Genomic DNA, 111,950 nt, shown 5'->3' on the forward strand with positions numbered 1-111,950 from the left:
GCGCTGGTAGAGGTCTCGCCACAGGTCGAGCGCCGGCACTTCGGGGTACCAGACGAACCCCGAGTAATCGGCGTCGCGGGCCGCCACGATGCCGCCCGGCGCGCACACTCGCCGCATCTCGCGCAGGGCTGCTACCGGATCGGCAACGTGCTGCAACACCTGATGGGCGTGCACGACATCGAAAGTGCCGTCCGGGAATTCGAGGTTGTGCACGTCGGCGGTCGCGAACGAGACGTTGGACAGATTGCGACGCCTGACTTCGGCGCGGGCAACATCGAGCACGTCGGCGACCTGGTCGACGGCGGTGACCGCCCCGGGCGCGACGAGGGTGGCCAGGTCAACGGTGATGGTGCCGGGTCCGCACCCGACGTCGAGCACGGACAGCCCCGGCTTCAGGTACGGCAGCAGGTATGCGGCGGAGTCCTCGGCGGTGCGTCGCTGATGGGAGCGCAACACCGACTCGTGGTGTCCGTGTGTGTAGGTCGCTCGATGTTCGTCGTTCACTGTGGCCCCTTGCCTGCCGCGTCTCGACTGGCAGCTTACGCCCAGCGGCCATAATATGAAATGCGTGTCTCATATTATGAGATATCCTAGTCGACGGGAACGTTGAGTATCGGTTGGTCGACACCGGCTCCCGGCCCGTCGAAATGCCACCACTCCCCCGAATACACCTTCAAGCCGCCGTAGGTCATGGCCGACCGCAGCGCGGCCCGGTTCGCCACCGCGTCGGGGCTGATGCCCTGGGTATTGAAAGCGGTTGCCCGAGAGCTGAAGTCATCGAAGTCGGTGCCCATGTCGGCCAGACAGAGCCCACCCGCGTGTTGCCCGGACGGACACGGCTGCTGCGGCGTCGTGAAGGTCACGTCGACGGAACGCCCCGATTCATGGCTGTGCGCGTACGGACCCGGACGGGCGACCCACGCTGGGTTGGGGACCAGGTTGAACATCTTGACCTGAACGTCGTGCGGCCGATAGCAGTCCCAGAACACCAGGAGGTGGCCCTGCGGGCGCAGCGCGCCGGCCGCGGCGGCCAGGCCGGGCGCCATCGATTGGTGCACAAGGCATCTGGCGTCGGAAGGGTACAGCTGGGTGTGGGTGAAGTTATTGGTGGTCGCGTAGCGCAGATCGAGCACCGCGTCGGGAACGACGGTACGGATGTCCACGAAGCCTGCCGCACGCGCGGCGTCGCTGACCGGCGGCACATCGGGGCCTGCCTGGGCGGTGAGTGGCCCGCTCACCCAGGCAAGCGCCAGCGCGACCGTCAATAGCAGCACCCACGCGAGACGCATTCGGACATTATCCCGATTGGTCGGTCCGGATCGGGTGAAGCACTAGATGATGTCGCAGCCGACGGGGCAGCGGCTTCCGAAAGATGGAGAGGTCCGGAAACACCAGTGGGCTGGTGCGAAGTAACCGCACCAGCCCACCGTGATGTTTGTGAAGTTCTAGACGGTACTGACTCCTACTGCCTGGGGCCCCTTGGCTCCTTGCTCAACCTCAAACTGAACGCGCTGGTTTTCGTCGAGCGAGCGATAGCCGTTTCCCTGGATTTCGGAGTAGTGGACGAAGAGGTCCTTCGTGCCGTCATCAGGGGTGATGAAGCCGAAGCCCTTTTCACCGTTGAACCATTTCACAGTTCCCTGTGCCATTTACTTACTTCTCTCATTCAAATGCGGATGTACCAAAAACATCCATGCGGGCTCAGGGTAGCACGAAGTCGGCTGTATTTTGAAAATAGTTGCGTCGCTTGCCAATTCATTCATCAGCCGTGGCCATCCGAGTGATCAGCGGAATCAGCGCGCCCAGGCTGTGACGTAGCCGCCCTCTTTGGATGCAGAAAGCACGCCCGGGCCGCATCTCACCTGAGCGGGGCATGCATGCATGGCGCCGGCTGCCTGTAGAGTGGAGGAAGACCGCGTTCTAGCGGTCACCCCGAGTCGCGAACGAAAACGCCGTGCGATTCGATCGTCGTCCGACGCCACGTAACGATGCGTATCGGCCGAACTCTTCATTCGGAAGGACAGCCCATGGACCAGTCGAACCTGTTTTCCCACCCCGAGGCACCGAAGTATGTCGCTTCGGGCGAAACCACTGCGAAACCGGTCGAGCACCCGACGTTTTCCGATCGGCCCGATACGGAGGCTGTCGGTTCGTCAAATTGCCGTCCCTGATCGGCGTTGCAGCGCTGGAACGTCAGGATGCTTTGGCGTACCTCCGGACCAGTTCGCCTTCTCCGAACGTACTGGTTCGCTGCTGACCGTTATCGTCCCGACTGAAAAATGTCCACTGCCCCGGACCACTCTGCGGACCACTGATCATCGTGACCGTCAGACGCAATTCGGTGGGACGCCGCGTGCCGATGATGTCACCGACCCGGATCTGCGACGGGTGGATCTCGACCGCGTCACACCAGTTCGCTCTTGCCATGTAATCCGTTCCTCGCCGTCGCCACCACCCTACCCGTCATCCCGCTCCAAGCGGCAGATGGTAGGAATCGTCTCCTCATCCCTTGCACCGCAAGGGATTTGTTGCGGTGGACAGTGACAAGCTTGAGCTGCCGGGCGAATTCCCCAGACGCGTCCGGCCAATCCGTGCCGTGCTTGCGCGCTGTCGCCGGCCACCCGACCGCCCGGGCGGCCCGGTGGTGGCGTAGCGTTCAAGCCGAGCCGTTCGTTGTCAGCGGTGGTCCACCGCATTGTCGGCGCGGATGACACCCCGGCAATGTGATTCCTCCGTTGGTCCCGCACCCGCGGGCTCGACGACGCCGAGCGCGAAGGCACCGCCCATGGGTTATGCAATCCCGGCCATCACCCATTGGCGGAAGGCTCCGACAAATTCTGCGGATAACCGCACCTTTGTGACTAGGTGCGCGAATTGCCGACTGCGGTACTTCCGATGAGCTACGCGGCCAGGACCCGGCGCCAGGCCACTCCCATCCGGCTATCGATTGCTCGCCACCTCGGCCGCGATATCGACGGCGCATGGTGGCCGCGTGCAGATCGCATCACCAATGAATTACCCGAGCTCGTTGCGGTCCTGACTCCGTTGCTCGGGGATGTCACTTCCATCAATGTGAACTGGTCATCGCTGCAGCGGCCACCCGATTTCAACTGGCCGGGGTGGGAAGGCAAGCGCCAGCACGTCATGACGGTGAGCGGCGCACGTGGTTGCGCGAACCTGCTGATCGTCTCTTACGCGACCCACAGCGCGTTGGCCCTGATGGTGCTGCGCTGCGCCGCGAACCTGCCTGTCGAGGGTGCCGACCGCGCTAAACCCGCATATATTGCCGCGGAGGCGATCCTGCGGGCCGCACAACGACAATGTGAACGGTCTTCTGGATACTAGCCCGCGACCAGCGCTATATCCCACCGCGATATCGCCAAGGCGTTCAAGGTGGTTCGGGGCTTGAGGGAGCTGTGAGGAGGGGCCGTAATGCCGCTGATCGACCTGACGTTCGTTCGTGGCTCGCTGGGCGAGCAGGCCCTGAGTCGACTGGCCGACGAACTGGTCACCGTGCTGCTGCGCGCCGAACGCGCGCCGGACACACCGTTTTTGCGCGACAACACGTGGTTGTACCTGCATCCGCTGGAGGAGGCCGAACTCTCGATCGGCGGGCGCGGGCCCGGCGAGCCCCGGTTCAGGGTCGACTTGACGGTGTTCGAGGGCGGCCTGGATCAGGCCCGCAAGGAACAACTCGCCGCCGACGTGCACGCCGCGGTGTGCGCTGCGGCGGGAATCGATCCGCAGGGTGCACGGGCCTTTCACGTTTGGACGTTGATCCACGAGATTCCGGAGGGAAATTGGGCCGGTGGCGGCAACGTCATCTACTACCAGCAGGTGAAAGGCCTTGCGGCACAGGATTAGTGCGCGTCAGTCGGCCTGAGTGAACTCGATGTGCAACTCCTTGAGCCCGCGCAGCAAGAACGTGGACTCGTAGCGGTAGTCGCGATTGGGCGCTACGCCGTGCTTGGCCTCACTGATCCGGATGTCGCGCGTTCGGTCCAGGAGGCGGTTGATGGTGATCTGGCCTTCCACGCGCGCCAGCGGTGCGCCCGCGCAGGTGTGGATTCCGCGACCGAACGCGATGTGCTCGCGGACGTTCTTCCGGTCAGCCTGGAATTCGTTGGGATTCTCGAATTTTCGGGGGTCCCGGTTGGCCGCTCCCAGGCACAGCATGATGACCGTGCCGGCCGGAATGTGCACTCCGCCCAGGGTGGTGGACTTGCGCGCCAGCCGGAAGTCGACCTTCGTCGGGCTTTGCATGCGCAGTGCCTCTTCGATGAACGAGCCGATCAGGCTTCGGTCGGCGCGCAGCCGCGCCTGAAGCTCGGGTTGGTCACCGAGCACCTGCACCGCGGCGCTCAACAGTTTGGTCACGGTCTCCTGGCCGGCAGCGAACAGGAAGGTGGCCGGCCGGACGACCTCCAAAAGCGGTGGGGTCGAGCCGTCGGGGTACGTGGCGGTGGCCAGGCCGGTCAGCACGTCCTCGCGCGGGCGTTCCCGCCGATCGGCGATGTAGGCGCTGAACAGGTCATCGAGATAGTGCAGCGGGTTGCTGCCCACAGGTTCGTGATCGAGCGCGCCCACCCTGGCGCCCGGCGCGTTACCGGCCCCGAGATTGCGGCGAATCTCGGCACGGTCCTCGTCGGGAACCCCGAGCAGATCGGCGATCGCCAGCGTCGCGAACGGCTTGGCGTACTCGCCGAGGAACTCACACTGACCGTTGGCGGTGAACTCGTCAAACTGCCGGTCCGCCAATTGCCAGATGTAGTCCTTGTTTTCCTGCAGGCGGCGCGGTGTGAGCAGCCGTCCCAGCAGGGAACGCGCCTTTTCGTGCTCGGGTGGGTCCATGACGACCATGTGCTCGAAGATCGGGAACTCGTGGCGGTGCGCCTCGATCTGGTCGCTTATGTCGTCCCCTTCCGGGGTGAACGGCAGCGGCGGGAACGGACCGCCAATCGCGTTGACCGCGGAGAACGAGGCGACGTCTTTGAAGGCGGCCTGGACCTCCTGGTAACCGGTGACGGCCACGACCCCGTAATGCGGCTCGCGGAACACTGGGCCCTGGCCGCGCAGGTAATCCCAGTAGGCGTACGGATCTTGCGCGATGTCGGCGTCGGTGAAGTAGTCGACGTCGGCGAGTTCGGTCATGGGTTCGATTCCTTTTCCTGGCCTGCCAAATGGCGCATCACGCGTCCCCGGCGACCACGCTGATGGCTTGACGAGGGCAGGCGGCCACGGCGGCTTCGACGCTGTGGCGCAACGCTTCCCCCGGTTCCTCGTCGCAGGCCGCGACGTCGTCACCGAGCTCGAAAACCTCGGGGGCGATCTCCACGCACAGGGCGTGCGCCTCACACAGCCGGGGATCCACCCGGACACTCAGATGTGCGGTCGTCATCGTCCCCTCCATTCCGGTTGACTCCGGCTTACGCCCTAACAACGCTGATCGATCGACCAAATTGCTAAGATGCGGTATGCCTACCACGGATCGCGCGAGCCGGTCAAGCAAGACCGGCACGCCCAGTCCCGCGGCGACTCGCCAAAACAAGAGGGGCGCCGATGCGGGGGCGCGCGGCAAGCTGATCGAGGCCACCGCACGAATCATGCGCGAAGAGGGCTATGCCGCGGCCACGTCACGGCGGGTGGCCGCGGAGGCCGGCGTCAAGCAGGCCCTGGTTTATTACTACTTCCCGACCATGGACGATCTGTTCGTCGAGGTGCTGCGCGCCGGAGCCGAGACCGCGCTGGCACGCATGCGCGCCCTGCTGGCCGACGACGACCCACTGCAAGCGCTGTGGCTGATGAACAGCGATTCCGCGGTGACGACACTGAATGCCGAGTTCATGGCATTGGCCAACCACCGCAAGGCAATTGGCGCCGAACTCAAGGCCTACGCCGAACGGGTCCGCGACATCGAGACGGCGGCCGTGACGATGGTGCTGCGCGCCAACCACGTCGATCTCGAGGAATTCCCGCCGGTGGCCGTCTCGATGCTGATCGCGCAGGTGGCGCGCAGCCTGTGCAACGAGAGCGCGGTCGGCGTCACCCAGGGGCACGACGAGTTGCGCGCGTTCGTCGAACGCCAGATGAGTCTGCTGAAGGCGCCCGCGGCCGGACCGAGACCGAGCAGCTAGGGTCGGCCGCCCCTCCCGCGGCGATCCCCACACCATTGCCGCCGCGCGGCACCAAAATCGTGCAACCGTCCCGGCGCCTGTTGACACTGCGGCCAAATGGTGCCACCCTTCCTGATCGATCGACAAATAATCGAAATCGACCACAGGCGCGCCGGGCCGTCGTCATCCCGGCCTTTCGGATCAGTGAGGTGCAGTCATGGGCGGACGAGTCGAGGGCAAGGTCGCGTTCATCACCGGGGCGGCCCGGGGCCAGGGCCGCAGCCACGCGGTGCGCCTGGCGCAGGAGGGTGCCGACATCATCGCCGTCGACATCTGCACCCCGATCAGCAGCAGCAGTGAGATTCCGCCGTCGACACCGGATGATCTTGCCGAGACGGCCGACCTCATCAAGGGACTCAACCGCCGCATCGTGACCGCGGAAGTCGACGTGCGCGACTACTACGCCCTGAAAGCGGCGGTGGACAGCGGAGTCGAACAACTCGGCCGACTGGACATCATCTGCGCGAACGCCGGGATCGGCAACGGCGGCCAGACTCTCGACAAAACCAGTGAAGACGACTGGCGAGACATGATCGACGTCAACCTCTCCGGCGTCTGGAAGACAGTCAAAGCAGGTGTGCCGCACCTGATTTCCCAGGGTCAGGGCGGATCGATCATTTTGACCAGCTCCGTCGGCGGGCTCAAGGCCTACCCGCACACCGGTCACTACATCGCCGCCAAACACGGCGTAGTCGGACTGATGCGTACCTTCGCGGTCGAACTCGGCCAGCACTTCATCCGGGTGAACTCCGTTCACCCGACCAACGTGAACACGCCCATGTTCATGAACGAGGGAACGATGAAACTGTTCCGGCCAGATCTGGAGAATCCCGGCCCGGACGACCTCAAGGTCGCCGCGCAGTTCATGCACGTACTGCCGGTCGGCTGGGTCGAGCCGGTGGACATCAGCAACGCGGTGCTTTTCCTGGCTTCCGACGAATCACGTTACATCACAGGCCTTCCCGTCACCGTCGATGCCGGGAGCATGCTCAAGTAACACTATCCGCCGGTCGCCGGTCCGACCCGACGCCCTGTCGCCCCGGAGCGCAACCTGGCGGCCGCGGACAGTTCATAGCCGCGACATCTCCCGTCAGGTTCAGGCCTCATCAGTTCCGCTATTACGATCAGCCAATGCGCGCGGTCGAACGCGAGCTGGCCGGAGAACGCGAGGGCAGGTCGATGACGACGAGCGAAGAACGCAAGGCCGCAACCGAGTCGCCCGAGGGCGAGCAGGCAAGCACGCCAGAAGAAGACGGTAAACCCAGACACCGCGGCGTCATCCAGCCTTTCACCGCGCTCTGTGTCCGGTATGTCGAAGGGCTGATGCCCGACCCCTACCTGTTCGCGGTCATCCTCACCGTCATCGTCGCCGCTCTGGTTGCGCTCCTGGTGCACGGCGCCTCGGCGGGCGGCATGCTCAAGGCGTGGTACGGGGGCGTATGGGGATCGCAGAATATCTTCACGTTCGCCTTCCAGATGGTCCTGATCCTCGTCACCGGCTACACGCTCGCCGAGGCGCCAGTTCTCAAGCGGGCCATCGTTTATATCGCGAGCAAGCCGCGGACCCAGGTGCAGGGAGCCCTGCTCTGTTTCGGCTTGAGCGCGGCACTGTCCCTCTTGAACTGGGGGCTCGGGTTGGTCGCAGGTGCGCTGATCGCGCGCCAGGTCGCGAAGCGTTTCACCGACACACATTTCGGCTACCTCATCGCCGCGGCGTTCATGGGCTTCATCGTCTGGACGCAGGGACTGTCGTCGTCGATCGCGCTGGCGAACACGGACGACGGCAGCCCAATCAACGTGATCCACAAGATGACTGGCGCCACGGTGCCGCTCAGGCTGACGATCTTCGAGCCCTACAGCTGGCTGTCGGTGATCGTCGTGCTGGCGCTGCTCGCGCTTGCGATCTGGCGCATGCAGCCGACGCGAAGCCTTGCGCCCGATCCCGCCGTGTTCGAGGACGAGGGCCAGCCCGAGGCCAAGACCGAGGGCAAGCGATCGTTCGCCGAATGGCTGGAAAACCAGTGGATCCTCAACGTCGCTGTGTTCGCCGCTGGCATCGCCTACTTCTGCCTCAGCGGCTTCACGCTGAACATCTCGTCGATGATCATGTTGTTCACGATCACCAGCGCGCTGCTGCACCGCACGCCGATCCGGTTCATCCGGGCTTTCACCGGTGCCGCGAAGGTGTCCGGTCCGCTGCTGCTGCAGTATCCGCTCTACGGCGGTCTGGTCGCACTGCTCGGCTACGCACCCCCGCACGCCGGCGGTAAGGCCGTGCCCCTGCAGACGCTGCTGGCCCACGGGCTGGTGAGCGGCGCAACGCAGTACACGCTGCCGTTCCTGACCTTCATCGGCTCGTTGATCATCAGCTTGTTCGTGCCGTCCGGCGGCGGGCACTGGGCCGTGCAGGGCCCGATCGCGATCGACTCGGCGCGCGCGCTCGGTCAGACCTCGCCGGCCTACCTCGGGTTGATGTCCATGGCGGTCGCCGTCGGCGAGGGGGTCGCGAACATGATCCAGCCCTTCTGGTTGCTGCCCCTGCTCGCGATCGCGAAACTCAATGTCCGTCAGGTGATGGGCTTCACGATCGTCGCGTTCCTGATCGGGTTGGTGGTGTTGGGTGCCACCACTCTGATTGCGCCCTACGTGGTTTGACGCCGCGCGACACGAGAACTCGCGGATCCTTGGTGGCCAGGGGCGGGATCGAACCGCCGACCTTCCGCTTTTCAGGCGGACGCTCGTACCGACTGAGCTACCTGGCCGGAGGGCAGCGATTGCCTCGCCGCGCTTGGCGACCCTGACGGGACTCGAACCCGCGACCTCCGCCGTGACAGGGCGGCGCGCTAACCAACTGCGCCACAGGGCCTTGCTGCTGCTCCGCGTCACCGCGTCGCGTACCCCCAACGGGATTCGAACCCGTGCTACCGCCGTGAAAGGGCGGCGTCCTAGGCCACTAGACGATGGGGGCCAGAACCGAATCACTCCGGGGTACTCGCAACGTGGTTTCGTTGGGAGCCACGTCAGCTTAGGTCACGGTGTGCCCAATCCTCAAACGAGCCTCGATTTCGGTCCAAGTATCCTGAATCTCCGCGGCCCCTATAGCTCAGTTGGTAGAGCTACGGACTTTTAATCCGCAGGTCCCAGGTTCGAGCCCTGGTGGGGGCACCACAACGCGCACGTCCCGGCGGTGCGCGCCGGAAAGCCGGCTCATCGCCCGAGCACCGCGCTGCTGTAGGTGACATCGGCGAAAGCCGCCGCGACGTCGTCGTCCGCGTAGACAAACCCGTTGGCCGCATGCAGCTCCGCAATGGTCTGCGAGTCGGTCTGCCAGCCGCACCGGCTCAGGTGGTCGACGATGTGGCTGCGCCGGCCGTGGTAGACGAGATCGTTGAAGTCGATCTCGAACCCGAGTTCGCTCATCCGGTCGTGGTGGGCGCGCCACCGCGGATCGGTGAAAACGGCAGTGTCAGGCACGAATTCGAAGGCGAGACGGCTGGCGGGGGCACTCAGCGTCGTGATGTTGTCGAACAGCGCGTCTTGCGCTTTGTCGGGCAGGTACACCACCAGGCCTTCGGCGCTCCATGCCGACGGCGCCTGCGGATCGAATCCTGCCGCCTGCAGGGCCGAGGCCCAATCGTCGCGCAGGTCGATGGCGACGGTGCGCCGCTCGGCGGTCGGCTCGGCTCCCAGGTCGCCCAGCGTCAGCGTCTTGAATTCGATCACCTCCGGCATGTCGACCTCGTACACGACCGTCCCGGCCGGCCAGGGCAGCCGATAGGCGCGGGCATCGAGGCCCGACGCGAGGATCACCGCCTGGCCGATGCCGCTTCGGGTCGCGTCCAGAAAGAATTGGTCGTAGAACCGGGTTCGGCAGGCCATCCCCCGCGCCATCCGCTGCGGGTTGAACTCCGTGTTCCCGCCGGCGGCGATTTCGCCGTTCACCAACCGGACGTAGACGTCGATGCCGACCGCGCGCACCAGCGGTGCTGCGTACGGGTCGTCGATCAACTTGGCGTCGGATGACAGCGCCCGCTGCGCGGCCACCATCGTCGCCGTCGCCCCGACGCTCGTCGCCAGGTCCCAGCGGTCACGTTCGGCGCGCGCCATGGTGCCCCCTTAATCGGGTCAGAAAAAACATAGACAATCTAGTTAGTATCACAAGCTCGCATCCCGGCCGGCGGGACTACTGTCCGAGTTATCTGCTCCCGTTCTACGCCGGAGGACCCATGACCGATTTCGCCCAGCGCACGATCGACCTGGCTCGCCGCAACGTGACCGAGGGTGGCCGCCCGTTCGCGACCGTCATCGTCCAGGACGGCGCGGTGCTGGCCGAGAGTGCCAACAAGGTGGCCCAGACGAACGATCCCACCGCCCACGCAGAAATCCTGGCGATCCGCGAGGCCTGCATGAAGCTGAACACCGAGCACCTCGTCGACTCCACCATCTACGTGCTGGCCCATCCATGCCCGATGTGCCTGGGCTCGCTCTACTACTGCTCACCCAAGGAGGTCGTCTTCCTGACCACCCGGGACAGCTACGAGCAGTACTACCTGGATGACCGCAAGTACTTCGAGCTGTCGACGTTCTACGACGAATTCGCGAAGGAATGGGACCAGCGACGCCTGCCCATGCGCTACGAGCCCAACGATGACGCCGTGGAGGTCTACCGGCTCTGGAACGAGCGCAATGGCGGCCGCCAGTCGACGGTGGTCCCCTCGGCCTGATCCGCACCCTTGGCAGCGGCACCGGCTTTCGCTAGTATTTGCGTATGCATGCAGATAACGGTAAAGGTCGGCTGCCCGACGACCAGGCCAGCCTGGTGGTCGAGGTGTTCCGGATGCTGGCCGATGCCACTCGCGTGCAGGTGCTCTGGTCGTTGACCGACCACGAGATGTCGGTCAACGACCTCGCCGAGCACGTGGGCAAGCCGGCGCCGTCGGTTTCCCAGCACCTCGCGAAGTTGCGGATGGCACGCCTGGTCCGCACCCGCCGGGAGGGCACGACGATTTTCTACAGCCTGGAAAACGACCACGTGCGTCAGCTCGTCATCGACGCGGTCTTCAACGCCGAGCACGCCGGCCCCGGGGTGCCCGGTCATCACCGTCGCGACAGCGGGCTCAAGGCCGTCGCCGAGTCGTCCCGCCCGGCGAGCCGGCAGCGCGGCGCCGGTCACTGAGCGAGCAATAGCCACAAGGCATTTCACAAAGGAGAGAACGGCAATGAGCGAACAGCACACCCACGATGCGCCACACGCGCACGAGCACCAGCACGGCGATGTGACGCACGACCACGCGCACACGACCCACGAGCACGACCACGTCGAGCACGACCACTCGCACGCGCACGCCGACGGCACCGAACACACCCACACCCACGTGCATCAGGCCGGCCTGGAGGAAGTTCACGGTCACACCCACACATAGCGCGACCGGAGCCCGGTCGGCTCAGGAGACGATCGGGCAGTAGTGCTTGGGGTCGCCGCGCTCGTCTTCCGGCGGCAGGTTGCGCGCCGGCGTTTGCACCAGAGGCGTGTCGAGCGGGATACGGCCACTGGCGCGGTCCAAGCCGGCCCGGGCCCGCGGGTGCTTGCGGAATCTGGGCGGCACCAGGGCGAACACGCCGCGGACGAGGTCGCCGAAGCGCCGGTGCAGCCACTCGTCGCGGCGTGACCAGCGGTAGCCCATCAACTCCCGCACCGGTGGGTCGTACAGGCCGACCGTCAGCCAGACGAAGAACGGCGCCAGCAGTTTGCGTTGCGCGGCCCACAACGGACCCGGAATCCATTGCGCAAATGGGGGTTTCGGCAGCTCGGTCAGATCGAGCACGGCCCGGGCCGCCCAGTTGTTCTCCAGCACGTTGCGGCACATGTGGTCCCAGTAGACCTGGAATTCCTCCCAGGAGGCGGGCACCGGTCGCATGCTCATGCCGTACATCCGGTACCACTCGACGTGTTCGTCGAACAGCCGGCGCTTCTGTTCCTCGGTGATCCCGCCGCAGAATCGCTCGGCCACATGAATGGTGCCCATAAAGAAGGTGGAGTGCGCCCAGTAGAAGACGTCGGGGTTCAACGCGTGGTAGCGCCGGCCCTGTTCGTCGACGCCCTTGATGTCGGTGTGGTAGTCACGGACCTCGGCACCCGTGCCCGGGGCGCGGTCCCCGTCGAATACGACTCCTCCGATGGGATACAACGAACGCAGCAGACGCGGCCAGCGCTCGCGGAAGAACGTGGAGTGATCGATGACCGCCGCCCCCAGCTGGGGGTGCATGTTCTGCATCGAACCCGCCCACGGACCCTGCAGCATGCCCCGCCAGTCCCCGAAGTACCGCCAGGTCAGCGAGTCGGGTCCCAGCGGTGCGGGCGGCGCGTCGTACCCCGCCGGCGACACCGGGCAGCCAGCCGCGACACCGTCGGACGTGTCGACCGGCCCGGCCGAAACCGACTGCTCAGCGGCGCCGACGGCGTCGCCACGTGCTACGTCGCTGGTCAGAGGGCGCGATGCGGACGTATCTTGAGTCACTATTGGATCCCTGTAGGTATCGTTATTTTTTGACTACAGCCGTTGTCATTTTAGAGCTTAGGAGCGATGTGCAGACGGGTCAACGACGGGGACGCTGGACCGGCGTTCCCTTGGAGAGTCGCCTCGCGCTTCGCCGTGACAACCTCATCAGCGCCGGCGTGCAGCTACTCGGCAGTCCCGGTGGGCCGGCGCTGACCGTGCGCGCGGTCTGCCGCGAGGCCGCGTTGACCGAACGCTACTTCTACGAAAGCTTCGCCGACCGTGACGAATTCGTGCGCGCGGTCTACGACGACGTCTGCACGCGCGCGATGAACACCCTGACGTCGGCGACGACCCCACGCGAGGCCGTCGAGCGGTTCGTCGAGCTGATGGTCGACGACCCGGTCGGCGGGCGCGTGCTGTTGCTGGCGCCGGCGGTGGAGCCGGTGCTGACCCGCTCCGGCGCGGAGTGGATGCCCAATTTCATCGATCTGTTGCAGCGCAAGCTGTCCCGCATCGGCGACGCCGTGCTGCAGAAGATGATCGCCACCAGCCTGGTCGGCGGCCTCTCGAGCCTGTTCACCGCCTACCTGCACGGGCAGCTGGGCGCCACCCGCAAGCAGTTCATCGATTACTGCATCAACATGCTGTACATCACGGCCGCGCCCTACGTCCCCGCCGGCGAGCTCGGCAAGTCGCAATAACGCGCGTTTTCTTTTTAATCGCATCGGCAAGCCGTACAACTGAACCTGGTAGAGCGCCGCAGCTCCAAAACCGGCATCAAACCGTCACCTGGCGCGCCGGACGAGGAACTTGATGCTACTGAAGTACACAGATATATTGACTGCTACCCATCGACACAGATAACTGGAGGCCGTATGTCAGCCGGGCTGACCGACTTACAACTGCTTCACGAACTCGAGCCGTTCGTCGAGAAGTACCTGAATCGGCACGAGAGCATGCACAAGAACTGGAACCCACACGACTACATCCCGTGGTCGGACGGCAAGAACTACTACGCGCTCGGGGGACAGGACTGGGAGCCAGGTCAGTCACAGCTGTCTGACGTCGCCCAGGTGGCGATGGTGCAGAACTTGATGACCGAGGACAACCTGCCGTCGTATCACCGCGAGATCGCGATGAACTTCGGCATGGATGGCGCGTGGGGACAGTGGGTCAACCGTTGGACCGCCGAGGAGAACCGGCACGGCATCGCGCTGCGCGATTACCTGGTCGTGACCCGCGCGGTCGACCCTGTCGAGCTGGAGAAGCTGCGCATCGAGGTGGTGAACCGGGGCTTCAGCCCTGGCCAGAACCAGCAGATTCGAGCCGATTTGTTCGCCGAGAGCCTGTTCGACTCGGTCATCTATGTCACGTTCCAGGAGCTGGCCACCCGGATTTCGCACCGCAACACCGGTAAGGCCTGCAACGAGACCATCGCCGACCAGTTGCTGGCCAAGATCTCGGCCGACGAAAACCTGCACATGATCTTCTACCGCGACGTCAGCGACGCCGGGTTCGCGGCCGCGCCCAATCAGGCGATGAAGTCGCTGCACAAGGTGCTGCGCAACTTCCAGATGCCGGGCTACCAGGTGCCCGAGTTCCGCCGGAAGGCCGTCGCCATCGCCGTCGGCGGCGTCTACGACCCGCGTATCCACCTCGACGAGGTGGTCATGCCGGTGCTGAGGAAATGGCGCATCTTCGAGCGTGAGGACTTCACCGGTGAGGCGGCCGCCATGCGCGACGATCTCGCCCTGCTGATCAAGGAGCTCGAGCAGACCTGCGACAAGTTCGAGATCTCCAAGCGGCGTCAGCTCGAGCGGGAAGCCCGCACCGGCAAGAGGACCACCGCAGCCGAGCTGCACCAGACCGCGGGCACGCTGACCATGAGCCGGCGGTAACCAAGCGGTGCGCATCGGTTCCATCGCGCTCGCCAGCCCGGTGGTTCTGGCACCGATGGCGGGCGTGACAAACGTCGCATTCCGGACGCTGTGCCGCGAGCTCGAGCAAGCCAAGGCCGGCACGGTCAGCGGACTCTACGTCTGCGAGATGGTAACGGCGCGTGCGCTTGTCGAGCGTCATCCGGCCACCATGCACATGACCACGTTCGCCGCCGACGAGTCACCGCGCTCGCTGCAGCTCTACACCGTCGACCCCGCGACCACCTATGCGGCCGCCAAGATGATCGCCGACGAAGGCCTGGCCGATCACATCGACATGAATTTCGGCTGTCCGGTGCCCAAGGTGACCAAGCGCGGCGGCGGGTCGGCGCTGCCGTACAAGCGGCGGCTGTTCGGTCAGATCGTCGCCGCGGCGGTGCGCGGCACCGAGGGCACCCGGATACCGGTGACCGTCAAGTTCCGCATCGGCATCGACGACGAACACCACACGCACCTCGACGCCGGCCGCATCGCCGAAGCCGAAGGGGCCGCCGCGGTCGCGCTGCACGCCCGCACGGCGGCGCAGCGCTACTCCGGCACCGCCGACTGGGAGGAGATCGCCCGGCTCAAGCAGCAGGTGCGCACGATCCCGGTGCTCGGCAACGGCGACATCTATGACGCCAGCGACGCGCTGACCATGATGGCCACCACGGGCTGCGACGGCGTCGTCATCGGGCGCGGCTGCCTGGGCCGGCCCTGGCTTTTCGCCGAGCTGTCGGCAGCGTTCACCGGCGGCCCGCCGCCCACGCCGCCGACGCTGGGCGAGGTCGCCGACATCGTGCGACGGCACGGGCAGCTGCTTGCCGCGCACTTCGGCGAGGACAAGGGCATGCGCGACATCCGTAAGCACATCGGCTGGTACCTGCACGGCTTCCCGGCCGGCTCGGAGCTGCGCCGGGCGCTGGCGATGGTCAAGACGCTCGACGAGCTGGACTCTCTGCTCGACCGGCTGGACGGCGCCGTGCCGTTCCCCGACGAGGCGACGGGCCCGCGCGGCCGACAGGGTTCACCGGCCCGGGTGGTGCTGCCGGAGGGTTGGCTGACCGATCCGGACGACTGCACGGTGCCGGCCGGCGCCGACGTGATGCACTCCGGTGGCTGAACCGACAACTTGAAATCGCGTCCGGAGCAATAACTCAGTACGATGTGGGCTTTGTTGCATGCGCGTGGGTGGCGGATGGGTTCGGTGCCGCTGCACCAGGGCAACGAAAGTGGTTGGCACCAGCGGTAGCGCCCGCAATGCGGGGCTGCGCTCACATACGCACGGACACGCTGACGTCTGCAGCAGAGCTTCGGAGGCCGGTACGACATGAGTGACGCCGAGAGCGACGCCACTCGTAATGGTCGGCGCGGCCCGGGCGGGGCGCACGCCCATCCGATCGCGGCCGACCCGTCGCGGTCGGGCGCCGCTCCCTGGGAGCGATTCTTCGACACCCCGGCCGACGACAACCTGCACCGCTGGCAGCCCGAGGCCCCTATCGAGCCCGTCGCAACGCCGGAAGAGGAACCCGAACAGGGCGGATCCCACACCGGCGGCGGCGTCAGCGTCGCCGATCTGATCGCCAAAGTCGGCGCCCCCGGCAGGCCCGTCCACCATCGTGCCGCTCCGGAGGATCCCGAGGTCGAGCCGTTCGGCGTAGAGCCTTCCGGCGCCGAGCCGGGCCTGCCGATCGAGCTGCAGACAACGCAGGTGATCGACGACCTGGCCTACTCCATGGACGCCGTCGCCGAGCTTCGCGCCCTCGAGGCCGCCGACTATCCCAACGACGACGACCCCGAAGATCTGGCCCCAGACCCCGGCGCCGAGGAACCTAAACGCCAGCGCCGCCCGCTACTGGTGGCCGCGCGGTCGACGGCCGCGCTGGCCGCGGTGCTGGCCCTGGCCATGACCGGCGGGGCATGGCAGTGGAGTTCGTCGAAAAACGCCCGGCTGAACACGATCAGCGCGCTGGACCAGAACTCCAGCGACATCCGCGACCCGGGCGGCCAATACGGCGACGAGGACTTCTTGATCGTCGGCCTTGACTCGCGGGCGGGCGACAACGCCAACATGGGCGCCGGCACCACCGACGACGCCGACGGGGAACGCTCGGACACGGTCATGCTGGTCAACATTCCGGCCAACCGTAAGCGCGTGGTGGCTGTGTCGTTCCCCCGCGACCTGGCGATCACCCCGATGCAGTGCGAAGCGTGGAATCCCGAAACCGGCAAGTACGGGCCCCTCTACGACCCGAAGACCAAGACCTACGGCCCGAAGATGGTCTACACCGAGACCAAACTGAACTCGGCGTTCGCCTTCGGCGGCCCGAAGTGCCTGGTGAAGGAAATCCAGAAGCTGTCCGGCTTGAACATCAACCGCTTCATCGCCGTCGACTTCTCCGGCTTCGCGAAGATGGTCGACGCCCTCGGCGGCGTCGAGGTCTGCTCGAGCACGCCGCTGCACGACTACGAGTTGGGCACGGTGCTCGAACACGGTGGGCGCCAGGTCCTCGACGGCTCCACCGCCTTGAGCTACGTGCGGGCGCGCCAGGTCACCACCGAGGTCAACGGCGATTACGGCCGGATCAAACGCCAGCAGCTGTTCTTGTCGTCGCTGCTGCGGTCGTTGATCTCCGAAGACACGCTGTTGGACCCCACCAAACTCAACAACGTCGTCAACATGTTCATCAGCGACACCGTCGTCGACAACGTGCGATCCAAGGACCTGATCCAGCTCGGTCAGTCGCTGCAGGGCATGGCGGCCGGGCACGTCACGTTCGTCACCGTGCCGACCGGTGTGACCGACCAGAACGGCGACGAGCCGCCACGGATTGCCGACATGCGGGCGCTGTTCGATGCCGTCATCAACGACGATCCGCTGCCCGAGGAGAACGACCAGAACGCCCAGAATCTGAGTACGTCTCCGACCAAGGGCCCGTCGAAGGCGCCGACCACCAAGAAGACGCCGGCACCGGCGCCGGAGGCGCAACACGAGCAGGTCACCACGACCTCGCCCAGCGGCGTGACGGTGCGGGTTTCCAACGCCACCACGCAAACCGGTCTGGCGGCCACCGCTACCACCCAGCTCAAGCAGGACGGGTTCAACGTCATGTCGCCCGACGACTATCCGAGCTCGGTGAACGCGACCACCGTGCTGTTCTCGCCGGGCAACGAAGAAGCCGCCGCCACCGTCGCGTCCTCGTTCGCCAACGCGAAAGTCCAGCGGGTTTCGGGCTACGGGCAGGTCGTGCAGGTGGTCCTGGGCCCCGACTTCAAGTCGGTCGCCAGCCCGCAGCCCAGCGGATCGTCGATGAGCCTGCAGATCGAACGCGGTTCGAGCAATGCGCCGGCCAAGCTACCCGAGGACCTGACCGTCACCAACGCGGCCGACACCACCTGCGAGTAACCGCATTTGACGGCGCTCCGCCGCCCGTTTCGAACGGCGAGACCGTAGGCTTGGTGCTATGCGGACCGCCTACCACGAGCAACTCTCGGAGTTGTCCGAGCGCCTCGGCGAGATGTGCGGCTTGGCAGGAATCGCCATGGAGCGGGCCACCCAGGCCCTGCTGCAGGCCGACTTGGTGCTGGCCGAACAAGTCATCTCCGATCATGAAGCCATCGCCGCGCTGAGTGCGCAGGCCGAAGAAAGCGCCTTCGTACTGCTGGCATTACAGGCACCGGTGGCCGGCGATCTACGGGCCATCGTCAGCGCCATCCAGATGGTGGCGGACATCGACCGGATGGGTGCACTGGCGCTGCACGTGGCCAAGATCGCCCGGCGGCGCCATCCCCAGCACGCGCTGCCCGAAGAGGTCAACGGCTACTTCGCCGAAATGGGCAGCATCGCGGTCGAATTGGGCAACAGCGCCCAAGAGGTGGTGTTGTCCCGCGACCCGGAGAAGGCCGCCCGGATCCGCGAAGAAGACGACGCCATGGACGATCTGCACCGGCATCTGTTCTCGGTGCTGATGGACCGGGAATGGAAGCACGGCGTCGCGGCGGCCGTCGACGTGACGCTGCTGGGCCGGTTCTACGAGCGCTTCGCCGACCATGCCGTCGAGGTGGCCCGACGGGTCATCTTCCAGGCGACCGGCAAACTTCCCGAGGAAGAAGCGAAATCCGCATCGCAGTAATTGCGGCGCCCGGCTAGCCGAAGCGGCCGGAAATGTAGTCCTCGGTCGCCTTCTGACTCGGGTTGGAGAAGATCTTCTCGGTGTCGTCGACTTCGATCAGCCGCCCCGGCTTTCCGACGGCCTCCAGGTTGAAGAACGCCGTGTAGTCGCTGACCCGGGCGGCCTGCTGCATGTTGTGCGTGACGATGACGATGGTGTAGTCCTGCTTCAGTTCGCTGATCAGCTCTTCGATGGCCATCGTGGAGATCGGGTCCAGGGCCGAACACGGCTCGTCCATCAGCAGCACATCGGGTTGCACGGCGATGGCCCGTGCGATACACAGGCGCTGCTGCTGCCCGCCGGACAGTCCGCCGCCGGGCCGGTCCAACCGGTTCTTGACCTCGTCCCACAGGTTCGCCCCGCGCAGCGAATACTCGGCGGTCTCGTCGAGCACCTTGCGGTTGCGCACACCCTGCAGCTTCAGGCCGGCGACGACGTTGTCGCGAATTGACATGGCGGGGAACGGGTTCGGTCGCTGGAACACCATGCCGATGGCCCGGCGCACGCCGACCGGGTCGACTCCGGCGCCGTAGATGTCTTCGTCGTCAAGCAGCACGCTGCCCTCGACCCGTCCGCCGGGCACCACCTCGTGCATCCGGTTGAGCGTGCGCAACACCGTCGTCTTGCCGCAACCCGACGGGCCGATGAACGCCGTCACGCTGCGGGGCAGAACCGACAGCGTCACATCCGAGACCGCGTGAAACGATCCGTAATAGATGTTGACGCCTTTGAGGTCCAACCGTTTGGCCACTTAGTGCTCCTGCCTGTGACTTCTGACGCCCAGAAATTTCGCTATCACCCGGGCCGCGACGTTGATGGTGGCGATCACCAGGATGAGGGTTAACGCGGCACCCCACAACCGATCCGTGGGGATGGGGTTGAGGCTAGCGCCGGCCGTCGTCTGGTTGAACATCATGCCGGGCAGCGTCCCCATGAACCCGCTGAAGATATCGAAGTTCATCGATTGTGCGTAACCGACGAGGATCAGCAGCGGCGCGGTCTCCCCCATCACCCGGGCCATGGCCAGCAGTATCCCGGTGACGATGCCGGACAGCCCGGTGGGGATGACCACCCGGGCAATGGTTTTCCACTTGGTGATGCCCAGCGCGTAGCTCGCCTCGCGAAGGTCCATCGGGACGATCCGCAGCATCTCCTCAGTGGCCCGCACGATCACCGGGAGCATCAGCAGGACCAGCGCCAGCGACACCGCGAACTCCGACCGGGGAAGTCCCAGCGTTGCCACGCACAACGCATAGATGAACAGTGCCGCAACGATTGACGGCACACCGCTGAGGATGTCCACCATGAACGAGGCCAATCTGCCCAGCGCGGTGCCACCGCCGTACTCGACGAGATAGATCGCGACCATCAGCCCGAGCGGGACGGAGATGAGGGCGCACAACAATCCCTGCAGCACGGTGCCCACCAGCGCGTGGTAGGCGCCTCCGCCGGTCACGAATGCCGTCATCCCCGCTTGCGAGTGCGACCACCATGTGGTTGACGCCACCGCCTTGAAGCCCTTGGCGACCACCGACCACAGCACCATCACCAGCGGGGTCACCGCAATTAGCAGTGCCAACGAAACAAGCAGGGTCGCAATGTAATTCGTGATACGACGGCGCCAGCTGACCGACGAGAACGTCCGCGGCTTGAGCGGGCGGTCCAGCATCGAGGTCATCGGGCGCCCTTCCGCTCGGCTCCGGCGACGGCGCCCCGCGCCAGGGCGTCGACCAGGAAGGTGAGGACGAACAGCGTCAGCCCGGCGGCGATGTACGCGCCGGCCTTGTACCGGTCGTCGAATTCGGCCGCGGCGCCGGCGATCTTGGTCGCGAACGTGGAGCCGCCGTCGAACAGTGACCAGCCGAACGCCGATTGGGTGCCGCGCAGGATGATCAGCAGCGCCACCGTCTCGCCCAGGGCGCGGCCCAGCCCGAGCATCGAGCCGCTGACGTAGCCCGACCGACCGAACGGCAGCGTGACCATCTTGACCACTTCCCAGCGCGTGGCACCGAGCGCCAGCATGGCCTCGATCTGGTCCTGCGGTGTCTGGACGAAGACCTCGCGCGTGACCGCGGTGATGATCGGCAGGATCATCACCGCCAGGACGACACCGCCGGTGAAGATCGTGCCCCCGCCCGCGGGCGACGCGTTGCCGCTGGCGAACAGAAAGCACCAGCCCAGTGAGCGATTGAGCCAAACGGCGACGGGCCGCAGCTGGGGCGCCAGCACGTACAGGCCCCACGCCCCGTAGATGATCGAGGGCACCGCGGCCAGCAGGTCGACCGAGTAGGCCAGCGGTGTGGCGACCCGCCGCGGCGCGTATTGGGTGATGAAAATGGCCACGCCCAGCGCGACCGGCATGGCCAGGATCAACGCGAACAGCGACACGAACACGGTGACCGGGACCAGGCTGGCGATGCCGAAGTGCATCGCGGAGGGATCGGTGGTGACCCACACACCGCCGTAGCTGAAGAAGTTCTCCCGATTGCGGTGCAGCGCCGGTATCGCGCGTCCGAGCAGAAAGGCGGCGATCGCGGCGATGACCACGATGATGACCACCCCCGACGACTGCGCGAGCCGGCGGAAGACCCGGTCCGCCACATCGGGCCGCCCCTCCCCCCAGGGGCTGGTCGGTGTGGCCTGCTTCTCCGGATACGGCGCGGCGACAACCGCACCCGAACCCGCGTCGATGGGATTTGGCGTTGTCACTGTGATCCCGTCACAGTTCTGCTGTCGCTCCTTGAAACCCGGTTCACTTGGTTACTGCATCGCGTTGATGGCCGTGATCAGTCGCTCCCTGACCTTATCGGGCAGCGGGACGTAGCCGGCCTTCGCGAGTTCGCCCTGCGCGCTCGTGGCGGATATGGAGAGAAACGATTTGACGGCCGCGGCGGTCTGCGCGTCGTAGCCCTTTGAGCACACGATCTCGTAGGTGACCAGCAGCAGCGGGTAGACGCCCGGTTCCTCCGAGCCGTACATGGCATTGAGGTCGAGCACCAGGTCATCGCCCTCGGCCAGGAAGCGGGCCGCGTTGACGGCGTTCCCGGCCGTGTCGTTGGTCAGCGGAATCACGCCGCCGCGGGTGGCGATTTTGGCGTAGGGCACGCCGGCCTGGTCGGCGAAGCCCTTCTCGACGTATCCGATGGCGCCCGGGGTGGCCCGCACGGCCTGGATGACGCCGGCCGACTTCGCGGCGCCCTCGCCGACGCCGCCCTGAAATTCCGTGCCGACCCCTTTGGACCAGCTCTGCGGCGCGGCCGCGGTCAGATACTTCTGAACGTTGTCGGTGGTCCCGGACGAGTCGGTCCGGTAGATCGGCGTGATCTTGGAGTCGGGCAGCGCCGTGCCCGGATTCAGGGCCGCCAGGATCGGGTCGTTCCAGCTGGTGATCCTGCCGGTGAAGATCTTGGCCAGCGCGTCACTGTTGACCACCAGGGCCGGATTTCCGGGCAGGTTGTAGACGATCCCGATGGGGCCGAAGACCAGCGGCAGGTCCCACGCCGGGTTCCCGTCGCAGCGTTTGGCCGCGGGCCCGATCTGGTCGGCGACCAAGGGAGAGTCCGCGCCCGCGAAATCGACATGTCCGACGATGAACTGCTCACGGCCGGCGCCCGATCCGGTCGGGTTGTAGGCCAGGCCTTTGCCCGGGCAGTACCGACCCCACACCTGGTTGAACACCGTGATCGCGTTTTCCTGAGCGGTCGAGCCCTCCGCCGTCAGCTTGTCCTTGCCGCCGCACCCCGCCGTTCCGGTTATGCCGGAGCTGGGCGCACCGGCCCCGCGGGGATTCTCGTCGCTGCCGCAGGCGGTCAGCGTTCCGGCACCGAGCGCCGTCGCCAACGCCACGGCGGCCAGCGCCCTGCCCTGCCTGTCGAGCCTCACCGATCTCGCTTTCCTGACGCGTTCCGGACGCATGTGGGCGCCGCTGGCCATCTGTCATGTGAGGTTGCCGAGCGCCGGCGAAAATATGCGCCAACGCGGTGCGCAGCAACGTCTTGGTGGCCAGGACCAGATTAACGATCTGGGTACGCGCGGCTCATACCCGCGTCATCTGGCCGCGGGTACGACCGCGTACGCGGTGTCGACGCTGTAGGTGCTGAAGCCCAAACGCTGGTAGGTCCGCACCGCGGCGACGTTGTCCGACTCCACGTAGAGCAGCACGGTGGGCTCCGGAGCGTCAGCGAGGCGTCGGCCCAACCAGTCGATGCCGACGGCGGTCAACACCTGCCCCAGGCCGCGGCCCTGCGCCGACGGGTCGACGCCCACCACGTACACCTCGCCCAGCCCGGGTCGATCGAGATGCACCTTCGTCCAGTGGAAACCCAGCAACGTGCCGGCCTCACTGCCCGAGTCGGCGAACGCAAGGAACAGGCCCGCCGGGTCGAACCACGGTTCGTTGCGGCGCTCCGCCAGCTCGACATCGGTCCAGCCGCCCTGTTCGGGATGGTAGGCAAACGCGGCATTGTTGACCCGCAGCAGTTCGGCGTCGTCGGCGGTGCCCGCATAGGTGCGGATCTTGACCCCGGGCACCGACGGCACGGTTTCGGGCAGGTCGCGCAGCGAGCGTCGCATCTGCATCAGTTCCCGCACGGGCGCCAGGCCCAGCGCCGCCGCGGTCGCGCGGGCCGGCTCGAGCGTGCCGTGCGCCCAGAACCGGTTTCCCGCACCGGTTTTGGCCAGCGCCGCGCGTGCCAGTGTGGACCCGATACCGCGGCGACGCGCCTGCGGGTGCACCACGAGTTCGGCCATCCCGGTCTCCCCCTCGCGTGGCGGACTCAGGTTGAGGTAGCCGACGATCGCATCGCCGGCCTCGGGATTCGTGATCAGCAGATGCTCGGTGCGGTCATGTCCGAGCTCGCGCAGCACCTGCTCGCCAACCGGCGAGACGCCATCGGATTCGGTTGCCGCACTGACAAGTTCGCGTACGCCCCGCTGCTCTTCGACCGTCAGCGCCCGGCGCCAGTCGGGCGGCGTCACTGCGTGTGTAACGGATCGACCAACGGATCTTGGACGCCCTGCGATTCGGATTCGGCGTCGACTTCGTCGGCCTCGTCGGGCTCGGCGACCGGCGTGCGGCCCCGCGCCGGGCGTACCGCCTTGTAGCCGACGTTGCGGACGGTGCCGATCAGCGCCTCGTACTCGGGACCGAGTTTGGCCCGCAGCCGGCGCACGTGCACATCCACGGTGCGGGTGCCGCCGAAGAAGTCGTATCCCCACACCTCGTGCAGCAGCTGCGCACGGGTGAACACCCGCCCGGCGTGTTGAGCCAGGTACTTGAGCAGCTCGAATTCTTTGTACGTGAGATCCAGCGGACGGCCCCGCAGCCGGGCGGTGTAGGTGCCTTCGTCGATCACCAACTCGCCCAGGCTGACCTTGCCGGCGCTCTCTTGGTCCGCGAGCACGCCGCGACGGCCGATCACCAGCCGTAGCCGCGCATCGACCTCGGCGGGCCCGGTGGTGGGCAGCAGGATCTCGTCCAGGCCCCAGTCCGAGCTGACGGCCACCAGCCCGCCCTCACTCACCACGGCCAGCACCGGGACCGACCGGCCGGCGGTGCTCAACAGGCGGCACAGCCCGCGCGCCGAGGACAGATCGGTGCGGGCGTCGACGAGCACCGCATCCGCAGTCCCGGCCTCGAGCAACGAAGAGGGTTCTGGCGGCGCCGTCCGGACGGCATGTGGAAGCAGGGACAGCGACGGCAAGACCGGGTCGGGATGAAGCTCCGAGGTCAGCAGTAGTAGCTCCAACTAGCCCCTCCAGCTCGGGGGAACGGCATCTCCCAATTTCACAACGTCGTTAAGCGTTAGTTACCAGGTCATCTAACGATAACGTGTCACCTGGCTTTTTCGCGTGGCAGACAAGCCGGTGTGAGCGCCGCCACGACCGATCCGGCGGCGACCGGCGCTCCGGTGTTGCGCCACAATGTCCGGGTGCGCAAGGTGCTGATTGCTGTGACCGTGATGGCGATCCTGGTTGCGGTGGTCGCCCTTGGCGCGATCGGTTTCGACTACGGGACCAGCATCTATGCCGAATACCGGCTGTCGTCCAGCGTCCGTAAAGCGGCCAGGCTGGGCACCGACCCGTTCGTGGCCATCGTGGCGTTTCCGTTCATTCCGCAGGCGATGCGCGGCAACTACAGCCAGGTGGAGATCAAGGCCAACGCCGTCGACCACGCGATGACCGGCCGGGCCACCCTGGAGGCCACGATGTACTCGGTGGACCTCGCCCGGGCGTCGTGGCTGATCGGCCCCGACGCGAAGCTCGCGGTGGGCAAGCTGGAGAGCCGCATCATCGTCGACTCGACGCACCTGGGCCGGTTCATGGGCATCAGCGACCTGATGGTCGAGGCGCCGCCTAAGGAAACCAACACCTCCACTGGCGGCGTGACCGCGTCGGGCATCTCGGACAGCCACGGGCTGGTGTTCACCGGCACACCCAAATCGGCGGGCTTCGATCGCCGGGTCAGCGTCTCGGTCGACCTGTCCATCGCCCCCGACGACCCGGCGACGCTGGTGTTCACCCCGACCGGCGTGCTCACCGGATCGGACACCGCCAACCAGACCGTGCCGGCGGACAAACAGGGCGCCGTGCTGCACGCCTTCAGCGGCAGGCTGCCCAATCAGCGCCTGCCGTTCGGTGTCGCGCCGACCACCGAGGGCGCTCGGGGATCCGACGTCATCATCGAGGGCATCACCCATGGAGTAACCGTGACCCTCGACGGGTTTAAGCAGTCATGACCGTCATAGTCGTGACCGTCGCGGTGCTCGCCGCGGCAACCCTGGCCGGGTGGTTGCTGACCCGGCGCTCCGGACGCATCCGCGAAGTCGACACCAAGCCGGATCGGGACACCGACGCCGACATCGCGGCGCTGGGGCTGTCCCGCAGCGGGCCGACCGTGGTGCATTTCAGCGCCCCGTGGTGCGGGCCGTGTGATCGGGTCCGCCGGGTCGTCGAGCAGGTCTGCGACGACCTGGGCGATGTGGCGCACGTCGAGGTCGACCTGGACGCCAATCCGGACACCGCACGCCGGTATTCGGTCTTGTCATTGCCCACCACGTTGATCTTCGACGTCGACGGCCGGCAGCGATACCGCACGTCCGGAGTGCCCAGCAGCGCCGACCTGCGGTCCGCCCTGAAACCGCTGTTGGCTTGACCACCGTGTCATTGGGTAAGCTGACCGACGTGTCAGCCCGCCTCGAGCCCATGCTCACCCAGCGTCGCGCAGTTGAACTGTGCCGCACTGCGGGCTGTTGTTGTTGCTGTTGCTGCTGAGTAGCCGCGCTTCCGCGTAGCACTCGGAGCGGCCCGGGTTCCAGACCGTGGCACGTCTCCATTCGTCGTTCCGTCAGCAACAGAGGTATCGAGGAGTAGTACCTTGCCAAGCAACAACACCACCACGCAGCAGCCCGACCTGGTCGACGTGCGTGGACCACGATTCGCAGCTTGGGTCACCACCGCAGTCTTGCTGCTCGCGCTCGTCGTGTCCGCGGCAAGTCCGCCGGCCGCGGCGGTGATCCTGACCGTCCAGGCCGTCATCTTCGCCATCGGCGCGGCCGGTGGGCCGCGCAAGCACCCCTACGGCCGGATCTTCGCCGCCGTCGTCGCACCGCGGCTGGGCCCGGTGCAGGATCGCGAGCCGACCCCACCGCTGAAGTTCGCCCAACTGGTCGGCTTGATCTTCGCGGCGCTCGGAATCGCCGGATTCGCCACCGGCGCCGTCCTGTTCGGCGTCATCGCCACCGCGGCCGCCCTTGCGGCCGCGTTCCTCAACGCGGCCTTCGGTGTCTGCCTCGGCTGCCAGCTCTATCCGCTGGTGGCCCGTTTCCGGCGCCCTGCGCGTCCCACCTGACCTGCTGTAACAAAAGCGATTGAAAGGATCCACTCCATGGCACGCTCCGACGTCCTGGTCTCCACCGACTGGGCTGAGAGCAATCTCGACGCCTCAGGCGTCGTCTTCGTCGAAGTCGACGAAGACACCAGCGCTTACGACGCCGGCCACATCCCCGGCGCGATCAAGCTGGACTGGCGCTCCGACTTGCAGGACCCGGTCAAACGCGACTTCGTCGACGCTCAGCAGTTCTCCAAACTGCTCAGCGAGCGGGGCATCTCGAACGACGACACCGTGATCCTGTACGGCGGCAACAACAACTGGTTCGCCGCCTACGCCTACTGGTACTTCAAGCTGTACGGCCACGACAAGGTCAAGCTGCTCGACGGCGGCCGCAAGAAATGGGAGCTCGACGGCCGCGCGCTGTCCAGCGAGCCCGTCAACCGGCCGGCGACGTCGTACACCGCCGCCGCACCGGACAACACCATCCGGGCGTTCCGCGACGACGTCATCGCCGCCATCAACGTCAAGAACCTGGTCGACGTGCGCTCCCCCGACGAGTTCTCCGGCAAGATCCTGGCGCCCGCGCACCTGCCGCAGGAGCAAAGCCAGCGGCCCGGCCACATCCCCGGCGCCATCAACGTGCCGTGGAGCAAGGCCGCGAACGAGGACGGCACCTTCAAGTCCGACGAGGAGCTGGCCAAGCTCTACGCCGGCGCCGGCCTCGACGGGGACAAGGAAACGATCGCCTACTGCCGCATCGGCGAGCGGTCGTCGCACACGTGGTTCGTTCTCTATGAATTGCTCGGGCATCGGAATGTGAAGAACTACGACGGCAGTTGGACGGAATACGGCTCCCTGGTGGGTGCCCCGATCGAGTTGGGAAGCTGATATGTGCTCTGCACCGAAACAAGGACTGACATTGCCCGCCAGCGTCGACCTGGAGAAGGAAACGGTGATCACCGGTCGCGTCGTGGACGGCGAGGGCCAGGCAGTGGGGGGCGCGTTCGTCCGCTTGCTGGACTCCTCGGACGAGTTCACCGCCGAGGTGGTGGCGTCGGCCACCGGTGACTTCCGGTTCTTCGCCGCACCGGGATCCTGGACCCTGCGTGCCCTGTCGAAGGCCGGCAACGGCGACGCCGTGGTGGCGCCGTCCGGTGCGGGCATCCACGAGGTCGACGTCAAGATCGCCTGACCCGCCGGCCGCCCCCGACGGGGACGCCGCGGGACGAATAGACTTGGCCCCGTGGTGCTGTTCTTCGAGATCATGCTGGTTGTGGCGGTCGTGGTGATTTCATGGTTCGCCCTGTACACCCTCTATCGGCTCATCACTGACGAGTCGTGAGTTCCGACGAACCGCTGAGTTCCGCCGGTTCCGGCGACCGGGCCGTGGCCGCCGCCGCTGAGCGCGCCAAGCTGACCGCCGGGCGCAACATCCCGTCCTACGATGACCTGCCCCTGCCCGCCGACACCGCGAACCTCCGCGAAGGCGCCAACCTGAGCGATGACCTGTTGGCGCTGTTGCCGCTGGTGGGTGTCTGGCGCGGCGAAGGCGAAGGCCGTGGGCACGACGGCGATTACCGCTTCGGCCAGCAGATCGTGGTCTCGCACGACGGCGGCGACTACCTGAACTGGGAAGCCCGGTCCTGGCGGCTCAGCGAGACGGGCGACTACGAAGAACGCGGCCTGCGCGAGACCGGTTTCTGGCGCTTTGTCCCCGATCCCGACGACCCCGGCGAATCTCACGCGATCGAACTGCTGCTGGCCCATTCGGCGGGCTACGTCGAGCTGTTCTACGGCCGCCCGCTGACCCAGTCGTCGTGGGAGTTGGTCACCGACGCGCTGGCCCGCAGCAGGTCGGGCGTGCTGGTCGGCGGCGCCAAACGCCTCTACGGCATCGTCGAGGGCGGCGACCTCGCCTACGTCGAGGAGCGGGTGGACGCCGACGGCGGTCTGGTGCCGCATCTTTCGGCTCGGCTGTCCCGCTTCGCCGGTTAGCGACCGGCCCGCGCCGCTACCGCGTCCAGACATGGAGCGGCCCCCGAGCCGTGTTCCTGGTTGGACAAAAACCGGAAGCTCGGGGGCCGGGTGACTGCGGGGAATTCGCTAGCGCACTTGTGACGCCAGCTCTTCCGAGCAGTGCTGCTAGCGCGCAGCCACCTCACATGTCCATGAAGCTATCAATTTCGCGGACCACCTCCTTCCTTGTGTACGACCGACCGTACCGGCGGATCGGCCAGCCGACAACAGAATTCAGCGCTCAGCGATCGCTGACGATGGCGGCGTCGATCAGTTCGGCGAAGTCCGTCGCCATCGGTGACGGCTGCAGCGGACGCCCATCGAGGGTGTGCACGCGGGCGGCCAAGGTCATGCTGGAGATCAGCCAAACGCCTTGGGCGGCATGCAGATCCGCGACGCGCAGCGCCCGGTAGTCGCAGTCATAGCCCTTGTCCCTGGCCACCTCGAACAAGGCCTGCTGGGTGGTGCCGCGCAGGATCGGATACCACGGCGGCGGCGTCAGCAGGCACGGCGTCTCGGAGGCGGTGGCGATCACCACCGTCGAGCGTGGGCCTTCCAGAATGTAGCCGTCCGTGCTGACGAAGATCACGTCACCGGCATCCTGATGGGCGGCATGGCGCAGGGCCGCCATATTGACCGCGTAGGACAGGGTCTTGGCGCCGGCCAGCAGCCAGGGCATTGCATCGACACCGCTGGCGGGCAGCCCGCGGTCGAGCGTGATCGCCGCCAGCCCGCCACTGCGGACCGCCGTCACCCGTTCGGGAACGGCGTTGACCATGACGAAGGCCGTCGGCACCGAACCGCCCTCGCGCCCGCGGCTGTAGATCAACCGCATCGCGCCCTCGTCGGCGCTGCCCGCGCACCACTGACGGGTGGCTACCTCGATCGCGCGTCGCCACCGCGGCAGATCCGGCTCGGGCAGATCGGTCAGTGCGGCCGACTGGGTGAGCCGCTGCAGATGCGACTCGATCAGACAGGCCCTGCCGTCGCGAACCAACAGCGTCTCGAAGACACCGTCGCCGCGGACCGCTGCCAGGTCGTCGGCGTGCAGCAGGGGCGCGTCGGGCGAATGTATTTCGCCGTCCAGCGTGACGATCACACCCGTTGGGCCGGCCATGGTGGAGAAGCCTATCCAATGCCCCCAGCCCGCGACCGCAATCGCGGCGACGCCGGGCTCGCCCGGGCCGGCCGGTCCGTAGAGTTGACTCGTGACCCGCGCTGTTCCCGCCCCTGAGACCGGACCCGACGCCGGTGCCGTCTGGCATTACGGCGACCCGCTCGGCGAGCAGCGTGCGGCCGACAACGAGGCGATACTGGTCGACCGCTCGCACCGCGGCGTGCTCACCCTGACCGGAAACGACCGGCAGACCTGGTTGCACAGCATTTCGACGCAGTTCGTCAGCGACCTCCCCGATGGCGCCAGCACGCAGAACCTCAGCCTCGACGGCCAGGGCCGCGTCGAGGATCACTGGATCCAGACCGAGCTGGCCGGCGCCACCTACCTCGACACCGAGCCATGGCGGGCCGAGCCGCTGCTGCAATACCTGCACAAGATGGTGTTCTGGTCGGAGGTCACCCCGGCCGCCGCCGATCTGGCCGTGCTGTCGTTGCTCGGCCCGAAGCTGGCTGATCAGACGGTTCTCGACGCGCTCGGGGTGGATGCGCTGCCCGCCGAGCTGACCGCGGTTGCCATCGGCGACGGCTTCGTGCGGCGGATGCCGGGCACCCCGGGCGGCCAGATCGAGCTGGACCTGCTGGTTCCGCGCGCGGCGGTCGGCGACTGGCGAAAACGCCTGGCGCAGGCCGGGGTGCGGCCCAGCGGGGTGTGGGCCTACGAAGCCCACCGCGTCGCGGCGGTGCGGCCCCGTCTCGGCGTCGACACCGATGAGCGCACGATTCCGCACGAGGTGGGATGGATCGGGGGCCCCGACGCCGGGGCCGTCCACCTGGACAAGGGCTGTTACCGCGGGCAGGAGACCGTCGCGCGGGTGCACAATTTGGGCAGGCCGCCTCGCATGCTGGTGCTGCTGCACCTCGACGGATCGGTGGACCGGCCGTCGACCGCGGATCCGGTGCTGGCCGGCGGCCGCACGGTCGGCCGCCTCGGCACCGTCGTCGACCACGTGGATCTCGGCCCCATAGCACTGGCACTGCTGAAGCGCGGGCTGCCCGCAGACACGGAATTGGCGACCGGAGCGGAGGCCTCGGTGGCTGCGGTGATCGATGCCGATTCCCTGCCTGCAACCGAACAGATCGGCGCCGGACGGTTAGCTGTTGAACGGTTGCGGGGCGGTGCGGGATAATGAACGGTAACGTCCGCCACAGCAAGCAGGGGGCGCCAACGCCCGGTGGCGGGGCACGGTAAACTGTTGGCAGGACAATACGACACCAGGAGATCGGAGCCGCCTACTCGTTAGGCCGCTCCGTTATTGCGCGAGGGGGTTCCCCCATGGGCCGCGGCCGGGCTAAGGCAAAGCAGACCAAGGTTGCTCGAGAACTCAAATACAGTTCTCCGCAGACCGACTTCCAGCGGCTTCAGCAAGAGCTGTCCGGAACGGGTTCGGACGAGTCCAGCGAACTGGACAGCGACGGATCCGACGAATCCTGGGACGACCAGGACAGCTGGCGGCGGTAGAGCCAACGCCCCGGCGCCGATGCGTAGTGCACCGGCGCCGCATTAGTTGTATCGGAGTCCGAGCTCCCTAGAATCGCGGGTGCTGACCGACCATCTTGGCCCGCGGGCCCTCTTTCCCGCCTTTGCCGACGGTGCCCAGTACCCAGCAGTCCAGGTGCCGGGCGGTCAGGATGGCCAGGGCGCGGTCGGTGTCTTCGGGAGCCACGATGGCGATCATGCCGACACCCATGTTGAACGTCTTCTCCATCTCCTCGCGCGTCACCCGGCCACGCTGGGCGATCATGGCGAACACCGGCGCGGGCGTCCACGTGCCGCGGTCCATCTCGGCGACCAGCCCGTGCGGGATGACACGTTGCAGATTGCCGGCCAGCCCGCCGCCGGTGACGTGGCAGAAGGTGCGGACGTGGGTTTCGGCCGTGAGCGCCAGGCAGTCCTTGGCGTAGATGAGGGTGGGTTCGAGCAGCTCTTCGCCCAGGGTGCGGCCGAACTCCTCCACATAGCCCTCGAGGTTCATCCGGTCGATTTCGAGCAGCACGGTGCGCGCCAGCGAATATCCGTTGGAGTGCAGGCCGGACGAGCCCATCGCGATGATGACGTCGCCGGGCTTGACACGGTCGGGCCCCAGCACGTCGTCGGCCTCGACGACACCGATGCCGGTGGCCGAGATGTCGTAGTGGTCCGGTTCCATCAGGCCGGGGTGTTCGGCCGTCTCGCCGCCCAGTAGCGCGCAGCCGGCCCGCACACATCCCTCGGCGATGCCACTGACGATGGCGCTCAACCGTTCCGGGACCGTGCGGCCCACCGCGATGTAGTCCTGCAGGAACAGCGGTTCGGCGCCGCACACCACCAGGTCGTCGACCACCATCGCGACCAGGTCCAGCCCGACGGTGTCGTGCTTGTCCATCGCCTGGGCGACCGCCAGCTTGGTGCCGACGCCATCGGTGGAGGCCGCGAGCAGCGGTTCGCGGTAGTCGCCGCGTAGCGCGAACAGGCCGGCGAATCCGCCCAGGCCGCCCCGAACCTCGGGTCGCGTGGCTTTTGTGGCCAGCGGCTTGAACAATTCGACGGCGCGATCGCCGGCTTCAATGTCCACCCCGGCCGACGCGTAGGTGATGCCCTGACTGCCGTGCTGGCGTCCGGGGCTCTTTCCGGGATCCGTCATCGCGATAAAGGCTACCGGGCGCCGCTGACGGCCGGTATCAAACGTCGGCGAAGGTGTACAACCGAGTTCCCTCAGCGCACCACGGGCACTTCGTCGGCCGCGAGATCGTCGAGGCCGGCGCCGCGAGCGGCGTTCGCGAGCATGTGCTCGATGACGTTCTTGCCCAACGCGGTTTCCCCGGGCAGTTCGATCGGATACTGGCCGTCGAAGCACGCGGTGCACAGCCGCGACGCCGGCTGTTCGGAGGCCGCGACCAGCCCGCGTAGCGAGATGTAGCCCAGCGAGTCGGCGCCGATGGCATGCCGCACCGCCTCGAGCATCTCCTTCTTGTCTTCGACCGCGTTGGCGATCAGTTCGGCCGGCGACGGGAAGTCGATGCCGTAGAAGCAGGGCCATTTGACCGGGGGCGAGGCGATCCGGACGTGCACTTCGACCGCCCCGGCCTCGCGCAGCATCCGCAGCAGGGCGCGCTGGGTGTTGCCGCGCACGATCGAGTCGTCGACGACGATGAGTCGCTTGCCGCGGATCACCTCGCGAAGCGGATTGAGCTTCAGCCGGATACCGAGTTGGCGAATGGTCTGCGACGGCTGGATGAAGGTGCGGCCGACGTAGGCGTTCTTCATCAGACCCTGGCCGTAGGGGATGCCCGACTCCTGCGCGTATCCGACCGCGGCGGGCGTGCCCGACTCGGGCACGCCGATCACCAGGTCGGCCTCGACGGGACGCTCCCGGGCCAGCCGCCGACCGATCTCCACCCGCGTCGCGTGGACGGACCGGCCGGCGATCGTGCTGTCCGGTCGGGCCAGGTAGACGTACTCGAAGACGCAGCCCTTGGGGGTGGGGTTGGCGAAACGCGTGGAACGGACGCCGTCGGCGTCGATCGCCAGCAATTCGCCCGGTTCGATGTCGCGCACGAACGACGCGCCGACGATGTCGAGCGCCGCCGTCTCGGAGGCCACCACCCAGCCGCGGTCCAGCCGTCCGAGCGAAAGTGGCCGCACCCCATGCGGATCGCGGCACGCGTACAGGGTGTTCTCGTCCATGAAGGTGAGGCAGAACGCGCCGCGCACGGTCGGCAGCAGGTCCAGCGCCGCCTGCTCCAGGGTGGCGTCCGCCGCGCCGTGGGCCAGCAGCGCGCCCAGGATGTCCGAGTCCGTGGTGGCCGGCGCCGGGGCGCGCTTGGCGATCAGCCCCTCGTCGCGGGCGCGGGCCGCGAGCTCGGCGGTGTTGACCAGGTTCCCGTTGTGTCCCAACGCAACCCCGGTGCCCGCCGCGGTGTTGCGGAACACCGGCTGCGCGTTTTCCCAAGTCGTGTCGCCAGTGGTCGAGTAGCGACAGTGGCCGATGGCGACGTGGCCCTGCATGGCGCCCAGCGTCTGCTCGTCGAACACCTGGCTGACCAGGCCGAGGTCTTTGAAGACCAGCACCTGGGATCCATCGGCGACGGCGATGCCGGCCGCTTCCTGGCCGCGATGCTGCAGCGCGTACAAGCCGTAATAAGTGAGTTTGGCGACGTCCTCGCCCGGGGCCCAGACCCCGAATACACCGCATTCTTCACGGGGTGCGCTGAAATCCTCTTCGGGCTCTTGGACGGTCACGATTAGGCAGCTCCCCGGGGAACGGTTGGTGACGTAACGGAGTCTACGGGCACCGGAGCCGCGCCGACGAATCCCCCGGGCGTGTTGAGCGAGGAATTGCCGGTGGAAATCCCTAAACCTGCAGTTCAGGGTTATGTTCAGCCCACATCGAACAAGGGCAGGCAGTGGCCAATCTCACCGGCACGCGAGCCGGAAAGCCGCAGCGCACCGGTGCTCTGGGCTTCGGCGAACGACGACTTTCCGGTGGCCAGCAGCAGCCAGGTCCGCGGGTCGGTCTCCACCACATTGGGTGGCGTGCCCCGGGTGTGGGTGGGCCCGGCGATGCACTGCACGGCGACGAACGGCGGGATGCGCAGCTCGACGCTGCGACCGGGCGCCACGGCGGCCAGGGTGCGGGCGGTCAGCCGCACGGCCGTCGCCAATTCCTGCCGGTCGGGCGCCGGGCGAGATTCGTCGCGCAGCCAGTCCGCGACGGCCAGCACGGCCTGCCGGGTCGTCGCCGGATCGGCTTTGTCGCGCGGGGCCATACCCCAGCGTCTCAAAATCGTGGGGCCCGCCGCTCGAGGGCTGCGCCTCATCCCCGGACGACCGGTCAGCGCTTCGAGGCCTGCACGGCCAGCACGGCGATCGCCCCTGCTTCGTTGATGGCCAGGTGCGCGAGCATGGGTGCGGCCAGGCTGCCCGACCGGTCGGCCAGCCAACCGAAGAGCCAGCCCGCGATGCCGGTGACCAGCACGGTGCCGGCCACCGGCTCACCGGTCGCGCGCGCATCGGCGATGTGCGACAGGCCAAAAGCGCCGGCCTGCAACAACCGTCCGCCGCGTTGTCCGAATGCGGCGGAGCCGGCGGCGGCCAGCGCCCCGCGAAAGGCGGACTCCTCCGACCACACGGTGGCCACCGGTATCCGCAGCAGCAGCCAATCCGGCGCCGTCGCCGGCGGCTCGCGGCCGGCCATCGATCGGCGCACCGGCGGCAGCAGGGTGGTCGCCGCGACCGCGCAAGCCGTCGGCAACGCGGCCAGCGACCCCAGCCGCAGGCCGGCCCGTAGCCGGGGCGGGCCCAGGCCGAGGGGCGCACGCGTAATCGACACCAGCAGGCCGCCCGCGCCGGCCTGCAGCACCGCTCGCCACCAGGCCGGCAACCGGGGACTGACGAAGCTCCAGCCGACCAGTGCGGCGGCCAACAACAATGCACCAGCCCGACGAAAATGCTTGTCAGACATCAGGTGTCGCTGTGGGCACTCAGCCGAAGAGCCGCGGCAGCACCGCCTCGGAGGTCTCGCGCAGTTCGGCCAGCGAGACCGTGAACAGTCCCTGGACCTCCACCGCGTCGGACGCCTGGTCGACCACGCCGATGCGCACCGCCGGCAGCCCCCGCGCCTCGCACATCGAACGGAACCGGCTCTCCTCGGTGCGCGGCACCGCCACCAACACGCGGCCCGCCGACTCGGAGAACAACGTCACGAACGGGTCGGCATCCTCGGGAAGCACGATGCGACAACCGGTTTCGCCGGCCAGGGCGGCTTCGACGATGGCCTGCGCGAGACCGCCTTCGGACAGGTCGTGCGCCGCGGACACCAGGCCGTCGCGCGACGCCGAACGCAGCACCTCGCCGAGCAGCTTCTCGCGGGCCAGGTCCACCTTGGGCGGGAGCCCGCCGAGATGGTCGGCGGTCACCTGCGCCCAGACCGAACCGTCGAACTCGTCGCGCGTATCTCCAAGCAGCATCAGGGTTTCCCCGGGCTCGGTGCCCAGACCGGTGGGGATGCGCCGGCCGACGTCGTCGATGACGCCGAGCACCCCGACCACCGGGGTGGGCAGGATCGCCGTCGACCCCGTCTGGTTGTAGAAGCTGACGTTGCCGCCCGTCACCGGAATGCCCAGGGCCACACAGCCGTCGGCCAGGCCGCGCACCGCCTGCGAAAACTGCCACATCACCCCGGGGTCTTCGGGCGAACCGAAATTCAGGCAGTTGGTCACCGCGACCGGGGCCGCCCCGGTGACGGCGACGTTGCGGTAGGCCTCGGCGAGGGCGAGCTGGGCGCCGGCGTAGGGATCCAGCTTCGTGTAGCGGCCCGACGCGTCGGTCGACAAGGCGATGCCGCGGCCGGTGGATTCGTCGACGCGCAGCACGCCGCCGTCGGCGTGCTCGGCCAGCACGGTGTTGCCGCGCACGTACCGGTCGTACTGCTCGGTGATGAATGCGCGGCTGCACAGGTGCGGACTGCCCAGCAGCGCAAGCAAAGTCGCGCGCAGTTCACCACCGGTGGCCGGGCGCGGCAGCCGCGTCGAGCTGTCATCGTTCAGGGCGTCCTGCGTGTCGGGGCGGGCGACCGGACGCTGGTAGACCGGGCCTTCGTGGGCGACGGTGCGCGGCGGCACGTCGACGACCGTCTGGCCCTGCCAGGTGATCCGCAACCGGTCGCCGTCGGTGACCTCGCCGATCACCGTGGCCAGCACGTCCCACTTGCGGCAGACCGCCATGAAGGCGTCGACGTTTTCCGGTGTGACGACGGCGCACATCCGCTCCTGCGACTCGCTGCACAGGATCTCCGCGGGCGTCATCTGGCTGGTCCGCAGCGGCACGGTCTCCAGCTGGATCGCCATCCCGCCGTCGCCAGCTGACGCCAATTCCGAAGTGGCGCATGACAATCCGGCACCGCCCAGGTCCTGGATGCCGACCACCAGGTGACCGGCGTACAGCTCGAGGCAGCACTCGATGAGCACCTTCTCCATGAACGGGTCGCCGACCTGAACCGAGGGCAGCTTCTTGCGGGCCGGTCCCCCGCCGTCTTCGATATCGAACGTGTCCGACGCCAGCACCGACACTCCGCCGATGCCGTCGAGTCCGGTGCGGGCACCGAAGAGGATGATCTTGTTGCCGGTGCCGGAGGCGAAGGCCAGATGCAGGTCCTCCTGGCGCAGCACACCGACGCACATGGCGTTCACCAACGGGTTGCCGGCGTAGCACGCATCGAAGACGGTCTCGCCGCCGATGTTGGGCAGGCCCAACGAGTTGCCGTAGCCGCCGATGCCGCGGACCACGCCGTCGACCACGCGACGGGTATCCGGCGCATCCGCGGCGCCGAACCGGAGTTGGTCCATCACCGCGACCGGCCGCGCGCCCATCGCCATGATGTCGCGGACGATCCCGCCGACCCCGGTGGCCGCACCCTGATAGGGCTCGACGTAGGACGGGTGGTTGTGCGACTCGACTTTGAATGTGACCGCCCAGCCGTCGCCGATGTCGACGACGCCGGCGTTCTCGCCGATGCCGGCCAGCATGCCGGCGCGCATCTCGTCGGTGGTGGTCTCGCCGAAGTAGCGCAGGTGCACCTTGGACGACTTGTAGGAGCAGTGCTCGCTCCACATCACCGAGTACATCGCCAGCTCGGTGTCGGTGGGGCGACGGCCGAGGATCTCGCGGATGCGCTGATATTCGTCGTCTTTGAGGCCCAGCTCGGCGAAGGGCTGCGGTTCGTCGGGAGTGGTGGCGGCGTGCTCGACGGTGTCGATGGCCTGGGTGCGCGCACTCGTCCCGGAGACAGTCACGCCAGACAGTCTAGGGCTGGGCGGCCCCCGGGCGCGCTCCCCGCCCTGACGCCCGTGGCGAACGTTTGCGGCTGGGAGCTGGTGTTCTTGCATTATGTGGGTCGCGGCACCGGCCCGGACGGACCTTGCCAGATCCGACGCCTCGACCGGGTTCGCACCCGCAACGGCCTCGTCGTGGAGACGTCATCCGCTACGACCCGGTCTTGTGCGCCGGGGCTGAGCGGCGGGTGCGCCGCGTACTTGCGCGTGCACTGGTGGCGGAAATCCCGCGATTTTCCGCCCTGCAGGCACACCCAACGCCCAGGGCGCACACCCAAAGTCCGCGAGCTACTGACGCACGACGCAGAACACGTTGCCCTCGGGGTCGGCCAGCACCACCCAGCGGAAGCTTTCGCCGAACTGGTGTCGGCCGACCTCGGTCGCTCCGCCCGCCGTCAGCCGCGACACCTCGGCGTCGACGTCTGCCGCACTCAAGTCGAGGTGCACGCGGTTCTTTCCGGGCGCGGGATCGGGCACCTTCTGGAACCCGAGCCGCAGCCCTTCGCCGAAGGTCACCGCGGTGAACTCGTCGGCGAGCACCTCGTGCGTCGTCCCGCCGAACTGCTCGGCCCACCAGCCGGCCAGCTTCGCGGGGTTGTCGCAATCGAAGGTCAACATCTCCACGTTGAGCGCCATACCGGCAGACCCTATGCCGCTAGTCCGCGGAGAGAAACGCCTGCATCGCGGCCGAATAGGCAGCCACGTCGTGCGCGCCCATCAACTCGCGCGCGGAGTGCATCGCCAGTTGAGCGGCGCCGACGTCGACGGTGGGGATGCCAGTGCGCGCGGAGGTCAGCGGCCCGATCGTCGACCCGCACGGCAGGTCGGCCCGGTGTTCGTAGCGCTGCAGCTCCACTCCGGCCTGCCGGCAGGCCAGCGCGAACGCCGCGGCGGTGCGGCCATCGGTGGCGTACCGCAGATTCGGGTGCACCTTGAGCACCGGCCCGGCGTTGACCGCGATCCGGTGGCCGGGCTCGTGCCGCTCCGGGTAATTGGGGTGGGTGGCGTGTGCCATGTCCGCCGAGGCCAACAGCGAGGCCGGCAGCCGGCGCAGGTAGTCCTCGCGGCTACCGCCGGCCGCCAGCACGATTCGCTCCAGCACGGTGCCCAGCAGGTCGGATTGCGCGCCGTGATCCGACGACGATCCGACCTCCTCGTGATCGAAAATCACCAACACGGGCAGCTGGGCCCCGGCCGGTTCCACGGCCAGCAGCGCCTCCAGCCCCGCGTAGCAACTGGCCTGGTTGTCCAGCCGGGGCGCGCTCAGCAGGCTGGCGTCGGCGCCGATCACGGTGGCGGGGGTCAGGTCGTGGGTCATCAGATCGGCGGCCAGCACGTCGGACGCCGGCAAACCGGCGCGCTCCGCGACGAAATCGACGAATGACCGCGGCGTCTCCCCGACACCCCAGACCGCGTTGAGGTGTCGCTGCGGGTCCAGCGTCAGCGACTTGCGGTCCTCGGCCAGATGGATGGCCAGCTGCGGCACCCGAAGGATCGGCTCGTCGATGCGCACCAGCCGGTGCGCGATCCCGCCGTCCTCGTCGTCCGCCCGCACCGACAGGCGCCCGCTGATGCCCAGATCGCGGTCCAGCCACGAGTTGAGCCACGCGCCCCCATACGGTTCCAGCGCCACCACCCGCCAACCGGCGACCACCCGGTCGGGATGCTGTTTCACCCTGAGGTTGGGGCTGTCGGTGTGCGCTCCCACGATTCGGAACGGCCCGTCGGCGCCGTCGGAATTCCACGCGACCAGCGAGCCCGCCCGCACGGTGAAGTAACGCCCCGGCTCGGACGGCCAGTGTTTAGCCTCGCTCAGTTCGGTGTATCCGGCAGCGATCAGCCGAGCGGCCACCGTGGCGCACACGTGAAATGGCGACGGAGAGGCGTCGATGAAATCGCACAGTCCTTGCGCACTCGCTGAGGACTTCGCCTGGTTTCGAGGCCCGCCGGACATGTTGAACATCATGGCTGTCCGCCACCGAACGGTTCACGCTGGGTTCGATGGCGCGCTCCTTACTCGCGCCGCTTCCGGCGCTCGCCGTCGCCACGCTGGGTTCGATGGCGCGCTCCTTACTCGCGCCGCTTCCGGCGCTCGCCGTCGCCACGCTAGGGTCCTCAGAGTGCCCCCCGTCCAGCCGCAGCCCATCCTCGCGCCGCTGACCCCCGCGGCGATCTTCCTGGTGGTGACCATCGACGACGGCGGCGAGGAGGCGGTGCACGACGCGCTGCCCGACATTCCCGGGTTGGTGCGCGCGATCGGTTTCCGCGAACCGCAGAAACGATTGTCGGCGATCGCCTCGATCGGCTCCGACGCCTGGGATCGGCTGTTCTCCGGTCCGCGGCCCGCCGAACTGCACCGGTTTCCAGAGCTCACCGGACCGCGACACACCGCTCCCGCCACGCCTGGAGATCTGTTGTTCCACATCAGGGCAGAGAGCCTGGACGTCTGCTTCGAGCTGGCCGACCGGATCCTCAAATCGATGGCCGGTGCGGTCACCGTGGTCGACGAGGTGCACGGTTTCCGCTACTTCGACAACCGCGACTTGCTCGGATTCGTTGACGGGACCGAGAACCCGGACGGCGCGCTGGCCACCAGCGCCACCGCGGTCGGCGACGAGGACCCCGACTTCGCTGGCTCTTGCTATGTGCACGTGCAGAAGTACGTGCACGACATGTCGTCATGGAATTCGATCCCGGTCACCGAGCAGGAGCTGGTGATCGGTCGCACCAAGCTGGACGACATCGAGCTCGACGACGACGTCAAGCCGGGCAACGCCCACATCGCCCTCAACGTGATCACCGACGACGACGGCACCGAACTGAAGATCGTGCGGCACAACATGCCGTTCGGCGAGCTCGGCAAGAGCGAATACGGCACGTACTTCATCGGCTATTCGCGTACGCCACAAGTCACCGAACGAATGCTGCGCAACATGTTCCTCGGCGACCCGCCCGGCAACACCGACCGCATCCTGGACTTCTCCACGGCCGTCACCGGCGGATTGTTCTTCTCCCCCACCCTCGACTTTCTCGACGACCCACCGCCGCTGCCCGCAGCGCCGGTGGCGGAAACGCCTGTTGCACAGAACGGCTCACTTTCGATTGGCAGCCTGAAAGGAACCACTTCATGAACAACCTCTACCGCGACCTGGCACCGGTCACCGAAGCCGCTTGGGAAGAAATCGAATTGGAGGCGACCCGCACCTTCAAACGCCACATCGCCGGGCGCCGGGTGGTCGACGTCAGCGAGCCCGGCGGGCCGGCCACCGCCGCGGTAAGCACCGGTCGCCTCGCCGACGTGGCGTCCCCCACCGACGGCGTGGAGGCCCACCTGCGGGAAAGCAAACCCCTTGTCCGACTGCGGGTTCCGTTCACCCTCTCGCGTTACGAGATCGACAACGTCGAGCGCGGCGCCAACGACTCCGACTGGGACCCGGTCAAGGATGCCGCCAAGAAGCTGGCGTTCGTGGAAGACCGGGCCATCTTCGAGGGCTACGCCGCGGCATCCATCGAGGGCATCCGCTCGGCCAGCTCCAACAAGTCGCTGACCCTGCCGGCAGATCCGCGCGAGATCCCGGACGTCATCACCCAGGCGATCTCCGAACTCCGGCTGGCCGGTGTCGACGGCCCCTACTCGGTGCTGCTGTCCGCCGACGTCTACACGCGGGTCAGCGAGACGACCGAACACGGCTATCCGATCCTCGAACACATCGACCGGCTGGTCCCAGGAGACATCATCTGGGCGCCGGCCATCGACGGCGCTTTCGTACTGACCACCCGCGGCGGTGACTTCGACCTGCAGCTCGGGCACGACGTGTCGATCGGGTACACCAGCCACGACGCGGACACCGTGCAGCTGTATCTCCAGGAGACGCTGACCTTCCTGTGCTACACCGCGGAGGCGTCCGTCCCGCTCAGCCCGTAGGAATAATTACCGGCGAGCCACTGCTTACCGAGAGACAAACGAACTTCTCTCTTGGAGGCAGGGTTTCGATGGCAACAACATTGGCCGGCTCGACCGCATTGGTGACCGGCGCGACATCGGGGATCGGCCGGGAAATAGCACTGCAGCTCGCGGCTCGCGGCGCCCAGGTCGTGGTGCAGGGCCGCAATGCCGAGCGCGGGGCCAAGACCGTCCGTGACATCGAAAACGCCGGTGGCACGGCGCGTTTCGTCGCCGCCGACCTCAACGTCGCCGACGATGTCCGGCGGTTGGCCGCCGAGGCGGGACCGGTGGACATCCTGATCAACAATGCCGGAATCTACGAGTTCGGCCCTACGGCGGACACCGACGACGCGACCTTCGACGAACACGTCAACGTCAACCTGCGCGCGCCGTACATCCTGGTCCAGCAGTTGGTGCCGGCCATGGCCGCCCGGGGCAGCGGTGCCGTGGTCAACGTGAGCACTCTGGCCGCATCGGTAGCGACCCGCGGGGCGGGCATCTACGGGGCCACCAAAGCCGGCGTGGATCAGCTGACCCGTGTCTGGGCCGATGAATTCGGCGCCTCGGGCGTGCGGGTGAATGCGGTGGCCGCGGGGCCGACCGACACGCCCGGGGCCAACGCACTCCCGGGTGTACTCGACACGATCGCGGCCATCACCACGCTGCAACGAACGGCCGATGCAAGCGAAATCGCAAGCGCCGTCGTCTTTCTCGCGTCGCCGGACGCCAGCTACGTCAACGGCGCCATTCTGCACGCGACCGGAGGCCAGCGGGCAATCGCCGCGTGAAGGCCTAGAGGTCAAGCACCACATCGGTTTCCGGTGCCGCCGAGCAGATGAGGACCGACCCGTCACCCGGCGGCTCCAACGGCTGCTGAAGGTAAGTGGTCGAACCCGCGACAACTCCGGTGACGCACACGTGACACACCCCGCTTCGGCAGGAAAAGCGGGTGGGCACGTCGCAGGCCTCGGCCAAGTCCAGGATGCTCCGAAATCGGGAGGACCAGTCGACGGTTAATCCGCTGCGCGCGAACGTGATCGCGGGCCCCGTGCCCGGTGGGCCGGCCGGGCGGTGCGGCGGCTTGCGCTCCCCGCCCTCGACGATGCCCGGGTTGATCGCCGGCAGCGCGCCGAACAGCTCGCTGTGGATGCGGGCGGGATCGAACCCCATGCTGATCAGGCCGTCACGCATATCCGCCATGAATTGCGTTGGACCGCAAAGGTACACGGCTGCATTCGCGGGCAGGCCCAATGCCGCGATGGACTCTTGCCGCAGGCGGCCCTGCGTTTCGGTGTAGAAGATTCGTTGCCTGGCGTGTGGCAACGTCGCGATGAGTGCCGTGACTTCGTCTGCGAAGGACTGGGATTCGCGATTGCGCGTGGTGTGCAGCCACCAGATGTCGCGCCGACTCCCGGCCGCGGACAGCGCGTGCAGCATCGCCAGGACGGGCGTCGCGCCGATGCCGGCGGAGAACAGAACAACCGGGTCGCCGTCATCGATGAGGTAGAAGTCGCCGCGCGGGGCTGCCGCCGCTATCACCGACCCCGGCTGGATGTGGGCGTGCAGCCAGCGGCTCACCACACCGTGATCCTCGCGCTTGACACTGATCCGGTAGGTGCCGGCCGAGGAGTCATCGGACAGGGAGTAGCTGCGCAACGGCGCGGGCTCGCCGGCACCGGTGACCTTGACCGTCAGGTACTGGCCCGGAAGGGCCGGCGGAAGCGAACTCCGGTCGTCGGCCTCGAGCCTGATCGAGAGCACTTGCGCACTCTCCCGGCGGGTTTGGGTGACGCGTAAGCCGCGAAATCCCTTCCACCCGGGTTCGACGGGTGGTGCCGCCGCCGGCGCGGTGCCATCGCGTGCGGCCAGCAGGTCGTGGAATGACTGTTGCCAGCCCGGGCTGAGCGCCGGAACGTCGACGGCCTTGCGAAGCGTTTCGACGTCGCGGTCGGGCAGATAGAGCAGGGCGTCGACGTCGGTGACGCTGAGTTCGTGACGGCCACGGCGGGTGCGCACGATGTCGTCGCCGGCCCGAACGTGCCCCTCGGTGATCACCCGGAAGTAAAAGCCCGGGCGATGTTGAGAGACAAGCAGATTGGGCATGTCGGGCTCGTCGAGGCGGATGCCGACCCGGAAGCAGGTGACACGCGGCTGGGTCACCTCGAACTCGGCGTCCCCGATCCGATAGCGATCCCCGATGCACACGTCATCGTCGGCGAGCCCGGTGACGGTGAAGTTCTCGCCGAAGTGTCCGGGTTGCAGGTCGTCGCGGCCCAGGTAGGCCCTCCAGAAGTCGTAGGACTCGCTCTGGTACACCATGACGGCGCGTTGCTCCCCACCATGACCGGCGAGATCGCCCTGGCCGTCGCCGTCGAGGTTCAGCCGACGCACCATGACCGGTCCCTCGACGGGGGTCTTCCAGATCCCGGTGTAGATGGTCTTATCACGCCATCGCACGTTTTTGGGCGAGCCCACGTTCACCGAAACGAGTGTGCTCACTGTGTCACCTCGAATTGGCCCGCATCGAGCGAGCCGCCAACTGGGAGGGTTGGCCCAGAATATGGCAGCCGGGTGCGCTCGGCAACATATCCGTTTCGCGGACTGTTGCGCGATGCTCGTTTGGTGCATACTGGGTCGTACAACCCATAAATCTGGACTCCGGGATCCGCGCACCTCCATCCGACGCCGCCGCGGTGCACGATGCGCAAATGCATTGAGTCAGGAGGAATCCCATGCCTGCTGTTCATCATCGATACACCACCGTCGACGGCCATCGGATCTTCTACCGGGAGGCCGGCGACCCGGCCGCTCCCGCGGTGCTTCTGCTGCACGGGTTTCCCACCAGCTCGTACATGTTCCGCCACCTGATCCCGGCCCTCGCCGACGAATACCACCTCATCGCGCCGGATCACCTCGGCTTCGGGCTGTCCGACGCCCCACCCGTCGACGAGTTCGACTACACCTTCGATGCGCTGACCGACCTCACGGCGGGCCTGCTCGCAACCCTGGGCGTCGACAGGTACGCCATGTACGTCCAGGACTACGGCGCACCGATCGGCTGGCGACTCGCCCTGCGCGACCCGACCGCCATTACCGCGATCATCAGCCAGAACGGCAATGGCTACGACGCGGGATTCGTCGAGAGCTTCTGGAAGGTCGTGCAGGCGTACCAACAGGAGCAGACGCCGGCCACCGAGGCGCCGGTGCGGCAGTTCCTCACCCTCGACGCCACCCGCTGGCAATACGTCACCGGCGTGGCCGACGAGACGCTGGTCGATCCCGAATCCTGGCACCACGACTACGCGTTGCTCTCGCGGCCCGGCAACGATCTGGTGCAGCTGAAACTGTTTCGCGATTACGCCACCAACGCCCCCCTGTATCCGCAGTTGCACGAATACTTCCGCGCCAGCCGGGTGCCGCTGCTCGCGGTGTGGGGCCGCGGCGACGAGATCTTCGGGCCGGCCGGCGCCGAGGCGTTCGCCGACGATCTCCCCGACGCCGAGATCCACCTGCTCGACGGCGGCCACTTCCTCTTGGAGTCCGCGTGCGACGACGTCGCCCGGCTGATTCGGGGCTTCCTCGCCAAACGGGTCGCGGCCTGACCTGATGTATGGGCTGGAGATCCCAAAAATGGGGGCGCTCCCGGGTTAGCCTGGCGCGATGGCCCATCCGGATGTTCACGACGAACAACGGTTGACCGCCAAGGGGCGCGCCACCCGCGACCGGATTGTGCAGGCGGCTGCCCAGCTGATCGTCACCGAGGGTCTGTCCGCGTCGAACATGGACAACGTGCGCCGCGCGGCGTCGGTCAGCGGCTCGCAGCTTGCCCACTATTTCGCCGATAAGGCGGCGCTGATACGCGCGGTGATCCGGCGCCAGATCGGCGTGGTCTTGGAGTTTCACCGCCAGCCCACGCTTGGAGACCTGGGCTCGTTCGACGACTTCGAGCGGTGGATCGACCTCAACATGCGCTACCTGCGCCGCATCGGCTACTTCGGCACCCCCACTTATCACGCACTCACCGCCCAACTGGCGAAGACCGACGACACCACGCGCGAGGCGTTGGCCGCCGGTTACCGCCAGTGGATCGAGTTGTTGGAGCAGGCAATTCAGCGAATGAAGGGCGACGGGCTGCTGGTTCGGGATGCCGATCCGCGCCGGCTCGCCCTGGTGATCGTCGCCGCGCACCAGGGCGGTGGCGTGCTGACGTTCACCTATCAGGAGGAGTGGCCGCACGCCGATGCGATCCGCTTCGCGGTGAACTACCTGCGCTCGTTCGCCACCGACAGCGCCGAACGAGCGCCCCGCCCACCGCGCCGGTCGCGGGGGCGCAGCCCGGCGCGACGGGCTGGCTGAGGCTGTCAGGGGTGACGACGTGACCGAACGGCCCGCACCGGGGTTCACCCGCAAGGGACTGGCAACGCGCGCGCGGATCATCGAGGCCGCCGCGCGGCTGATGTTCGAGCGGGGCGTGGCCAACACGAGCGTCGACCAGGTAAGGCGCACCGCGGGGGTGGGCGGATCCCAGATCTCGCACTACTTCACCGACAAGCGCGATCTGACCCGGCACGTCGTCGAGGCGCGCCGTAATGACGTGCGGGCCTTCCACACTCGGCCGCAATTCGCCGGACTCGACAGCTTCGGCGCGCTGCAGGCTTGGGCCGACGCCTGCGTGTCCGACATCGACACCGTGTACCGGGTCGGGGGTTGTGTGTACGGGTCTTTGGCAGGCGAACTGATCGAGGCCGACCGCGAGATACACGACGACCTCGCCGCGGGATACGACCAATGGATTGCGCTGTTTCGGGCCGGCCTCGAGTCGATGCGCGATCGCGGCGACCTGCGCCCCGACGCCGACCCGCGGCATCTTGCCGTGTCGCTGGTCGCCGCCCATCAGGGCGGCGCGATGCTCACCCACGTCACCGGCGATCCGCAACCGTTGCGGGCGGCCGTCAATGCCGCCGTCGACTACGTGCGCTCCTTCGGAACTCAACCGCCACCCCGCAAGGGACGATCCGCCCCGCCTCGCAATCGACGCAAAGCCTGATCGCCGAGTTCCGCTGGACATAGTGGGTAGGCGGGCCCATAATAATGGGTCGTACAGCCCAAAAATATTCGGCTGCACCGAGCTCGTTGCCAGGTTCGGCTTCGTCCAGCGATACCAGGAAAGCTCGTCGTCGTCATGGAGTGATGCGCGTCCGCGAACCACCCGCCCCGCGATTGGCCGGCCGAAACGGAGGAACACGGTATGGGTTTGGCGTGGCAGCAAGGCCCGCTGGCGACCGCATCGCTCGGGCATTTCCTCACCGAACAGCCGATGCCGTCGCGGCTGCTCTTCGCCGAGCCGTTGCGTCGCCGGATGCGGGTGCGCTTCGCTGGTCGGTGGATCGCGGACAGTGAGGACGTGATTCTCTTGCACGAGCCGGGCCGCTACCCGGTCGCCTACTTCCCCCGCGGTGACATCGAAGAGGGAACGTTGGTCGCCGAGGATCGGCTGACGCAGCACCGCGACCTCGGCGGCACCCAATGGTTCACGGTCAAGGCCGCGGAACACGAAAGCAATCACGGCGCCTGGGAGCACAACGGACTGCCCGCGCACGCGATGGTGCTCGACGGCCGGGTGGCGTTCGCGTGGCGCGCCATGGATGCCTTCTACGAAGAAGAGGAGCGGATCGTCGGGCACGCCGCCGACGCCTATCACCGCATCGATATCCGTTCCACTGCACGGCATCTCGTCGTCCGGGATGGCGACCGGGTGATCGCCGATACCCATCGCCCGCTGGCGCTGTATGAGTCCGGCTTTGCACCCAGGTGGTACGTGCCGCGCGAGGATATCGACCAGTCGGCCCTCAAACACTTTGATATCCAGACGTTTTGCCCATACAAGGGAATATGCTCCTACTACGACATCGGCAGCCACCAACGCGCTGCATGGTCCTACGTCGACGCCTGGACGGAGGTCGCGCGGGTCCGCAACCTGGTGTCCTTCGAACCGGACAAGATCGAAGTGCACCTCGACGGCAACCAACTTCAGCTGGAACCCGGCCAGACCGTCATCCCGCACGGGGTAGACCGCGGACTCGACACCGATGAGGTGCTGGGAAGGAGCTAGCGTGGCGGCACGCGACACCAGTCCCGAGCGGGTGCGGGGATTCTCGGACGGCGTGTTCGCCGTGCTCATCACGATCCTGGTGCTGGAGCTCAGGCCGCCGAGCGCCCACGGGTTTCGCGCCCTGCTGCCGCTGTGGCCCACCGGGCTGAGTTACGTGGTCAGCTACCTGTTCATCGCGATCGTCTGGGTCAACCACCATCACCTGTTCAACTACGCCCAGGTCGCCACGCCCCGGTTGGTGTGGTCGAACTTCGCGCACCTGTTCTCGGTGTCGCTGATCCCGTTCACCACCGAGTGGATCGCCGACAGCAGGCTGGCCGCGGCACCGGTGTCGCTCTACGCCGCGGTCTTCGTCCTGGTCAACATCACCTACCTGGCGCTGTGTTGGGAAGCGGTCGATAGGCCCTCGCACCAAGATGCTTCCGCACGGATGCGCAAGCTGCTGCAGATGAGGTCGTTCATCACGCTCGGGGTGTTCGTGACGGCGGCGCTGGTCGCCTTGTGGTGGCCGGTGGCCGCGATGGTGTTGATTGTGTTGTGCCTTGTGGGGTATCTACGACCGGATATCCCCCAACGAAAGAATGACGAGCACTAGCCATGGCAACACCGTCCGTCCTCGTCTTCGACGTCAACGAGACGTTGCTCGACATCGAGTCCATCGCACCGCTTTTCGGCGAGCTGTTCGGTGACGAGCGGATGCTTCGCGAATGGTTCGCCCAGCTGGTCATGTACTCGATGACCATCACGCTCGCCGGCAACTACGTGACGTTTCCCGTGCTCGCCCAGGGCGTGCTGCGCATGCTGGGCGACATCTACCGGGTGGACGTCACCGACCACGAACTGGATCGCCTGAGGACCGCGCTGCTCACCATGCCGGCACATCCCGATGCGGCCGACGGCCTCGCCGCCTTGCGAGACAACGGTTTTCGATTGGTCACTCTGACCAACTCCCCACCCAATCCGGATGGCCCGACGGCACTGCAAAGGTCCGGACTGGCAGACTTTTTCGAACACCAATTGAGCGTCGATGCACGTACGGTCTTCAAGCCCGCGCCCGCCGTGTATCGCTACGTATGCGAAACACTCGAGGTGCCCGCGGGCGACTGCATGATGGTAGCCGCGCACGCGTGGGACACCATCGGCGCACAGAATGCCGGATTCCGCGGGGCACTCATCACCCGTCGCGGCAACGCAGCGCTGCCGGTCGACGGACTGCCGCAGCCCGACATCGTCGCCAGGGATCTGCGTCAGCTCGCCAAGCAACTCAACGAATTCCGATGAATACGCAGAGCACGGCCTCGGCGCCGTGGCCACCAAGCGGAAGGGTCGTCGACCATGGGAGCAACTGACGGAGGAGCCTTCGACGTCGTGGTGCTCGGCGCAGGCCCGATCGGCCAAAACGCCGCCGAACGCGCCCGGGCCGCAGGACTGCGTGTTGCTCTGGTCGAGCGCGAACTCGTCGGCGGGGAGTGCTCGTATTGGGCGTGCGTGCCCAGTAAAGCGTTGCTGCGGCCCGTCATTGCGCTTTCCGACACCCGCAGGGTCGACGGTGCGCGGGAGGCGGTCACCGGCTCGATCAGCGCCAACGGTGCGTTCGGCCGCCGTAACCGCTACGTCACCGACTGGGACGACAGCGGCCAGGCCGACTGGGTGAGCGGTATCGGTGCGACCCTGATACGGGGGCACGGTCGATTGCACGGCCCGCGCCGCGTCGTCGTCACCGACGCCGCCGGCGACCAGGTGGCGGTGACCGGACGGTATGCGGTGGTCATCTGCACCGGAAGTCGCACAGCATTGCCCGACCTGCCCGGCATCGCCGAGGCGAGGCCATGGACCAACCGGCAGGCCACCGACAGCAGCGCGGTCCCGGAGCGGCTCGCCGTCGTGGGCGCGGGCGGCGTGGGCGTCGAAATGGCAACGGCGTGGCAGGGTTTGGGCTCCCAGGTGACGATGCTGGTGCGAGGGTCGGGACTGCTGCCGCGGATGGAGCCCTTCGTGGGTGAGCTGATCGAGCGCGGCCTCACCGAAGGCGGCGTCGACGTGCGGATGGGGGTTTCGGTTCGCGCGCTGCGACGACCGGACGATTCGCACGTTGTCCTCGGCTTGGACGACGGCACCGAGTTGCAGGTCAACGAGGTGCTCTTCGCCACCGGTCGCGCACCCCTGACCGACGACATCGGTTTGGAGACCGTGGGATTGAGGCCGGGCAGCTGGCTCGAGGTGGACGACACCTGCCTGGTGCGTGGCACCTTCGAGGACGGCTGGCTTTATGCGGCGGGCGACGTCAATCACCGGGCCCTGCTCACCCACCAGGGCAAGTATCAGGGCCGCATCGCCGGTGCGGCCATCGGCGCCCGTGCAGCGGGAAAGCCGTTGGACACCAAACCGTGGGGCGCGCATGCGACGACCGCCGATCATCATGCGGTGCCGCAGGCCTTCTTCACCGACCCTGAAGCCGCGGCCGTCGGACTGACGGCCCGGCAAGCCGAACAGGCCGGACATCGGTTCCGCACAGTCGATATCGAAATCGGCGATGTGGTGAAGGGGGCCGAGCTTTATGCGGACGGCTACACGGGCCGCGCGCGGATGGTGGTCGACGTGGACCGCGGCCAGCTGCTCGGCGTCACTATGGTCGGCCCGGGGGTGACCGAGCTGCTGCACTCGGCCACCATCGCGGTCGCCGGCCAGGTGCCCATCGACCGGCTGTGGCATGCCGTACCGTGCTTCCCGACGATCAGCGAGCTGTGGCTCAGGCTGCTCGAGGCGTATCGGGACGCCTCGGACGATAATTGACTCATGGCCACCGCAGACGGATTCCATCCAGACTTCGACGACACGGCAGCACCCCCCGCGCGCAACCGAGTACGCCACATCAGGGCAGCGGAAATCAGCTCCGACACAGCACAATCGGAGGGGTTACGGCGTTTCGCCGCCCTGTCCGGCAGCTCGGTCGGCGCGGAGAAGCTCTGGATGGGCGAGACACACGCGTCGCCGCAATCGGCTTCGGACAACCACCATCACGGCGATTCGGAGACCGCCATCTATGTGCGAAGCGGCAATCCGGAATTCGTGTTCCATGACGGCACCGGAGAGGTCCGCATCGCGGCCGCGCCCGGCGATTACGTCTTCATCCCGCCGTACCTGCCGCACCGCGAGGAAAACCCCGACCCCGACACGACCGCCGAGGTGGTGATCGCTCGCAGCAGCCAGGAGGCCATCGTGATCAATCTTCCGGCCCTGTATCCGCTGGCCGACCCTCAGTAGACGGCGATCTCGATCAGGTTGCCGTCGATGTCACGGCAGTAGTGCGAGGTCATCTCGCCCAGTGCCCCTGTCTTGGTAACCGGTCCGGAGATCACGTCGACGCCACACGCGGCGAGGTGGGCGCGGACGTCATCCGGGCTGGCGCGGGTGATGAAGCACAGGTCTTCGGAGCCGGCGGCCTCGACCGCCCCGGTGAACCAGACGGGATCGTCGGCCAACGCGCCAACCGGTCGCAGGTTGATCTTCTGATCCCCGAAGCGCAGCGCCGTTCGCCGCGACGGCCCGAACGTCTCGCGCCGCATGCCCAGCACCCGCTCGTACCACGCGGCGGTGGCCTCGACGTCGTGGCAATTCAGGACAATGTGGTCGAACCGTTCCACGGCGAACGCCACCTTCGGTCCTCCTGACCCGCGCAAATCTTCACCCGACTGTTCGCCGGGCCGCAAACACGCGAAAAGCATTCGCTACCAGAGTAATCCGTCCGTCGGGCCCACCCGCGCCGGGAGGCGTCACTTTACGCCCCGCACATAGAACGTTTTAATACATCTCGTGGCTCCCGATCAGCTGGACCTCGGCGTGGCCGATCTCCGGATATCCCGTGGCAGCGTGCCGGCCAGCACCCAACTCGCCGAAGCCCTCAAGGCGGCCATCGTCAAGCAGCGCCTGCCCCGCGGCGCGCGATTGCCGACCGAGCGGGAGCTCATCGATCGCACCCGCGTGAGCCGGGTGACCGTGCGCGCGGCGGTCGGGCAGCTCGAGCGCCAGGGATGGCTGGTCCGAAAGCAGGGCCTGGGCACGTTCGTGGCCAACCCGGTCAAACAAGAGCTCGGGCCCGGCGTGCGCACCATCACCGAGGTACTGGCCGGCTCCGGGATCACGCCGAACGTCGACGTCCTGTCGCATCGTGTCGATGACGCCCCACAACGGATTGCCGAAATACTGGGCCTGCCCAAGGTCCTGTGTGTGCACCGGCGTTTTCGCGACGGCGACCAGCCGCTCGCCCTGATGATCGCCTACCTGCCGCCCGGATTGGGCACGGCCGTGGAACCACTGCTGAAGAGCGCGACCGACGAGCAGACCGCGCAGGCGATGGAAAGCACCTACACGATGTGGGAGCGCAGGCTGGAAGTCCCCATCTCCCGGGCCAACTACGAGATTCACGCGGCCGGTGCGTCGCTGGAGGTGGCCGGCGCCCTGAACCTGCCGCTGGGGTCTCCCGTGCTGGTGCTCGAGCGCACCAGCTACAGCCGCGACGACAAGCCCCTGGAGGTCGTGGAATTCCACTACCGACCCGAGAGGTACAGGTTTTCGGTCACGCTGCCGCGCACGGTGCCCAGCCCCGGCGCCGGCATTGTGGAACGGCGTGAGCCCAGCTGAGCCCGGGCCAAAACTCCTGGGAACCGGCGCTCACTCAGCCAATTCTCAACAGATTCTTCGATGCCACTTCGCTCGGCTCCAAGCATTCCCAAAGCCACAGGCCGCACCATCGAACTCATGACGAATGAGCAGCTGTGCGCGAACCTGGTCGAACGTTACCTGCGCACCCGCGGGCGGCGATATTTTCGCGGCCACCACGACGGCGAATACTTCTTCGTCACCAACGCTCCGCGGCGCCTGCACGTTCACTTCGAGGTCTCGCCCGCGCACGATGACGTGTTGATCATCCGCGTCACCCCCGGATGCTATTTCCCGGCGGCCGATCGCCCGTGGCTGACGTACTTCTGCGATCGGTGGAATCGCCTCGACCGCGAGGTCACCGCGATCGTGCACGGTTCGTCGGATCCGCAGCGCATCGGCGTGACGGCCCGCAAGTCGCAATGGATCCGAAACGACGTCTCCTTCAACGATTTCGCGTCGTTCGTCGACCGGACCGTGGCAGACGCCACCGAGCTCTTCGATGAGCTGAACCCGACCGTCGAATTGCCGTCCACCGAACGGCCGTTGCTGCGCGACGCCGGCTGACGCCCGGACCGGCTACCTAATTCGACGGGGCATCCGGGCGCGGCTCACCCAACCCGGCCCGGATCGCGCCCCACGGATCGGCGTACCGTCCGGGCGTATCCCGATAGGCCGCACGGCTTTTGAGGAAGCGTCGGGCCAGTGGCGAGATCACGCGCATCGGGTAGCGCCGCCACCCGGCGGCAGCCCGCATCTCGGCGAGCATGTCCGGCCAGGAATGGCGCTGGAATTGCAGGAGCTGCTGGGACCGAACGGTATCCATCCAGTCCGTGACGAACCAGTCGTCGTCGCTGTCCGGATCACCCGGCCGGCCGCCGGGCAGGACATCGACCAGACCGCGTGCGGCGGCCAGCGCCTTGCCGACCTCCCCCTGCCGAAGCAGGTGCGATTCGTCGCCCGCGATCAGCAGCGTCTCACCGGCGATATCGGCGGTGACCGATGCGGCGAACGCGCGCGCGACATCGCGGACATCGACCGTGTGAATGCGGCCGTCGGCCGGCAGCGCGCTCTCGAAGAACAACGCATCGACGCTGAACGGCATGGCGTCCGGTTCGACGCTGATCACCCCGGCCAGGCGCAGGATGACCCACTCGAGATCGGACGCCCGCAGGTGCTGTTCCGCTTCGGCCTTGTGCGCACCGTAGAGGTCGGCCGGCTTCATCGGACTGTCCGGGCGCAACAGCTCGCGATGCCGGTGCGGGTTGCGCGCGCCGTACACGGCGTTGCTCGACGCCTGGATGAACCGCACCGGATGCGGCCTCGACTGCGCCGCGCGCAACAACGTGACGGTCGCGTCGACGTTGACGCGGCGGCCCAGCGCGGGCTGGCGATAGATCAGCGGCGGGATCACCGCGGCCAGGTGGACGATGGCGGTGGGCGACGTCTCGGCGAGCAGCCGATCAACCTGACCCGGGTCGGTCAGATCCGCCCAGTGCGCCTCGGTTCCGGCCGGCAGCGCCGCCGCGGCTTTGCGCTGGGCGGCGGTGCCCAGGTCGGTCGCGACAACGCGATGGCCGTCGGCAACGAGCCGGCGCACCGTTTGGGAGCCGACGAGTCCGAAACCCCCAGTAACCAGAACCTTTTCGGACATACTCCCCACCACGCGTTCGCCGTCCAGCAAACGGATATGACATTCTCTTAAATGAAGAGTAGCATATGTCGACCGTGGACTGAGGTTTGAGACCGGCGTCACACCGGCAACAAATAGCAAAGAGCGAAGAACGGACGGCGGGGAGCCATGAAGGGCAACGGTGTGGACGCGGCGGACAACCACGAAACCGCCAAATGGGATCCGGCCTTCACCGAACAGGTGGCGAAGGTGCTCGGACCGGCCATCAGGCGGTACTACCGGGCCGAGGTGCGAAACATCGACAACGTCCCGGCGTCGGGCGGAGCCCTGGTGGTCTCCAACCACTCGGGCGGCATGCTGACCCCGGACGTACTGATCTTCTCCCCCGCCTTCTACAACAGGTTCGGCTACGACCGACCGGTCTACACGCTGGGCCATTACGGCCTGTTCCTGGGGCCGTTGGACGGCTGGCTGCGCCGCCTCGGGGTCATCGAGGCCAGCCGTGAAAACGCCGCCACCGCCCTGCATTCCGGCGCGGTGGTGCTGGTGTTCCCCGGCGGCGACTACGACTCCTACCGGCCGACCTTCACCGCCAACACCATCGACTTCAACGGCCGCACCGGCTACGTGCGGACCGCGATCGAAGCCGGGGTGCCGATCGTGCCGGCCGTGTCCATCGGCGCTCAGGAGACCCAGCTGTTCCTGACCCGGGGCAACTGGCTGGCCCGCAAGCTCGGGCTAACCAAGGCACGAATGGACATCCTGCCGATCAGCGTCGGCTTCCCCTTCGGGCTGAGCGTCATCTTCCCGCCGAACGTGCCCCTGCCGGCAAAGATCGTCACCGAGGTTCTCGAGCCGATCGACGTCACCGCCCAATTCGGTAAGGATCCCGACGTCGACGAGGTCGACGCCCACGTACGCGCCGTCATGGAAGCCGCGCTGCAGCGGCTCGCCGGCCAGCGCCGGTTCCCGATCCTGGGCTGACGGCGCCCGGGGCAGGCCGCTGGAGGTGGCGTGTGAAAAGACTCAACGGCATGGACGCGATGCTGCTCTACAGCGAGACGCCCAACCTGCACACGCACACGCTGAAGGTGGCCATCATCGACCCCGCCGACGTCAACGGCGAATTCGGTTTCGACGCGTTCCGTCACCACGTGCGTCGTCGGCTCCATCTACTAGAACCGTTGCGCTACAAGCTCGTTGACATTCCCTGGCATCTACATCACCCCATGTGGCAGGAGAACTGCGACGTCGACCTGGACTATCACCTGCGGCGGGTACAGGTGCCCGCGCCGGGTGGCCGGCGCGAGCTCGATCGGGTGATCGGCGACGTGGCGTCCACTCCCCTGGATCGCAGCCGCCCGTTGTGGGAGTTCCATTTCGCCGAGGGGCTGGCCGGCGGTCGATTCGCCTTGATCGGCAAAGTCCACCACGCGCTGGCTGACGGTGTCGCATCGGTCAACCTGCTGGCCCGCGCGATGGATCTGCGCGACGGGCACACCGACGAGCGCGACAACGACGAGGCCGGCGTCACCACATCCAATGCCGACCTGTTGCGTGCGGCGGCGCGCGACCACGTCCGGCAGATCGGTGAACTGCCCCGGCTGGTCAAGGACGCGGCTGTCGGGATGATGCGGGTACGCCGCCGGTCCAAGGAGCGCGGGGCGCACCCCGACCTGGCCGAGGCGTTCGACGCACCGCCGACGTTCCTCAACCATCTCGTCTCGCCGCAACGTTGGTTCGCCAGCACGTCGTTGTCGCTGCCGGAGGTCAAAGCGACGGCAAAGGCGTTGGGTATCACGGTGAACGATGTGGTGCTGGCGATGGCGACCGGCGGGCTGCGGACGTTGTTGCTGGCGTATGACGGCGCGGCCGAGCGCCCGCTCATCGCCTCGGTGCCGACGGCCACCGACAAGTCGGACCGGATCACCGGCAATGAGATCAGCGGGCTGATGATCTCGCTGCCGGTCCATGTCGCCGACCCCAATGAGCGGGCCCGGCTGGTCGCCCTGGCCACCAAGATCGCTAAGGAAGACCACGAGGTCCTCGGCCCGGAGCTGTACGGGAAAATGATGGCCTACCTTCCGACCGCGTTCGCGCCCGCGGCATTTCGATGGCTGGGCCTGCGCGACGCGCCGAACAAGCTGATGAACGTAGCGGTGTCCAGCGTGGTGGGGCCGCGCGAGCGCGGCCACTTCGGCGGCGCGGCCGTCAGCGAGATCTATTCCACCGGCGTGCTGTCGCCCGGCGCCCCGGTCAACATCACCGTGTGGAGTTACGTGGACCGACTCGGCGTCGCGGTGCTCACCGACGACCGGACGTTCAACGACCCGCACGAGGCGACGGATGCCATCGCCGCGTCATTCGCCGAATTACGCGATGCCGCAGGCGTTTCCGCTCAGCCGGCGAGCACGCCGTCCAGCACGGAATAGAACAGGCCCAGGCCGTCGTCGGAAGGCCCGGTCAGTGCCTCGATGGCGTGCTCGGGATGCGGCATCAGGCCCACCACGCGGCCGTTGGCGGAACTGACCCCGGCGATGTCGTGCAGCGACCCGTTGGCGTTCTCGTGGTACCGGAACACCACCCGCCCGTCGCCCTCGAGCTCCTCGATCACCTCGGCCGGCGCCACGTAGCGTCCCTCGCCGGACTTCAGCGGGACCAGCAGATCGGCGTCGGGCTCGAATCGCGACGTCCACGCCGTCGAGGTCGAGGCCACTCGCAGCCACACGTCGCGGCAGATGAAGTGCAGGCCCACGTTGCGGGTCAGCGCCCCGGGCAGCAGGCCGGCCTCGCAGAGCACCTGAAAACCGTTGCAGATGCCCAACACTGGCATGCCGCGCCGGGCGGCCTCCACCACCTCGGTCATCACCGGGGCGAACCTGGCGATCGCACCGGCTCGCAGATAATCGCCGTAGGAGAAGCCGCCGGGCACCACCACGGCGTCCACACTCCGCAGATCGGCGTCGGCATGCCACAGGTTGACCGCCTCGGCGCCGACCCGCCGCGCGGCGCGCGCGGCGTCCACGTCGTCGAGTGTGCCGGGGAAGGTGATGATCCCGATGCGTGCTGTCACTGCGCTTCCCGGCTGATCGTCCAGTCTTCTATCACGGTGTTCGCCAGCAGCGATTCCGCGATCTCGGCGAGCGCCGAATCATCGACACTGTCGTCCACTTCGAGCTCAAAGCGCTTGCCTTGCCGAACTTCTGAGATTCCGGGATGTCCGAGGCGACCCAGCGCGCCCACAATCGCTTGACCTTGCGGGTCGAGAATCTCCGCTTTGGGCATCACGCTCACGATCACCCGGGCCACCGGCGCTCCTCCTCAGTTGGCGTTTTCGGCGCCAACTCTACCGGCGAACGCGCAGCTCGGGGTTACGGGCACGAGCCAATGTAGGCCTCACACAGGGGTGCGCTCATGGCATTGAGCACCGGATCGTCCGCCATCGCCGGCCAGGCCGTCTGCGCCGGGGCCGTCGACCAGAGCGTGACCTCGCTGATCGTGCTGCTGGCCGGGTGGGCGAACAGATAGGTGCGCATCACCACCGGGCCGCTGATCACGCCGGCCATCCGATTCGATTCGTCGGTGGTCAACGACGGTGACTCCTGCGGTGCACGCTGCTGGCAGGCCCGCAGCGCGGCGACGGCATTGCTGAACGCCGTGGTCGCGATCGCCCCACCGTGGGCGGTGTCACCGCGCCAGTGCAGGACCTGGGCCTGCAGTTGCCATTGCCCGTCGGGATGCTGCACCGTCACACGGGCCGCCACGGCCGAGTCCCGGGGATCCTGGGGTAGCGCCGGCGCGGCGCACAGCTCCTCGAACCGGAACCGCGGGCCGGGCGCCGAACCGGTCGTCTGCAGGGCCTGGCCGGCCAGGGCGGGCCAGTGATACACGGCGTCCAGCGGGACGGCGTGCTGATCGATCCACGCGGTGTTCGGGATCCGGTCGCACAGCCCCGGGCAAGTCTCCGGCTCAGCCTGCGCAGGGACGACGACGATCAGGGCAACTGCGAAACTGCCGGCGACCAGCATCGTGGCCAGGATCACGCGCATCGGCAGCTTGTCCATCAAGGCACAATCGTAGATATGCAACTGACGCATTTCGGCCATTCGTGCCTACTTGCCGAGTTCGACCACACCCGCGTGCTCTTTGACCCCGGTACCTTCGCGCACGGATTCGAGGGAATCACCGGCCTGACCGCCATCTTGATCACCCATCAGCATCCCGACCATGTCGACGCCAAACGGCTGCCGGCATTGCTTGAGGGTAACCCGGATGCGGCGCTTTACGCCGATCCGCAGACCACCGCGCTACTTGGCGCACCCTGCCGCGAGGTGCACGTCGGCGACGAGCTGCACATCGGTGAACTGACGGTTCGCGCGGTCGGCGGCAAGCACGCGGTCATTCACCCGGAAATCCCTGTGATAGAGAACATTTCGTTTCTGGTGGGCGATGGCGGCCATCGCGCTCGGCTGATGCACCCCGGTGACGCGCTCTTCGTGCCCGACGAGCCGGTGGACGTGTTGGCCACCCCGGCGGCCGCGCCGTGGATGAAGGTGTCCGAAGCGGTCGATTACCTGCGCGCCGTGGCTCCGGAGCGCGCGGTTCCCATTCACCAGGGGATCATCGCCCCGGATGCGCGGGGCATCTACTACGGACGCCTGACTGAGATGACCAGCACCGACTTCCAGGTGCTGCCCGAGGAAGACGCCGTCACGTTCTAGCGGCCGGCCGGTTGGCGCGCCCGCGGCTAGGTGATGTCGTCGGCGGCGCCGCGTCCTGCGGCGCGGCCGGAGAAGATGCAGCCGCCCAGAAAGGTGCCCTCCAGCGCGCGATAGCCGTGCACGCCGCCACCGCCGAACCCGGCCACCTCGCCGGCGGCGTACAGACCGCTCAGCGGCGTGCCGTCGGCCTTCAACACCCGTGAGGCGAGGTCGGTTTCGATGCCGCCCAACGTTTTTCTGGTCAGGATGTGCAGCTTCACCGCGATCATCGGCCCCGCCTTCGGGTCGGTCAGCCGGTGCGGCGCCACCACCCGGCCCAGCCGGTCGCCCAGATAGTTGCGCGCGCCGTGAATCGCCGTGATCTGGCCGTCCTTGCTGAACTTGTTGGCCACCTCCCGATCCCGGGCGGTGACCTCGGCCTCCACCGTCGCGTAATCCAGCGGCTGCACATCGGGCAGCTTGTTCATCGCCGTCACCAGGTCGCGCAACGAGTTCGCGCTGACGAAGTCCACACCCCGGTCGACGAACGCCTGCACCGGCCCCGGCGGCCCGGAACGCGCCCGGTTACGCAGCAGCTCGCGGACGCTCTGCCCGGTCAGGTCGGGGTTCTGCTCCTGCCCGGACAGCGCGAATTCCTTCTCAATGATTTTGGCGTTCAACACAAACCAGGTGTAGTCGAACCCGGATTTGGTGATGTACTCCAAGGTGCCCAGCGTGTCGAAACCGGGGTAGAGCGGGACCGGCAACCGCCTGCCGCTCGCGTCCAGCCACAGCGACGACGGGCCCGGAATGATCCGGATCCCGTGCAGCGGCCAGATCGGGTCGTAGTTGGTGATGCCCTCGGTGTAGTGCCACATCCGGTCGGGGTTGATCACCCGCGCGCCGGCCCGCTGCGAGATGGCGATCATCCTGCCGTCGACGTGAGCCGGCACCCCGCTCAGCAGTTGCTCGGGAACGCGGCCCATGCGTTTCGGCCAATTCTTGCGCACCAGTTCATGATTGGCGCCGATGCCGCCGCTCGTCACGATCACCGCATCCGCGCGAAATTCAAACTGGCCTACCGATTTTCGCGATGACGCGACTCCTCTGGGCGTGGTGGACGGCTCCAGCACCGTCCCTCGGACGCCGGTCACCGCCTCGCCCTCGACGATCAGCTCGTCGACCTGGTGGCGGTGCGCGAACCGCACCGACGTGCGGTCGCGCAGTTGACGGGCGAAGATGTCGACCAGCGCGGGCCCGGTGCCCCAGGTGATGTGGAAGCGGGGAACCGAATTGCCGTGTCCCTGTGCGTCATAGCCGCCACGCTCGGCCCAGCCCACCAGCGGGAAGAGCTTCAGTCCCCGCGACCGCAGCCAGCTGCGTTTCTCCCCGGCGGCGAAATCGACGTAGGCGTGCGCCCATTGGCGTGGCCAGTAGTCCTCGGGACGGTCGAAGGCCGCCGTGCCGAGCCAGTCCTGCAACGCGAGTTCATGGGTGTCGCGGATACCCAACCGGCGCTGCTCGGGGCTGTCCACGAAGAACAGGCCGCCGAAGGACCAGAAGGCCTGCCCGCCCAGGTTGGCGCTGTTCTCCTGATCGACGAGGAGCACCCGCAGGCCGCGATCCACCAGTTCGCAGGCCGCGACCAGGCCGGCCAGGCCCGCCCCGACGACGATGGCATCAGCATCGAACCCCGCAACCGAAGAATCGCTCATGTCGGACCAGGGTAGTGCCCCGACGAGCAGGTCAGACAGTCGCTTCGTCAGGCGGCGTCGAGCACCGCTTTGGCCGCCTCCCAGCGATACACGGTGGGTGTGCAGGCATGCATCAAGGCCAGGTCGACCGCGTCCACCATGGCCTGCAGCGGCCCGGGCTTGCGCAGGTGGCGAGCCGCGACCGCAACCCGGACGACGCCGCCGCGACGGGCGATCCGCTCGGCGGACAGCACCACCATCCGGCACCACCACGGCTCGGTGAGGAAGCCTTCGCCGATGCCGAGGACGCGGGCGCGGACGGTGTTGTGGCGGACCAGGTCGGTGATCCCATGCAGATCGGCCAGCAAGCGGAATCCGTTGTCCGGCAAAGCCTTGACAACCCCGGGTGACACCACCCAGCCGGGTGCCGCGAACAAGCGGGTGCGCAGCCCGAGGTGCTCGAGCACCCGGTCGGCGGCCATCAATCGCAGGTTGGCCTCGTGCGCCCGCAGGATCGCGAATTCACCGCGGCGCTTCTTGGTCGCGGCGTCGTCGTAGCCGTGCAACACGATGGCGTCGCCGCCGGCGCGACGGGTGGTCAGCCATTCGACGGTTTGTGGGTCGTGGTCGAGCCGGTAGTCACCGGTCAGGCGCGGAGCCACCAACAACGACACCGGTACCTTACGGGCATCCATTTTCGCGCAGAACGCCTCGACGTCGGGAAGGGTGCGCTCACCGATCCCCGAGACCGAGACGATCAATTTTCCAGACACACCAGCAGTTTGCCGATCCCAAGTGTCGGAATGGTGAAGGACACGCAGACAGCAGGCGTATATGCACTCGCCCCAGCGCGATAACTGATTTCGGCGGCTGTCAGACCTGCCCTCACAACAACCGCCGCGAGCGTCAGCCGGGGTGATCAGTTCGATATGCTAAGCAACGCCATGGATGAGGCCTCGTACGCAGCGGCCAGAACCCCGCTGCCCCACGCCCCCACCGGGCAGCCGGGTGTCGAGGAACGGGAATATCCCGACAAGCTCGATGCCGCGCTGCTGCGGATCTCCGGTGTGTGCATCTTGGCCACCGTGATGGCGATCCTGGACGTCACTGTCGTCAGCGTCGCGCAACGCACCTTCATCGACCAATTCGCGTCCTCACAGGCCGTCGTGGCCTGGACGATGACCGGCTACACACTCGCCTTGGCGACCGTGATCCCGATAACCGGGTGGGCGGCCGACCGGTTCGGCACCAAACGGCTCTTCATGGGTTCCGTGGTGGCGTTCATATTGGGCTCGCTGCTGTGTGCGATCGCCGCAAACATCCTGCAGCTCATCGTCTTTCGGGTGATGCAGGGAATCGGCGGTGGCATGCTGCTGCCGTTGGGATTCATGATCTTGACCCGCGAAGCGGGACCGGGACGGCTCGGGCGCCTGATGTCGATCCTGAGCATCCCGATGCTGCTCGCCCCGATCGGCGGGCCGATCCTGGGCGGCTGGCTGATCGACACCTCGAGCTGGCGGTGGATCTTCCTGATCAATGTGCCGATCGGGTTTCTCACCATCGCACTGGCCGCGATCATCTTCCCGCGGGATCACCCGGCCCGCTCGGAGACCTTCGACGCCGTCGGCGTGCTGCTGCTCTCGCCGGGCCTGGCGATGTTCCTGTTCGCGGTGTCCTCCATCCCGGGCCGCGGCACCGTGGCCGACCGCCACGTGTTGATACCGGCGGCGATCGGTCTGGCATTGATCGCGGGCTTCGTCGCGCACGCGTGGCGTCACGCCGATCATCCGCTGATAGATCTGCGACTGTTCCGCAACCCCGTGCTCACGCACGCCAACGTGACGATGCTGGTGTTCGCCGGCGCATTCTTCGGCGCCGGCCTGCTGCTCCCGAGTTATTTCCAGCAGGTGCTGCACCAGACGCCGATGCAGGCGGGCGTGCACATGATCCCTCAGGGGCTGGGCGCCATGCTGACCATGCGGCTCACCGGGCCGCTGGTGGACAGGCAGGGTCCCGGCAAGATCGTGCTGGTCGGCATCGCGCTGATCACCGCCGGCCTGAGTGCCTTCGCCTTCGGGGTGGCCACCCAGGCCCACTACCTGCCCATCCTGCTGGTCGGGCTGGCGATCATGGGGCTGGGCATGGGCTGCACGATGATGCCCCTGTCGGTCGCCTCCGTGCAGGCGCTGGCGCCCCATCAGATCGCCCGGGGAACGACGTTGATGAGCGTCAGCCACCAGGTGGGCGGCTCGATGGGAACCGCGCTGATGTCGATGATCCTGACGAACCAGTTCAATCGCAGCCCGAACATCGTCGCAGCAAACAAGCTCGCCGCCCTGCACCAGAAGGCCGCCGTCGACGGAGTGCCGGTCGATCAGTCGGCGATACCGCGGCAGTCGTTCGCCCCCGGATTTGCGAGCAATGTCGTGCACGATCTTTCGCAGGCCTACACCGCGGTATTTGTGATTGCCGTCGTGCTGGTGGTGTGCACCTTCATTCCGGCATGGTTTTTGCCGAAAAAGCCGGCAAGCGAAACGGCCGGCGAATAACATTATCGCCCGGTAACCACGTGACCAGGCTGTTTGTCTGTTTAACGCCCGCGGAAGGCGGAATCTCCGCGTTGCGAATTACACGCGTGCGAATAAGCGAATACGAGTAAAAACCCTTCTGCCGGGGCAACCCTGTGGATATGCTCAGCGGCGCCATGCAGAAGACCCGCTCCGCAGCTTTCAGCGTCCCGTTGCCTACCGCCCCGGGATCGTCGCTGCGCTCCGACGAATACCCCGAGAAGCTGGACGCGGCGCTGTTCAGGATCGCCGGGGTGTGCGGCCTGGCCTGCATCATGGCCGTGCTGGACAGCACCGTCGTCGCCGTCGCACAGCGCACCTTCATTGCGCAGTTCGGGTCCACCCAGGCCATCGTCTCGTGGACGATCGCCGGCTACATGCTCGCGTTCGCCACCGTGATCCCGATTACCGGATGGGCGGCGGATCGGTTCGGCACCAAGCGCCTCTTCATGGGTTCTGTGCTGATCTTCACGCTGGGGTCGCTACTGTGCGCGATCGCGCCAAACATCTTGCTGCTCATCCTGTTTCGGATAGTCCAGGGCATCGGCGGCGGCATGTTGTTGCCGCTGAGCTTCGTGATCCTGACGCGCGAGGCGGGACCGAAGCGGGTCGGCCGCCTGATGGCGGTGGGTGGAATCCCGATTCTGCTGGGCCCCATCGGTGGGCCGATCCTGGGCGGCTGGCTGATCGGCGCCTACGGCTGGAAATGGATCTTCCTGATCAACCTGCCGATCGGGCTCACCGCCTTCGCCCTCGCGGCGATCATGTTCCCGAAGGATCGCTCGGCTCCGTCGGAGGCGCTCGACATCACCGGAGCGCTGCTGCTGTCGCCCGGCGTGGCGATCTTTTTGTGCGGGGTGTGTTCCATCCCGGGGCGCCACACGATCGCCGACCGCTACGTGCTGGCCCCGGCCCTCCTCGGCCTGGGCCTGATCGCCGCGTTCATCCTGCACGCCTGGTATCGCACCGATCACCCCCTGATCGATCTGCGATTGTTCCGGAACCCGGTGGTCACCCAGGTCAACGTAACCCTGCTGGTGTTCGGCGCCGCCTCGGTCGGCACCGGCCTGCTGGTGCCGAGTTTCTTCCAGATCGTCGGCCACGAGACGCCGATGCAGTCCGGTCTGCACATGCTGCCGATCGGGATCGGCGCGGTGCTGACCATGCCGCTCGGCGGAGCCTTCATGGACAAGCGCGGGCCCGGCAACATCGTGCTGATCGGGCTGCCGCTGATGGCGGTGGGGCTGGGGATCTTCACCTACGGCGTCGCCAGGCAGGCCGCGTATTCACCGGTCTTGGTGACCGGGTTGGCGATCATGGGGCTGGGCATCGGCCTTACCACCACGCCGCTCTCCGCGGCGCTCATGCAGGCGCTGGCCCCGCATCAGGTTGCCCGCGGGACGACGCTGATCAGTGTCAACCAGCAGGTGGGCGGCTCGATTGGGGCCGCGCTCATGGCGGTGATCCTGACCAATCAGTTCAACCGCAACGAGGCCCTGATGGCGGCGAACGAGATGGGCGGGGTGCGCCCGGGCGCCGGCAAGCACGGCCTGCCGGCCGATCCGTCCGCCGTCCCGAGACAGCCGCTTGCCCCCGATCTGGCCAGCCACGTGTCGCACCACTTGGCACACGCCTATACCGCCGTGTTCGTGCTGGCCGTCGTGCTGGTGGCGTTCACCATCATCCCGGCATCATTCTTGCCGAAGAAGCCGCCGAGCCAGCCCGCCGGCGAATAGCGCCATCACCCGGCGAACAGCATCCTCGCGATCCGTCGCACCGTCTCCATCGGGTCGGTGGCCCTGACCTGATCGTCGACGGCGTCGTTGAGCCACAGCGTCGCAAATCCGTGCACCAGCGACCAAGCCGCCAACTCGGCGCCGCCGGGGTCGGCACGGGCGTCGGGATCCTGCAGCGTCGCCACCCCGCGAGCAAGCTCCGCGGCGGCCGCGGCCTCGGCGGTCGCCAGGTCCCCGTCTGACGCATCGAGCAGCGACTTGTCGAACATGACCCGGTAGTGGCCCGGGTGGTCGATGGCGAATCGCACATACGCGAGTGCGGCGTCGACGAAGTCGCCCCGGGCATCGGCCAGGGCCTGTGCCAACAGCGCGAAGCCCTCTGCGGCCAGCGCGGTGAACAGACCCCGGCGATCGGTGAAGTGGTGCGCCGGCGCGGCGTGGGAGACACCCGCGGACCGGGCCAATTCGCGCAGCGAGACGCCCTGTTGCTGATGCTGGCCATGTTCCCGGCCAACATCTACGCGTCCCGGATGCCCGATCCGCCGAAATCGATGACGACCCGGCTACCTCTGCGGGTCGGCGCCGAGATCGTCTTCCTGGCGGCCGCCGTTGCGGTCGCCCTCGGCGGCCGCTAACAGCCACGCGTATTGGAAGGCGGCTTCCTCCCAGCCCTTGTAGCGGCCACTGACGCCACCGTGTCCGGCGTTCATCTGGGTCTTCAACAGAACCGGACTGCCGTCGCCGTTGGCGTGGCGCAGTGCCGCGACCCATTTGGCCGGCTCCACGTAGTAGACCCTCGTATCGTTCAGCGACGTCATGGCCAAAATCGCCGGATACCGCTTGGCCTCGACATTCTCATACGGCGAATAGGACTTCATGTAGGAGTAGACATCCTTGTCCGCCAAGGGATTTCCCCATTCATCCCACTCGGTGACAGTCAGCGGCAAGGAGGGATCCAAGATAGTGGTCAGCGGGTCGACGAACGGGACCTGCGCGAGAATTCCGGCGAAGAGCTCCGGCGCCAGGTTGGCCACCGCTCCCATCAGCAGTCCGCCGGCGCTGCCCCCCAGCGCCACCAGCTGACGCGGCCGGGTCACGCCGGAATCCACCAAATGCCGTGCCACCGCGACGAAGTCGGTGAACGTGTTCCTTTTCTCCAACAGCTTGCCATGCTCGTACCACAGCCGGCCCATCTCGCCGCCGCCACGCACGTGGGCGATGGCGAACACCATGCCTCGGTCCAGCAGCGACAATCGGGCGATGGAGAAGCTCGGGTCGGTGCACAGCTCGTAGGCGCCGTAGCCGTAAAGCAATGCGGGCGCCGGAAATTCGATCCCGGCGCGGTGCACGATGGACACCGGGATCCGGGTGCCGTCGTCGGCGACCGCCCAGTCACGCCGTTCCACGTAGTCCTCGGGCCGGTAATCGCCGAGCACAGGCTGCTCGCGCAGCAAGGTGCGTTCGCCGGTGGTGAGGTCGATGTCGTAGACCCGGGCCGGAACCACCAGCGATCCCGCCCTGATCCGCAGCTTGGGTGCCTCCCAGTTGGGGTTGCCGGCCGGGCCGGCCGTCATCAGCTCGGAGTCGAACGAAATCTCTTCGGGCTGCCCATAGGTGCCGTCGGCGTTGATCGGCCACAGCTGCATTCGGGGCAGCGCCTCGCGTCGGTAGCTGACCACCAGGAGGCCGGCGAAAGCGTCGACCGCGTCGAGTCGGACGTCGTCGCGGTGCGGGATCAGGGTGCGCTGCTGCGCCGGATCGCTGACCGGCGCCTCGGTGAGGGTGAAGTTGACCGCGCCGTCGTTGTGCAGGATCAAGAACCGGTCCTGCCCGCCGATGACCGCGTGCTCGACCGCGTACTCGACGCCCTCGCGGCGCGGCAGCACGACGGTGAACTGCGCCTGCGGGTCGGCGGCGTCGGCGTAGCGGTACTCGGAGGTGATCGAGGACCCCGAGGCGATGAATACGTAGGCCTCGCTGCGGGTGAGTCCCACACCGAGCCAATACTTTTCGTCTTCTTCGTGATAGACCAGCTCGGCCTCGTCGCCGGAGCCCACCCGATACCGCCACACCTTGTCGGGTCGGTGCGCGTCGTCCAGCGTCAGGTAGTACACGGTGCGGTTGTCGGCGGCCCACGTCGCACCCGCGCCGATATCGGCGATCTCGTCGGGGAACAGCTCGCCGGTACGTAAGTCCTTGAACCGCAACGTGTAACGCTCGTCGCCGAGGGTGTCGACGGAGTACGCCAGCAGGTTGCCATCGAGGCTCACCGTCGCGGCCCCCAGGGAGAAGAATTCGTGTCCCTCGGCTTCGGCATTGGAATCGAGCAGGATCTGTTCGCCCGGGATCGCGGTGTTCTCGTCCAGCGTCGGCGGGTCCCAATCGTCGGGCCCGCTGATCGGACAACGGCATTGGACGCGATATTGTTTGCCCTCGTAGGTGCGCGCGTAGTACCACCACTCGCCCTGCCGGGTGGGCACCGAAAGATCCGTCTCCTTGGTGCGCGCCTTGATCTCGTCGAAAATCTGCTGCCGCAGCGGTTCGAGGTGGGCGGTCATCTGATCGACGTAGGCGTTCTCCGCCTCGAGGTAGGCGATGACTTCGGGGTTGGTTTTTTCGCGCAGCCACTCGTACGGATCGACGAAGACGTCGCCGTGGTGCTCACGCCGACTCTCCACCCGCTTGGCGACCGGGGGCACCGAGCCGTCCGAATGCGTTTCGGTCATGCGCTGGGTCCGATCCAGTCGTTGAAGCTCAGGCCGGAAATGCGTTCGTAGGCATCGATATAGCGGTCTCGGGTGGCGTCGATGATGTGCTCCGGCAGTGGCGGCGGCGGTTTTGTGCCGTGGCGGTCCCAGCCGGACTCGGGCCCGGTCAGCCAGTTGCGGACGAACTGCTTGTCGAAGCTGTTCTGGACGACGCCGACCTGGTACTCGTCGGCCGGCCAGTACCGCGACGAATCCGGCGTGAAGATTTCGTCGGCGAGCAGCAGGTTGCCGGCGCGGTCGGTGCCGAACTCGAATTTGGTGTCCGCGATGATGATTCCCTTCCGGAGCGCGTGATCCGCGGCCTGCAGATAGGTCTGCAGGGTGCGGTCGCGCAGTTGGTTGGCGGGCACGGCACCGACCATCTCGATGACGCGGGCGAAGGGGATGTTCTCGTCGTGGTCGCCCAGTGCGGCTTTCGTCGCGGGGGTGAACAGCGGTTCGGCGAACCTGCTGGCTTCGACCAGTCCCGGCGGCAGCGCGATGCCGCAGACCGTCCCGGTCGCCTGGTAGTCCAGCAATCCCGAGCCGGTCAGGTAACCGCGCGCCACGCATTCCACCGGAAGCATCTCCAGCTGGCGCACCACCAGCGCGCGGCCAAGCACCTCGTCGGGGATGCGTGGGTCGTCGGGCGGCCCGGCCAGATGGTTGGGGGCGTCGACGAGACCGAAGAAGAAGACGCTCATCGCGGTGAGGATGCGGCCCTTGTCCGGGATGGTGCTGTCCAGGACGAAGTCGTACGCCGAGATGCGGTCGGAGGCGACGAGCAGCAGGTGTTCGCCGTCGACGCGATACAGCTCGCGGACCTTGCCGCTGGCCAGATGCTGGTAGTCGGACAGTGCAGGCATCCGGTCAGCCTATCGGGCACCTGCAAACGCGCTTTGTGCTGGGATCGGGGCTATGACACTGCGGTTTCTGCCCTACTCCACCAGGCCCGGCCGGCTGGCCGTCCAGCTGTTCAGCGACTTGGCCGTCGTCATCTGGACAGTGCTCTGGCTGCTCGTCGGGCTGGCCGTCTACGACGCCATCGCCACCATCGCAGACGCGGGCCGGCAGGTGGAGAGCGGCGCGAACGGAATCGCCGGCAACCTCGAGTCCGCCGGCCACGGCGCCCAGCACATCCCGGTGGTGGGTGACGCGGTCAGCAAGCCGCTCAACTCCGCCAGCCACGCCGCGCTGGACATCGCCGGCGCGGGCCACGATCTGGACAGCGCGGCAAGCTGGCTCGCGGTGCTGCTCGCGATGGCCGTCGTTGCGGTGCCGATCCTCATCGCGGCGCTGCCGTGGTTTTTTCTGCGACTGCGATTCTTTCGGCGCAAGTTGACGGTGACCGCACTGGCCGCGACCCCGGCCGGTGCGCAATTGCTTGCGCTGCGCGCGCTGACGAACCGTCCGCCCCGGAAGTTGATCGCCGTCAGCACGGATCCGGTCGGCGGGTGGCGCCGTGATGATCCGGCCACCATCGGGGCCCTGGTCGCGCTCGAACTACGGTCGGCCGGAATCGCGCTGCGCGGGAGCTAGCAGCAGCGCCCGCGCCACCAGTAGCAGCCCGGCGATGACCACAATGATCCAGGCGGCCAACGCATCCCAGAAGAACACCAGCGAGACGGTGAGCAGCGGGTGCCGGCCGAGCTCGACCGCCATGGCGAAGCTGGCCGCGGAGTACATGCCCAGCGGGAACACGAACGCCCACCACACACCGGTGAATTGCAGCATGTTGGGGTGCCGCCTGATGCGGTGCAGCGCAAAGTAGATCAGCGGCGGTATCCACAGGGTGGCCGTCACCCCGGTGACGATGCTGAGCGTGCGGACCGGACCGGCCAGCCAGGCGGGCGCCACGGCGTGGATGTTGTCGCCGGCCAACGTCGCAATCGCCATGGCGCCCATCAGGATCCAGGTGTCGGGTTCGAAGCCGTCGCGGTCCTGGCGTTCGCTGACGACACGCCAGAGGGTCAGCCACGTCATCAGGCCGTAGATGCACAGCGCCGCCACCCACCCGGCCACGGCCACCGCCAGCCACCAGTGATGGCCGGTCTGTCGTGCCGCCCGGGCGATCACGATCGCCAAGCCGGAGGTGCCCACGCTGCCCAGCTGCCAGGGGCCGTGGGCGTGGTCGCGTAGCTCTGTCCACCGGTGCGCCAACATGTTTCGCGCGCTGAACAGGATCAGCACCAGCCAAAACGCCAGGCCGACCGCGCCGAGCACCCGCGCCACCCACACGTTGGACGACAGGCGGGTGTCGATCACCGCGCACGCGGCGACGAAAGTTATCAGGCGCAGGGTGACGTCGGGATCGGTCAGATCCCACCGCAGCCGCTGGCCGGGGATGGCGACCTTCGCGACGACCAGGGCGACCAGAACCAACAGTCCGACGGTAGCGATGACACCCATCGTGTCGCTGATCAACCGGTACCCGTGATCGTGCGCGCCGATCGACAAGATTCCCGTCGCCATCACCGCGGCGAACACATCGGGTGAGGGCTCGACATCGGCGAACCGGATCGTCACGGTTGTTCGCGCAGCTCCACGACGAGGTGCCGAATGCCGGTGTGCCGATTGCTGCGGGCCCATTCGACCGGCCGGACGACGTGGACCCCGCCGAACCGCGACAGCAGCTCTTCGAACAAGACCCGCAGCTCGAGCCGGGCCAGGTTGGCACCCAGGCAATAGTGCACACCCTGGCCGAACCCCAGATGCGGGTTGGGCTTTCGGGCGATATCGAACTCGTCGGCGTTCTCGAACACGCCGGCGTCGCGATTCGCCGAGCCTTCCCAGATCTGTATCTTCTGTCCGGCCTCGACCGGCTGCCCGCCCAGCGTGACATCGCGGGTGGCGGTGCGGCGTTTGGAGGGCGACGGCGACGTCCACCGCACCATCTCCTCGACGGCCGTGGGCAGGGCGTCGAGATCGCCGCGCAGTGACCGCAATTGGTGCGGATGGTCGGCCAGCGCCAGAAGGCCGCCCGCGACGGCGTTGCGGGTGGTCTCCGCCCCGGCGCTGAACAACAGGCTGAAGAACAGGTACAACTCGAGGTCGGACAGGGCGGACCCGCCGTCGGCGTCGTCGAGCATCGCGTTCGCCACGACCGACAGCATGTCGTCGGTCGGGTTCTCCCGCTTGGCCGCGATCAACTGCTGACCGTACTCATACATCCGCGACCCGGCCGCTGCGTCTCTTTCGGAGACCGACAACTGCGACAGTGCGGCCTTGCGCGAGCCGCCGAAGTCGAACTGTGGCTCGATTGCCTCGAATAACCAATGCCGTTCGGATTCAGGCACTCCCAGCAGGATGCAGATCATCTGCATCGGCAATTCGGCAGCGATGTCGACCAGGAAGTCGAACGGCTCGCCCGGCACCACCGCATCCAGCAGCCGGCGCGCCCGGGTCCGCAGGTCGTCCTCCACCAGCCGGATCATCCGCGGCGTCAGCCCGGAGCTGACCAGCCGCCGGATCTGCGAATGCCGCGGATCGTCCATCATGTTGAGCACCTGACCCGCGATCGCCAGGTCCTGCAACAGCGTGCCGCCATACGGCCGCGGGCCACCGGTGACCGATGAATACGTCACCGGATCCTTGAGCACCTCAAGCGTTTCCGAGTAGGTGGCCACCGACCAGAACCCCTCGCCATCCGGGGTGTTGTCGGTCGGGGCATGCCAGTACACGGGCGCCTCACGACGATGGATCGCGAACAGATCGTGCGGAAATCCGTTGGCGAAGTTGTCCAGATCGGTGAAGTCGATCTCCGCGAGCGCGCCGGCCAGCGTCACAGGATCGCACCCGGGGCGTACTTGGCCGCGTCCGGGTAGCGGTTCACCAGCGCGTCCACCTGCGCCGCCACCTCGTCGACCTGGTCACCGGCGGCGCCGGTGAACGCTTTCTTGTCGGCGAGCGCGGCGTCCAGCGCCGCCCGGTCCAGCGGCAACCGCTCGTCGGCCGCCAGCCGCTCCAGCAGGTCGGGCTCGGCGCCGTGTTCGCGCATGGCGAGGGCGGTGGCCACCGCGTGTTCGCGGATTACGTGGTGCGCGGCCTCGCGCCCGACGCCGGCGCGCACCGCGGCGATCAACACCTTGGTGGTGGCCAGGAACGGCAGGTAGCGATCCAGCTCGCGACTGATCACCGCCGGATAGGCGCCGAACTCGTCGAGCACCGTCAAGAACGTCTCGATCTGCCCGTCGATGGCAAAGAAGCTGTCCGGCAACGCCACTCGACGCACCACCGAACAGAACACGTCGCCCTCGTTCCACTGCGCGCCCGCCAGTTCGGCGGCCATCGAGGCGTAACCGCGCAGCACAACCTGCAACCCGTTGACCCGCTCGCAGCTGCGCGTGTTCATCTTGTGCGGCATGGCCGAGGAGCCGACCTGTCCTGGCGCGAATCCCTCCGTGACCAGTTCATGCCCGGCCATCAGCCGGATGGTGTGGGCCAGCGACGACGGCCCGGCACCCAGCTGCACCAGCGCCGAGAGTACGTCGTGGTCCAGCGAACGCGGATACACCTGCCCGACGCTGGTCAATACCGTTGCGAATCCCAGGAATTCGGCGACGCGCCGCTCGAGCTCGGCGAGCTTGGCCGCGTCGCCGTCCAGCAGGTCGAGCATGTCCTGCGAGGTGCCCATCGGGCCCTTGATGCCGCGCAGCGGGTAGCGGTCGATCAGCTCCCGCAACCTGGTCAACGCGATCAGCGTCTCCTGGGCCGCCGACGCGAACCTCTTGCCCAACGTGGTGGCCTGCGCGGCGACGTTGTGGCTGCGGCCGGCCATCACCAGGTCGCGATAGGACACGGCCCGCTCGGCGAGCCGCGCCGCGACCGCCACGCCGTGACCGAAGACCAGTTCCAGCGAGCGCCGGATCTGCAGTTGCTCCACGTTCTCGGTCAGGTCGCGACTGGTCATGCCTTTGTGCACGTGCTCATGACCGGCCAACGCATTGAATTCCTCGATGCGCGCCTTCACGTCGTGGCGCAGCACCCGTTCGCGGTCCGCGATCGACGCAAGGTCGACGTCTTCGATCACCCGCTCGTAGTCGGCGATGGCTGCGGAAGGTACCGACACACCCAGTTCCGCCTGCGCGCGCAGCACCGCCAGCCACAGCCGCCGCTCGGCGACGACCTTGGCCTCCGGCGACCAGATCGCGACCATCTCGGCACTGGCGTACCGGGTGGCCAGCACATTCGGAATGCTCACTTGGTCCTCACGAACACACAGCTTACGGTCGCGGTCATAGCCTATGCGGATGTACTTCGCCGGCGTCGACCTCGCCTGGGTGGGTCGTAACCCGACCGGCGTCGCCGTCGTCGACTCGGGCGGCGCTCTGCTGAGTGTGTGCGCGGTCCGCGACGACGACGAGATCCTCGCCGCGTTACGCCCCCATGTGCGGGGCGATTGCCTGGTCGCGTTCGATGCGCCCCTGGTGGTGACCAACCCGACCGGCCAGCGTCCCGCCGAGACCGCGCTCAACCGCGATTTCCGTAGGTACGAGGCCGGTGCCCACCCCTGCAACACCGGAAAGCCCGAGTTCGCCAACGGTCCGCGCGCGGGCCGGCTGGCCGCGGCGCTGGGCCTGGATCTGGATCCGCGATCGCCGGCCGCCCGGCGCGCCATCGAGGTCTACCCGCATGCGGCGACGGTCGCTCTGTTCCGCCTGGAGCGGACCCTGAAATACAAGGCGAAGCCCGGTCGGACGGTGGACGGGCTTAAATCCGAGCTGTTGCTGCTGATGGACGGCGTCGAGCGGCTGGCGCAGGCCCCGGTGCCGCTCCGGGTGGCCGGGCATGCCGGCTGGGTCGCGCTGCGCCGGGCCGTCGCGGCCGCGCAGCGCAAAAGCGAGCTGCGCCGCGCGGAGGATCCGGTCGACGCCGTGGTCTGCGCCTATGTGGCGTTGTACGCGCAGCGCAGCCCCGGGAACGTGACGATCTACGGCGACCTGGACACCGGGTACATCGTGACGCCGTCGCTGCCGGCGGATCCGGTCCGCGCGTAGCGGTCGGTCAGATCTGCACGGGCCGCTTATCGATGGGGGCGAGCACCTCGATGAGGTCGACCACCGCACCTTGCGCCGCCGCTAGCGGATCCCGGCCCTCCACCAGGGCCGACACCACCGAACCGTCGACCGCGCAGATCAACGTGCACACCAGTTCGATGTGCACCGAACGGCCCGAGCGCTCGATGGCCTCGGCGATCGCCTCGGCGCGCTGGCGCAGGCTGCGGCGCATGGTCTCGCGCAGTGCGGGCAGCCGGGTGCACGCGATGTGCCGCTCGTATCGCGAGATCAGCTGATCGGTGCGGTCCGGGCCGGACACGTCGCCCACGAGCAGATCGGCCAGCACCTCGGCGATGGTCTCCGGCCCCCGACGTCGACGCGACAAGCCGCTGACCCGCGACCGCAACTGCGCCACTTCGATCATCGCGGTGTGTTCGACGGCGCGCGCGATCAGATCGTCGAGGGAGGAGAAGTAGTAAGTGGTGGACGCCAGCGGCAATCCGGCCCGCCGGGCAACCGCCCGGTGCCGCACGGCTTCGAAGCCGCCCTCGGACAGCAGCTCGGCGGCGGCGCTGACGAGCGCGTACCGTCGACGTTCTCCTTTTGGAGTAACCGCTGCCGTCACGAGTAGCCATCGTGCCAGCCAAAGTGGTACTGCATTGCCATTTCGGCCAAACGGCCGGGGCATAATGGCCCGCATGCCCGACTTGAGCCGACGCGCCCTGCTCGGCCTCGGCGCCAGCGCGGCCGTGGGAGCGGTGGGTGCCTATGCGCTCGACATCCTGTTAGAGCCCCGCACATCTCACGCGATGCCGGCATCGACGGCTGCTACCCAGATGCCGTTGGCGCCGCCGCCCAGTCCGCCTCGCGACCCGGCTCCCCCGGCGGCGGCCGCGCCGACGATGGTGACCGGTTCCTTCGTCTCCGCCGCGCGCGGCGGGGCGAACACGAATTGGGCCATCGCGCGCCCGCCGGGCCAGACGAAGCCGCTGCGACCAGTGATCGCGCTGCACGGCAAGGGCAGTGACGCGTCCACCGTGATGGCGGGCGGCGTCGAACACGGTCTGGCGCAGGCCGTCGATGCCGGACTGCCACCGTTCGCGGTGGTCGCCGTCGACGGCGGTGGCGGCTATTGGCACAAACGGTCGTCCGGCGAGGACAGCGGCGCCATGGTGCTCGACGAGCTCATCCCGATGCTGGGCAACCAGAATCTGGACACTTCACGGGTGGCGTTCCTGGGCTGGTCGATGGGCGGCTACGGCGCATTGCTGCTGGGCGGACGGCTGGGACCGGCCCGCACCGCGGCGATTTGCGCGGTGAGCCCGGCGCTGTGGATGTCCTCGGGTGCGGCCGCACCAGGAGCCTTCGACGGGCCGGACGACTTCGCGGCCAACTCGGTGTTCGGCATGCCCGCCCTGGCCTCGATCCCCATCCGGATCGATTGCGGCGACAGCGATCCGTTCTATTCCGCGACAAAGCAGTTCATCGCGCAACTGCCCAATCCGCCGGCCGGTGGCTTCTCGCCCGGTGGCCACGACGGGGCATTTTGGAGCTCGCAGTTGCCCGCCGAGCTCACCTGGATGGCACCGCTGCTGACGGCCTGACCGCTCGGCACGATATGACGCCGACAGCCGCCGTAGCGTTACGCTCGCGGAGGTGACCGCACCTTTCGACTGGACCCTCCCCTACGCCTGGCCACGCAAGCCCATCCTGGCGGAAAACGTTGTGTGCACATCGCAACCGCTCGCCGCGCAGGCGGGCCTGCGGATGCTCGCGCAGGGCGGCAGCGCCGTGGACGCGGCCATCGCCACGGCCATCACCCTGACGATCGTGGAGCCCGTGTCCAATGGCATCGGTTCGGACGCCTTCGCCATCGTGTGGGACGGCAAGCAACTGCACGGCCTGAACGCCTCGGGCCGATCGCCCGCGGCGTGGACGCCGGAGTACTTCGGCGGCAACGGCGTTCCCGTCCTGGGCTGGAATTCGGTGACCGTGCCCGGCGCGGTGTCGGCGTGGACCGAACTACATGCCAAATTCGGTAGGCTGCCGTTCGAGCGGCTCTTCGAACCCGCAATATCCTACGGCCGCAACGGCTTTCCGGTCTCGCCGACCGTCGCGCAGCAATGGGCGGCGCAGGTGCCGCTCTTTGAAAGCCAGCCAGGTTTTGCCACGGCGTTTCTGCCCGGCGGGCGGGCGCCGAAACCGGGTGAGCGTTTCAGCTTGCCGGATCATGCCGCGACACTGGAGACGATCGCCGCGACCAACGGCGAAGCGTTCTACCGCGGGGAACTGGCGGCCAGGCTCGAGGCGCACGCGCTGGACAACGACGGCGCCATGCGGGCCAGCGATCTGGCGGCCCACCGTGCCGACTGGGTGGGCACGATAGACGGCGGCTACCGCGGATACACGGTCCACGAGATTCCCCCCAACGGTCAGGGCATCGTCGCGCTGATCGCCCTGGGCATTCTGGAGCATTTCGACATGGCATCGCTGCCAGCGGATTCCGCTGACAGCGTGCATCTACAGATCGAAGCGGTGAAACTGGCGTTCGCCGACGCCCAGGCCTATGTCGGCGACATCGAGCACATGCCGCTGGGGCCGGAACTCCTGTTGGACAACGAGTACCTGAAGCGGCGCGCGGGGCTGATCGACCGCGGACGGGCCAAGCCCGCATCCGCCGGGGCCCCCGCGGGCGGAACCGTCTACCTCACCGCGGCCGACGCCGCGGGGATGATGGTGTCGATGATCCAGTCGAACTACATGGGGTTCGGTTCGGGCGTGGTGGTCGCGGGCACCGGGATCTCCCTGCAAAACCGGGGCGCGAATTTCGTTGCCACCCCTGGACATCCGAACACCGTCGCCCCGAACAAGCGTCCCTACCACACCATCATCCCGGCATTCGTGACCAAAGACGGCGCGCCGGTCATGAGCTTCGGGGTGATGGGCGGAATGATGCAGCCCCAGGGTCACGTGCAGGTAATGGTGCGCATCGCCGACCACGGGCAGAACCCGCAGGCGGCATGTGACGGCCCGCGGTTCCGGTGGGTCGAGGGTATGCAGGTCAGCTGCGAAAGAGGTTTCCCGGATTCGACGCTGGACGAATTACGCCGCCGCGGACACGATCTCGTTGCCGTCGACGACTACAATCAATTCGGAAGCTGCCAGGCGATCTGGCGCCTCGAGGGCGGCTACTTCGCGGCCAGCGATCCGCGCCGGGACGGTCAGGCCGCCGCCTTCTAGACACGGATCTTTCCGTCTGCCGCCAGTTGTGCGATGTCGCTGCGGAAATGGCTGCCCGGCAGGCGAATCGAACGCACGACCTGGTACGCGTGGGCCCGGGCGGCCGTCAGGTCGGCGCCCGTGCCCACCACCGACAGCACCCGGCCACCCGACGAGACGATCTCGCCGTCGTCGCGCCGCGCCGTTCCGGCGTGCAGCACCCCGTCGGCCTCCGAGCCCACGATGACGTCTCCCACGCGGGGGCGTCCGGGGTAGCTCTCCGCCGCCAGCACCACCGTCACGGCCGCGCCGTCGTGCCAGCGCAGCTCGCCGAAGTCCGCCAAGGTGCCGCTGGCCGCCGCGTACAACAGCTGGCCCAGCGGCGATTCCAGCAGCGCCAGCACCGCCTGTGTCTCGGGATCGCCGAAGCGACAATTGAATTCGACCACCGCGGGTCCGTTCGCGGTGATCGCAAGGCCGGCATAGAGCAATCCGCTGAACGAGCTGTCCCGCGCAACCATCTCGGCCGCAACGGGTTCGACGATGTTGCTGACCATGTCTCGATACACCTCGTCGGGAAGCCACGGGACCGGCGCGTAGGCGCCCATGCCGCCGGTGTTCGGCCCGCTGTCGCCGTCGCCGACACGCTTGAAGTCCTGCGCCGGCAACAACGGCACCACGGTTGCGCCGTCGACGACGCAGAACAGCGACACCTCCGGGCCGTCCAGGTAGGACTCCAACAGCACCGGGTGCCCCGCCTCGAGCAGCCCGGCGGCGTGCGCGCGGGCGACACCGCGATCCGCGGTCACCACGACGCCCTTGCCGGCGGCCAGGCGGTCGTCCTTCACCACCCAGGCCGCATCCCCGGCCGGCGGCCCGAACCGGTCCAGGGCGGCGTCTAAATGTGCGGGGCTGTCGACGATTTCACTGGTCGCGGTGCGCACCCCGGCCGCGGCCATGACCTCTTTGGCGAACGCCTTGGAGCCTTCGATGCGGGCGGCGTCCTTGCTGGGACCGAAACAGGCGATGCCGGCGGCCCGCACGGCGTCGGCCACCCCGAGGACCAGCGGCACCTCGGGGCCGATGACCACCAGGTCGGCGCGTACCTCGCGGGCCAGGGCGACGACGTCGTCGGTCGAGGTGACATCGACGTCGTGCTGGTCGGCCAGCCGCGCGGTTCCGGCGTTGCCGGGAGCGATCGCCAGCCCCGTGACCTCGGGGTCTTTGCGAAGCGCCAGCAGCAACGCATGTTCACGGGCACCGGAACCAATCACCAGGACGCGCACGACACGTCAGACTAGCCCGGTCAAACGGCCCACGCCCACCGTCCCCGGATTCAGACGATTTTCTCCAGCAGCGCCCTGAGGTCGTTGCGCTGCGCGACGGTGAGGCGTCCGAGGCGCTTGTCGAACTCGGCGGAGAGCAGCGTCAGGCCTTTCCTGGCGGCCTGGCGTCCGGCCGGGGTGAGCAGCAGCCGGTGGCGACGCAGATCGCACGGGTCGATCTCACGGCGCACGAACCCCGCGGCCTCGAGCCGCTTCAGGCAGCGCGCCGTCTCGTCCGTCATCATCGGGGCGCGCCGGCTCTCCCAGCTCGAGGACAACGTCCGGGCCGTCGACGTGAACCTGAGCGCCGACGAGCTCGCCCGGCTCGGCGCGCTGACCAAGCCGCGGTTCGGATTCCCGCATAACATGCTGGAGATGGCGCCGGGCATCATCAACGGCGGAACGACGATCAACGGGGTGGCCGGGCCGATCTCCGAATACGTGATGCCCGAAGGCGTTCAGCCGTAGTGAGATTGGTGGATCACTCGCCCGAGTGCATCTTCAACGCGGCATCCACGTTGGCCTTCTTGTCCTCACCGGATCCCTTCGCCGCGGCCTTCTTGCGCTTGGCCACCACGGCGTCAACCGCGCCGTTGAGCGCCGAACCCAGCGGGAAGCCCAGGTAATGGGTGAGGAAGACGGCCATCTCCTTCAGCTCGGTCTCGGTGAGCTCGCCGTTGAGAAGTGCTGCGTTGATCTGGATTTCGGCCAGGTCGCGGTTGCCGATCGCGGTGACCGCCGTCAGCGTCATGATGCGCTTGTCGCGCATCGACAATCCCGGTCGCGTCCAGATGCTGCCGAACAGGTGGTCCACGGTCAGGTCGAAGTACGCGTCGCCTTCGACGTTGGGCATCTCCCAGCCGTAGACCTCGTTCATCTTTGCGAGACCCTTGCTGCGCAGCTCGTCCATCACGCCTCTTTCTCTGTGTGCGGAACCCCAAGGCTCGCGGCCAACCGCTGGTAGGCCAATTGGGCGAGCGGCAGGTCGACCGACACCGCCTCGCCGAGGGCAAGTGCCAGGCTCAGGTCCTTCTCCCCCAGGCCGCGGGTGTGCACGAAGGGCTCGTATAAAAAGTTGTCCGGCTCAATGTCTTTCATGTTGTCGCGGACCATGATCGCACCCGGACCGCTGGTGAGCGCGTCGGTGTGGCGGACCACCCGGCCCAGGGCCTGCAGGTCCAGCCCGGCCGCCTCGGCCAGCTTCATGGCCTCGCACGCCGCGGCGTACGAGGTGAACGTCAACATGTTGCGCGCCAGCTTCATTCGGGTTCCTGCGCCCGGCTCACCGGCGTGGACGACCATCGCCGCCCAGTGTTTGAACGCCGGCTTGATCTTCTCGTAGACCTCGCGCTCGGCACCCACCATGGTGGCGAGCTCGCCCTTCGCCGCCGCGGCGGCCCCGCCGCTGACCGGCGCGTCGACGATGTGGATGCCCCGCGGCTTGTGTTCGGCCGAGAGCTCGACCGCCGTGGTGTCGCTGATGGTCGAGTGGATCGCGAGGACGGTCCCGGGTTTCGCGTGGGCCGCCAGCTCGCCGACCACCTCACGCACCTGGGCGTCGTTGAGCACGGTGATGTGGATGATGTCGGCGGCGGCGATGTCGGCGACGCTGTCAGCCAGGCTGGCACCCTTTTCGACCAGCGGGGTCATCGCCTCGGTGCGGATATCGTAAACCGTTACCCCGCCGGGCCATTCGATCATCTTCGTGGCCATCGGCGCGCCCATGTTGCCCAGCCCGATGTACCCCAGCTTGAGATTGTCGGTCATGATCGGATTATCTGCCCGCCGTCAACGTTGAAGATCTGTCCGGTGATCCACGACGCCTCGTCGGAGAGCAGGAACAGGCACATGCCGACCAGATCCGCAGGCGTTCCCATCCTCGACAGCGGCAGACCCTTGACGATGTCGTCGACCATCTCTTTGGGGGTGGTGGTCCGGTTGGCCTCGGTGTCGATGGGGCCGGGGGCGATCGCGTTGATCCGGATATTCTGGCCACCCAGTTCGCGGGAGAGTTGTTGCGTCAGGCCGTTGAGCCCGACCTTGGCCAGGGCGTAGTAGTTCGCGTAAAGCCAGGCGGCGGTGGACGACTGGTTGACGATCGCTCCGCCGCCGCGCTTGGCCATCTTCTTGTACACCGCACGGGTGCACCACAGCGCGCCGTCCAGGTTCACGCTCATGAACTTGCGGTAGTACTCCGGGTCGATGGTGAGCAAGAAGTCGAGCTTCATGCCGCCGAAGATCGCGGCGTTGTTGACCAGGTAGTCGATGCCGCCGAACTCGGCCAGCGTGCGGTCGGCCATCTCCTTGGCGGATGCGGGGTCGGACACGTCGACCGGGATGCTGATGGCGGTGCCGCCGTCGGCGACGATCTGCTTGGCGACCGCGTCGGCGGCCTCGGCGTTGATGTCGGCGACCACCACCGCCGCGCCCTCGCGGGCCAGCGCCTCGGCGTACGCCTGCCCGATGCCGCCGCCGGACCCGGTGACGATGCCGACTTTATTCTCGAATCGCATGTTTTCCTCTCGGTCGCCTATTTGGCGCGGTCACTGCACAGCTGTGGCAATGGTTTTGATTTCCAGGTACTCCTCGAAGCCGGCCACGCCCATTTCGCGTCCGTTGCCGGATTGCTTGTATCCGCCGAACGGCGCGTCGGCGGAGTACCAGACGCCGCCGTTGACGTTGACGGTGCCCACCCGCATCCGCGCGGCGAAGTTGGCCGCACGCTCGGGGTCGGCGCCGAACACGGTGCCCGACAAGCCATATGGCGAGTCGTTGGCGATGCGCAGCGCGTCGTCTTCGCCGTCGTAGGCGATCACAGTGAGCACCGGCCCGAAGATCTCCTCCCGGGCGGGCCGCGCGTCGTTGGTCAGGCCCGCGATGACGGTGGGTTCGATGAAGAAGCCGCGGTCTTTGTCCGCCGGGCGGCCGCCGCCGCAGGCGAACGTCCCGCCCTCGGCGATCGCCAGATCGAGGTAGCTCTGCACACGGTCCCGTTGCCGCGCGGAAATCACCGGCCCGCACACGGTTCCGGAGTCGTCGGGATCACCGGGCTTGATCGAGCCCATGGTGCCCGCAGCGATGGCGACGGCCTCGTCGTAACGGGCCCGCGGCACCACCAGCCGGGTCGTGATGGCGCAGCCCTGGCCGGCGTGCATGGCCGCGGTGAACGCCGACATCGAGCACGCCCCGCCAAGGTCGGCATCGTCGAGAACGACGAAAGCCGACTTGCCGCCCAGCTCCAGGAACACCCGCTTGATGGTCGCGGCGGCATCGCCCATCACGGTGCGGCCGGTCGCGGTCGACCCGGTGAACGAAACCATGTCCACCCGAGGGTCTTTCGAGAGCAGCGCGCCCACCCGGTGGTCGTTCGACGTGATGATGTTGACGACGCCGGGCGGGAAGTCGGTGTGTTCGGCGATGATTTCACCGAGCACCGCTGCACACCACGGTGTATCCGGTGCGGGCTTGAGCACCACGGTATTGCCGGCGGCCAGCGCTGGTCCCAGTTTGGCGAGGTTGATCTGGTGCGGGAAGTTCCACGGGGTGATGGCGCCGACGACACCGACGGCTTCCCGCGCGATCGTGCGCCGGGTCGGGATGCCCATCGGCGATGCCTGGCCGAGGTCGGAGTTCCACTCGTAGGACTCGGCGGTGTCGGCCGCGAAGCTCAGGTCGCCGACCGGTCCCTCCAATTGGGCGGCCGAGGTGAGCATCCGGGGGGCGCCGACCTCGGCGATGGTGATGTCGCGCAGTTCTTCGATGTGCTCGCGCATCGCGTCGCGCAGCTGTCGTATGCAGCGCACCCGCAATTCGGTGTTGCGGGACCAGTCCGTCTCGTCGAAGGCGCGCCGCGCGGCGTCGATGGCGCGGTCCATGTCGGTGGCGTCGGCGTTGGCGGCGACTCCGAGCACCTCCTCGGTAGCCGGGTTCACCGTGGGGAAGTTGCCGGCGCTGCCGGCCGACAGCTTGCCGTCGATGAAGAGTTCACTCACGCCGTCGGCCAACAAGGCCATCTCCCGCTCCCGTCTGCGCGCGGCCAACCCGGCACGCCAATCTGGTGGACAGTTGTCCGATATTGTCCGATCGAACCATAGTCGCCAGGTTCCCGGCGGTGCAAGGGCCGATCTCGAACGTCGCCCGAAATGCTGGAATAAATGGCCATTACACAGCATATTTGTGCCGCGGGCTTGCTTCACGCCATTTCGATCCACTAGCTTGGACATGTGTCCAGCGACGCACTGGTGACGATCACATCCGACGGCGACCGCCAGACCGGTCAGCCGGCCCGCAACCGTCGCCAGGAGGAGACCTTCCGCAAGGTGCTGGTGGCCGGCATCGAGACATTGCGGGAGAAGTCGTACGCCGACCTGACCGTGCGCGCGGTCGCCGCCCGCGCCAAAGTCGCTCCGGCCACCGCGTACACCTACTTCTCGTCGAAGAACCACCTGATCGCCGAGGTCTATCTGGACCTGGTGCGGCAGGTTCCGTTCTTCACCGACGTCAACGACCCGATGCCGGTCCGAGTGGACAAGGTGTTGCGCCACCTGGCGCTGGTGGTCGCCGACGAGCCGGAGGTGGGCGCCGCGTGCACGACGGCATTGCTCGGCGGCGGCGCCGATCCGGCGGTGGGCGCCGTGCGCGACCGCATCGGGGCGGAGATCCACCGGCGCATCGCGACGGCGATCGGGCCCGGCGCCGACTCGAACACGGTGGCCGCGCTCGAGATGATGTTCTTCGGCGCATTGGTACAGGCCGCCAGTGGCCAGTTCACCTATCACCAGATCGCCGACCAATTGGCCTATGTAGTGAACCTGATCCTGCCCGGCCCCGGGAACACAAGCCAGGAGACAAGAACCTAAATGACCGTCCATGTGGGCGACCACGAGCTGGTCCTCGATCCCTACGACTACGACTTCCACGAAGATCCGTACCCCTACTACAAGCGGCTGCGCGACGATGCGCCGCTGTATCGCAATGACGAGCTGAAGTTCTGGGCGTTGTCGCGGCACCAGGACGTGCTGCAGGGATTCCGCAACAGCACAACGCTTTCCAACAAGTTCGGCGTCTCCCTGGACCCGGCGTCGCGAGGCCCGCACGCCAGCAAGACGATGTCGTTTCTGGCGATGGACGATCCCGCCCACCTGCGGCTGCGGACGCTGGTCTCAAAAGGCTTCACCCCGCGCCGCATTCGCGAACTCGAGCCCCGCGTCACCGAGATCGCGACCCAGCATCTCGACGCGATGCTGGCCAAGGCAAAGGACGGTGCGGTCGACTACGTCGACGAGTTCGCCGGCAAACTGCCCATGGACGTCATCTCCGAGTTGATGGGCGTCCCCGAGCCGGATCGGGATCAGGTGCGGGCCTGGGCCGACGGGGTGATGCACCGCGAGGAGGGCGTCACCGACGTGCCGCCCGAGGCGGTGGAGGCCTCCCTCAACCTGATCGTCTACTACCAGGGCATGGTGGCCGAGCGGCGCGACAAGCTGACCGACGACCTGACCTCGGCGTTGCTGGAGGCCGAGATCGACGGCGACCGGCTCACCGATGACGAGGTGCTCGGCTTCATGTTCCTGATGGTGATCGCGGGCAACGAGACCACCACCAAACTGCTTGCCAATGCCGCGTTTTGGGGTCACAAGAACCCGGATCAGCTGGCGCCGGTCTACGAGGACCTGTCGCGGGTGCCGCTGTGGGTCGAAGAGACCCTGCGCTACGACACCTCCAGCCAGATCCTGGCCCGCACCGTGGCCGGCGATCTCACCCTCTACGACACCACCATTCCCGAGGGCGATGTCCTGTTGCTGCTGCCCGGGTCCGGGCATCGCGATGAGCGGGTCTTCGACAAACCCGACGACTACCTGATCGGGCGCGAAATCGGGCCCAAACTATTGAGTTTCGGTAGCGGCGCACACTTCTGCCTGGGCGCGCATCTGGCGCGGATGGAAGCCCGGGTCGCGCTCACCGAGTTGTTCAAGCGAATCCGCGGCTACGAGGTGGACGAGGCCAACGCCGTCCGCGTCCACTCGAGCAATGTCCGCGGATTCGCTCACCTACCAATGAGCGTGGAGGTCCGCTGAATGCCCCGGTTTGAACCCTTGCCCGACCGCCGGCCCGCCATCGTGGCAGGTGCGTCCTCCGGCATCGGAGAGGCAACCGCCATCGAACTCGCGGCGCACGGCTTTCCCGTCGCCCTCGGCGCCCGCCGGGTCGAAAAGCTCGACGACATCGTCGGCAAGATCAACGCCAACGGCGGCGAGGCGGTCGGATTCCACCTGGATGTCACCGATCCGAACTCGGTGAAATCGTTTGTCGCACAGTCGACCGAGGCGCTCGGTGATATCGAGGTGCTGGTGGCCGGCGCCGGTGACACCTACTTCGGCAAGCTCGCCGAGATCACCACCGACGAGTTCGAGTCGCAGTTGCAGATCCACCTGGTCGGCGCCAACCGGCTGGCCGCCGCGGTGCTGCCCGGCATGCTCGACCGGCGACGCGGCGACCTGATCTTCGTGGGTTCCGATGTGGCCCTGCGCCAGCGGCCACACATGGGCGCCTACGGCGCGGCCAAGGCCGCCCTCGTCGCGATGGTCACCAACTTCCAGATGGAACTCGAGGGCACCGGCGTGCGGGCCTCGATCGTGCATCCCGGCCCGACGAAGACGTCGATGGGTTGGAGCCTGCCGGCCGAGAAGATCGGACCCGCACTGGAGGACTGGGCCAAGTGGGGCCAGGCCCGGCACGACTACTTCCTGCGCGCGGCGGATTTGGGACGCGCCATCACGTTCGTCGCCGAGACACCGCGCGGTGGCTTCATCGCGAACATGGAGCTTCAGCCCGAAGCCCCGTTGGCCGACAACAAAGATCGCCAGAAACTCGCACTCGGCGAAGAGGGGATGCCGTCATGACTTCCACTGCCACTGTGCCCCGGGTTTCCGGCGGCGAAGAAGAGCACGGCCACCTCGAGGAATTCCGCACCGACCCAATCGGTTTGATGAAGCGCGTCCGCGACGAGTGTGGCGACGTCGGCTGGTTCCAGCTGGTGGACAAGCACGTCATCCTGCTGTCCGGCGCGGGTGCCAACGAGTTCTTCTTCCGGTCCGCCGACGAAGACCTCGACCAGGCTGCGGCGTACCCGTTCATGGCGCCGATCTTCGGCAAGGGTGTGGTGTTCGACGCCAGCCCGGAGCGGCGCAAGGAGATGCTGCATAATTCGGCGCTGCGCGGCGAGCAGATGAAGGGCCACGCCGCGACCATTGAGGCTCAAGTGAAGGGGATGATCGCCGACTGGGGTGACGAGGGCGAGATCGAGCTGCTCGACTTCTTCTCCGAGTTGACCATCTATACCTCGACGGCCTGCCTGATCGGCGTGAAATTCCGCAACCAGCTCGACCACCGGTTCGCGGAGTATTACCACGAGCTGGAACGCGGCACCGACCCGCTGTGCTACGTCGACCCGTACCTGCCTATCGAGAGTTTCCGGCGTCGCGATGAGGCCCGCGTCAAACTCGTTGCGCTGGTGCAGGAAATCATGAACCAGCGGCTGGCCAACCCGCCGGAGGACAAGGCCGACCGCGACATGCTCGACGTCCTCGTGTCGATCAAGGACGAGGACGGAAACCCGCGGTTCTCCGCCGACGAGGTCACCGGGATGTTCATCTCGCTGATGTTCGCCGGGCACCACACGAGTTCCGGGACCTCGGCGTGGACCCTGATCGAGTTGATCCGGCATCCCGACGTGTACGCCGAGGTGCTGGCCGAACTCGAGGAGCTCTACGCCGACGGCCAGGAGGTGAGTTTCCATGCGCTGCGGTCGATTCCGAAGCTGGACAACGTTGTCAAGGAGACGCTGCGGCTGCACCCGCCGCTGATCATCCTGATGCGGGTCGCCCAGGGCGAGTTCGAGGTCGAGGGCTTTCCGATTCACGACGGCGATTACGTCGCGGCGTCCCCGGCGATCTCGAACCGGATTCCCGAGGACTTTCCCGACCCGGATGCGTTTAACCCGGACCGCTACAACAAGCCCGAGCAGGCCGACATCGTCAACCGGTGGACCTGGATTCCGTTCGGCGCGGGCCGGCACCGCTGCGTCGGCGCCGCGTTCGCCCAGATGCAGATCAAGGCGATCTTCTCGGTCCTGTTGCGCGAGTACGAGTTCGAGATGGCGCAGCCCGCGGACAGCTATCACAACGACCACTCCAAGATGGTCGTGCAGCTGGCCCGGCCGGCCAAGGTCCGTTACCGCAAGCGCAGCGCGTAAGGAGTAAGTCCGATGGGCGGATTCAGAATCGAAGCGGATCTGGATTTGTGTCAGGGCCACGCCATGTGCGAACTGGAGGCGCCCGACTACTTCCGGGTGCCCAGGCGGGGCAAGGTCGAGATCGTCGACCCCGAACCGCCCGAAGACGCCCGCGACGAAATTGAGCGCGCGGTCGATATGTGCCCAACGCAAGCACTTTTCATCAAAGAGAAAGAAGATTGAGGACAATGGCGTCACACTCGCGCGAAGATCTCGAGGCATGGGTCGACCGCTGGCTGCAGGCCAACAAGGACTGCGAGAAGGCCGGTGACTGGCGACCGTTGGCGGACTTCTACACCCAAGATGCCACCTACGGCTGGAACATCGGCCCCAAGGAAGACGTGATGTGCGTCGGCGTCGACGAAATCCGCGACGTCGCCCTGGGGCTGGAGATGGAGGGCCTGGAGAACTGGGTGTACGAGTACCAGAAGGTGCTCATCGATGAGAAGCAGGGCGAGGTGGTCGGCTTCTGGAAGCAGATCGTCAACAAGACCGACGGCACCCAGGACGAGATCTACGGCATCGGCGGCAGCTGGTTCCGGCTCAACGGTGACCGGCAGATCGAGTGGCAGCGCGACTTCTTCGACTTCGGTCACGTCGCGTACATGTTCGGCAAACTCATCGAGTCCGGCGACCTGAGCGAGGGCATGCAGAAGCGGATCGAACGCAGCATCGCCGGCGAAAAGCTGCCCGGTTACTACCCGCTTGGCGAGGCCCCCGTCCCCATCTGGTGACAGCGGGAGCCAACCAAGCATTTGATTCGTTGCACGCGCTATGCTGACGCGACAAGGGTGCCTGTGGCACCCGTCACCTAGCTGGCCGGCATGAAGGGCCGGTCAGCGCTGATCAATTCATTCAAAGGCGAAATGGGGTCAGGACCATCGTGAAGACAAAAGGCGCACTGATCTGGGAGTTCAACCAGCCCTGGTCTATCGAGGAAATCGAGATCGGCGACCCGCAAGCGCATGAGGTCAAGATCCAGATGGAAGCGGCGGGCATGTGCCACTCCGACCATCACCTGGTCACCGGGGGCATCCCGATGGCCGGATTCCCGGTGCTGGGCGGCCACGAGGGCGCGGGCATCGTCACCGAGGTCGGTCCGGGTGTGGAAGACATCGCCCCGGGTGACCACGTCGTGCTGTCGTTCATCCCGTCGTGTGGGCAGTGTCCGACCTGTCAGGCCGGCATGCGCAACCTGTGCGACCTGGGCGCCGGCCTGCTCGGCGGCGCCGCGGTGTCCGACGGCACCTTCCGCATCCAGGCCAAGGGTCAGAACGTCTACCCCATGACGCTGCTGGGCACGTTCTCCCCGTACATGGTCGTGCACCGCAGCTCGGTGGTGAAGATCGACCCGTCCGTCCCCTTCGAGGTCGCCGCGCTGGTCGGCTGCGGCGTCACCACCGGCTACGGTTCGTCGGTCCGCACCGCTGACATCCGCCCGGGCCAGGACGTCGCCATCGTCGGCGTCGGCGGGGTCGGCATGGCAGCGCTGCAGGGAGCCGTCAACGCCGGCGCCCGCTACATCTTCGCGATCGACCCGATCGAGTGGAAGCGCGACCAGGCGCTCAAGTTCGGCGCCACCCACGTCTACCCCGACATCATGGCCGCGATGGCGGGCATGGCCGAGGTCACCTACGGCCTGATGGCCCACAAGGTCGTGGTCACCGTGGGCGAGCTCCAGGGCGCCGACGTCGACAACTACCTGAACATCACCCAGAAGGGCGGCACCTGCGTGCTGACCGCCATCGGCAGCCTGCTGGACACCAACGTCAACCTGAACCTGGCGATGCTGACCCTGATGCAGAAGAACCTGCAGGGCACCATCTTCGGTGGCGGCAACCCGCAGTACGACATCCCGCAGCTGCTGTCGATGTACAAGGCCGGCAAGCTGAACCTGGACGACATGATCACCCGCCAGTACAAGCTGGAGCAGATCAACGACGGCTACCAGGACATGCTGGACGGCAAGAACATTCGCGGCGTCATCCGGTTCACCGACGCCGACCGGTAACCACTTATCAGCCGCGTCCGCTCAGTGACCGGCTTCGGCCACCTGATGGCGCCGGGACGAATCGGCGCCATGAGCGTGCGCAACCGCCTGGTCATGTCTCCGATGGAGACGATGTACGGCACGCCGGACGGACTTCCGTCGGAGCGCACCCGCGATTACTTCGCGGCACGTGCCCGCGGCGGGGTCGGACTGATCACGTTGGGCGCCACCGGGATTGACCATCATCACCCTGAGACTCCTGGCGGCCTGCACCTGGCCACCGACGACGCCGTGAGCGCGCACCGGGCGCTGGTGGAGGTGGTGCACGAGCACGGCGCCAAGATCCAGCCCCAGATCGTGCACGCCGGGCCCGACGGCCTGGGGCCGGAGATCTTCGGTGTCGAATCGTTGGGGCCCTCGGTGATTCCCTCCTACCTCACCGGGCGCCCGTCGGCCGAGATCAGCGCGCAGCAGCTGACCGGGGTGTTCGATCTGTTCAAGGCCGCGGCCCGGCGTGCCGTCGAGGCCGGCTACGACGGTATCGAGCTGCACGCCGCGCACGGCTACATGCTGCTGGGTTCCTTCCTTGCGCCGCAACGCAATCGGCGCACCGACGACTACCGCGGCGACTCGGCGCGCGGCAGGGTGCGGGTGGTGCTCGAGGCATTGGCCGCGATTCGCTCCGAGATCGGCGATGCCCTGCCGATCACGCTGCGCATTTCCGGGTACGAACGCGTCGCCGGGGGCCGGGCTATCTACGAAACCGCCCGGCTGGCACCCGAACTCGTCGCTGCCGGCGTCGACGCCTTCCACGTCAGCGGCGGGGTGATCGATCGGCTGGTCACCGGCATGGTCAACGGCGCCGACGACGGCGACGAACTCAACGTCGGAGCCGCGGCCGCGGTCAAGCAGGTGGTCGATGTGCCGGTCATAGCCGTCGGCCGCATCCACGACCCGGCCGGCGCGGAGCGGATCCTGGCCGACGGCCGCGCGGACTTCATCGCCATGGGCCGTCCACTGTTGGCCGACCCCGACCTGCCGCGCAAGATTGCATCCGGCGAGGCACACCGGGTCCGCAAGTGCATCTCGTGTGAAAACTGCATCGACGCAATGGAACAACGCTTCTCCGTCGACTGCGCGGTCAATCCGCGTACCGGCAAGGAGCGTCAGCTGTCCGCGTCCCGCACCGACCGCGCGAAACGGGTGGTGGTGATCGGCGGCGGACCGGCAGGGCTGGAGGCCGCGCGCGTCGCCGCCGAACGCGGCCACCACGTCACGCTGTTCGAGCGCGCCCCACAGCTGGGCGGGGCGTTGCGCTGGGCGTCGGTGCTGCACCCGGAGAACCAGCCGTTTCTCCGCTATCTGTGCGACGAGCTCAAGGCAGGCACCACCGAGGTGCGGCTTGGCCACCCGGCCTCGGTGCACGACGTCGTCGCGGCCGCACCGGACGCCGTGGTGGTGGCCACCGGCGGCCGCGTCGTCATACCCCACATTCCCGGCGCCGATCGCGCGCACGTGCACACCGGGCCCGGGCTGCGCGAATTACTCAGTGGCCGTGCGCAATCCGGTGCTCCGACCTGGCAGCGCATCGGCGCCTCCGCGTTGTCCGGCTGGCCGCAGCGGCTCTTGCGGCCAGCCGCGATCCGGTTAGCCAGCCGGGCGTGGATGCCGATCGGACGCCGCGTCGTCATCGTCGGCGCCGACCTGGTCGCCCTCGAATTGGCCGAATTCCTTGCCAGCCGGGGCCGGTTGGTGGCCATACTCGAAGCCGGCAAGGACATCGCTCCCGAAGTGGGAAACAAGCGCAAGACCGAACACATGGATCGTCTCGACCGGCTTGGCGTCACCGTGCACGTCCGCGCGGCCATCGAACACATCACCGCCGATGCGGTGGAATTCACCCCCGCGGGCGGAACGACCCGGCGACTGGCCGCCGACAGCGTCGTGCTGGCCGGCACGGTCGAGCCCGACACCGCCCTGTTCGACGCGATCGTCGACGCCCTGCCGGGCGTCGAGGTGCACGCCGCCGGCGACTGCACCGGACTCGGCCTGATCCGCAAAGCCACCGAGGAAGGCGCGCGCGCCGCGTGCGCTATTTAGTGACAGGAGAAACCACGATGACCCAAACCGCCCAAACCCCCGCACTGACGGCGTCGCAATCGTCCTGGCGTTGCGCACAGGGCAAGGACCGCGAGGGCTGGCTCGCGCTGATGACCGACGACGTCGTCATCGAGGACCCGATCGGCCAGTCCGTCACCAACCCCGACGGCACCGGGGTGCGCGGCAAGGAGGCCGTCGGCGAATTCTTCGACAACAACATCGCGCAGAACCAGCTGACCATCACGTGTGAGGAGACGTTCCCGTCGAGTTCGCCCGACGAGATCGCTCATATTCTGGTGCTGCAGAGCAGGTTTGAAGGCGGCGTCACCAGCAAGGTGCGCGGTGTGTTCACCTACAAGGTCAACGAAGCCGGCCTGATCACCAACATGCGCGGGTACTGGAACCTCGACGTGATGGAGTTCGGCAAGGAGGACTGAGTCGGGGTCTCCCGATCGCCGCACCTATGCTGGGGCCCATGGCGTCGATCTTCACCAAGATCATCAACCGTGAACTTCCCGGCCGCTTCGTCTACGAGGACGACGACGTCGTCGCGTTCCTGACGATCGAGCCGATGACGCAGGGGCACACGCTCGTCGTGCCGCGCGCCGAAATCGACAACTGGCAGGACGTCGACGGTGCGGCCTTCGCCCGGGTCATGGAAGTGAGCCAGTTGATCGGCAAGGCGGTGAGCAAGGCGTTCAGGACCGAGCGGTCCGGCCTGATCATCGCCGGGCTGGAGGTACCGCACCTGCACGTGCACGTCTTCCCCACCCGCAGCCTCAGCGACTTCGGCTTCGCCAACGTCGACCGCAACCCGTCGGCGGAATCGCTGGACGAGGCACAGGCCAAGATCAAGGCCGCGCTGGCTCAGTTGGCGTGAACCGGCTCGGACGCGGGCACGTCGCTGATGCGCGGCAGCGTCACCCGGAAGCGGCAGCCCTCGCCGGGCGCGGTGGTCACGCTGACGGCGCCGCCGTGCGCGCGCACCAGCGACTCGACGATGGATAGCCCCAGTCCGGTACCGCCGCTCGCCCGTGCCCGCGACCAATCGGTGCGATAGAACCGCTCGAAGACGCGCGACGCGTCCTCCTGGTTCATACCGGGCCCCTGGTCCGCCACTTCGAGCACGGCGTCGTCGCCGTCGGTGCCGACCCGCACGGTGACGTCGGCGCTTTCCGGGGTGTGCTGTAGGGCGTTGGCGACCAGGTTGCTCAGCACCTGGCGGATCCGCGCCTCATCACCGAGCACCTCCGGGGTGCCGGGTCCGTCGAGGACCTCCATGGTGATGGTGCGCCCGGGGTCGATCGCCTGCCCGTCGTGCACGGCATCGCTGGCCAGCGCCAGCAGGTCCACCCGATGGTGTTCGAGGGGGCGTTGCACGTCGAGGCGGGCCAGCAGCAGCAGGTCGTCGACCAGCAGGCCCATCCGGGACGCCTCGCTCTCGATCCGCGACAACAGCATCGCGACGTCGCGGGCCGCGCCCTGGCGGTACAGCTCGGCGAAGCCGCGGATGGTGGTCAGCGGGGTGCGCAGTTCGTGGCTGGCGTCGGTGATGAACCGGCGCATCCGGTGTTCCGAGCCGCGGGCCTTCTCCGCGGAGGACTCCGAGGACGCCAGCGCCTGCTGGATCTGCGCGAGCATCCCGTTCAGCGCCTGGGACAGCCGACCAACCTCGGTCCGCGGATCTCGTTCCGGCACACGGCGATCCAGCTGACCGGAGGCGATCGCCGCGGCCGTCTGCTCGACCTCGACCAGCGGCCGCAGGCTGCGCTGCACCACCGCGAAGCTGGCGATGCCGACCACGGCGAGCACCGCCACCCCGATGCCGATCTGCAGCCAGACCAGCGAGCTGACCGTGTGCTGGACGTCGGAGAGGTCGATCGCGACCGTGGTCAGCCCGTGCGGACCACGCACCGAGACGGCCCGCCACTGAATGTCCGTGCCGTTCACCGAGGGCAGCGTCGTCGGGTTGGGGCCCACGTCGTTGTTGGCCGGTAACGCCGGTTCGGCGTTGCGATCGTTGATGGCGGTGAACGGGGTGCCGTCGATGCTGACGCCGCGCACATAGAACTTCGACGGCGGCCGGCCCGGGTCGGGCCCCTCGTAGGGCGGCGGCGACTGCCGCCGCGGGGCCTGCGCCCAGCCGCGGGACGCGTCGAGCAGCGTGGAGTCGATGCGGCTGACCAGGCTGTGCCGCAGGATCGACGTCACCGCGATGCCGGACACGGCGAGGCCGCAGGCGACCAGGGCCAGGGTCGCGGCGACGAGCCCTATCCGAAGGGGCAATCCACGTCGAGGCTTGGTTTCCATTGATCTACTTCTCGCCGCCGCCAGGTTCAGCGCGGTTCCCGCAGTACGTAGCCCACCCCGCGCAGGGTGTGCAGCAGCCGCTTTTCCCCGGTGTCGATCTTGCGGCGCAGGTACGACACATAGGACTCGACGACATTGACGTCACCTCCGAAGTCGTAGCGCCACACGTGGTCGAGGATCTTGGGTTTGCTCAACACCGTGCCGGCATTGATCACAAAGTAACGCAGCAGCGTGAATTCGGTCGGCGACAGCGATACCGGCTGGCCTGCCTTCCACACTTCGTGGGTTTCCTCGTCGAGCTCGATGTCGGCGAAAGTGAGCCGCGCGCTGCGCGGTTCGGCGCCGCCTTTGCCCGCGCGGCGCAGGATGACCCGCAACCGGGCGACGACCTCTTCGAGGCTGAACGGCTTCGTCACGTAGTCGTCGCCGCCCAGCGTCAGCCCGGCGATCTTGTCCTGCAAGGAATCCCGCGCGGTCAAGAACAGTGCGGGCGCATCGATGCCGTCGGCGCGCAGCCGTCGCAGCACCCCGAATCCGTCCATGCCCGGCATCATCACGTCGAGGATCACCGCGTCGGGCCGGGCCTCGCGCGCCCGATCCAGGGCCTGGGCGCCGTTGGTGGCCGTACAGACCTCGAACCCCTGGAATTTCAGACTCACCGAGAGCAGCTCGACGATGTTGGCTTCGTCATCGACGACGAGGACGCGGGCCTCCGGTTTCGTGTCATTTGGGGTTGTAGAAGTCATCAGATGCTCATGTCCCTTGCTTGAACGTTCGCTATGTAAAGGTTGTGTACTTCCTGAAAGCTCAGTGCCAACAGACTGATAGTAGTCTGCCAGGAATCGTCGCATTGCCTTGGGACGTAAAGCCCTTTACCGGCCTGCGTCGCGAATAGACTCGTGGGATGAACCTCGCCAGAAACATCGTGTCGGCTGCGACCGCACCCGCCCGGGTGGGGCTGGCCGCCGCGGATGCGGGTTTGGGCGTCGCGACCGCGGCCGTCGGCGTCGCCAAGCGGGCGCTGGGTGAGGGCGGTGCCGGCGGCACCAACGCCATGACGTCCATGCTGGGCATCGACGACGCGATCGTCAGGGCCAACCGGCTGGCCAGACTGCTCGACGACGATGCGCCGCTGGGCCGGGCCATAGCGGCGGACGGTCCGATCGACCGCCTACTGCGCCCGGGCGGGGTGGTCGACATGCTGACGGCGGAAGGCGGCCTGCTGGACCGGTTGACCGCCGAGGGCGGCGCTCTGCACCGCACGCTGCAGCCCGGCGGGCTGGCCGATCAGCTGGTCGCGGAGGAGGGTCTGATCGAGCGCCTGCTGGCCGAAGACGGGCTGGCCGACCGGCTGCTGGCCGAGGGCGGCCTCGTCGACAAGCTGACGGCCAAGAACGGGCCGCTGGATCAGCTCGCCGACGTCGCCGACACCCTGGCCCGGCTCACGCCCGGGATGGAGGCGCTCGAACCCGCCATCGCCACGCTGCAGGACGCCGTCATCGCGCTCACCATGGTGGTCAACCCGCTGAGCAACATCGCCGACCGGATTCCGCTGCCGGGGCGCCGGCGTCCGTCGTCGCGGGCGGTGCGCTCAGCGCGCGTGATCGAGACCGACGACTGACCGATTAGGCTGGGTCCGGTTCAACCCCGCCTCCTTAGCTCAGTGGTAGAGCACTCGCCTTGTAAGCGAGCGGTCGTCAGTTCAATCCTGACAGGGGGCTCCGACCTCTGACCGGAATATGCGCTGTTAGAAGCTATTCCTCCACCGAATGTGCGTGCGACCGAGTGCCTGGCGAGCACATTTTGAGCACATTTTCGAGCCGGTCGGCCACCGCATCGAGGTCAGAATCGAACAGATCTGCATATACATCGAGGGTCATGGCAGCGCTGGCGTGACCGAGCATCCGCTGCACCACCTTTGGGTTAGCACCCGCCGAGATGGCCAGCGATGCCGCCGTGTGCCGCAATGCGTGAGCAGTCACCCGAGGGAAAGACTTATCCGCTTTCTGGCAGCGGGCTACCGCTGCCAGAAAGCCACGAGCAGGTTGCCGAAGGTGGGCCCAGGTGCCCACCAGCCTGGGATGGCCACATCAGTTCGTCGCGGCTTTTTCCTTCCGCGGTCGTGGCCAGTGCATCAATGACAAACGTGGGCAGAGCCACGCTCCGGTTCTTGCCCGACTTGAGCGTGCCGACCCAGCTTTGCCGCCCGACTGTGACTGCGTTGCGGTGCAGTTTTACGCGGCGACGCGAGAAATCAATATCGGCCACGCTCAGCGCGGCTGCCTCACCCCACCGCAGCCCACCGACACCAAGGAGCAGCACCAAAGAGCGGTAGCGGCCCGACTCATCGGCCAGCCGGTGCAATTGCTCCACGCTGAGGTAGACGTTTTGGCGCCGCGCCCGACGCGGCCACTTGACTCCACGGGCGGGGTTAGTGGTCAGCCTCCGATCGCGCACCGCGTCATCCAGGATGCGGGCCAGCACTGAGTAGGCGGTGTGAACGATCACCGGACCTCGCTTGCCCCGACAGCTCGGCGATCCACGCTTGGACATCGCTGTAGCGGACATCCGCAATCGTGACTGACGCCCAGCGTGGTTGCACGTGCACACGCCAAGCACTGTCGTAGGAGCGATATCCGCTGGGTTTCATGTGACCTCTTGTCCGCTCTAACCACGCAGGACCAAGCTCGCCTACCGTGATCTTGCCGAGCGACGGCGCGACGTAGTCGCCGGTCATCTTCTTGACTTCGACACTGTTCGCCCACGACTTCGCGTCCCGCAGAGTGCGAAAGCCACGTTTCCAGGTCCGGTACCGTCTGAGCGACGTTGAGAAGTACTTGGCCGAGAAACGTGACGGTGCTAGCTGTCGGCGCGACAAAGCTGCGCTCCAAGGCTCGGCGATTGTCACGCTTCAGTCTGGACACCAGATCGCACCTACTTGGGAGATACCCACACCTAAGGTGTGGGTATCTCCCAAGTAGGTTGCGAACGACTGCTTGTCCGAAGCTTTCGATGCCATGGCTGACTTACTCACGGAAGCGGCATGGCGACTGCCAGCCTCGCCAACGCGCAAGCATCAGTCCCACTTCGAGCGTCGGCTGGTTAGCTCACCGCTGACGTCGTTGGCGATGTACAGGACTGGAGCGCATAGGAAGCTCAAACGGTGCGCGTAGAGGTAACCTTCCGTGATAACTCCCGCGGTTTCCTTCGCTAGAAAGGACAGCCCGTGCGACTAGAGTCCGTCCGAGAACTTAAGGCTGAACTGGTTGGCCCGACCCCGCGACCAGGCGGTTTACTTCCGCAGGCCGCGCCGACAGTTAGTTTGCCCGCCGAGCGGATCAGCGAGATCGGAAGCGTCCAACCCGGAATAGCGCTAGGTGTGGCACCAGGTCAGAAAGCAGACGACTATCGCTTAGCGGTAAGAATCCAGCATCAAGACTTCCTCTCGGGAAGCCGAGTGCCAGCGATCGTCGATGCAGCCAAAGGCGAGGCTGACGTTCAGTATGTTGGGTTACTCTTCAAGCAAACCTCTGGGGCGGCAACGGGTTACCGTCGCCGTACTCGGCCAATACATCCAGGCATCTCGGCAGGGCATTACGCCATCACTGCAGGAACTCTCGGTGCGATCGTTCGAATGCGAGCAGACTCTCGAGCAAGGATCCTGTCAAACAATCACGTTTTGGCCGATGAGAACCGGGGAGTCAAGGGCGATTCCATACTGCAGCCTGGATCTATCGACGGTGGAATCGCTTCAAAGCACGGTGTCGCAGCGCTAGAAGACTTCGTCATCCTCCACGTGGACCGGACAAATGTCGTGGATGCCGCGGTAGCGCTGATCGACGAAGACGTCTCGTTTGACCCTACCTTTCCGAAGCTCGGAACTATCCGCGGACTTGCCGACGTTGACAAGGCTAAGCATGTTGTAAAGGTGGGGCGGACGACCGGACTTACTCGGGGGCGCGTCACTGCAATCGAGGTTGACGACGTGGTAGTGAAGTTCGACGCAGGACTAATGCGCTTTGACGGTCAAATCGAGGTTTCCGGTGCTGACGGTAGACCGTTCAGCCTGGGTGGAGATTCCGGATCTCTGGTCGTCGACGCTGACTCTACGTCGGCGCTGGGCCTGCTCTTCGCCGGTAGTGACACAGGCGGACCGGATGGGGTTGGCGTGACGTATGTCAACCCGTTGGATTTTGTGTTTCGAGAGTTGTCAATCGAGGAACTGTGGTGAGTGCCGTGGCAGCAGAGATATCGCAGGCACGTGCCGTTAAGAACGCACTAGGGAAGCGGCTGGCCTCGGTCAGTGAAGTAAATGGCATCGGGCTGATGCGTCACGACGGTGGCTGGGCAGTAAAGGTGAATCTTGTGCTGCCCGTGTCAGACCTTAGTATCCCTCACCGCATTGACGGCGTAGAGGTATTCACCGACGTAGTCGGACAAATCAAGGCACACTAGGCCCCGCTCTGATTTCCACGGCATCTGTCGTTGGTTGAAGTACGGTTGGAGGCTGTGAAGTTGGGCCAGGGCGATCTTCTCCGTGAGTACAGCGGACTCAGCGCCGAAGGTTCAGGAAACGCCGACTCACCCCTTGTGCCGCCAGCAGTCCGCCGACGCGCATCTACCGCCCGTTCGACTCACCGCTTACGTGCCTTGCCCCAGGATCAATCTGCCTCTGATCTCATGAGCATCAGAGATGCACGGATTGGTTTCGGCGATCTTTTGCTGCCCGAATCGACTCGCCGTCTGTTCGGCGAGGTGCACCTAGAGATACGCAAGGAAGATTTCCTCGTGCACCACGGCATAAGCCCGCGACGCCGGTTCCTCTTAGTAGGTCCGCCCGGCACCGGCAAGTCGGCAACGGCGGAGGCTTTAGCGGACGAGCTTGGACGCCCGTTGGCTACGGTGCAACTGAGCAGTCTTGTTTCGTCACTTTTGGGAGACACCGCTCGCAATCTCGCGACGATCTTTGCGATAGCGTCCCAAGAGAGTTTGGTCGTGCTATTCGACGAATTTGACGCAATCGGAAAGGAACGTTCGGAAGGCTCAGATCATGGCGAGCTTCGTCGCGTCGTGACCACGTTTCTGCAGCAGATCGATGAGTTCGTCGGTCCCAGCATCCTCGTTGCCACTACGAACCACCCCGCGCTACTAGACGTGGCAGCTTGGCGGCGCTTCGACGAGGTCATTGCCTACGAACTTCCAAATGTCCATGACATCCGTGCGCTGCTTCGCCTGAAACTTCGATCAATACGCCGTGAAAGAGGCCTAGACATCGACACCGTCGCCTCTGCTTGCCGCGGGTTGACGCACTCCGACGTCAGCGGGATCGTAACCAGCGCTTATAGGCGCCACCTGTTATTTCAACCGGATGACCCCTTGACTACCAAGGAACTGCTGGATGCCGCTGATCTTGCTGTGAGCCGAGCCGCCGCCGCGCATGCCAGTTCCTGATCACCTCCAGATGGCGCGATTACCGCGCCCCCCGCAAGCGCGCCGCAAGATCAAACGCTACGTACCTCGGAACCCGAATTACACCGCGGCCGCGCACGCGACCAAATTGGAAGAGGACGCACAACGCTCGATCGAGGCACTGCGTACCCGCAAGACTCAGCGGCCAGACTTTGACCCCAAGTTGATGTTGCGCTTTAACCTGAACCGCAGGATCGCTGATGACGCGTGGATTCCCGCTGGCCTCACGCTTTTGGACTCGAGCGACAGATATGCCGCAGTCGCCTTCGCTGCCCGAGAAGATCTCCAACGCTTTCTAGATCGACTCAACCAGTACTCGGCGGGACCTCGCGAGCGCCCACCAGACAAACCTGCTGGTCCAGGGCAAGACGAAGAACTCCCCTCAATGTTCGAGGACTTCTTCGATGCAATTGATGAGTTTCGGCCACTCGAACCCGCGGATAGGGTCAGCGAGCGTCTTATGCAGGCGCTCAACGAGGCACCAGACGCGATTAATGAGTTCGACGTAGAACTCTGGTTCCACTCTGATGCTGCGGTCCGCGGAGACTGGCTTGATGAAGCCAGGTCGAGGGTTCGTGTATTGGGGGGCACGTGGGTAGACGAGTACGTTGGCGTGCGCGCTGCAGTCGTACTCGCTCGTGTACGTGGAAATCGGGATATTGCACTGGGCATAGCTGAACTCGATCAAGTGAGCCTCGTAGACGCGATCCCGGTTCCAGCCTTGAGACCTGATGAACTCGCTGCGCTTCAAGACATCGGCACGTTGCCAGATGACATCCCCAGCCCACCCGATGACGCGCCCGTTGTAGGCATGATCGACACGGGCGTGAGGGCTGGCCATCCGCTGATTCGGCCGGCGATAGTCGACGTGGCGGCTCTCGATCCAGCCTTCGGCGACCAAGGCGAAGACGCACATGGTCACGGAACAGCCATCGCCGGCCTACTGCTCTTCGGCGATGTGCTTACCGCCATCAGCACCGGCAAAATCCAGGCTCCCTTTTGGCTCGCTAGCGTCCGCGTGCTGGATGACGAAGGTCGTCCGCCCTCCGATCGCAGTTGGATCGCATCGATCGCCGAGGCGATCGTTTACCTGGCTGAAGAACTGGAATGCCGAGTCATCAACCTCTCCTTCGGAGACAGTGACTCTCCATACAGGGGCGGAAAATCGACGCCTCTCGCCGCAGAACTAGATACGTTGGCCCGCCGCCATCGATTGCTGCTCGTTGTCTCCGCTGGCAATATCGAACCTCAACAACTCATTCCCACCGCGACGGTCCTAGCCACTTGGCCGCGGTACCTGACCGATGCTGGAAATCAGATTATCGACCCAGCACAGAGCGCAATTGCCTTAACCGTGGGCGCGATCGTGGGTACGGATGGCCTCACGCCGACGGCGGAAGGGACGACACTTGGCCGGGCGGCTGTCGGCAGGGCGCCGGGGCCAGCTCCCTATACCCGTAGCGGTCCTGGAGTACGAGATGCGATCAAGCCAGAAGTCGTAGCTCAGGGTGGCAACTGGGTGTATGACCAAACAACCGGTGACCTCATACCAGATCCCGCCGTCGAAATTGTCTCGACCACAGCCCGTTTCCCAAGCGCCCTCTTCGGCACCTCCGTGGGTACTAGCCTGGCCGCGCCGGCGGTCGCGCACATTGCCGGCCGTCTGCAGGCCACCTATCCCGGCCTGTCTGCGAATGCCCTGCGGGCGCTTATCGCTCAAAGTGCTGTTCATGACGAGGCGCTGCTTGGCAATCTGGCGACTTTCGATGAACAAGAGAAGGTCGTGCAGTCATTGTGCGGGTACGGGGAGCCCAACTGGGAGCGAGCGGGCACCTCTACGTCTAGCCGGGTCGTGCTTTACGCGGAAGATAGTGTCCGCCCAGATTCGTTCCATATCTATCGGCTGCCAATGACTCAATGTTTCACTCACATCCCTGGCCCGCGGGCTCTCACTGTTGCTCTGGCATTTGACCCGCCCGTGCGACACCGCCGTTTTGACTACCTGGCGTATGAGATGGAATTTGTCGTCGTACGGGGCGTCGATATCGTCGACTTGTTCGAAATCGCCGCGGCCGGCATCGATGACCCTGAAGGCGGCAAACTTGGCGAGTATGAGATCAAGCTCCGCCCAACGCGGACGGCACGAAGCAAGGGCACGTTGCAAGTCGGCTCGGCGATTTGGTCAACTCGACCTCGGGAGAAATTCCACGACGATTGGTTCATAGTCGTACGCAGTTTGAACAAGTGGTTGGATCCAGATGCTCCACCACAGCCGTACGCAATTACTGCAACGCTCATGGTCGAGCGCGCAGAGGCCCTATACGCCGAGTTGCAAGCTGAGGTCCTGGTGGAACTCGAAGCTCGCGCCCGCGTGCAGTTCTAGTTCCTCAGCATCCGCCGGCCGCCACAAAACCATGGCATCGCTCCCTGGCCTCGCGAAGCCATCGTTTTAGGCCCTAGCCAATCGATCCCGGTTCCGCGATTTCCCGTTACTGAGCTAAACTTTACAAATTTTCTAGCAAATTTGCTACAGCCAAATATGTCCTAACGAGCTATTTTTGGCGTATCCAGCAACTACTGGACCGGGACACTGACTCTAATACGGCTGCGGGGGAGATATCCCGAGCGACCGCTCCGGCTCCTACCGCGTGCAGCGACTTTGCAGGTCCGCCGAGAGATCGCTGCGAACAACGGCCTAGCCGAGCCGACTATAGATAATCCGCCTTTGCCTTGAAAGATGCTCTAGCGGCTGGGCCATGGCATTGAGCACGCCGTGCGGACGTTGTGAGCACACACTGCGTTACCCGCAGCGACTCGTTGTTAGCTGTTTTCGCAGCTAGAACAGCATTTGTGCCCCGGACCTGCACCCGTGAATACAGTTCAATCCTGACAGGGGGCTCCGACTCCCAAACGGCGTTGCAACCCATTACGGGTGGCCGGGGATAGCGTCCAGACCGCCTTGGATGTCTTGCAGATTCCCCTGGATGCCCTGCAGGTTTCGCTCGATGGCCTGCAGATCGGAGAGCGCGTTCTGATCGGCCTGTGAGATCTGGTTGGAGGCCACAGGGCGCGATTGGGGGCAGTACGCGACGATGGCGCCCGCCGTGACGGCGGTGCTTTGATTGGCGTCCCAGATCGAGTTGCGCTGCACGAACCCGACCGCATCGGCGAAGTTGGGCTGGTGCGCCAGGAAGTCGCAGACGGCGTGCCCCTGGTTCGTCACGTACTCCTGACTCGGAACCGGCACGCCCTCCTGCTTCAACGCGGCGACAAACACCGAGTCGGCGACGTTGACCGGCGGAGCGGAGGCCTTCGGCGCGACCGGTGCGGACGGCGCTGCCGATGGCGGGGAGTCCGACGGCTCTGCCGACGAATCCGACGAATCCTGACGGTGCAGCGCGAACATCACCACCACCGCGCAGACCGCCGCCACCAGAGACAGCGGCAACGCCGCGAACAGCCCCAGCCGACGCAGCGCGGCCACCTTCCGGCGCCGGGACGCGAGGACACCGGTTTTCCCGCCGCGCGACGCGGCGGCGGCCCGAACCTCGGCCTCCCAGTCCTCGAACGCACCCGGCCCGGACGACCCCGCGCTGTAGGCCAAGATCTCGTCGAGCAGCGCATCGGCCTCCAGGGACGACGGCCGACCGCCCTGCTCGCGGATCGCTTGGCGCCGCAGCGCGATGAGCCGCAACTCCGAGTCGATCTTCTCGCGGTCGCGCATATCAATCAGTTTGAGAGCACCGCGCGATTGTCACAACTACTGGTGAACAAAAGACCCTCACCACATTGAAGTCACCCGGTCCGATAGGACAGACTCGCGATGAGCCAACCAACCGCAGCCGGGGATTCGAGGCAATGGATGGACGTGATCACCGTGAGCCGTGACCGGCGCGCCGCGCCACTCGTCGTCGGCGCAATCGTGTTCGCGCTCGTCGGGTGTTCGGCGCCGCATCAGACGGCGACAACCGGCCCGACCACGTCCGCGCGAGTTGCCGCGGCGCCGGCGCCGGCGCCGGCGACACGCATGGTGCCGGCCGACACCGGAACACCCGGTGGCGCGCAGCCGCGATTGGCGTCGGACCCCGCGCAGCTGGCCGACGACCTCGTCGCCGACGAACGGGCGCTGCGCGATCCCGGAACGGCCGAGCCCGCGTTGACGGCGGCGGCGCATCGCGAGCAGGCGGCCTACCGCGCCATCGGGCGCCACCCCGAATGGGACGCCACCACGCGCCCGCGCATCCCGCCGGAACTGGTCGATGTCTACGACCGCAACGTCGACGCCCGTCGCCAACTCACCGCGTTGACCCCGGTGCGAGAAACCCTGCCGGCGTGGCGGATCGAGCCACCGGCACCGGCCGACGAGCTGATGAACTACTACCACCAGGCGGAAGCGGAATCCGGTGTCAGCTGGAACTACCTGGCCGCGATCAACTTCGTCGAGAGCCGCTTCGGCAGCATCGTCGGCGCGAGCACCGCGGGCGCGCAGGGACCCATGCAGTTCCTGCCCTCGACGTTCGCCGGCTACGGCCGGGGCGGCGACATCCATTCACCCCACGACAGCATCCTGGCGGCGGGCCGCTTCCTGGCCGCCAATGGCTTCGCGAACGACCGTGATCACGCCATCTACGGCTACAACCACGCCGGCGAATACGTGCGCGCGGTCGATCAGTACGCGGCGCTGATTGCCGCCGATCCCGCGACGTTCGCCGCGTTCTACCGATGGGACGTCTATTGCCTGACGACGGCCGGCGACGTGCTGCTGCCCATCGGCTACGACGAGGCGTCACCGATCCCGGCCGCCGCGTACGTCGCGGCCCACCCGCAGTAGGCGCGGGTGGGCGCTCAGACGTACTTGCGAGCGATGTCCTGGAGGTGCGATCGCACCTCTTGACCGGTGGCCTTCTCGAGTCTGATCACGAGCTCGCCCGCGAGATTGACGAAGCCCATCAGCAGCATCAGGTCGCCGTCGGGCTCGTCGAGCACGTTCTCGACCAGCCGGCTCCAGGTGAAGTCAGGGCCGTCGTCGGACGACCAAGCCGTCATGACGTCGATGGCTCGGCGAACGTTCTCTCTCACGTCCATCCCCGGAGCCTGCCATGCCGGCGACTCCGCCGCAGGGTCGAGAAGACCGCCCGGAGACGCGTCAGCGGGCGCGCCGAAGAACGGCTGCGCCCGCTGACACTGGATCAACGATCAGTAGAGCGGCACCCACACACCGAAGAACCAGTAACCCCAACCCCCGTACTGCCAGTTGAAGACCGGGAGGACGGTAAAGGTGTTGTAGTTGAAGGGTCCGAAGTCGGCACGTGCGGCAGCCACATCACGCGGCGCACCGTCCCACGGCCGGTTCCAGCCCCCCGGAGGCGGCGGACCATTCCAGCCCCCCGGAGGCGGCGGGCCCTCCCAGTGTGGCGGCGGGTGGCCCGGAGCCGGGCCGTCGTTCCAGCCGTAGCCGTGTTCGCGCGGCGGCGGCGGCGCCCCGTGACCCACAATGCTGAACTGGACATCAGGACCCGCGGGACCACCGATCTGCGCGCTAGCGGTGACCACATCGTGGCGCGGGATATACGGCGGGTGCGGCGGCTGCGTGGCCGGCGGATTCAGCGCCTCGTACCGCTGCCGGTTGTTCGGCGGCGGGTTCTGGTTCGCCGGCGCATTGGTCTGCCCGCCCTGCCCCGGTGGGTTTTGGCCGTGCTCGTTGGGCGGGTTGTTCTGCCCGGTCTGCTGCGGGTACTGCCCGTGCTCATTCGGCGGGTTGTTCTGCCCCGTCTGGGCCGGGTTCTGCCCGTGCTGGTTGGGCTGCGGGGTGTTGCCGCCACCCTGCGGCGGGTTGTTCTGGCCACCCTGCGGCGGGTTGTTCTGGCCACCCTGCGGCGGGCTGTTCTGACCACCCTGCGGCGGGCTGTTCTGACCACCCTGCGCCGGCGGACTGTTGTGCCCGCCCTGCGGCGGGTTGGCCGGCCCGCCCTGCGCCGGCGGGGTGTTACCACCGCCCGGCTGACCACCCGGCTGCCCGCCCGGGCCGCCGGGGTTGCCCCCGCCGCCGCCACCACCGTGGCAGTTCGGGCACGGGGGCGGTGGGTCGAGCGGGGCGGAGTAGGCCGACCCGGCGTTCAGCGTCGCCGCGGAGATACTCAGCCCAGCGGCCAACGCGGCGGCGCTGACGACACGTTTCATAGACATAGCTGTGTCCCCTCTTGGGAGTTATCTCGCCTGCACTACGGGCAGGTGAGATCCAACTCGAATGGCTTGGTTACCTGCTGCGGTTGCTGCGGGTTGCTCATGTCGGTACCGGTAGCGGTGCCCTTGATCGCCCAGTCCTTGCCGTTGACCGCGGCGCCGGCGCTCCCGCTTTGGTTGGGGGCGGCGTCGGAGAAGCCGAGTGCGACCCCGTTGACGGTGCCCAGCCCGACGGAGTGCACCAGCGGCGGGTTGCCGTTGCTGACCACGGCGCCCAGGCCGGCGGTCGGGTCGCCGATGCCGATGGTGACGTTGCTGCCCGCGGTGGTGCAGGTGACCTGCCCGCTGATGTTTTGATTCTGCCCGTCGACGGTGAGCACCGGACCCGCCGCGGCCGCCGCAGCTGACGACGAACCCGACGACCCGGTACTGGACTTGTTGCTCGAACATCCGGCGCTGGCCGCGACCACCAGGGCCACTCCGGCTACGCCGACCACGATCCCACGCTTCACTACTGCTTCCCTTCGTGTCGCTGGTTCCGCTGCCTCTTCACATCGGCCGCGTCAACACAGGTGGACTACCTGGCCCGTGCGGGCCGACGCGTTGCGGCCGGACCACTTGATACCCGGTACCCGAGGATTGCAAACGCTACGTTACGTGTCCCTGGTCGCTGATCACCTGCTGGTGCGCGCCTTTCACGGGAGCACCCGAAGCCCCCACTTGCCCAGCAGCGGGTTGATGAGCATGAAGTAGGTCGTGTAGTCATCACCGTCGGGCGATGACATCAACAGGCCGACCGCGCTGACGCTGCCGTCCGGGTTCATCACGAAGCCGGGACTGCCGCTGTCGCCGTCCAGGCTGAACACGCTGGCTTCGACGACGTCACCGTTGATGCCTTTGATCGCGCCACACGTCTCACCGGTTACGGCGCCGATCTTGCAGAACGGCATGCCGACCTGAATTTGCTGGCGGCTCAACACATCCCGAACCTGATACCTGCCGCCGACGTCACCCACCGGCATGCCGACACTGGGCTCCAGGCGGATGATCGCGGCGTCGTGCTTATCACCGTCGTGCTCGCTGGCGGAGATCCTGCCCAGCGGGGCGTCGTTGCCGTACGTCCATTCGGTGCCGTCGTGCGAGTCGCAATGCCCGCTGGTCATCAGATAGTAACTGCCATCGGATCCCTGCGCCGCGAAACCGGCTGTGCACCTGCCAGATTCGTGGTCGACGCCGATGCCCGGCGAGGGCGGAGGCGACGGCAGAGCCGGGGGCGGCGCTGCCAGAGCGGTTTTCGCCACGGCTGTCGCGGTCACCATCACCGCTCCCAAGAGCCCCAACCCCCGCAAGCACGATATGGTCACGCCGTCCCCCTCCGCTTGCGCCCGGCAGATACTAGCAGCGCTGCCGACCTGAAATGAGGTGGCGACCAGTCCGTTCCGGGCACGTGGTTCACCCCGCGTCGACGTGCCGGGAAAGGAAGTCCAGCACAGCGCCGGCGAAGACGTCATTGCGGTCGCCGGCCACCATGTGTCCGGCGCCCCGGACATCGGTGAATTCGACCTGCGGGAAACGCGCGAGGAATTCCTCGGCGCGCTCCTGGCTGACCAGGTCGCTCATTTGGCCGCGGACCAGCAGGATGGGCACACCGCCGCGCAGGATCGCCTCGACTGCGGCGTGCATCCGGTCGGGGTCGGTGACCTCAAAAGGAGGGAAAGCCGCAGTGCCGCTGATGAATTGCGGATCCCAATGCCAGTACCAGCGATCACCGCGGCGACGCAGGTTGGTGGTCAGGCCTTCCAGGTCGGTCGGTCGCGGCCGGTGCGGGTTGTATTCGGCGATCGCGTCGGCGACCTCGTCGAGTGAGCCGAAACCCGACTCCACCCGGTCGGACATGAAGGCATGGATCCGGTTCGCCCCCGACTGGTCCATGTTCGGCACGATGTCCACCAACACGACCGCACTGGCGATGCCCGGGGACAGCTCCCCGGCGAGCAGCATGGACGTGAAGCCACCCAGCGAGGCACCGACCAGCACCGGTTGCGGGGGCAGCGTGCGCAACACCTCTTGGACGTCGGCGGCGAAACTGACGACGCGGTAATCGCCGTCGTCCGACCAGTCCGATTCGCCGTGCCCGCGCAGGTCCACGGTGACGGCCTGCCAGCCACGGGTGGCGACCGCGGCCGCCGCCTTGCCCCAGGACCGACGGGTCTGGCCGCCGCCGTGCAAGAACACCACGGCGCGCGCCCGTGGGTCCCCGAGGCGGTCAGCGACGATCTGCACCCCACCGGGGCCCTGGATCGTGAACGGTTCGGCTGCCGTCGGCATCAGGTGATACTAAGGCGCTCCCACGAGAAGCTCGCGTTGGCTTAACGTCAACGGCATGCGGCGGCGTCAATTAAGAGGACGCCGGGCAGGCGCACCCGGACCGGAGCCAAGGAGAACGCATGCATCTTGACGAGTACATGTCGCTGGATGCGACCGCCCTGGCCGAGCTGGTCGAGCGCAAGCAGGTCACCCCGGCCGAGCTGCTCGCCCTGGCGCGGCAACGAGCGGACGCGGTGAATCCGCGGCTGAACGCGATCGTCTGCCGCCTGGACGACGTCGCCGACCGCCAGACCGCCGACCCGAATTTGAGTGGGCCGTTCGCCGGTGTGCCGTTCCTGCTCAAGGACCTCGGCCAGGAATACCGCGGCTTTGCGACGTCGTGCGGGTCCCGCTCGCTGGCCCACGACGTGGCCGACCGGCACGCGCTGGTCACCCAGCGGTTCCTGGACGCAGGGCTGGTGATCTTCGGGAAGACCAACACCCCGGAGTTCGGGGCCAAGGGTGTGACGGAACCCGACTACTGGGGCCCGGCCCGCAACCCGTGGAACACCGGGCACACACCCGGCGGCTCGTCCGGCGGATCGGGGGCGGCCGTCGCGGCGGGCATCGTTCCCGCCGCCGGCGCCAACGACGGTGGCGGCTCGATCCGCATCCCCGCCGCGTGCAACGGGCTGGTCGGCCTCAAGCCCAGCCGGGGTCTGGCGCCCTACGGCCCACAGACCGGTGAACTGATGCTGGGCATGGCGACCCAGGGCGTGGTGTCGCGCACCGTGCGAGACAGTGCGGGGCTGCTCGACGCGATCGTCGGACCCCACCCTGGTGTCGCCTATCGGGTTGCGCTGCCCGACAAGCCCTTTGTCGAACAGATCAAAGACAGCCCGGGCACCCTGAGGATCGGCTACTCGGCACGCTCGGCCATCAACGCGCGGCCGGACCGCGAAGCCGTCGCCGCGGTCGAAAAGGCCGCGGCGCTCCTTCGCGAATTGGGCCATCAGGTCGATGAGGTTGCGCCGCCCTACGACGACGCCGCGCTGGGCCGCGATTTTCTGACCATCTGGTTCGCTCAGCTGCACCAGCAAGTCGCCGATATCAAACAGCGAACCGGCGCGCGCGACAACGACTTTGAGGCCGATACCCTGGCCATCGCCGAACTCGGCCGGTCCAGCGGCGTGCTACCCGTCATGTCCGCGCTGGAAAACCGGAATGACTACATCCAATCCCTGGCCGCGTTCCACGGCAGCTACGACTTTTTCTTGACGCCGACGCTGGCCGCCCCTCCCCTCACGGTCGGTGCCACGACAACGTCGACCGTGCTGCAGCGGGTGGCCCGGCTGGTCAGCAGGGTTCGGGCCGGAAAACTGATGGGACTCAGCGGAATCCTCGATGACCTCATCCAGGAGAGTTTGGGCTGGGTGCCTTACACGCAGCTCGCCAACCTCACCGGCCGTCCGGCGATCAACGTGCCGCTGCACTGGACGGATGCCGGGCTTCCACTGGGTGTGCAATTCGTCGGGAAGCCAGGCGCAGACGGCGATCTGCTGCGGCTGGCCGCGCAGCTCGAGGAGGCGCGCCCGTGGGCCGGCCGCCATCCGGCTCCCGTGACGCCGAATTAGCCTGTCGCTGAATGGCTTTACTCGGCGGGCCCGGTTCCTTCACCCCCACTCGGCCCCCCTCGCCACAGGCTGGCGAAACGCCGGGCGATGTCACCGAGGCGACCGCCCGCGTGCTGCGAAGCCTTGATGCGGCCAAGAGTTTCCCGTCCCTCGTTCGCGTAGTCCTTGACGGATTCGTCGCCTTCTTCGGCGCGCATGTCTGCTCTCCAATCGTGATCGTTGTTCCGGCGCCTGGTGCTCGGGCGGTTCCGAGGGTGTCAGGCGCTCGGGTGGTTCTGCCGGCGTGAGCCGCTCGGGCGGCTCCGTCGGCGTGAGCCGCTCCGGCGTCTCGCCGGGAGAGCCCGGTTGCGTGGGCTCCGAATTCTCCGGTCGCTCCGCCGAAAACGGCCTGAGGCGTGTGTCGATCATGCTCAGTCCTCTGCTCGGCTCCATGGCCGCGTACCCGTCGTACCCGGGCAGCCAAACGCCCGCGCCGGCACCAGAGCCTCCGCGACGGCGATCCTTAGCGGCGCGTGGAGTCCTTGTGCGCCTTGATCGGCGCGGTGCTGGGCGGCAGCTTGAGCAGGTTGCCGCGCAGGCTGCCCCGCGCGGTGCGGACCGTCACCAGCAGCCAGGTGAACAGCAGGCCCGCATAGGCGATGGCCGCCGCCACCCTGAACGCGGGCAGGTGGGTGTGACCGGCCAGCTGCGAGGTCCCGGTGACGAAGGTTCCGACCGGGAAGGTCAAGCTCCACCACGTCAGCGCGAACGGCATTCCACGGCGCAGCGTGCGCGCCGTCAACGCGGTCGCGAGCGCGATCCACAACACCGCGAAACCCCACACCGGTACGCCGTAGAGGATCGCGAACGCATTGAGGTCCTCGGCCAGCTCGGGGTCGACGCCCAATGCCGCGTTGGCTCCCAAAAGTCCTGCGGCCGTGATGGATTGGCCGAGTGGACCCAACACGATCCACAACGTCGGCACCCGCGCGGAGCCCGAGGTGCCGTACAGGGTCAGGCGGCTCCAGATCATCGCGATGATGTTCAGCGAGGCCAGCAACGACAAACCGAACATCGCATAGCAGCCGTACAGCATGGTCGTGCGCCCGCTGCCCGCCGCCATATGAGGGAGCAGCAGTGCCCCCGTCGCAGCGGTCACCATGGGCGGAACGACCGGCATCAACCAGCCACCGAAGGCCGCGTCGGGCTCGACGTCGTGCTGGGTGAACATCAGGAACGGAATGCTGACGGCGGTGAACAACCCGCCCAGCGTGCCGGCGGCCCACAGCACCCAGTCCAGATCGACGGCGATGCGCTCACCGAGCAGGTCCCTGCCGACCAGCACGGCTCCCGCGCCAACCGTCATCAGCGCCATGGGGGCCGCGCCGTAGAAGTGCGCCATCTGCGGATTGCGGGCGTGGGTGCGCGCCACGGTCGGATGGCGCAGCCAATGGCCACCAACCACCGCGATCAGCGCCATCAGCAGCGCGGCCGCGATCACCCAGACCACCAGCGCGAATGCCCGCAGTCCCGCGACGTGGACGGGCAGCGCGGCACCGGCCGTCGCGACGATCCCGGTGCCCATCACCGAGGCGAACCAGTTCGGTCCGATGTTGCCGAGTACCTCGACCCGGGTGTGTGCCGGGGACACGTCGTGCGGGTTCGCAATTGCCACAGGTGAAGAACCTACTGCGCCGCGCGCTGAAGCCGCCGGATCTGCCGCTTACACTCCATCCGTGGTTAATTCGGCCCAGCCGAGGTCGACGGTGAACAAGGTCCCGCTGATCGTCGGCGTTGCCATCGTCGTGCTGCTTGCCGTCCTCGCGGCACCCATCAAGCAACGATGCGGTGCGCCGGGATTCTCCTGCGCGTCGGCGATGGATAACGACGGCAACATCCACTTCTATTACGAGGTCGAACCCGTCGGGGTCTATCTCGCCGAAATCGCCACCGGCACCAACATCTCGCTCTTTTACAGCTCCGGTGAGGATCTGGTCAAAGCCCGCTAGCCGACGGTGGCGGTTTGCTGGCCCGGTCGGCGGGGCATCGGTCCACCGGGCGGTATCCGCTGGATAACAAGTTCGGCTCGATCCGGGCTCCGAGGTGGCCGGCCCGAGACCTCCCGGAGACCATCGCGGTCGCGGCCGGGCAGAAGACGCAGGTAGAGCGGGTACGACGGGCGCGAATCACGCCCGGTCGGCCCCACCAACGCGCCCGCGCCCACCCTGTGACGGGTGCTCTCGATTGGGGGCTTCATAGCAAGCTAACGCATACTTGTGACCATGCTTGAAGCGACATCGCCGCGAAGCACCGTTGCGGTGCCTGGTGATGTGCTGGGCGTGGGCAGAGGTTTGTGATGGCCCGCTCGGGCGGCGCCCATCGCCGTCATCGAGCCGTCCGTCAACCCTCCCGTATACGCAAGGGGCTGACGCGCACCCTGGGCGCGCTCGTCTCCGTGGCGGCCGTCGGGCTCACCGGGGCGGGGTACTACGTGGCGCACGGCGCGCTGGGCGGCATCACCGTGTCGAACGCCCTGCAGCCCGACGATCCGCGGTCCAGCGGCGACAACATGAACATCCTGCTGATCGGGCTGGACTCCCGTAAGGACCAGGACGGCAACGACCTGCCCAACTCGATCCTCAAGCACCTGCACGCCGGAGACTCCGACGACGGCGGCTACAACACCAACACGATGATCCTGGTGCACGTCAGCGCCGACAACAGGGTCGTGGCGTTCTCGATCCCCCGCGACGACTGGGTGCCGTTCACCGGGGTCCCGGGATACAACCACATCAAGATCAAAGAGGCATACGGGCTGACCAAGCAGTATGTCGCCCAAAAGCTGGCCAACCAGGGCAACAGCACGCAGAAGGAACTCGAAACCAAGGGCCGCGAGGCCGGCCGGGCGGCGACGCTGCGCGCGGTGCGAAACCTGACCGGCGTCCCCATCGACTACTTCGCCGAGGTCAATCTGGCCGGCTTCTTCGACCTCGCGCAGACCCTCGGCGGCGTCGACGTCTGCCTGAATCACCCCGTCTACGACTCGTACTCCGGCGCCGACTTCCCAGCCGGCCGCCAACGCCTGGACGCGTCCGAGGCGCTGTCGTTCGTCCGGCAGCGGCACGGCCTGGACAACGGCGACCTGGACCGCACCCACCGGCAACAGGCGTTCATCTCGTCGGTCATGCAGGAGTTGCAGGCCTCGGGCACCTTCACCAACATCGACAAGCTCAAGAACCTGATGGCGGTGGCGCGCAAAGACGTGGTGCTGTCGGCCGGCTGGAACGACGACATGATCCAACGGCTCGGCGGGCTGGCCGGCGGCAACGTCGAGTTCCGGACGCTGCCCGTGGTGCGCTACGACAACATCGACGGCCAGGACGTCAACATCGTCGACCCGGCGGCGATCAGGTCCGAGGTGGCCGAGGCGATCGGCACCGACACCTCGACGACGACGACGCCGGCCACCACCGCCGTGAAACCCGACCCGTCGACGGTCGTCGACGTGGTCAACTCCGGCAGCATGAGCGGCCTGGCCAGCGAGGTGTCACGCGCGCTGAAAAAGAAGGGCTACACCCCCGGCCAGGTTCGCGACCGCGAATCCGGCGACCCGACCACCACCACGGTGGAGTACGGGGCCGGTGCGCAGACCGACGCGCAGAACCTGGCCAACCTGGTCGGCGTGGACGCGCCCAAGCAGCCCAGTCCCACCATCGCGGCCGGACACATCCGGCTCACCGTGGACACGAATTTCTCGA

118 protein-coding genes, 5 tRNA genes and 1 pseudogene (1 of these 124 running past the window's edge) are annotated in these 111,950 nt (G+C 66.9%); 65 read left to right on the forward strand and 59 right to left on the reverse strand.

Annotated features, from left to right (window positions below; all coding sequences use genetic code 11):
* The 4 genes from A5708_RS09675 to A5708_RS26150 all read right to left on the reverse strand — a co-directional run.
* A partial coding sequence (locus A5708_RS09675) for a class I SAM-dependent methyltransferase (RefSeq protein ID WP_155765959.1) occupies positions 1-504 on the reverse strand: 504 nt, incomplete at its 3' end.
* Positions 505-590: 86 nt separating this feature from the next.
* Positions 591-1,289, reverse strand: coding sequence for a M15 family metallopeptidase (locus A5708_RS09680; RefSeq protein WP_065028412.1), 699 nt, complete (start codon positions 1,287-1,289; stop codon positions 591-593).
* Between the two features lie 156 nt (positions 1,290-1,445).
* Positions 1,446-1,649, reverse strand: a complete 204-nt coding sequence (locus A5708_RS09685; protein ID WP_065028413.1) for a cold-shock protein — start codon at positions 1,647-1,649, stop codon at positions 1,446-1,448.
* A gap of 544 nt (positions 1,650-2,193) precedes the next feature.
* Positions 2,194-2,427 carry a hypothetical protein gene (locus A5708_RS26150; RefSeq protein WP_081292896.1) on the reverse strand — a complete coding sequence of 78 codons (234 nt, stop codon included), beginning with the start codon at positions 2,425-2,427 and terminating at the stop codon, positions 2,194-2,196.
* A gap of 468 nt (positions 2,428-2,895) precedes the next feature.
* Here A5708_RS26150 and A5708_RS09690 point away from each other — a divergent pair, with 468 nt between their 5' ends.
* Together A5708_RS09690 and A5708_RS09695 are read left to right on the forward strand one after the other, a co-directional pair.
* A complete protein-coding gene (locus A5708_RS09690) occupies positions 2,896-3,345 on the forward strand; it encodes a DUF5994 family protein (RefSeq protein WP_065028414.1) in 450 nt (149 codons plus the stop codon).
* An 87-nt stretch (positions 3,346-3,432) separates the two neighbouring features.
* The gene (locus A5708_RS09695; RefSeq protein WP_065028415.1) at positions 3,433-3,864 is read left to right on the forward strand and encodes a tautomerase family protein; all 432 of its coding nucleotides are present in this window, start codon (positions 3,433-3,435) and stop codon (positions 3,862-3,864) included.
* Positions 3,865-3,870: 6 nt separating this feature from the next.
* Here A5708_RS09695 and A5708_RS09700 read toward each other — a convergent pair whose 3' ends face one another.
* On the reverse strand, positions 3,871-5,151 hold the full coding sequence (locus A5708_RS09700) for a cytochrome P450 (RefSeq protein ID WP_065028416.1): 1,281 nt from the start codon (positions 5,149-5,151) through the stop codon (positions 3,871-3,873).
* 37 nt (positions 5,152-5,188) lie between these two features.
* Positions 5,189-5,383, reverse strand: a complete 195-nt coding sequence (locus A5708_RS09705; protein ID WP_065028605.1) for a ferredoxin — start codon at positions 5,381-5,383, stop codon at positions 5,189-5,191.
* A gap of 196 nt (positions 5,384-5,579) precedes the next feature.
* Here A5708_RS09705 and A5708_RS09710 point away from each other — a divergent pair, with 196 nt between their 5' ends.
* The 3 genes from A5708_RS09710 to A5708_RS09720 all read left to right on the forward strand — a co-directional run bounded on the left by A5708_RS09710 (position 5,580) and on the right by A5708_RS09720 (position 8,828).
* Positions 5,580-6,134 carry a TetR/AcrR family transcriptional regulator gene (locus A5708_RS09710; RefSeq protein WP_065028606.1) on the forward strand — a complete coding sequence of 185 codons (555 nt, stop codon included), beginning with the start codon at positions 5,580-5,582 and terminating at the stop codon, positions 6,132-6,134.
* A 196-nt stretch (positions 6,135-6,330) separates the two neighbouring features.
* A complete protein-coding gene (locus A5708_RS09715; protein WP_065028417.1) occupies positions 6,331-7,170 on the forward strand; it encodes a mycofactocin-coupled SDR family oxidoreductase in 840 nt (279 codons plus the stop codon).
* 281 nt (positions 7,171-7,451) lie between these two features.
* Positions 7,452-8,828: a TIGR00366 family protein gene (locus A5708_RS09720; RefSeq protein ID WP_065028607.1), complete on the forward strand. Its 1,377-nt coding sequence runs from the start codon at positions 7,452-7,454 to the stop codon at positions 8,826-8,828.
* 30 nt (positions 8,829-8,858) lie between these two features.
* Here the strand turns inward: A5708_RS09720 and A5708_RS09725 are convergent.
* From A5708_RS09725 to A5708_RS09735, 3 genes are all read right to left on the reverse strand, one after another.
* Positions 8,859-8,935 (reverse strand) — tRNA-Phe (locus A5708_RS09725).
* Positions 8,936-8,962: 27 nt separating this feature from the next.
* Positions 8,963-9,039: transfer RNA gene (locus tag A5708_RS09730), tRNA-Asp, on the reverse strand.
* A 29-nt stretch (positions 9,040-9,068) separates the two neighbouring features.
* Positions 9,069-9,141 (reverse strand) — tRNA-Glu (locus A5708_RS09735).
* A gap of 124 nt (positions 9,142-9,265) precedes the next feature.
* Between A5708_RS09735 and A5708_RS09740 the strand changes: the two genes are divergently transcribed.
* Positions 9,266-9,341 (forward strand) — tRNA-Lys (locus A5708_RS09740).
* Positions 9,342-9,380: 39 nt separating this feature from the next.
* Here A5708_RS09740 and A5708_RS09745 read toward each other — a convergent pair.
* On the reverse strand, positions 9,381-10,280 hold the full coding sequence (locus A5708_RS09745) for an SAM-dependent methyltransferase (RefSeq protein WP_065028418.1): 900 nt from the start codon (positions 10,278-10,280) through the stop codon (positions 9,381-9,383).
* Between the two features lie 119 nt (positions 10,281-10,399).
* On the opposite strand from A5708_RS09745, the gene A5708_RS09750 reads away from it, so the two are divergent.
* From A5708_RS09750 to A5708_RS09760, 3 genes are read left to right on the forward strand one after another with little or no spacing between them, the layout of a single operon-like run.
* Entirely contained in the window at positions 10,400-10,897 is a 498-nt protein-coding gene (locus tag A5708_RS09750) for a nucleoside deaminase (RefSeq protein WP_065028419.1), read from the forward strand.
* Positions 10,898-10,941: 44 nt separating this feature from the next.
* Positions 10,942-11,349: an ArsR/SmtB family transcription factor gene (locus A5708_RS09755; protein WP_065028420.1), complete on the forward strand. Its 408-nt coding sequence runs from the start codon at positions 10,942-10,944 to the stop codon at positions 11,347-11,349.
* Positions 11,350-11,392: 43 nt separating this feature from the next.
* Entirely contained in the window at positions 11,393-11,596 is a 204-nt protein-coding gene (locus A5708_RS09760) for a zinc transporter Slc39a7 (RefSeq protein ID WP_065028421.1), read from the forward strand.
* A 21-nt stretch (positions 11,597-11,617) separates the two neighbouring features.
* Here the strand turns inward: A5708_RS09760 and A5708_RS09765 are convergent, their stop codons facing one another.
* Positions 11,618-12,691 carry an oxygenase MpaB family protein gene (locus tag A5708_RS09765; RefSeq protein WP_065028422.1) on the reverse strand — a complete coding sequence of 358 codons (1,074 nt, stop codon included), beginning with the start codon at positions 12,689-12,691 and terminating at the stop codon, positions 11,618-11,620.
* Positions 12,692-12,759: 68 nt separating this feature from the next.
* On the opposite strand from A5708_RS09765, the gene A5708_RS09770 reads away from it, so the two are divergent.
* The 5 genes from A5708_RS09770 (at position 12,760) to phoU (ending at position 18,722) form a co-directional block, all read left to right on the forward strand.
* Complete coding sequence (locus A5708_RS09770; RefSeq protein ID WP_155765960.1) at positions 12,760-13,374, forward strand: TetR/AcrR family transcriptional regulator; 615 nt, start codon at positions 12,760-12,762, stop codon at positions 13,372-13,374.
* 174 nt (positions 13,375-13,548) lie between these two features.
* Positions 13,549-14,571 carry an acyl-ACP desaturase gene (locus tag A5708_RS09775; protein ID WP_065028424.1) on the forward strand — a complete coding sequence of 341 codons (1,023 nt, stop codon included), beginning with the start codon at positions 13,549-13,551 and terminating at the stop codon, positions 14,569-14,571.
* A gap of 7 nt (positions 14,572-14,578) precedes the next feature.
* Complete coding sequence (gene dusB, locus A5708_RS09780; protein ID WP_065028425.1) at positions 14,579-15,712, forward strand: tRNA dihydrouridine synthase DusB; 1,134 nt, start codon at positions 14,579-14,581, stop codon at positions 15,710-15,712.
* Positions 15,713-15,919: 207 nt separating this feature from the next.
* Entirely contained in the window at positions 15,920-17,995 is a 2,076-nt protein-coding gene (locus A5708_RS09785) for an LCP family protein (protein WP_065028426.1), read from the forward strand.
* 58 nt (positions 17,996-18,053) lie between these two features.
* A complete protein-coding gene (gene phoU / locus A5708_RS09790) occupies positions 18,054-18,722 on the forward strand; it encodes a phosphate signaling complex protein PhoU (protein ID WP_065028427.1) in 669 nt (222 codons plus the stop codon).
* A 13-nt stretch (positions 18,723-18,735) separates the two neighbouring features.
* On the opposite strand, the gene pstB is transcribed toward phoU, so the two are convergent.
* The 6 genes from pstB to A5708_RS09820 form a co-directional block, all read right to left on the reverse strand.
* The gene (gene pstB / locus A5708_RS09795; protein ID WP_065028428.1) at positions 18,736-19,512 is read right to left on the reverse strand and encodes a phosphate ABC transporter ATP-binding protein PstB; all 777 of its coding nucleotides are present in this window, start codon (positions 19,510-19,512) and stop codon (positions 18,736-18,738) included.
* On the reverse strand, positions 19,513-20,439 hold the full coding sequence (pstA, locus tag A5708_RS09800; protein ID WP_065028429.1) for a phosphate ABC transporter permease PstA: 927 nt from the start codon (positions 20,437-20,439) through the stop codon (positions 19,513-19,515).
* Complete coding sequence (gene pstC, locus A5708_RS09805; protein WP_419538318.1) at positions 20,436-21,470, reverse strand: phosphate ABC transporter permease subunit PstC; 1,035 nt, start codon at positions 21,468-21,470, stop codon at positions 20,436-20,438. Before pstC ends, pstA begins: the two co-directional genes overlap by 4 nt.
* A 51-nt stretch (positions 21,471-21,521) precedes the next feature.
* Positions 21,522-22,643 carry a phosphate ABC transporter substrate-binding protein PstS gene (pstS, locus tag A5708_RS09810; RefSeq protein ID WP_065028608.1) on the reverse strand — a complete coding sequence of 374 codons (1,122 nt, stop codon included), beginning with the start codon at positions 22,641-22,643 and terminating at the stop codon, positions 21,522-21,524.
* 165 nt (positions 22,644-22,808) lie between these two features.
* Positions 22,809-23,738 carry a mycothiol synthase gene (gene mshD, locus A5708_RS09815; protein WP_065028431.1) on the reverse strand — a complete coding sequence of 310 codons (930 nt, stop codon included), beginning with the start codon at positions 23,736-23,738 and terminating at the stop codon, positions 22,809-22,811.
* Positions 23,735-24,508, reverse strand: coding sequence for a winged helix-turn-helix transcriptional regulator (locus A5708_RS09820; protein WP_065028432.1), 774 nt, complete (start codon positions 24,506-24,508; stop codon positions 23,735-23,737). Before A5708_RS09820 ends, mshD begins: the two co-directional genes overlap by 4 nt.
* Positions 24,509-24,721: 213 nt before the next feature.
* Here A5708_RS09820 and lmeA point away from each other — a divergent pair, with 213 nt between their 5' ends.
* From lmeA to A5708_RS09850, 7 genes are all read left to right on the forward strand, one after another.
* Complete coding sequence (lmeA, locus tag A5708_RS09825; RefSeq protein WP_065028609.1) at positions 24,722-25,498, forward strand: mannan chain length control protein LmeA; 777 nt, start codon at positions 24,722-24,724, stop codon at positions 25,496-25,498.
* Entirely contained in the window at positions 25,495-25,914 is a 420-nt protein-coding gene (locus A5708_RS09830; protein WP_065028433.1) for a thioredoxin family protein, read from the forward strand. Before lmeA ends, A5708_RS09830 begins: the two co-directional genes overlap by 4 nt.
* A gap of 29 nt (positions 25,915-25,943) precedes the next feature.
* A complete protein-coding gene (locus tag A5708_RS27965; RefSeq protein ID WP_369332967.1) occupies positions 25,944-26,033 on the forward strand; it encodes an Ms5788A family Cys-rich leader peptide in 90 nt (29 codons plus the stop codon).
* Between the two features lie 103 nt (positions 26,034-26,136).
* Entirely contained in the window at positions 26,137-26,610 is a 474-nt protein-coding gene (locus A5708_RS09835) for a DUF4395 domain-containing protein (RefSeq protein WP_065028434.1), read from the forward strand.
* Positions 26,611-26,646: 36 nt separating this feature from the next.
* On the forward strand, positions 26,647-27,480 hold the full coding sequence (locus A5708_RS09840; RefSeq protein ID WP_065028435.1) for a sulfurtransferase: 834 nt from the start codon (positions 26,647-26,649) through the stop codon (positions 27,478-27,480).
* Position 27,481: 1 nt separating this feature from the next.
* Positions 27,482-27,784: a DUF1416 domain-containing protein gene (locus A5708_RS09845; RefSeq protein WP_007777644.1), complete on the forward strand. Its 303-nt coding sequence runs from the start codon at positions 27,482-27,484 to the stop codon at positions 27,782-27,784.
* Between the two features lie 146 nt (positions 27,785-27,930).
* Positions 27,931-28,587 (forward strand): FABP family protein, encoded by a 657-nt coding sequence (locus A5708_RS09850; protein ID WP_065028436.1) that lies wholly within the window; start codon positions 27,931-27,933, stop codon positions 28,585-28,587.
* A gap of 262 nt (positions 28,588-28,849) precedes the next feature.
* Here A5708_RS09850 and A5708_RS09855 read toward each other — a convergent pair whose 3' ends face one another.
* Entirely contained in the window at positions 28,850-29,707 is an 858-nt protein-coding gene (locus A5708_RS09855) for an aminodeoxychorismate lyase (RefSeq protein WP_155765970.1), read from the reverse strand.
* A 109-nt stretch (positions 29,708-29,816) separates the two neighbouring features.
* Here A5708_RS09855 and A5708_RS09860 point away from each other — a divergent pair, with 109 nt between their 5' ends.
* Both A5708_RS09860 and A5708_RS09865 read left to right on the forward strand, forming a co-directional pair.
* Positions 29,817-30,911, forward strand: coding sequence for a YgfZ/GcvT domain-containing protein (locus A5708_RS09860; protein WP_065028438.1), 1,095 nt, complete (start codon positions 29,817-29,819; stop codon positions 30,909-30,911).
* Positions 30,912-31,057: 146 nt separating this feature from the next.
* On the forward strand, positions 31,058-31,243 hold the full coding sequence (locus A5708_RS09865; protein ID WP_065028439.1) for a DUF3073 domain-containing protein: 186 nt from the start codon (positions 31,058-31,060) through the stop codon (positions 31,241-31,243).
* A gap of 67 nt (positions 31,244-31,310) precedes the next feature.
* On the opposite strand, the gene purM is transcribed toward A5708_RS09865, so the two are convergent.
* The 7 genes from purM to A5708_RS09900 all read right to left on the reverse strand — a co-directional run bounded on the left by purM (position 31,311) and on the right by A5708_RS09900 (position 39,556).
* A complete protein-coding gene (purM, locus tag A5708_RS09870) occupies positions 31,311-32,405 on the reverse strand; it encodes a phosphoribosylformylglycinamidine cyclo-ligase (RefSeq protein ID WP_065028440.1) in 1,095 nt (364 codons plus the stop codon).
* A 71-nt stretch (positions 32,406-32,476) separates the two neighbouring features.
* Positions 32,477-34,003 carry an amidophosphoribosyltransferase gene (gene purF, locus A5708_RS09875; protein WP_065028441.1) on the reverse strand — a complete coding sequence of 509 codons (1,527 nt, stop codon included), beginning with the start codon at positions 34,001-34,003 and terminating at the stop codon, positions 32,477-32,479.
* Positions 34,004-34,140: 137 nt separating this feature from the next.
* Complete coding sequence (locus A5708_RS09880; protein ID WP_065028442.1) at positions 34,141-34,530, reverse strand: sterol carrier family protein; 390 nt, start codon at positions 34,528-34,530, stop codon at positions 34,141-34,143.
* Between the two features lie 65 nt (positions 34,531-34,595).
* The gene (locus tag A5708_RS09885; RefSeq protein ID WP_065028443.1) at positions 34,596-35,225 is read right to left on the reverse strand and encodes a CPBP family intramembrane glutamic endopeptidase; all 630 of its coding nucleotides are present in this window, start codon (positions 35,223-35,225) and stop codon (positions 34,596-34,598) included.
* 19 nt (positions 35,226-35,244) lie between these two features.
* Positions 35,245-37,554 (reverse strand): phosphoribosylformylglycinamidine synthase subunit PurL, encoded by a 2,310-nt coding sequence (gene purL, locus A5708_RS09890; RefSeq protein WP_065028444.1) that lies wholly within the window; start codon positions 37,552-37,554, stop codon positions 35,245-35,247.
* A 327-nt stretch (positions 37,555-37,881) separates the two neighbouring features.
* Entirely contained in the window at positions 37,882-38,229 is a 348-nt protein-coding gene (locus tag A5708_RS09895) for a VOC family protein (protein WP_065028445.1), read from the reverse strand.
* 19 nt (positions 38,230-38,248) lie between these two features.
* Positions 38,249-39,556, reverse strand: coding sequence for a M18 family aminopeptidase (locus tag A5708_RS09900; protein ID WP_196772595.1), 1,308 nt, complete (start codon positions 39,554-39,556; stop codon positions 38,249-38,251).
* A gap of 157 nt (positions 39,557-39,713) precedes the next feature.
* Between A5708_RS09900 and A5708_RS09905 the strand changes: the two genes are divergently transcribed.
* The 3 genes from A5708_RS09905 to A5708_RS09915 all read left to right on the forward strand — a co-directional run bounded on the left by A5708_RS09905 (position 39,714) and on the right by A5708_RS09915 (position 42,327).
* Complete coding sequence (locus A5708_RS09905) at positions 39,714-40,724, forward strand: Dyp-type peroxidase (RefSeq protein ID WP_065028446.1); 1,011 nt, start codon at positions 39,714-39,716, stop codon at positions 40,722-40,724.
* Positions 40,721-41,518, forward strand: a complete 798-nt coding sequence (locus A5708_RS09910; protein ID WP_065028447.1) for a family 1 encapsulin nanocompartment shell protein — start codon at positions 40,721-40,723, stop codon at positions 41,516-41,518. The genes A5708_RS09905 and A5708_RS09910 overlap by 4 nt, the downstream gene beginning before the upstream one ends.
* A gap of 68 nt (positions 41,519-41,586) precedes the next feature.
* The gene (locus tag A5708_RS09915) at positions 41,587-42,327 is read left to right on the forward strand and encodes an SDR family NAD(P)-dependent oxidoreductase (RefSeq protein ID WP_065028448.1); all 741 of its coding nucleotides are present in this window, start codon (positions 41,587-41,589) and stop codon (positions 42,325-42,327) included.
* 4 nt (positions 42,328-42,331) lie between these two features.
* Here the strand turns inward: A5708_RS09915 and A5708_RS09920 are convergent, their stop codons facing one another.
* Positions 42,332-44,038, reverse strand: a complete 1,707-nt coding sequence (locus A5708_RS09920; RefSeq protein ID WP_065028449.1) for an MOSC and FAD-binding oxidoreductase domain-containing protein — start codon at positions 44,036-44,038, stop codon at positions 42,332-42,334.
* Positions 44,039-44,271: 233 nt separating this feature from the next.
* Between A5708_RS09920 and A5708_RS09925 the strand changes: the two genes are divergently transcribed.
* From A5708_RS09925 to A5708_RS09960, 8 genes are all read left to right on the forward strand, one after another.
* Positions 44,272-45,141 carry an alpha/beta fold hydrolase gene (locus A5708_RS09925; protein ID WP_065028450.1) on the forward strand — a complete coding sequence of 290 codons (870 nt, stop codon included), beginning with the start codon at positions 44,272-44,274 and terminating at the stop codon, positions 45,139-45,141.
* Positions 45,142-45,199: 58 nt separating this feature from the next.
* Positions 45,200-45,895 (forward strand): TetR/AcrR family transcriptional regulator, encoded by a 696-nt coding sequence (locus tag A5708_RS09930; RefSeq protein ID WP_065028451.1) that lies wholly within the window; start codon positions 45,200-45,202, stop codon positions 45,893-45,895.
* Positions 45,896-45,914: 19 nt separating this feature from the next.
* Positions 45,915-46,586, forward strand: coding sequence for a TetR/AcrR family transcriptional regulator (locus A5708_RS09935; RefSeq protein ID WP_065028452.1), 672 nt, complete (start codon positions 45,915-45,917; stop codon positions 46,584-46,586).
* A gap of 201 nt (positions 46,587-46,787) precedes the next feature.
* Positions 46,788-47,651, forward strand: a complete 864-nt coding sequence (locus A5708_RS09940; RefSeq protein ID WP_065028453.1) for a DUF427 domain-containing protein — start codon at positions 46,788-46,790, stop codon at positions 47,649-47,651.
* Between the two features lies 1 nt (position 47,652).
* Entirely contained in the window at positions 47,653-48,246 is a 594-nt protein-coding gene (locus A5708_RS09945; RefSeq protein ID WP_231117862.1) for a TMEM175 family protein, read from the forward strand.
* Between the two features lie 2 nt (positions 48,247-48,248).
* A complete protein-coding gene (locus tag A5708_RS09950; protein WP_065028454.1) occupies positions 48,249-48,932 on the forward strand; it encodes a haloacid dehalogenase type II in 684 nt (227 codons plus the stop codon).
* Between the two features lie 54 nt (positions 48,933-48,986).
* Positions 48,987-50,444, forward strand: coding sequence for a dihydrolipoyl dehydrogenase family protein (locus A5708_RS09955; protein ID WP_065028455.1), 1,458 nt, complete (start codon positions 48,987-48,989; stop codon positions 50,442-50,444).
* A 3-nt stretch (positions 50,445-50,447) separates the two neighbouring features.
* A complete protein-coding gene (locus tag A5708_RS09960; protein ID WP_065028456.1) occupies positions 50,448-50,915 on the forward strand; it encodes a cupin domain-containing protein in 468 nt (155 codons plus the stop codon).
* Here A5708_RS09960 and A5708_RS09965 read toward each other — a convergent pair.
* The gene (locus A5708_RS09965; protein WP_065028457.1) at positions 50,909-51,307 is read right to left on the reverse strand and encodes a VOC family protein; all 399 of its coding nucleotides are present in this window, start codon (positions 51,305-51,307) and stop codon (positions 50,909-50,911) included. The genes A5708_RS09960 and A5708_RS09965 overlap by 7 nt on opposite strands.
* A 157-nt stretch (positions 51,308-51,464) precedes the next feature.
* On the opposite strand from A5708_RS09965, the gene A5708_RS09970 reads away from it, so the two are divergent.
* The gene (locus A5708_RS09970) at positions 51,465-52,292 is read left to right on the forward strand and encodes a GntR family transcriptional regulator (protein ID WP_065028458.1); all 828 of its coding nucleotides are present in this window, start codon (positions 51,465-51,467) and stop codon (positions 52,290-52,292) included.
* A 117-nt stretch (positions 52,293-52,409) separates the two neighbouring features.
* Entirely contained in the window at positions 52,410-52,877 is a 468-nt protein-coding gene (locus A5708_RS09975; protein ID WP_065028459.1) for a hypothetical protein, read from the forward strand.
* A 16-nt stretch (positions 52,878-52,893) separates the two neighbouring features.
* On the opposite strand, the gene A5708_RS09980 is transcribed toward A5708_RS09975, so the two are convergent.
* Positions 52,894-53,964: an NAD-dependent epimerase/dehydratase family protein gene (locus A5708_RS09980; RefSeq protein ID WP_065028460.1), complete on the reverse strand. Its 1,071-nt coding sequence runs from the start codon at positions 53,962-53,964 to the stop codon at positions 52,894-52,896.
* Positions 53,965-54,111: 147 nt separating this feature from the next.
* Between A5708_RS09980 and A5708_RS09985 the strand changes: the two genes are divergently transcribed.
* Together A5708_RS09985 and A5708_RS09990 are read left to right on the forward strand one after the other, a co-directional pair.
* On the forward strand, positions 54,112-54,927 hold the full coding sequence (locus tag A5708_RS09985; RefSeq protein ID WP_065028461.1) for a lysophospholipid acyltransferase family protein: 816 nt from the start codon (positions 54,112-54,114) through the stop codon (positions 54,925-54,927).
* A gap of 32 nt (positions 54,928-54,959) precedes the next feature.
* Positions 54,960-56,375 carry a WS/DGAT/MGAT family O-acyltransferase gene (locus A5708_RS09990; RefSeq protein ID WP_196772586.1) on the forward strand — a complete coding sequence of 472 codons (1,416 nt, stop codon included), beginning with the start codon at positions 54,960-54,962 and terminating at the stop codon, positions 56,373-56,375.
* Here A5708_RS09990 and purQ read toward each other — a convergent pair.
* The 3 genes from purQ to A5708_RS10005 all read right to left on the reverse strand — a co-directional run bounded on the left by purQ (position 56,342) and on the right by A5708_RS10005 (position 58,049).
* Positions 56,342-57,016 (reverse strand): phosphoribosylformylglycinamidine synthase subunit PurQ, encoded by a 675-nt coding sequence (gene purQ / locus A5708_RS09995; RefSeq protein ID WP_065028463.1) that lies wholly within the window; start codon positions 57,014-57,016, stop codon positions 56,342-56,344. The genes A5708_RS09990 and purQ overlap by 34 nt on opposite strands.
* Entirely contained in the window at positions 57,013-57,252 is a 240-nt protein-coding gene (gene purS / locus A5708_RS10000) for a phosphoribosylformylglycinamidine synthase subunit PurS (protein WP_064951331.1), read from the reverse strand. Before purS ends, purQ begins: the two co-directional genes overlap by 4 nt.
* A gap of 62 nt (positions 57,253-57,314) precedes the next feature.
* Positions 57,315-58,049, reverse strand: coding sequence for an ATPase (locus A5708_RS10005; protein WP_196772587.1), 735 nt, complete (start codon positions 58,047-58,049; stop codon positions 57,315-57,317).
* Here A5708_RS10005 and A5708_RS10010 point away from each other — a divergent pair.
* On the forward strand, positions 58,026-58,664 hold the full coding sequence (locus A5708_RS10010; protein ID WP_065028464.1) for an MBL fold metallo-hydrolase: 639 nt from the start codon (positions 58,026-58,028) through the stop codon (positions 58,662-58,664). The two genes, A5708_RS10005 and A5708_RS10010, sit on opposite strands and share 24 nt — an antisense overlap.
* A gap of 26 nt (positions 58,665-58,690) precedes the next feature.
* On the opposite strand, the gene A5708_RS10015 is transcribed toward A5708_RS10010, so the two are convergent.
* Both A5708_RS10015 and A5708_RS10020 read right to left on the reverse strand, forming a co-directional pair.
* Positions 58,691-60,358 carry an FAD-binding dehydrogenase gene (locus A5708_RS10015; protein ID WP_065028465.1) on the reverse strand — a complete coding sequence of 556 codons (1,668 nt, stop codon included), beginning with the start codon at positions 60,356-60,358 and terminating at the stop codon, positions 58,691-58,693.
* A gap of 47 nt (positions 60,359-60,405) precedes the next feature.
* Positions 60,406-61,110, reverse strand: a complete 705-nt coding sequence (locus A5708_RS10020) for a DUF2334 domain-containing protein (RefSeq protein ID WP_065028466.1) — start codon at positions 61,108-61,110, stop codon at positions 60,406-60,408.
* Positions 61,111-61,266: 156 nt separating this feature from the next.
* Between A5708_RS10020 and A5708_RS10025 the strand changes: the two genes are divergently transcribed.
* Both A5708_RS10025 and A5708_RS10030 read left to right on the forward strand, forming a co-directional pair.
* Positions 61,267-62,886: a DHA2 family efflux MFS transporter permease subunit gene (locus A5708_RS10025; protein ID WP_065028467.1), complete on the forward strand. Its 1,620-nt coding sequence runs from the start codon at positions 61,267-61,269 to the stop codon at positions 62,884-62,886.
* A gap of 140 nt (positions 62,887-63,026) precedes the next feature.
* Positions 63,027-64,640: a DHA2 family efflux MFS transporter permease subunit gene (locus A5708_RS10030; protein WP_065028468.1), complete on the forward strand. Its 1,614-nt coding sequence runs from the start codon at positions 63,027-63,029 to the stop codon at positions 64,638-64,640.
* 5 nt (positions 64,641-64,645) lie between these two features.
* Here the strand turns inward: A5708_RS10030 and A5708_RS10035 are convergent.
* The 3 genes and pseudogenes from A5708_RS10035 to A5708_RS10045 all read right to left on the reverse strand — a co-directional run.
* Positions 64,646-65,122 (reverse strand): annotated as a pseudogene (locus A5708_RS10035) (TetR/AcrR family transcriptional regulator); the annotation flags it as partial.
* 81 nt (positions 65,123-65,203) lie between these two features.
* On the reverse strand, positions 65,204-67,366 hold the full coding sequence (locus tag A5708_RS10040) for a S9 family peptidase (protein WP_065028470.1): 2,163 nt from the start codon (positions 67,364-67,366) through the stop codon (positions 65,204-65,206).
* A complete protein-coding gene (locus tag A5708_RS10045) occupies positions 67,363-68,253 on the reverse strand; it encodes a phosphoribosylaminoimidazolesuccinocarboxamide synthase (protein ID WP_065028471.1) in 891 nt (296 codons plus the stop codon). Before A5708_RS10045 ends, A5708_RS10040 begins: the two co-directional genes overlap by 4 nt.
* Before the next feature lie 52 nt (positions 68,254-68,305).
* Between A5708_RS10045 and A5708_RS10050 the strand changes: the two genes are divergently transcribed.
* Complete coding sequence (locus A5708_RS10050; protein WP_065028472.1) at positions 68,306-68,926, forward strand: hypothetical protein; 621 nt, start codon at positions 68,306-68,308, stop codon at positions 68,924-68,926.
* Here A5708_RS10050 and A5708_RS10055 read toward each other — a convergent pair.
* From A5708_RS10055 to purB, 3 genes are read right to left on the reverse strand one after another with little or no spacing between them, the layout of a single operon-like run.
* Positions 68,891-69,913 (reverse strand): tellurite resistance/C4-dicarboxylate transporter family protein, encoded by a 1,023-nt coding sequence (locus tag A5708_RS10055; protein ID WP_065028473.1) that lies wholly within the window; start codon positions 69,911-69,913, stop codon positions 68,891-68,893. The genes A5708_RS10050 and A5708_RS10055 overlap by 36 nt on opposite strands.
* Positions 69,910-71,172, reverse strand: a complete 1,263-nt coding sequence (locus tag A5708_RS10060) for a cytochrome P450 (protein ID WP_065028474.1) — start codon at positions 71,170-71,172, stop codon at positions 69,910-69,912. Before A5708_RS10060 ends, A5708_RS10055 begins: the two co-directional genes overlap by 4 nt.
* Positions 71,169-72,587, reverse strand: coding sequence for an adenylosuccinate lyase (gene purB, locus A5708_RS10065; protein ID WP_065028475.1), 1,419 nt, complete (start codon positions 72,585-72,587; stop codon positions 71,169-71,171). The genes A5708_RS10060 and purB overlap by 4 nt, the downstream gene beginning before the upstream one ends.
* A gap of 49 nt (positions 72,588-72,636) precedes the next feature.
* On the opposite strand from purB, the gene A5708_RS10070 reads away from it, so the two are divergent.
* The gene (locus tag A5708_RS10070; protein WP_065028476.1) at positions 72,637-73,383 is read left to right on the forward strand and encodes a DUF429 domain-containing protein; all 747 of its coding nucleotides are present in this window, start codon (positions 72,637-72,639) and stop codon (positions 73,381-73,383) included.
* A 7-nt stretch (positions 73,384-73,390) separates the two neighbouring features.
* Here the strand turns inward: A5708_RS10070 and A5708_RS10075 are convergent, their stop codons facing one another.
* On the reverse strand, positions 73,391-74,008 hold the full coding sequence (locus A5708_RS10075; protein ID WP_065028477.1) for a TetR/AcrR family transcriptional regulator: 618 nt from the start codon (positions 74,006-74,008) through the stop codon (positions 73,391-73,393).
* Between the two features lie 61 nt (positions 74,009-74,069).
* On the opposite strand from A5708_RS10075, the gene A5708_RS10080 reads away from it, so the two are divergent.
* Together A5708_RS10080 and A5708_RS10085 are read left to right on the forward strand one after the other, a co-directional pair.
* Complete coding sequence (locus tag A5708_RS10080; RefSeq protein ID WP_065028613.1) at positions 74,070-74,987, forward strand: alpha/beta hydrolase-fold protein; 918 nt, start codon at positions 74,070-74,072, stop codon at positions 74,985-74,987.
* Positions 74,988-75,039: 52 nt separating this feature from the next.
* Positions 75,040-76,623, forward strand: a complete 1,584-nt coding sequence (locus A5708_RS10085; RefSeq protein WP_065028478.1) for a gamma-glutamyltransferase family protein — start codon at positions 75,040-75,042, stop codon at positions 76,621-76,623.
* Here the strand turns inward: A5708_RS10085 and purD are convergent.
* A complete protein-coding gene (purD, locus tag A5708_RS10090; RefSeq protein ID WP_065028479.1) occupies positions 76,620-77,888 on the reverse strand; it encodes a phosphoribosylamine--glycine ligase in 1,269 nt (422 codons plus the stop codon). The two genes, A5708_RS10085 and purD, sit on opposite strands and share 4 nt — an antisense overlap.
* Before the next feature lie 50 nt (positions 77,889-77,938).
* Entirely contained in the window at positions 77,939-78,172 is a 234-nt protein-coding gene (locus A5708_RS10095; protein ID WP_231117863.1) for a MarR family winged helix-turn-helix transcriptional regulator, read from the reverse strand.
* Positions 78,173-78,221: 49 nt separating this feature from the next.
* Here A5708_RS10095 and A5708_RS26165 point away from each other — a divergent pair, with 49 nt between their 5' ends.
* A complete protein-coding gene (locus tag A5708_RS26165) occupies positions 78,222-78,395 on the forward strand; it encodes a hypothetical protein (RefSeq protein WP_231117864.1) in 174 nt (57 codons plus the stop codon).
* 13 nt (positions 78,396-78,408) lie between these two features.
* On the opposite strand, the gene A5708_RS10100 is transcribed toward A5708_RS26165, so the two are convergent.
* From A5708_RS10100 to A5708_RS10115, 4 genes are read right to left on the reverse strand one after another with little or no spacing between them, the layout of a single operon-like run.
* Positions 78,409-78,837, reverse strand: a complete 429-nt coding sequence (locus tag A5708_RS10100; protein WP_065028480.1) for a carboxymuconolactone decarboxylase family protein — start codon at positions 78,835-78,837, stop codon at positions 78,409-78,411.
* Positions 78,837-79,694, reverse strand: a complete 858-nt coding sequence (locus tag A5708_RS10105) for an NAD(P)-dependent oxidoreductase (RefSeq protein WP_065028481.1) — start codon at positions 79,692-79,694, stop codon at positions 78,837-78,839. Before A5708_RS10105 ends, A5708_RS10100 begins: the two co-directional genes overlap by 1 nt.
* Positions 79,691-80,440: an SDR family oxidoreductase gene (locus A5708_RS10110; RefSeq protein WP_064951354.1), complete on the reverse strand. Its 750-nt coding sequence runs from the start codon at positions 80,438-80,440 to the stop codon at positions 79,691-79,693. Before A5708_RS10110 ends, A5708_RS10105 begins: the two co-directional genes overlap by 4 nt.
* Before the next feature lie 30 nt (positions 80,441-80,470).
* Positions 80,471-81,940, reverse strand: a complete 1,470-nt coding sequence (locus A5708_RS10115; protein WP_065028482.1) for an aldehyde dehydrogenase — start codon at positions 81,938-81,940, stop codon at positions 80,471-80,473.
* A 210-nt stretch (positions 81,941-82,150) separates the two neighbouring features.
* On the opposite strand from A5708_RS10115, the gene A5708_RS10120 reads away from it, so the two are divergent.
* The 10 genes from A5708_RS10120 to A5708_RS10165 all read left to right on the forward strand — a co-directional run bounded on the left by A5708_RS10120 (position 82,151) and on the right by A5708_RS10165 (position 91,190).
* Positions 82,151-82,786: a TetR/AcrR family transcriptional regulator gene (locus A5708_RS10120; protein ID WP_065028483.1), complete on the forward strand. Its 636-nt coding sequence runs from the start codon at positions 82,151-82,153 to the stop codon at positions 82,784-82,786.
* Positions 82,787-84,004 (forward strand): cytochrome P450, encoded by a 1,218-nt coding sequence (locus tag A5708_RS10125; protein WP_065028484.1) that lies wholly within the window; start codon positions 82,787-82,789, stop codon positions 84,002-84,004.
* On the forward strand, positions 84,005-84,829 hold the full coding sequence (locus tag A5708_RS10130) for an SDR family oxidoreductase (RefSeq protein WP_065028485.1): 825 nt from the start codon (positions 84,005-84,007) through the stop codon (positions 84,827-84,829).
* Positions 84,826-86,181, forward strand: coding sequence for a cytochrome P450 (locus A5708_RS10135; RefSeq protein WP_065028486.1), 1,356 nt, complete (start codon positions 84,826-84,828; stop codon positions 86,179-86,181). Before A5708_RS10130 ends, A5708_RS10135 begins: the two co-directional genes overlap by 4 nt.
* A 12-nt stretch (positions 86,182-86,193) precedes the next feature.
* Positions 86,194-86,403: a ferredoxin gene (locus tag A5708_RS10140; protein ID WP_065028487.1), complete on the forward strand. Its 210-nt coding sequence runs from the start codon at positions 86,194-86,196 to the stop codon at positions 86,401-86,403.
* Positions 86,404-86,408: 5 nt separating this feature from the next.
* On the forward strand, positions 86,409-86,954 hold the full coding sequence (locus A5708_RS10145; protein WP_065028488.1) for a hypothetical protein: 546 nt from the start codon (positions 86,409-86,411) through the stop codon (positions 86,952-86,954).
* Between the two features lie 149 nt (positions 86,955-87,103).
* Positions 87,104-88,231: an NDMA-dependent alcohol dehydrogenase gene (locus A5708_RS10150; RefSeq protein WP_065028489.1), complete on the forward strand. Its 1,128-nt coding sequence runs from the start codon at positions 87,104-87,106 to the stop codon at positions 88,229-88,231.
* Positions 88,232-88,255: 24 nt separating this feature from the next.
* On the forward strand, positions 88,256-90,310 hold the full coding sequence (locus A5708_RS10155) for an FAD-dependent oxidoreductase (RefSeq protein WP_065028490.1): 2,055 nt from the start codon (positions 88,256-88,258) through the stop codon (positions 90,308-90,310).
* Between the two features lie 17 nt (positions 90,311-90,327).
* Positions 90,328-90,747 (forward strand): ketosteroid isomerase family protein, encoded by a 420-nt coding sequence (locus A5708_RS10160; RefSeq protein WP_065028491.1) that lies wholly within the window; start codon positions 90,328-90,330, stop codon positions 90,745-90,747.
* A 38-nt stretch (positions 90,748-90,785) separates the two neighbouring features.
* Complete coding sequence (locus A5708_RS10165) at positions 90,786-91,190, forward strand: HIT family protein (RefSeq protein WP_065028492.1); 405 nt, start codon at positions 90,786-90,788, stop codon at positions 91,188-91,190.
* Here the strand turns inward: A5708_RS10165 and A5708_RS10170 are convergent.
* Entirely contained in the window at positions 91,178-92,620 is a 1,443-nt protein-coding gene (locus tag A5708_RS10170) for a sensor histidine kinase (protein ID WP_065028493.1), read from the reverse strand. The two genes, A5708_RS10165 and A5708_RS10170, sit on opposite strands and share 13 nt — an antisense overlap.
* A gap of 26 nt (positions 92,621-92,646) precedes the next feature.
* Entirely contained in the window at positions 92,647-93,366 is a 720-nt protein-coding gene (gene phoP / locus A5708_RS10175) for a two-component system response regulator PhoP (protein WP_065028494.1), read from the reverse strand.
* A 158-nt stretch (positions 93,367-93,524) separates the two neighbouring features.
* Between phoP and A5708_RS10180 the strand changes: the two genes are divergently transcribed.
* Entirely contained in the window at positions 93,525-94,241 is a 717-nt protein-coding gene (locus tag A5708_RS10180) for a hypothetical protein (protein ID WP_065028495.1), read from the forward strand.
* A 28-nt stretch (positions 94,242-94,269) separates the two neighbouring features.
* Positions 94,270-94,341: transfer RNA gene (locus tag A5708_RS10185), tRNA-Thr, on the forward strand.
* A gap of 33 nt (positions 94,342-94,374) precedes the next feature.
* Here A5708_RS10185 and A5708_RS27780 read toward each other — a convergent pair.
* From A5708_RS27780 to A5708_RS27970, 3 genes are read right to left on the reverse strand one after another with little or no spacing between them, the layout of a single operon-like run.
* Positions 94,375-94,692, reverse strand: a complete 318-nt coding sequence (locus A5708_RS27780) for a tyrosine-type recombinase/integrase (protein ID WP_196772588.1) — start codon at positions 94,690-94,692, stop codon at positions 94,375-94,377.
* The gene (locus tag A5708_RS27785) at positions 94,616-95,128 is read right to left on the reverse strand and encodes a tyrosine-type recombinase/integrase (protein ID WP_196772589.1); all 513 of its coding nucleotides are present in this window, start codon (positions 95,126-95,128) and stop codon (positions 94,616-94,618) included. Before A5708_RS27785 ends, A5708_RS27780 begins: the two co-directional genes overlap by 77 nt.
* Entirely contained in the window at positions 95,082-95,528 is a 447-nt protein-coding gene (locus A5708_RS27970; RefSeq protein ID WP_196772590.1) for an Arm DNA-binding domain-containing protein, read from the reverse strand. The genes A5708_RS27785 and A5708_RS27970 overlap by 47 nt, the downstream gene beginning before the upstream one ends.
* 771 nt (positions 95,529-96,299) lie before the next feature.
* Between A5708_RS27970 and A5708_RS26170 the strand changes: the two genes are divergently transcribed.
* From A5708_RS26170 to A5708_RS26175, 3 genes are all read left to right on the forward strand, one after another.
* Complete coding sequence (locus tag A5708_RS26170; protein WP_155765964.1) at positions 96,300-96,851, forward strand: hypothetical protein; 552 nt, start codon at positions 96,300-96,302, stop codon at positions 96,849-96,851.
* Between the two features lie 449 nt (positions 96,852-97,300).
* On the forward strand, positions 97,301-98,071 hold the full coding sequence (locus tag A5708_RS10200; RefSeq protein ID WP_065028497.1) for an AAA family ATPase: 771 nt from the start codon (positions 97,301-97,303) through the stop codon (positions 98,069-98,071).
* 10 nt (positions 98,072-98,081) lie between these two features.
* Positions 98,082-100,472, forward strand: a complete 2,391-nt coding sequence (locus A5708_RS26175) for a S8 family peptidase (protein WP_196772591.1) — start codon at positions 98,082-98,084, stop codon at positions 100,470-100,472.
* 543 nt (positions 100,473-101,015) lie between these two features.
* Here A5708_RS26175 and A5708_RS10215 read toward each other — a convergent pair.
* Positions 101,016-101,813: a DUF732 domain-containing protein gene (locus tag A5708_RS10215; RefSeq protein WP_065028500.1), complete on the reverse strand. Its 798-nt coding sequence runs from the start codon at positions 101,811-101,813 to the stop codon at positions 101,016-101,018.
* Between the two features lie 138 nt (positions 101,814-101,951).
* Here A5708_RS10215 and A5708_RS10220 point away from each other — a divergent pair, with 138 nt between their 5' ends.
* On the forward strand, positions 101,952-102,920 hold the full coding sequence (locus tag A5708_RS10220) for a transglycosylase SLT domain-containing protein (protein ID WP_196772596.1): 969 nt from the start codon (positions 101,952-101,954) through the stop codon (positions 102,918-102,920).
* Between the two features lie 14 nt (positions 102,921-102,934).
* Here A5708_RS10220 and A5708_RS10225 read toward each other — a convergent pair whose 3' ends face one another.
* From A5708_RS10225 to A5708_RS10245, 5 genes are all read right to left on the reverse strand, one after another.
* The gene (locus A5708_RS10225) at positions 102,935-103,174 is read right to left on the reverse strand and encodes a hypothetical protein (protein WP_065028501.1); all 240 of its coding nucleotides are present in this window, start codon (positions 103,172-103,174) and stop codon (positions 102,935-102,937) included.
* A gap of 111 nt (positions 103,175-103,285) precedes the next feature.
* Positions 103,286-104,269 (reverse strand): MAP_0585 family protein, encoded by a 984-nt coding sequence (locus A5708_RS10230; protein WP_065028502.1) that lies wholly within the window; start codon positions 104,267-104,269, stop codon positions 103,286-103,288.
* Positions 104,270-104,310: 41 nt separating this feature from the next.
* Positions 104,311-104,784, reverse strand: a complete 474-nt coding sequence (locus A5708_RS10235) for a lipoprotein LpqH (protein ID WP_065028503.1) — start codon at positions 104,782-104,784, stop codon at positions 104,311-104,313.
* A gap of 183 nt (positions 104,785-104,967) precedes the next feature.
* A complete protein-coding gene (locus tag A5708_RS10240; RefSeq protein ID WP_065028504.1) occupies positions 104,968-105,636 on the reverse strand; it encodes a S1 family peptidase in 669 nt (222 codons plus the stop codon).
* Positions 105,637-105,724: 88 nt separating this feature from the next.
* Positions 105,725-106,600, reverse strand: a complete 876-nt coding sequence (locus A5708_RS10245; RefSeq protein ID WP_196772592.1) for an alpha/beta fold hydrolase — start codon at positions 106,598-106,600, stop codon at positions 105,725-105,727.
* 119 nt (positions 106,601-106,719) lie between these two features.
* Here A5708_RS10245 and A5708_RS10250 point away from each other — a divergent pair, with 119 nt between their 5' ends.
* Positions 106,720-108,213 carry an amidase gene (locus A5708_RS10250; RefSeq protein ID WP_065028505.1) on the forward strand — a complete coding sequence of 498 codons (1,494 nt, stop codon included), beginning with the start codon at positions 106,720-106,722 and terminating at the stop codon, positions 108,211-108,213.
* Positions 108,214-108,230: 17 nt separating this feature from the next.
* On the opposite strand, the gene A5708_RS10255 is transcribed toward A5708_RS10250, so the two are convergent.
* The gene (locus A5708_RS10255) at positions 108,231-108,410 is read right to left on the reverse strand and encodes a hypothetical protein (protein WP_065028506.1); all 180 of its coding nucleotides are present in this window, start codon (positions 108,408-108,410) and stop codon (positions 108,231-108,233) included.
* A 305-nt stretch (positions 108,411-108,715) separates the two neighbouring features.
* Complete coding sequence (locus tag A5708_RS10260) at positions 108,716-109,867, reverse strand: TDT family transporter (RefSeq protein WP_065028507.1); 1,152 nt, start codon at positions 109,865-109,867, stop codon at positions 108,716-108,718.
* Positions 109,868-109,958: 91 nt separating this feature from the next.
* On the opposite strand from A5708_RS10260, the gene A5708_RS10265 reads away from it, so the two are divergent.
* Together A5708_RS10265 and A5708_RS10270 are read left to right on the forward strand one after the other, a co-directional pair.
* Positions 109,959-110,201 (forward strand): hypothetical protein, encoded by a 243-nt coding sequence (locus A5708_RS10265; RefSeq protein WP_065028508.1) that lies wholly within the window; start codon positions 109,959-109,961, stop codon positions 110,199-110,201.
* A 347-nt stretch (positions 110,202-110,548) separates the two neighbouring features.
* On the forward strand, positions 110,549-111,950 hold the 5' portion of the coding sequence (locus A5708_RS10270; RefSeq protein WP_155765965.1) for an LCP family protein. It continues 167 nt past the right edge of the window; the window shows 1,402 of its 1,569 coding nt (coding positions 1-1,402); the start codon lies at positions 110,549-110,551; its stop codon lies off the right edge, out of view.

Origin of the sequence: Mycobacterium colombiense, from assembly GCF_001672755.1 — a bacterium.
Taxonomy (GTDB): domain Bacteria; phylum Actinomycetota; class Actinomycetes; order Mycobacteriales; family Mycobacteriaceae; genus Mycobacterium; species Mycobacterium colombiense_C.

Bases quoted from the DNA above. Each gene is read 5' to 3' on its own strand.
- A5708_RS09690 (WP_065028414.1), top strand. From the start codon at position 2,896: ATGAGCTACGCGGCCAGGACCCGGCGCCAGGCCACTCCCATCCGGCTA.
- A5708_RS09930 (WP_065028451.1), top strand. From the start codon at position 45,200: ATGGCCCATCCGGATGTTCACGACGAACAACGGTTGACCGCCAAGGGG.
- A5708_RS09915 (WP_065028448.1), top strand. From the start codon at position 41,587: ATGGCAACAACATTGGCCGGCTCGACCGCATTGGTGACCGGCGCGACA.
- A5708_RS10110 (WP_064951354.1), bottom strand. From the start codon at position 80,440: ATGCGATTCGAGAATAAAGTCGGCATCGTCACCGGGTCCGGCGGCGGC.
- A5708_RS09955 (WP_065028455.1), top strand. From the start codon at position 48,987: ATGGGAGCAACTGACGGAGGAGCCTTCGACGTCGTGGTGCTCGGCGCA.
- A5708_RS10015 (WP_065028465.1), bottom strand. From the start codon at position 60,358: ATGAGCGATTCTTCGGTTGCGGGGTTCGATGCTGATGCCATCGTCGTC.
- A5708_RS09980 (WP_065028460.1), bottom strand. From the start codon at position 53,964: ATGTCCGAAAAGGTTCTGGTTACTGGGGGTTTCGGACTCGTCGGCTCC.
- A5708_RS09680 (WP_065028412.1), bottom strand. From the start codon at position 1,289: ATGCGTCTCGCGTGGGTGCTGCTATTGACGGTCGCGCTGGCGCTTGCC.
- A5708_RS10180 (WP_065028495.1), top strand. From the start codon at position 93,525: ATGAACCTCGCCAGAAACATCGTGTCGGCTGCGACCGCACCCGCCCGG.
- A5708_RS09845 (WP_007777644.1), top strand. From the start codon at position 27,482: ATGTGCTCTGCACCGAAACAAGGACTGACATTGCCCGCCAGCGTCGAC.
- A5708_RS09950 (WP_065028454.1), top strand. From the start codon at position 48,249: ATGGCAACACCGTCCGTCCTCGTCTTCGACGTCAACGAGACGTTGCTC.
- A5708_RS09840 (WP_065028435.1), top strand. From the start codon at position 26,647: ATGGCACGCTCCGACGTCCTGGTCTCCACCGACTGGGCTGAGAGCAAT.
- A5708_RS10230 (WP_065028502.1), bottom strand. From the start codon at position 104,269: ATGAAACGTGTCGTCAGCGCCGCCGCGTTGGCCGCTGGGCTGAGTATC.
- A5708_RS10135 (WP_065028486.1), top strand. From the start codon at position 84,826: ATGACTTCCACTGCCACTGTGCCCCGGGTTTCCGGCGGCGAAGAAGAG.
- A5708_RS10250 (WP_065028505.1), top strand. From the start codon at position 106,720: ATGCATCTTGACGAGTACATGTCGCTGGATGCGACCGCCCTGGCCGAG.
- A5708_RS10245 (WP_196772592.1), bottom strand. From the start codon at position 106,600: ATGCCGACGGCAGCCGAACCGTTCACGATCCAGGGCCCCGGTGGGGTG.
- A5708_RS10095 (WP_231117863.1), bottom strand. From the start codon at position 78,172: ATGATGACGGACGAGACGGCGCGCTGCCTGAAGCGGCTCGAGGCCGCG.
- A5708_RS10165 (WP_065028492.1), top strand. From the start codon at position 90,786: ATGGCGTCGATCTTCACCAAGATCATCAACCGTGAACTTCCCGGCCGC.
- A5708_RS09885 (WP_065028443.1), bottom strand. From the start codon at position 35,225: ATGTCTGACAAGCATTTTCGTCGGGCTGGTGCATTGTTGTTGGCCGCC.
- A5708_RS10105 (WP_065028481.1), bottom strand. From the start codon at position 79,694: ATGACCGACAATCTCAAGCTGGGGTACATCGGGCTGGGCAACATGGGC.
- A5708_RS10215 (WP_065028500.1), bottom strand. From the start codon at position 101,813: ATGCGCGACCGCGAGAAGATCGACTCGGAGTTGCGGCTCATCGCGCTG.
- A5708_RS09895 (WP_065028445.1), bottom strand. From the start codon at position 38,229: ATGGCGCTCAACGTGGAGATGTTGACCTTCGATTGCGACAACCCCGCG.
- A5708_RS10125 (WP_065028484.1), top strand. From the start codon at position 82,787: ATGACCGTCCATGTGGGCGACCACGAGCTGGTCCTCGATCCCTACGAC.
- phoU (WP_065028427.1), top strand. From the start codon at position 18,054: ATGCGGACCGCCTACCACGAGCAACTCTCGGAGTTGTCCGAGCGCCTC.
- pstA (WP_065028429.1), bottom strand. From the start codon at position 20,439: ATGACCTCGATGCTGGACCGCCCGCTCAAGCCGCGGACGTTCTCGTCG.
- A5708_RS09760 (WP_065028421.1), top strand. From the start codon at position 11,393: ATGAGCGAACAGCACACCCACGATGCGCCACACGCGCACGAGCACCAG.
- A5708_RS09785 (WP_065028426.1), top strand. From the start codon at position 15,920: ATGAGTGACGCCGAGAGCGACGCCACTCGTAATGGTCGGCGCGGCCCG.
- A5708_RS10170 (WP_065028493.1), bottom strand. From the start codon at position 92,620: ATGGAAACCAAGCCTCGACGTGGATTGCCCCTTCGGATAGGGCTCGTC.
- purM (WP_065028440.1), bottom strand. From the start codon at position 32,405: ATGACGGATCCCGGAAAGAGCCCCGGACGCCAGCACGGCAGTCAGGGC.
- A5708_RS09700 (WP_065028416.1), bottom strand. From the start codon at position 5,151: ATGACCGAACTCGCCGACGTCGACTACTTCACCGACGCCGACATCGCG.
- A5708_RS10070 (WP_065028476.1), top strand. From the start codon at position 72,637: ATGTACTTCGCCGGCGTCGACCTCGCCTGGGTGGGTCGTAACCCGACC.
- A5708_RS09775 (WP_065028424.1), top strand. From the start codon at position 13,549: ATGTCAGCCGGGCTGACCGACTTACAACTGCTTCACGAACTCGAGCCG.
- A5708_RS26175 (WP_196772591.1), top strand. From the start codon at position 98,082: ATGGCGCGATTACCGCGCCCCCCGCAAGCGCGCCGCAAGATCAAACGC.
- A5708_RS09910 (WP_065028447.1), top strand. From the start codon at position 40,721: ATGAACAACCTCTACCGCGACCTGGCACCGGTCACCGAAGCCGCTTGG.
- A5708_RS09925 (WP_065028450.1), top strand. From the start codon at position 44,272: ATGCCTGCTGTTCATCATCGATACACCACCGTCGACGGCCATCGGATC.
- A5708_RS10225 (WP_065028501.1), bottom strand. From the start codon at position 103,174: ATGGACGTGAGAGAGAACGTTCGCCGAGCCATCGACGTCATGACGGCT.
- A5708_RS10050 (WP_065028472.1), top strand. From the start codon at position 68,306: ATGACACTGCGGTTTCTGCCCTACTCCACCAGGCCCGGCCGGCTGGCC.
- lmeA (WP_065028609.1), top strand. From the start codon at position 24,722: ATGGCGATCCTGGTTGCGGTGGTCGCCCTTGGCGCGATCGGTTTCGAC.
- phoP (WP_065028494.1), bottom strand. From the start codon at position 93,366: ATGACTTCTACAACCCCAAATGACACGAAACCGGAGGCCCGCGTCCTC.
- A5708_RS09830 (WP_065028433.1), top strand. From the start codon at position 25,495: ATGACCGTCATAGTCGTGACCGTCGCGGTGCTCGCCGCGGCAACCCTG.
- A5708_RS09880 (WP_065028442.1), bottom strand. From the start codon at position 34,530: ATGGCCCCGCGCGACAAAGCCGATCCGGCGACGACCCGGCAGGCCGTG.
- A5708_RS09685 (WP_065028413.1), bottom strand. From the start codon at position 1,649: ATGGCACAGGGAACTGTGAAATGGTTCAACGGTGAAAAGGGCTTCGGC.
- A5708_RS10145 (WP_065028488.1), top strand. From the start codon at position 86,409: ATGGCGTCACACTCGCGCGAAGATCTCGAGGCATGGGTCGACCGCTGG.
- A5708_RS10160 (WP_065028491.1), top strand. From the start codon at position 90,328: ATGACCCAAACCGCCCAAACCCCCGCACTGACGGCGTCGCAATCGTCC.
- A5708_RS09960 (WP_065028456.1), top strand. From the start codon at position 50,448: ATGGCCACCGCAGACGGATTCCATCCAGACTTCGACGACACGGCAGCA.
- A5708_RS09865 (WP_065028439.1), top strand. From the start codon at position 31,058: ATGGGCCGCGGCCGGGCTAAGGCAAAGCAGACCAAGGTTGCTCGAGAA.
- A5708_RS09715 (WP_065028417.1), top strand. From the start codon at position 6,331: ATGGGCGGACGAGTCGAGGGCAAGGTCGCGTTCATCACCGGGGCGGCC.
- A5708_RS26150 (WP_081292896.1), bottom strand. From the start codon at position 2,427: ATGGCAAGAGCGAACTGGTGTGACGCGGTCGAGATCCACCCGTCGCAG.
- A5708_RS09900 (WP_196772595.1), bottom strand. From the start codon at position 39,556: ATGTTCAACATGTCCGGCGGGCCTCGAAACCAGGCGAAGTCCTCAGCG.
- A5708_RS09755 (WP_065028420.1), top strand. From the start codon at position 10,942: ATGCATGCAGATAACGGTAAAGGTCGGCTGCCCGACGACCAGGCCAGC.
- A5708_RS10140 (WP_065028487.1), top strand. From the start codon at position 86,194: ATGGGCGGATTCAGAATCGAAGCGGATCTGGATTTGTGTCAGGGCCAC.
- A5708_RS09985 (WP_065028461.1), top strand. From the start codon at position 54,112: ATGAAGGGCAACGGTGTGGACGCGGCGGACAACCACGAAACCGCCAAA.
- A5708_RS10220 (WP_196772596.1), top strand. From the start codon at position 101,952: ATGGACGTGATCACCGTGAGCCGTGACCGGCGCGCCGCGCCACTCGTC.
- A5708_RS10115 (WP_065028482.1), bottom strand. From the start codon at position 81,940: ATGGCCTTGTTGGCCGACGGCGTGAGTGAACTCTTCATCGACGGCAAG.
- A5708_RS10040 (WP_065028470.1), bottom strand. From the start codon at position 67,366: ATGACCGAAACGCATTCGGACGGCTCGGTGCCCCCGGTCGCCAAGCGG.
- A5708_RS10005 (WP_196772587.1), bottom strand. From the start codon at position 58,049: ATGGCCGAAATGCGTCAGTTGCATATCTACGATTGTGCCTTGATGGAC.
- A5708_RS10045 (WP_065028471.1), bottom strand. From the start codon at position 68,253: ATGCCTGCACTGTCCGACTACCAGCATCTGGCCAGCGGCAAGGTCCGC.
- A5708_RS10010 (WP_065028464.1), top strand. From the start codon at position 58,026: ATGCAACTGACGCATTTCGGCCATTCGTGCCTACTTGCCGAGTTCGAC.
- A5708_RS09745 (WP_065028418.1), bottom strand. From the start codon at position 10,280: ATGGCGCGCGCCGAACGTGACCGCTGGGACCTGGCGACGAGCGTCGGG.
- A5708_RS10200 (WP_065028497.1), top strand. From the start codon at position 97,301: ATGAGCATCAGAGATGCACGGATTGGTTTCGGCGATCTTTTGCTGCCC.
- A5708_RS10130 (WP_065028485.1), top strand. From the start codon at position 84,005: ATGCCCCGGTTTGAACCCTTGCCCGACCGCCGGCCCGCCATCGTGGCA.
- A5708_RS09940 (WP_065028453.1), top strand. From the start codon at position 46,788: ATGGGTTTGGCGTGGCAGCAAGGCCCGCTGGCGACCGCATCGCTCGGG.
- A5708_RS10025 (WP_065028467.1), top strand. From the start codon at position 61,267: ATGCTAAGCAACGCCATGGATGAGGCCTCGTACGCAGCGGCCAGAACC.
- A5708_RS09750 (WP_065028419.1), top strand. From the start codon at position 10,400: ATGACCGATTTCGCCCAGCGCACGATCGACCTGGCTCGCCGCAACGTG.
- A5708_RS10030 (WP_065028468.1), top strand. From the start codon at position 63,027: ATGCTCAGCGGCGCCATGCAGAAGACCCGCTCCGCAGCTTTCAGCGTC.
- A5708_RS10100 (WP_065028480.1), bottom strand. From the start codon at position 78,837: ATGGACGAGCTGCGCAGCAAGGGTCTCGCAAAGATGAACGAGGTCTAC.
- A5708_RS10255 (WP_065028506.1), bottom strand. From the start codon at position 108,410: ATGCGCGCCGAAGAAGGCGACGAATCCGTCAAGGACTACGCGAACGAG.
- A5708_RS09695 (WP_065028415.1), top strand. From the start codon at position 3,433: ATGCCGCTGATCGACCTGACGTTCGTTCGTGGCTCGCTGGGCGAGCAG.
- A5708_RS09975 (WP_065028459.1), top strand. From the start codon at position 52,410: ATGACGAATGAGCAGCTGTGCGCGAACCTGGTCGAACGTTACCTGCGC.